Annotated in this window: 101 protein-coding genes, 1 pseudogene and 1 riboswitch (1 of these 103 running past the window's edge); of the genes and pseudogenes, 62 read left to right on the top strand and 40 right to left on the bottom strand. The window is 65.5% G+C overall.

Annotation, left to right across the window (positions count from 1 at the left end; translation table 11 throughout):
* A protein-coding gene (locus AC51GR_RS18875; RefSeq protein WP_496326172.1) for a 4Fe-4S binding protein crosses the window boundary here: on the top strand, window positions 1-903 show its 3' portion. It extends 633 nt beyond the left edge of the window; the window shows 903 of its 1,536 coding nt (coding positions 634-1,536); the start codon falls outside the window, past its left edge; its stop codon occupies window positions 901-903.
* Window positions 904-969: 66 nt separating this feature from the next.
* Here the strand turns inward: AC51GR_RS18875 and AC51GR_RS18870 are convergent, their stop codons facing one another.
* The 5 genes from AC51GR_RS18870 to AC51GR_RS18850 form a co-directional block, all read right to left on the bottom strand.
* Window positions 970-1,182, bottom strand: coding sequence for a hypothetical protein (locus AC51GR_RS18870; RefSeq protein WP_496326171.1), 213 nt, complete (start codon window positions 1,180-1,182; stop codon window positions 970-972).
* 99 nt (window positions 1,183-1,281) lie between these two features.
* Window positions 1,282-1,776 (bottom strand): transcription elongation factor GreA, encoded by a 495-nt coding sequence (gene greA / locus AC51GR_RS18865; RefSeq protein WP_020108804.1) that lies wholly within the window; start codon window positions 1,774-1,776, stop codon window positions 1,282-1,284.
* Window positions 1,777-1,881: 105 nt separating this feature from the next.
* Window positions 1,882-2,646, bottom strand: a complete 765-nt coding sequence (locus AC51GR_RS18860; protein ID WP_496326170.1) for a queuosine precursor transporter — start codon at window positions 2,644-2,646, stop codon at window positions 1,882-1,884.
* Window positions 2,647-2,665: 19 nt separating this feature from the next.
* The gene (locus tag AC51GR_RS18855) at window positions 2,666-3,370 is read right to left on the bottom strand and encodes an LppP/LprE family lipoprotein (RefSeq protein WP_496326169.1); all 705 of its coding nucleotides are present in this window, start codon (window positions 3,368-3,370) and stop codon (window positions 2,666-2,668) included.
* A gap of 168 nt (window positions 3,371-3,538) precedes the next feature.
* Window positions 3,539-3,967 carry a DUF4307 domain-containing protein gene (locus tag AC51GR_RS18850; RefSeq protein ID WP_496326168.1) on the bottom strand — a complete coding sequence of 143 codons (429 nt, stop codon included), beginning with the start codon at window positions 3,965-3,967 and terminating at the stop codon, window positions 3,539-3,541.
* A 129-nt stretch (window positions 3,968-4,096) separates the two neighbouring features.
* Here AC51GR_RS18850 and mca point away from each other — a divergent pair, with 129 nt between their 5' ends.
* The 3 genes and pseudogenes from mca (at window position 4,097) to AC51GR_RS18835 (ending at window position 7,207) form a co-directional block, all read left to right on the top strand.
* The gene (mca, locus tag AC51GR_RS18845) at window positions 4,097-4,963 is read left to right on the top strand and encodes a mycothiol conjugate amidase Mca (RefSeq protein ID WP_496326248.1); all 867 of its coding nucleotides are present in this window, start codon (window positions 4,097-4,099) and stop codon (window positions 4,961-4,963) included.
* Window positions 4,960-5,181 (top strand): annotated as a pseudogene (locus AC51GR_RS18840) (hypothetical protein); the annotation flags it as partial. The gene mca and the pseudogene AC51GR_RS18840, both read left to right, overlap by 4 nt.
* Window positions 5,180-7,207: a thioredoxin domain-containing protein gene (locus AC51GR_RS18835; protein ID WP_496326167.1), complete on the top strand. Its 2,028-nt coding sequence runs from the start codon at window positions 5,180-5,182 to the stop codon at window positions 7,205-7,207. The pseudogene AC51GR_RS18840 and the gene AC51GR_RS18835, both read left to right, overlap by 2 nt.
* A 121-nt stretch (window positions 7,208-7,328) precedes the next feature.
* Here AC51GR_RS18835 and rocD read toward each other — a convergent pair whose 3' ends face one another.
* Window positions 7,329-8,504 (bottom strand): ornithine--oxo-acid transaminase, encoded by a 1,176-nt coding sequence (rocD, locus tag AC51GR_RS18830; protein ID WP_496326247.1) that lies wholly within the window; start codon window positions 8,502-8,504, stop codon window positions 7,329-7,331.
* 166 nt (window positions 8,505-8,670) lie between these two features.
* Here rocD and AC51GR_RS18825 point away from each other — a divergent pair, with 166 nt between their 5' ends.
* Both AC51GR_RS18825 and AC51GR_RS18820 read left to right on the top strand, forming a co-directional pair.
* Entirely contained in the window at window positions 8,671-9,117 is a 447-nt protein-coding gene (locus AC51GR_RS18825; RefSeq protein WP_496326166.1) for an Lrp/AsnC family transcriptional regulator, read from the top strand.
* A 256-nt stretch (window positions 9,118-9,373) separates the two neighbouring features.
* On the top strand, window positions 9,374-10,474 hold the full coding sequence (locus AC51GR_RS18820; protein ID WP_496326165.1) for a 3-deoxy-7-phosphoheptulonate synthase: 1,101 nt from the start codon (window positions 9,374-9,376) through the stop codon (window positions 10,472-10,474).
* On the opposite strand, the gene trhA is transcribed toward AC51GR_RS18820, so the two are convergent.
* Window positions 10,467-11,093 carry a PAQR family membrane homeostasis protein TrhA gene (trhA, locus tag AC51GR_RS18815; RefSeq protein ID WP_496326246.1) on the bottom strand — a complete coding sequence of 209 codons (627 nt, stop codon included), beginning with the start codon at window positions 11,091-11,093 and terminating at the stop codon, window positions 10,467-10,469. The genes AC51GR_RS18820 and trhA overlap by 8 nt on opposite strands.
* A 103-nt stretch (window positions 11,094-11,196) precedes the next feature.
* On the opposite strand from trhA, the gene AC51GR_RS18810 reads away from it, so the two are divergent.
* A complete protein-coding gene (locus tag AC51GR_RS18810) occupies window positions 11,197-11,979 on the top strand; it encodes an isoprenyl transferase (protein ID WP_496326164.1) in 783 nt (260 codons plus the stop codon).
* A gap of 39 nt (window positions 11,980-12,018) precedes the next feature.
* Here the strand turns inward: AC51GR_RS18810 and coaA are convergent, their stop codons facing one another.
* A complete protein-coding gene (gene coaA, locus AC51GR_RS18805) occupies window positions 12,019-12,951 on the bottom strand; it encodes a type I pantothenate kinase (RefSeq protein ID WP_496326163.1) in 933 nt (310 codons plus the stop codon).
* A 98-nt stretch (window positions 12,952-13,049) separates the two neighbouring features.
* Between coaA and AC51GR_RS18800 the strand changes: the two genes are divergently transcribed.
* The 4 genes from AC51GR_RS18800 to phoH2 all read left to right on the top strand — a co-directional run bounded on the left by AC51GR_RS18800 (window position 13,050) and on the right by phoH2 (window position 18,343).
* Window positions 13,050-14,276, top strand: coding sequence for a DUF885 domain-containing protein (locus tag AC51GR_RS18800; RefSeq protein WP_496326245.1), 1,227 nt, complete (start codon window positions 13,050-13,052; stop codon window positions 14,274-14,276).
* An 81-nt stretch (window positions 14,277-14,357) separates the two neighbouring features.
* Window positions 14,358-15,656 carry a serine hydroxymethyltransferase gene (gene glyA / locus AC51GR_RS18795; protein WP_496326162.1) on the top strand — a complete coding sequence of 433 codons (1,299 nt, stop codon included), beginning with the start codon at window positions 14,358-14,360 and terminating at the stop codon, window positions 15,654-15,656.
* A gap of 128 nt (window positions 15,657-15,784) precedes the next feature.
* Window positions 15,785-16,648 carry an acyl-ACP desaturase gene (locus tag AC51GR_RS18790; RefSeq protein WP_496326161.1) on the top strand — a complete coding sequence of 288 codons (864 nt, stop codon included), beginning with the start codon at window positions 15,785-15,787 and terminating at the stop codon, window positions 16,646-16,648.
* A 378-nt stretch (window positions 16,649-17,026) separates the two neighbouring features.
* Complete coding sequence (gene phoH2 / locus AC51GR_RS18785) at window positions 17,027-18,343, top strand: RNA 5'-3' helicase PhoH2 (protein WP_496326160.1); 1,317 nt, start codon at window positions 17,027-17,029, stop codon at window positions 18,341-18,343.
* 100 nt (window positions 18,344-18,443) lie between these two features.
* Here phoH2 and AC51GR_RS18780 read toward each other — a convergent pair whose 3' ends face one another.
* Window positions 18,444-20,033: a serine/threonine-protein kinase gene (locus AC51GR_RS18780; RefSeq protein WP_496326159.1), complete on the bottom strand. Its 1,590-nt coding sequence runs from the start codon at window positions 20,031-20,033 to the stop codon at window positions 18,444-18,446.
* 134 nt (window positions 20,034-20,167) lie between these two features.
* Between AC51GR_RS18780 and AC51GR_RS18775 the strand changes: the two genes are divergently transcribed.
* Entirely contained in the window at window positions 20,168-20,848 is a 681-nt protein-coding gene (locus tag AC51GR_RS18775) for a L,D-transpeptidase family protein (RefSeq protein ID WP_496326158.1), read from the top strand.
* A 64-nt stretch (window positions 20,849-20,912) separates the two neighbouring features.
* On the opposite strand, the gene AC51GR_RS18770 is transcribed toward AC51GR_RS18775, so the two are convergent.
* The 9 genes from AC51GR_RS18770 to AC51GR_RS18730 form a co-directional block, all read right to left on the bottom strand.
* Window positions 20,913-21,593 (bottom strand): PIG-L deacetylase family protein, encoded by a 681-nt coding sequence (locus AC51GR_RS18770; protein WP_496326157.1) that lies wholly within the window; start codon window positions 21,591-21,593, stop codon window positions 20,913-20,915.
* An 85-nt stretch (window positions 21,594-21,678) separates the two neighbouring features.
* A complete protein-coding gene (locus AC51GR_RS18765) occupies window positions 21,679-23,079 on the bottom strand; it encodes a class II fumarate hydratase (protein ID WP_496326156.1) in 1,401 nt (466 codons plus the stop codon).
* Window positions 23,080-23,081: 2 nt separating this feature from the next.
* Window positions 23,082-24,782: a fumarate hydratase gene (locus AC51GR_RS18760; RefSeq protein ID WP_496326155.1), complete on the bottom strand. Its 1,701-nt coding sequence runs from the start codon at window positions 24,780-24,782 to the stop codon at window positions 23,082-23,084.
* Between the two features lie 75 nt (window positions 24,783-24,857).
* On the bottom strand, window positions 24,858-25,868 hold the full coding sequence (gene glpX / locus AC51GR_RS18755; protein WP_496326154.1) for a class II fructose-bisphosphatase: 1,011 nt from the start codon (window positions 25,866-25,868) through the stop codon (window positions 24,858-24,860).
* Window positions 25,869-26,072: 204 nt separating this feature from the next.
* Window positions 26,073-28,325 carry an MMPL family transporter gene (locus AC51GR_RS18750; RefSeq protein ID WP_496326153.1) on the bottom strand — a complete coding sequence of 751 codons (2,253 nt, stop codon included), beginning with the start codon at window positions 28,323-28,325 and terminating at the stop codon, window positions 26,073-26,075.
* A 90-nt stretch (window positions 28,326-28,415) separates the two neighbouring features.
* Window positions 28,416-29,018, bottom strand: a complete 603-nt coding sequence (locus AC51GR_RS18745) for a DUF4245 domain-containing protein (protein ID WP_496326152.1) — start codon at window positions 29,016-29,018, stop codon at window positions 28,416-28,418.
* Between the two features lie 81 nt (window positions 29,019-29,099).
* Complete coding sequence (locus AC51GR_RS18740; RefSeq protein ID WP_496326151.1) at window positions 29,100-29,378, bottom strand: exodeoxyribonuclease VII small subunit; 279 nt, start codon at window positions 29,376-29,378, stop codon at window positions 29,100-29,102.
* 117 nt (window positions 29,379-29,495) lie between these two features.
* The gene (xseA, locus tag AC51GR_RS18735) at window positions 29,496-30,746 is read right to left on the bottom strand and encodes an exodeoxyribonuclease VII large subunit (RefSeq protein WP_496326150.1); all 1,251 of its coding nucleotides are present in this window, start codon (window positions 30,744-30,746) and stop codon (window positions 29,496-29,498) included.
* Between the two features lie 9 nt (window positions 30,747-30,755).
* Entirely contained in the window at window positions 30,756-31,391 is a 636-nt protein-coding gene (locus AC51GR_RS18730) for a lipid droplet-associated protein (RefSeq protein WP_496326149.1), read from the bottom strand.
* 69 nt (window positions 31,392-31,460) lie between these two features.
* Between AC51GR_RS18730 and AC51GR_RS18725 the strand changes: the two genes are divergently transcribed.
* Window positions 31,461-32,429 (top strand): 4-hydroxy-3-methylbut-2-enyl diphosphate reductase, encoded by a 969-nt coding sequence (locus tag AC51GR_RS18725; RefSeq protein WP_496326148.1) that lies wholly within the window; start codon window positions 31,461-31,463, stop codon window positions 32,427-32,429.
* Between the two features lie 79 nt (window positions 32,430-32,508).
* Complete coding sequence (locus AC51GR_RS18720) at window positions 32,509-32,922, top strand: TIGR03667 family PPOX class F420-dependent oxidoreductase (RefSeq protein ID WP_496326147.1); 414 nt, start codon at window positions 32,509-32,511, stop codon at window positions 32,920-32,922.
* Between the two features lie 24 nt (window positions 32,923-32,946).
* Here AC51GR_RS18720 and mycP read toward each other — a convergent pair whose 3' ends face one another.
* Window positions 32,947-34,320 (bottom strand): type VII secretion-associated serine protease mycosin, encoded by a 1,374-nt coding sequence (gene mycP / locus AC51GR_RS18715; RefSeq protein WP_496326146.1) that lies wholly within the window; start codon window positions 34,318-34,320, stop codon window positions 32,947-32,949.
* Between the two features lie 68 nt (window positions 34,321-34,388).
* Window positions 34,389-35,876, bottom strand: coding sequence for a type VII secretion integral membrane protein EccD (eccD, locus tag AC51GR_RS18710; protein WP_496326145.1), 1,488 nt, complete (start codon window positions 35,874-35,876; stop codon window positions 34,389-34,391).
* Between the two features lie 198 nt (window positions 35,877-36,074).
* On the opposite strand from eccD, the gene eccCa reads away from it, so the two are divergent.
* The 9 genes from eccCa to AC51GR_RS18665 all read left to right on the top strand — a co-directional run bounded on the left by eccCa (window position 36,075) and on the right by AC51GR_RS18665 (window position 47,088).
* The gene (gene eccCa, locus AC51GR_RS18705) at window positions 36,075-40,073 is read left to right on the top strand and encodes a type VII secretion protein EccCa (RefSeq protein ID WP_496326144.1); all 3,999 of its coding nucleotides are present in this window, start codon (window positions 36,075-36,077) and stop codon (window positions 40,071-40,073) included.
* Window positions 40,074-40,084: 11 nt separating this feature from the next.
* Complete coding sequence (locus AC51GR_RS18700) at window positions 40,085-41,344, top strand: type VII secretion-associated protein (protein ID WP_496326143.1); 1,260 nt, start codon at window positions 40,085-40,087, stop codon at window positions 41,342-41,344.
* Window positions 41,345-41,531: 187 nt separating this feature from the next.
* Window positions 41,532-41,975: a 50S ribosomal protein L13 gene (rplM, locus tag AC51GR_RS18695; RefSeq protein ID WP_482138295.1), complete on the top strand. Its 444-nt coding sequence runs from the start codon at window positions 41,532-41,534 to the stop codon at window positions 41,973-41,975.
* A complete protein-coding gene (gene rpsI, locus AC51GR_RS18690; protein WP_496326142.1) occupies window positions 41,972-42,508 on the top strand; it encodes a 30S ribosomal protein S9 in 537 nt (178 codons plus the stop codon). The genes rplM and rpsI overlap by 4 nt, the downstream gene beginning before the upstream one ends.
* Before the next feature lie 102 nt (window positions 42,509-42,610).
* The gene (glmM, locus tag AC51GR_RS18685; RefSeq protein ID WP_496326141.1) at window positions 42,611-43,945 is read left to right on the top strand and encodes a phosphoglucosamine mutase; all 1,335 of its coding nucleotides are present in this window, start codon (window positions 42,611-42,613) and stop codon (window positions 43,943-43,945) included.
* Window positions 43,946-44,373: 428 nt separating this feature from the next.
* Window positions 44,374-44,613, top strand: coding sequence for a hypothetical protein (locus tag AC51GR_RS18680; RefSeq protein WP_496326140.1), 240 nt, complete (start codon window positions 44,374-44,376; stop codon window positions 44,611-44,613).
* Window positions 44,614-44,772: 159 nt separating this feature from the next.
* Entirely contained in the window at window positions 44,773-45,087 is a 315-nt protein-coding gene (locus tag AC51GR_RS18675) for a hypothetical protein (RefSeq protein WP_496326139.1), read from the top strand.
* Window positions 45,080-46,729, top strand: coding sequence for a hypothetical protein (locus tag AC51GR_RS18670; RefSeq protein ID WP_496326138.1), 1,650 nt, complete (start codon window positions 45,080-45,082; stop codon window positions 46,727-46,729). Before AC51GR_RS18675 ends, AC51GR_RS18670 begins: the two co-directional genes overlap by 8 nt.
* Window positions 46,726-47,088, top strand: a complete 363-nt coding sequence (locus AC51GR_RS18665) for a hypothetical protein (RefSeq protein WP_496326137.1) — start codon at window positions 46,726-46,728, stop codon at window positions 47,086-47,088. The genes AC51GR_RS18670 and AC51GR_RS18665 overlap by 4 nt, the downstream gene beginning before the upstream one ends.
* 37 nt (window positions 47,089-47,125) lie before the next feature.
* On the opposite strand, the gene AC51GR_RS18660 is transcribed toward AC51GR_RS18665, so the two are convergent.
* Window positions 47,126-47,983, bottom strand: coding sequence for a dienelactone hydrolase family protein (locus tag AC51GR_RS18660; RefSeq protein ID WP_496326136.1), 858 nt, complete (start codon window positions 47,981-47,983; stop codon window positions 47,126-47,128).
* Between the two features lie 120 nt (window positions 47,984-48,103).
* Here AC51GR_RS18660 and AC51GR_RS18655 point away from each other — a divergent pair, with 120 nt between their 5' ends.
* Window positions 48,104-49,516 (top strand): alanine--tRNA ligase-related protein, encoded by a 1,413-nt coding sequence (locus AC51GR_RS18655; RefSeq protein ID WP_496326135.1) that lies wholly within the window; start codon window positions 48,104-48,106, stop codon window positions 49,514-49,516.
* Window positions 49,517-49,589: 73 nt separating this feature from the next.
* Here the strand turns inward: AC51GR_RS18655 and AC51GR_RS18650 are convergent, their stop codons facing one another.
* Window positions 49,590-51,812, bottom strand: coding sequence for a bifunctional lysylphosphatidylglycerol flippase/synthetase MprF (locus tag AC51GR_RS18650; RefSeq protein WP_496326134.1), 2,223 nt, complete (start codon window positions 51,810-51,812; stop codon window positions 49,590-49,592).
* A gap of 110 nt (window positions 51,813-51,922) precedes the next feature.
* Window positions 51,923-53,209 (bottom strand): alpha/beta hydrolase, encoded by a 1,287-nt coding sequence (locus AC51GR_RS18645; RefSeq protein WP_496326133.1) that lies wholly within the window; start codon window positions 53,207-53,209, stop codon window positions 51,923-51,925.
* Window positions 53,210-53,664: 455 nt separating this feature from the next.
* On the opposite strand from AC51GR_RS18645, the gene glmS reads away from it, so the two are divergent.
* The 9 genes from glmS to AC51GR_RS18600 all read left to right on the top strand — a co-directional run bounded on the left by glmS (window position 53,665) and on the right by AC51GR_RS18600 (window position 62,865).
* On the top strand, window positions 53,665-55,527 hold the full coding sequence (gene glmS, locus AC51GR_RS18640) for a glutamine--fructose-6-phosphate transaminase (isomerizing) (protein WP_496326132.1): 1,863 nt from the start codon (window positions 53,665-53,667) through the stop codon (window positions 55,525-55,527).
* An 18-nt stretch (window positions 55,528-55,545) separates the two neighbouring features.
* Window positions 55,546-56,964, top strand: coding sequence for an NAD(P)H-hydrate dehydratase (locus tag AC51GR_RS18635; protein WP_496326131.1), 1,419 nt, complete (start codon window positions 55,546-55,548; stop codon window positions 56,962-56,964).
* A 13-nt stretch (window positions 56,965-56,977) separates the two neighbouring features.
* Window positions 56,978-58,123: an alanine racemase gene (alr, locus tag AC51GR_RS18630; protein ID WP_496326244.1), complete on the top strand. Its 1,146-nt coding sequence runs from the start codon at window positions 56,978-56,980 to the stop codon at window positions 58,121-58,123.
* On the top strand, window positions 58,123-59,172 hold the full coding sequence (locus AC51GR_RS18625) for an alpha/beta fold hydrolase (protein WP_496326130.1): 1,050 nt from the start codon (window positions 58,123-58,125) through the stop codon (window positions 59,170-59,172). The genes alr and AC51GR_RS18625 overlap by 1 nt, the downstream gene beginning before the upstream one ends.
* Window positions 59,169-59,627 (top strand): tRNA (adenosine(37)-N6)-threonylcarbamoyltransferase complex ATPase subunit type 1 TsaE, encoded by a 459-nt coding sequence (gene tsaE, locus AC51GR_RS18620; RefSeq protein WP_496326129.1) that lies wholly within the window; start codon window positions 59,169-59,171, stop codon window positions 59,625-59,627. Before AC51GR_RS18625 ends, tsaE begins: the two co-directional genes overlap by 4 nt.
* Before the next feature lie 115 nt (window positions 59,628-59,742).
* Window positions 59,743-60,405, top strand: coding sequence for a tRNA (adenosine(37)-N6)-threonylcarbamoyltransferase complex dimerization subunit type 1 TsaB (tsaB, locus tag AC51GR_RS18615; RefSeq protein WP_496326128.1), 663 nt, complete (start codon window positions 59,743-59,745; stop codon window positions 60,403-60,405).
* A complete protein-coding gene (gene rimI / locus AC51GR_RS18610) occupies window positions 60,402-60,881 on the top strand; it encodes a ribosomal protein S18-alanine N-acetyltransferase (protein ID WP_496326127.1) in 480 nt (159 codons plus the stop codon). The genes tsaB and rimI overlap by 4 nt, the downstream gene beginning before the upstream one ends.
* The gene (gene tsaD / locus AC51GR_RS18605; RefSeq protein WP_496326126.1) at window positions 60,878-61,909 is read left to right on the top strand and encodes a tRNA (adenosine(37)-N6)-threonylcarbamoyltransferase complex transferase subunit TsaD; all 1,032 of its coding nucleotides are present in this window, start codon (window positions 60,878-60,880) and stop codon (window positions 61,907-61,909) included. Before rimI ends, tsaD begins: the two co-directional genes overlap by 4 nt.
* 98 nt (window positions 61,910-62,007) lie before the next feature.
* Entirely contained in the window at window positions 62,008-62,865 is an 858-nt protein-coding gene (locus AC51GR_RS18600) for a class I SAM-dependent methyltransferase (RefSeq protein WP_496326125.1), read from the top strand.
* Between the two features lie 13 nt (window positions 62,866-62,878).
* Here AC51GR_RS18600 and AC51GR_RS18595 read toward each other — a convergent pair whose 3' ends face one another.
* Window positions 62,879-63,322, bottom strand: coding sequence for a MarR family winged helix-turn-helix transcriptional regulator (locus tag AC51GR_RS18595; protein ID WP_496326124.1), 444 nt, complete (start codon window positions 63,320-63,322; stop codon window positions 62,879-62,881).
* Between the two features lie 86 nt (window positions 63,323-63,408).
* On the opposite strand from AC51GR_RS18595, the gene AC51GR_RS18590 reads away from it, so the two are divergent.
* The 3 genes from AC51GR_RS18590 (at window position 63,409) to groL (ending at window position 67,108) form a co-directional block, all read left to right on the top strand.
* On the top strand, window positions 63,409-64,908 hold the full coding sequence (locus AC51GR_RS18590; protein WP_496326123.1) for an MFS transporter: 1,500 nt from the start codon (window positions 63,409-63,411) through the stop codon (window positions 64,906-64,908).
* Window positions 64,909-65,061: 153 nt separating this feature from the next.
* A complete protein-coding gene (gene groES, locus AC51GR_RS18585) occupies window positions 65,062-65,361 on the top strand; it encodes a co-chaperone GroES (protein WP_482138334.1) in 300 nt (99 codons plus the stop codon).
* Between the two features lie 121 nt (window positions 65,362-65,482).
* Entirely contained in the window at window positions 65,483-67,108 is a 1,626-nt protein-coding gene (groL, locus tag AC51GR_RS18580) for a chaperonin GroEL (protein WP_496326122.1), read from the top strand.
* Window positions 67,109-67,318: 210 nt separating this feature from the next.
* On the opposite strand, the gene AC51GR_RS18575 is transcribed toward groL, so the two are convergent.
* Window positions 67,319-67,615, bottom strand: a complete 297-nt coding sequence (locus AC51GR_RS18575) for a WhiB family transcriptional regulator (RefSeq protein WP_331884365.1) — start codon at window positions 67,613-67,615, stop codon at window positions 67,319-67,321.
* A 438-nt stretch (window positions 67,616-68,053) separates the two neighbouring features.
* On the opposite strand from AC51GR_RS18575, the gene AC51GR_RS18570 reads away from it, so the two are divergent.
* The 3 genes from AC51GR_RS18570 (at window position 68,054) to AC51GR_RS18560 (ending at window position 70,605) form a co-directional block, all read left to right on the top strand.
* Entirely contained in the window at window positions 68,054-68,902 is an 849-nt protein-coding gene (locus tag AC51GR_RS18570; RefSeq protein ID WP_496326121.1) for a hypothetical protein, read from the top strand.
* Window positions 68,903-69,098: 196 nt separating this feature from the next.
* Complete coding sequence (locus tag AC51GR_RS18565) at window positions 69,099-69,686, top strand: sigma-70 family RNA polymerase sigma factor (protein ID WP_496326120.1); 588 nt, start codon at window positions 69,099-69,101, stop codon at window positions 69,684-69,686.
* Window positions 69,670-70,605, top strand: coding sequence for an anti-sigma-D factor RsdA (locus AC51GR_RS18560; protein ID WP_496326119.1), 936 nt, complete (start codon window positions 69,670-69,672; stop codon window positions 70,603-70,605). The genes AC51GR_RS18565 and AC51GR_RS18560 overlap by 17 nt, the downstream gene beginning before the upstream one ends.
* Before the next feature lie 81 nt (window positions 70,606-70,686).
* Here the strand turns inward: AC51GR_RS18560 and AC51GR_RS18555 are convergent, their stop codons facing one another.
* Entirely contained in the window at window positions 70,687-71,079 is a 393-nt protein-coding gene (locus AC51GR_RS18555) for a DUF5319 family protein (protein WP_482138344.1), read from the bottom strand.
* Between the two features lie 219 nt (window positions 71,080-71,298).
* Here AC51GR_RS18555 and guaB point away from each other — a divergent pair, with 219 nt between their 5' ends.
* From guaB to guaA, 4 genes are all read left to right on the top strand, one after another.
* Window positions 71,299-72,831, top strand: coding sequence for an IMP dehydrogenase (gene guaB / locus AC51GR_RS18550; protein ID WP_496326243.1), 1,533 nt, complete (start codon window positions 71,299-71,301; stop codon window positions 72,829-72,831).
* Between the two features lie 99 nt (window positions 72,832-72,930).
* Window positions 72,931-74,073, top strand: a complete 1,143-nt coding sequence (locus AC51GR_RS18545; RefSeq protein ID WP_496326118.1) for a GuaB3 family IMP dehydrogenase-related protein — start codon at window positions 72,931-72,933, stop codon at window positions 74,071-74,073.
* Between the two features lie 138 nt (window positions 74,074-74,211).
* Window positions 74,212-75,939 (top strand): GMC family oxidoreductase N-terminal domain-containing protein, encoded by a 1,728-nt coding sequence (locus AC51GR_RS18540; protein WP_496326242.1) that lies wholly within the window; start codon window positions 74,212-74,214, stop codon window positions 75,937-75,939.
* 78 nt (window positions 75,940-76,017) lie between these two features.
* Window positions 76,018-77,610 (top strand): glutamine-hydrolyzing GMP synthase, encoded by a 1,593-nt coding sequence (guaA, locus tag AC51GR_RS18535; RefSeq protein ID WP_496326117.1) that lies wholly within the window; start codon window positions 76,018-76,020, stop codon window positions 77,608-77,610.
* 33 nt (window positions 77,611-77,643) lie between these two features.
* Here guaA and AC51GR_RS18530 read toward each other — a convergent pair whose 3' ends face one another.
* Together AC51GR_RS18530 and AC51GR_RS18525 are read right to left on the bottom strand one after the other, a co-directional pair.
* Window positions 77,644-77,862, bottom strand: a complete 219-nt coding sequence (locus AC51GR_RS18530) for a hypothetical protein (RefSeq protein ID WP_496326116.1) — start codon at window positions 77,860-77,862, stop codon at window positions 77,644-77,646.
* On the bottom strand, window positions 77,855-79,201 hold the full coding sequence (locus AC51GR_RS18525; RefSeq protein ID WP_496326115.1) for a PspC domain-containing protein: 1,347 nt from the start codon (window positions 79,199-79,201) through the stop codon (window positions 77,855-77,857). The genes AC51GR_RS18530 and AC51GR_RS18525 overlap by 8 nt, the downstream gene beginning before the upstream one ends.
* Window positions 79,202-79,324: 123 nt before the next feature.
* On the opposite strand from AC51GR_RS18525, the gene AC51GR_RS18520 reads away from it, so the two are divergent.
* Both AC51GR_RS18520 and AC51GR_RS18515 read left to right on the top strand, forming a co-directional pair.
* Complete coding sequence (locus AC51GR_RS18520) at window positions 79,325-80,590, top strand: ATP-binding protein (protein WP_496326114.1); 1,266 nt, start codon at window positions 79,325-79,327, stop codon at window positions 80,588-80,590.
* Window positions 80,590-81,261, top strand: coding sequence for a response regulator (locus AC51GR_RS18515; RefSeq protein WP_496326113.1), 672 nt, complete (start codon window positions 80,590-80,592; stop codon window positions 81,259-81,261). Before AC51GR_RS18520 ends, AC51GR_RS18515 begins: the two co-directional genes overlap by 1 nt.
* Window positions 81,262-81,275: 14 nt before the next feature.
* Here AC51GR_RS18515 and AC51GR_RS18510 read toward each other — a convergent pair whose 3' ends face one another.
* Window positions 81,276-82,508: a serine/threonine-protein kinase gene (locus AC51GR_RS18510; RefSeq protein ID WP_496326112.1), complete on the bottom strand. Its 1,233-nt coding sequence runs from the start codon at window positions 82,506-82,508 to the stop codon at window positions 81,276-81,278.
* Between the two features lie 234 nt (window positions 82,509-82,742).
* Between AC51GR_RS18510 and imuA' the strand changes: the two genes are divergently transcribed.
* The 3 genes from imuA' to AC51GR_RS18495 all read left to right on the top strand — a co-directional run bounded on the left by imuA' (window position 82,743) and on the right by AC51GR_RS18495 (window position 86,671).
* Window positions 82,743-83,597 carry a DnaE2-dependent mutagenesis accessory factor ImuA' gene (gene imuA' / locus AC51GR_RS18505; protein ID WP_496326111.1) on the top strand — a complete coding sequence of 285 codons (855 nt, stop codon included), beginning with the start codon at window positions 82,743-82,745 and terminating at the stop codon, window positions 83,595-83,597.
* On the top strand, window positions 83,598-85,178 hold the full coding sequence (locus AC51GR_RS18500; protein WP_496326110.1) for a DNA polymerase Y family protein: 1,581 nt from the start codon (window positions 83,598-83,600) through the stop codon (window positions 85,176-85,178).
* 122 nt (window positions 85,179-85,300) lie between these two features.
* Window positions 85,301-86,671, top strand: coding sequence for an LLM class flavin-dependent oxidoreductase (locus AC51GR_RS18495; protein WP_496326109.1), 1,371 nt, complete (start codon window positions 85,301-85,303; stop codon window positions 86,669-86,671).
* Between the two features lie 29 nt (window positions 86,672-86,700).
* Here AC51GR_RS18495 and AC51GR_RS18490 read toward each other — a convergent pair whose 3' ends face one another.
* Together AC51GR_RS18490 and AC51GR_RS18485 are read right to left on the bottom strand one after the other, a co-directional pair.
* The gene (locus AC51GR_RS18490; protein ID WP_496326108.1) at window positions 86,701-87,984 is read right to left on the bottom strand and encodes a serpin family protein; all 1,284 of its coding nucleotides are present in this window, start codon (window positions 87,982-87,984) and stop codon (window positions 86,701-86,703) included.
* Window positions 87,981-89,102: an alanine racemase gene (locus AC51GR_RS18485; RefSeq protein WP_496326107.1), complete on the bottom strand. Its 1,122-nt coding sequence runs from the start codon at window positions 89,100-89,102 to the stop codon at window positions 87,981-87,983. Before AC51GR_RS18485 ends, AC51GR_RS18490 begins: the two co-directional genes overlap by 4 nt.
* A 117-nt stretch (window positions 89,103-89,219) precedes the next feature.
* Here AC51GR_RS18485 and AC51GR_RS18480 point away from each other — a divergent pair, with 117 nt between their 5' ends.
* The 4 genes from AC51GR_RS18480 (at window position 89,220) to AC51GR_RS18465 (ending at window position 94,850) form a co-directional block, all read left to right on the top strand.
* The gene (locus AC51GR_RS18480; protein ID WP_496326106.1) at window positions 89,220-92,507 is read left to right on the top strand and encodes an error-prone DNA polymerase; all 3,288 of its coding nucleotides are present in this window, start codon (window positions 89,220-89,222) and stop codon (window positions 92,505-92,507) included.
* A gap of 51 nt (window positions 92,508-92,558) precedes the next feature.
* Entirely contained in the window at window positions 92,559-92,789 is a 231-nt protein-coding gene (locus AC51GR_RS18475; protein ID WP_496326105.1) for a DUF167 domain-containing protein, read from the top strand.
* A 201-nt stretch (window positions 92,790-92,990) separates the two neighbouring features.
* Window positions 92,991-94,202: an HNH endonuclease gene (locus tag AC51GR_RS18470; RefSeq protein ID WP_496326104.1), complete on the top strand. Its 1,212-nt coding sequence runs from the start codon at window positions 92,991-92,993 to the stop codon at window positions 94,200-94,202.
* 228 nt (window positions 94,203-94,430) lie between these two features.
* Window positions 94,431-94,850 carry a hypothetical protein gene (locus AC51GR_RS18465; protein WP_496326103.1) on the top strand — a complete coding sequence of 140 codons (420 nt, stop codon included), beginning with the start codon at window positions 94,431-94,433 and terminating at the stop codon, window positions 94,848-94,850.
* Between the two features lie 28 nt (window positions 94,851-94,878).
* Here AC51GR_RS18465 and AC51GR_RS18460 read toward each other — a convergent pair whose 3' ends face one another.
* Window positions 94,879-95,343: a tRNA (cytidine(34)-2'-O)-methyltransferase gene (locus AC51GR_RS18460; RefSeq protein ID WP_496326102.1), complete on the bottom strand. Its 465-nt coding sequence runs from the start codon at window positions 95,341-95,343 to the stop codon at window positions 94,879-94,881.
* Between the two features lie 147 nt (window positions 95,344-95,490).
* Here AC51GR_RS18460 and AC51GR_RS18455 point away from each other — a divergent pair, with 147 nt between their 5' ends.
* The 5 genes from AC51GR_RS18455 to AC51GR_RS18435 all read left to right on the top strand — a co-directional run bounded on the left by AC51GR_RS18455 (window position 95,491) and on the right by AC51GR_RS18435 (window position 100,079).
* Window positions 95,491-96,087: a pentapeptide repeat-containing protein gene (locus AC51GR_RS18455; RefSeq protein ID WP_496326101.1), complete on the top strand. Its 597-nt coding sequence runs from the start codon at window positions 95,491-95,493 to the stop codon at window positions 96,085-96,087.
* 5 nt (window positions 96,088-96,092) lie between these two features.
* Complete coding sequence (locus AC51GR_RS18450) at window positions 96,093-97,106, top strand: SMP-30/gluconolactonase/LRE family protein (protein WP_496326100.1); 1,014 nt, start codon at window positions 96,093-96,095, stop codon at window positions 97,104-97,106.
* Between the two features lie 48 nt (window positions 97,107-97,154).
* Complete coding sequence (locus tag AC51GR_RS18445) at window positions 97,155-98,027, top strand: bifunctional methylenetetrahydrofolate dehydrogenase/methenyltetrahydrofolate cyclohydrolase (protein WP_496326099.1); 873 nt, start codon at window positions 97,155-97,157, stop codon at window positions 98,025-98,027.
* A 6-nt stretch (window positions 98,028-98,033) separates the two neighbouring features.
* Window positions 98,034-98,390, top strand: coding sequence for a DUF3017 domain-containing protein (locus AC51GR_RS18440; RefSeq protein WP_496326098.1), 357 nt, complete (start codon window positions 98,034-98,036; stop codon window positions 98,388-98,390).
* A gap of 177 nt (window positions 98,391-98,567) precedes the next feature.
* A complete protein-coding gene (locus AC51GR_RS18435; protein WP_496326097.1) occupies window positions 98,568-100,079 on the top strand; it encodes an Hsp70 family protein in 1,512 nt (503 codons plus the stop codon).
* Window positions 100,080-100,154: 75 nt separating this feature from the next.
* On the opposite strand, the gene metX is transcribed toward AC51GR_RS18435, so the two are convergent.
* Together metX and AC51GR_RS18425 are read right to left on the bottom strand one after the other, a co-directional pair.
* Complete coding sequence (metX, locus tag AC51GR_RS18430) at window positions 100,155-101,297, bottom strand: homoserine O-acetyltransferase MetX (RefSeq protein ID WP_496326096.1); 1,143 nt, start codon at window positions 101,295-101,297, stop codon at window positions 100,155-100,157.
* Between the two features lies 1 nt (window position 101,298).
* The gene (locus AC51GR_RS18425) at window positions 101,299-102,615 is read right to left on the bottom strand and encodes a bifunctional o-acetylhomoserine/o-acetylserine sulfhydrylase (protein WP_496326095.1); all 1,317 of its coding nucleotides are present in this window, start codon (window positions 102,613-102,615) and stop codon (window positions 101,299-101,301) included.
* A 56-nt stretch (window positions 102,616-102,671) separates the two neighbouring features.
* Window positions 102,672-102,781: riboswitch (SAM riboswitch) on the bottom strand.
* 247 nt (window positions 102,782-103,028) lie between these two features.
* On the opposite strand from AC51GR_RS18425, the gene AC51GR_RS18420 reads away from it, so the two are divergent.
* The 5 genes from AC51GR_RS18420 to yhjD all read left to right on the top strand — a co-directional run bounded on the left by AC51GR_RS18420 (window position 103,029) and on the right by yhjD (window position 109,010).
* Complete coding sequence (locus tag AC51GR_RS18420) at window positions 103,029-104,561, top strand: PE-PPE domain-containing protein (protein ID WP_496326094.1); 1,533 nt, start codon at window positions 103,029-103,031, stop codon at window positions 104,559-104,561.
* 163 nt (window positions 104,562-104,724) lie between these two features.
* Window positions 104,725-105,942: an MFS transporter gene (locus tag AC51GR_RS18415; RefSeq protein ID WP_496326093.1), complete on the top strand. Its 1,218-nt coding sequence runs from the start codon at window positions 104,725-104,727 to the stop codon at window positions 105,940-105,942.
* An 11-nt stretch (window positions 105,943-105,953) separates the two neighbouring features.
* Complete coding sequence (locus AC51GR_RS18410) at window positions 105,954-106,760, top strand: exodeoxyribonuclease III (RefSeq protein WP_496326092.1); 807 nt, start codon at window positions 105,954-105,956, stop codon at window positions 106,758-106,760.
* A 75-nt stretch (window positions 106,761-106,835) separates the two neighbouring features.
* Entirely contained in the window at window positions 106,836-107,879 is a 1,044-nt protein-coding gene (trpS, locus tag AC51GR_RS18405; RefSeq protein WP_496326241.1) for a tryptophan--tRNA ligase, read from the top strand.
* A gap of 18 nt (window positions 107,880-107,897) precedes the next feature.
* Window positions 107,898-109,010, top strand: coding sequence for an inner membrane protein YhjD (gene yhjD / locus AC51GR_RS18400; protein ID WP_496326091.1), 1,113 nt, complete (start codon window positions 107,898-107,900; stop codon window positions 109,008-109,010).
* A 28-nt stretch (window positions 109,011-109,038) separates the two neighbouring features.
* On the opposite strand, the gene AC51GR_RS18395 is transcribed toward yhjD, so the two are convergent.
* From AC51GR_RS18395 to AC51GR_RS18370, 6 genes are all read right to left on the bottom strand, one after another.
* Window positions 109,039-110,394, bottom strand: coding sequence for a D-alanyl-D-alanine carboxypeptidase family protein (locus AC51GR_RS18395; protein WP_496326090.1), 1,356 nt, complete (start codon window positions 110,392-110,394; stop codon window positions 109,039-109,041).
* Window positions 110,395-110,532: 138 nt separating this feature from the next.
* Window positions 110,533-111,531 (bottom strand): TauD/TfdA dioxygenase family protein, encoded by a 999-nt coding sequence (locus tag AC51GR_RS18390; protein WP_496326089.1) that lies wholly within the window; start codon window positions 111,529-111,531, stop codon window positions 110,533-110,535.
* Between the two features lie 78 nt (window positions 111,532-111,609).
* The gene (locus AC51GR_RS18385; RefSeq protein ID WP_496326088.1) at window positions 111,610-112,602 is read right to left on the bottom strand and encodes a glycine betaine ABC transporter substrate-binding protein; all 993 of its coding nucleotides are present in this window, start codon (window positions 112,600-112,602) and stop codon (window positions 111,610-111,612) included.
* A complete protein-coding gene (locus AC51GR_RS18380) occupies window positions 112,599-113,369 on the bottom strand; it encodes an ABC transporter permease (RefSeq protein WP_496326087.1) in 771 nt (256 codons plus the stop codon). The genes AC51GR_RS18385 and AC51GR_RS18380 overlap by 4 nt, the downstream gene beginning before the upstream one ends.
* The gene (locus tag AC51GR_RS18375; protein WP_496326086.1) at window positions 113,366-114,568 is read right to left on the bottom strand and encodes an ABC transporter ATP-binding protein; all 1,203 of its coding nucleotides are present in this window, start codon (window positions 114,566-114,568) and stop codon (window positions 113,366-113,368) included. Before AC51GR_RS18375 ends, AC51GR_RS18380 begins: the two co-directional genes overlap by 4 nt.
* Window positions 114,565-115,212, bottom strand: a complete 648-nt coding sequence (locus AC51GR_RS18370) for an ABC transporter permease (protein WP_496326085.1) — start codon at window positions 115,210-115,212, stop codon at window positions 114,565-114,567. Before AC51GR_RS18370 ends, AC51GR_RS18375 begins: the two co-directional genes overlap by 4 nt.
* Window positions 115,213-115,343: the final 131 nt, after the last annotated feature.

The following is a 115,343-nucleotide window of genomic DNA, read 5'->3' as shown; positions in this document are numbered from 1 at the left end:
GCCGGTGGTGCGAAAACGGACCGACGGCTTGAGATCCCCGGCATCGGTCTGGACAACGTCGCCAGCGCAACGGAATTCGTCGGCTGGTACAACGGCCATCCGGATTTTGCCGATCGTGACTTCGACCTCTCACATCGGCGGGTGGTCGTGATCGGTAACGGCAACGTCGCGCTCGATGTCGCCCGGATCCTCACCACTGATCCCGAAGCCCTTGCCTCGACCTCGATTTCGCAGGCGGCGTTGGACGCGCTGCGCAATTCGAAGGTCGAAGAGGTCTGTGTCGTCGGGCGCCGGGGCGCGGCCCATGCCGCATTCACGTTGCCCGAACTGGTCGGACTGGCCGACCGTGGGGCCAATGTCACCGTCGATCCGGAATTGCTGACCTCCTTCGGTCCACCGGACGACCACACCATCGCGGCCAAACTCGCACTACTGACCGAACTGTCCCAGCGCGCATCACGATCGGGGCCGGTGATCAGATTCGGCTTCCTGCGGTCGCCGCAGGAGATCGTCGCCGACGCGGACGGATCGGCCGCCGGCGTGAAGTTCGGGATCAATCAGCTCGATCCAGGCACGGGTGGGATCGAATCGACAGGGGAGACCGAGACGGTCGAGGCCGGGCTGGTGCTGACGTCGATCGGCTACAAGGGTGTCGCGGTGCCCGGACTGCCCTTCGACGGCGCACGCGGTGTCATCCCCAACGATCGAGGACGGGTCGTCCAGTACGGCACCCCGATGACCGGCGTCTATGTCACCGGATGGATCAAACGCGGACCCTCCGGTTTCATCGGCACCAACAAGTCCGATTCGGCTGAAACGGTCGGACAGCTACGCGCCGATCTCGAGGCCGGTCTGTTGTCGGCGCCGACCACCTCGAAGCGTCGGCGCCTGTTTCCGCGCTGATATCGCTGACAACCCAAAGGTGACGTCCCCCGATCGGGGGACGTCACCTTTTGTTGCGTATCCGGTCTAAGTGTCGAGGCGCGCCTGCACCGACTGTTCGTTGAGGTCGTCGCCTTCGACGACGTGGAGCCGCTCGCCCTCGTGCGACCCGTTGACCCAGTCGCCGGTGGTCTTCCAGTCGATGATCTTGCCGTCGTTGTCGAACGCGATGGCGGTGTACTCCGGGTGCGCTTCGGCGAGCTCGGCGATACGTCGGGCGGTGCTGGTCGAATCAGTCATGGATGCGGTGTACCCACAAGGCCACAAACCAAAAATGGTGACTTCCGGCGAACCCCGACCTGCGGGTTCGGCTGCCAGAAGCCACCATTTGCGGGGGGTCTAGTTGTGGTACGGCTCCGCGCTGACGAGTGTCACCGAGACGGTGGCGCCGCTGGGCACGGTGTACTTGCGGGTGTCGCCGACCTTGGCGTCGATGAGCGCGCCGCCCAGCGGTGACTTCGGCGAGTACACCTCGAGCTTGTCCTCGGACGATCCCTGTTCGCGGGTGGCGATCAGGAATGTCTCGGTGTCGGACTCGTCGCCGTCGTAGTACACCTTCACGACAGAACCGGGCAGAGCCACACCGGACTGGGTGGGTGTCTCGCCGACCTTCGCGGTGTTGAGGAGCTCCTGGAGCTGTCGGATGCGGGCCTCTTGCTGGCCCTGCTCGTCACGGGCAGCGTGGTAGCCACCGTTCTCTTTGAGGTCTCCCTCTTCGCGCCGCTCGTTGATCTCGGCGGCAATCACCGGACGGTTCGCGATGAGCGCGTCGAGCTCCTCTTTGAGCCGATCATGGGACTCCTGGGTAAGCCAGGTCACCTCGGTGTCGGTCATGCTCGATCACTCCCTCTCGTTAAATACAGCAACACGGCCCCTTCCGGAACCGTGTATCAGCCCAGACTACCAGGTGACGTGTACGGATCCCCAATTCCTACACAATTATGCCCCTTGGGACGGCTCGGCCCGGTAGGTCGGTTCGCGGTTCTTGAGCCACCTGATGGCCGCGTACGTCAACGGCATGATCGCTATCTCGACCAGCGTCTTCCAAATGAAGCCGATGAGTGCGTAATTCAGGAAATCAGACCACGTCGAGATGCCCAGGGCACTGGCCGCGATCGCACAAAAAACCAGCGTGTCGAAGAACTCGCCGACCACGGTGGAACCGAGGAGGCGGGCCCACAGGTGCTTCTCGCCGGACCGCGCCTTCATCTTCACCAGGACCCAGGAATTGAGGAACTCGCCGACGAGATATCCGGCCAGGCCGGCCGCCAGGAACTGGGGGAGCACACCGGCGACGGTCTCGAATGATTCCTGGCCGTCGTAGAAGTCCGCGGCAGGCAGCTTGATGGTCAGCCAGAAGCAGAAGGAGGCGATCAGCAGGACGAAGAAACCTGCCAGGATGGTGCGTCGCATCGCCCGGAAGCCATAGACCTCGCTGATCACGTCGCCGAGGACATAGGCGAGAGGAAAGAGGTAGAAGGCGCCGTCGGTCACCAGTCCGTCCATGGACAGCGGACCGAGGTCGAAGTGGAGGTCGGAGAACAGCACCACACCCTTGGTGCCGGTGATGTTGCTGATCATCATCACGCCGACGAAGAGGCCGACGAGCATCGGATAGTACGGACTTGCGACGGTGGCGAACGCCGGACTCGTTCCCTTGGCGGTGAGCGAGTCCGGCTGCCCAGACTGGTTCGTGGATGTCATGGGTGCCGATTATGGGCGATCAACACCCATTCGGTGTCAATGCCCCGGGCAGTGCGCCGATCCTCTCCACTCCGGAACCGGTCCAGCGGTAGCTGACATCGACCTGGCCCTGCGGGTCTGCATTGGGTTCATCGCCGACGATGTACCGGTAGGTGACGAACACCTCACTGTCGTCGGCGCCGGTGACGGTTTGGTACGAGAGGTTGCACCCCGTGCCCACAGGTGCACCGTCGTAGAAGAAGGCCAACTGGAAGGGGGACGACACCGTGCCGCCCTCGGTTGCCAGAGCGACATAGGTGAAGCCGGCGCAACTGAAGTTGTTCTCCGCCGGAACCCATCGGCCGTCGGGTACCGGCGGGTCGATCTGGCCGATCGCGGCGTCGATGATGGCGGCAGAGTTGTCGGGATCGCATGAGGAGTTGTCGTCCGGATCCGGGTTGCCGCCCGGATCGTTCGGATCGTTCGGATCGTTCGGATCGATCGTGACGGGCGGTGGCACGGTGACGGTTTCTGTCCGGCCGGCCGGTTGTGTCGTCCCCGGCATCTCCGTGACGCTCGAGGCCCAGGATGTGGACGACGTCGGACTGCTTGCTCCGGCCCCGTCGTCGTCGGAGTCCGAGCAAGCGGAGATGCCGGTGATCAGTACCGCGGCCGCACCCACGGCCACCCAGGTACGGGCCGACGACACGGTCGTCGAAAAGAGCCTGTCCACAGTCTTTTTCATCGATTAATCCTTTTCGTTGCCGACCCACTTGGTCCGTCGCGATCGGCGGCGGGAAAGTTAGTCACGGAAAGGCATCGAAACGTAGACATCGAGCATGTGTGCAGGTGAGCCGGTCGCGGGCAGATACCTCTGTCGGTCGACCGAACGACCAGGAGCGGTGGTTTCAGATCACGGCGCGACGAGATATTCCGGGACGTTCTTGCTGCACCCATAGACCTCGCCGACCACCGGGGCGGCCGAGGTGTTGACGACCTCCGACATCGATAAACGGGATTCGGTGGACGCCGGGATGTACACCTCGCGGCGACCGGTCTCGCTACCGTCCAGGGATCGGGCACGCAGGATGCAGGTGGCCGGGACCTCGGGATCCTTGCGGGTGACTGTGAAATTCACCTCAACACTCGTGTCATCGAGGATCTCGTAGCCGGTGGCCTCCCCGGAGATGTCGGGGTCGGAGAAGTTGTTGTAACCGACCCACGCGATGAGCACGCCCAGGGCGATGACCAGGGCAGTCAGGCCTATCGACCACACGCGGCGGGAGCGTGGTGAACGGTCGGTGGGGTAGCGCCCCGACGGTGGTGTGCGAGGGCTTGTCATGTGTTCATACCTACCATGGAGGCAGAACCGGGTACCGGTGCGCCATGGTCCGTCCGGACGGTGGGAGTATTGAACCCGAATACCGATCTGTTGTGAAGGTGAGGAAATCGCGTGGGCGGACTACGACTGATGGCGGTGCATGCGCACCCCGACGACGAGTCCAGCAAAGGCGCGGCCACGATGGCCAAGTACGCCGCCGAGGGCAATGACGTCCTGGTGGTCACTCTGACCGGTGGCGAGCGCGGCGACATCCTCAATCCCGCGATGGACCTGCCGGGCATCGTCGAGCGCCTACCCGAGGTGCGTCGCGAAGAGATGGCCAAGGCGGCGGCTGCGCTCGGTGTGCGCCAGCAGTGGCTGGGCTTTGTCGACTCGGGCCTGCCCGAAGGGGATCCGAAACCGCCGCTACCGGAGGGCTCGTTCGCGGCCATCCCGCTCGAGATCCCGACCGAGGCGCTGGTCAAGGTGATCCGGGAGTTCAAGCCCCACGTGATGATCACCTACGACGAACACGGCGGGTACCCGCACCCCGACCACATCCGTGACCATGAGGTGTCGATGGCCGCCTACGAGGCCGCTGCCGATCCCGAACAGTTCCCTGATGCCGGGGAGCCCTGGGCGGTGTCGAAGATCTACTACACCCACGGATTCATCCGCGACCGGATGATCCTGTTCTCTGACGAGTACGCAAAAATCGGCAAGGAGAGTCCCTTCGCCGAGTGGCTGGCGAACTGGGACCCCGAGCGCGGGAACACGATGGGCCGGGTCACCACGCAGGTGACCTGCGGCGACTACTTCCCCAAGCGCGACGAGGCGCTGTTGGCCCACGCCACGCAGATCGACCCCAACGGCATCTTTTTCGCGGTCCCGATGGAGTGGCAGCAGCGACTGTGGCCGACCGAAGAGTTCGAGCTGGCCAAGACCCGCGTGAAGACCGCGATCCCCGAGACCGATCTGTTCGCCGGAATCACCGCTGATGAGGAGGTTGTCGGATGAACATGACCTATGCCGCAGCACAGTTGACCGACATACTCGCCGCCCCCGAGGGCCCGGAGTTCGGCAAGGCGTCCCCGCTGGGGCTGCTGGTTGTCGTTCTGCTGCTGGTCGGAACGGTTTTCTTGATCTGGTCGATGAACCGGCACCTCAAGAAACTGCCGAAGAAGTTCGACTGGGACCATCCTGAGGACGATCAGGCCGCCGACGACGGGACCGATGGTGACCCGAGACAGCAACAGTCTCGCTGAGGCGACAAGTCCGTATCTGCGCCAGCACGCCGACAATCCGGTGCACTGGCAGCAGTGGGGTGCCGACGCGCTGGACTGGGCGCGCGAGCGTGACGTACCGATCCTGTTGTCGGTCGGCTATGCGGCCTGCCATTGGTGCCACGTCATGGCGCACGAGTCGTTCGAGGACCCCACCACCGCCACGGTGATGAACCGGCATTTCGTCTGCATCAAGGTCGACCGCGAAGAGCGGCCCGACATCGACGCGATTTATATGAACGCCACCGTCGCGATGACCGGCCAGGGTGGCTGGCCGATGACCTGTTTCCTGACGCCGGACGGCGAGCCTTTCTACTGCGGCACCTACTTCCCGTCGGTGCCGCGGCACGGTCTGCCGTCGTTCGTCCAGCTTCTCGATGCGATCACCGAGACGTGGAACACCAAACGTGATGAGGTTCACCGGGTTGGGTCGGCGGTCGCCGAGCAACTCGCCGCCAACGCTGCCGGCCTGCCCGATCCCGAGTTCGCCATCGACAGCCCGCTGCTCGAACACGCGGTGACCAAGGTCCTGGAGGACGAGGACCGCGAGTACGGCGGCTTCGGTGGCGCGCCGAAGTTCCCGCCGTCGGCACTGCTCGAAGGATTGATCCGTGAATCGGAGCGCACCGGTGACCCGCGCGGCCTTCAGGCGGCGCAACGCACCGCGGCGGTGATGGCCCGCGGTGGTATCTACGATCAGCTCGCCGGTGGTTTCGCCCGATACGCGGTCGACCAGGACTGGGTCGTCCCGCACTTCGAGAAGATGCTCTACGACAACGCGCAACTGCTCAGGGTGTACGCGCATCTGGCGCGCACCACATCAGATCCGTTGGCGCAGAAGGTCACCGAGGAAACCATCGGATTCTTGGACCGCGACCTCAGGGTCGTCGGCGGTTTCGCCTCGGCCCTGGATGCCGATACCGACGGCCGCGAGGGACTGACGTACGTGTGGACGCCGCAGGAGTTGATCGACGTACTCGGTGCCGAGGACGGACAGTGGGCGGCGCAACTGTTCACCGTGACCGCCGCCGGCACCTTCGAAGACGGCGCCTCGACCCTGCAACTGCGCGCGGATCCCGACGACATCGACCGGTTCGAATCGGTGCGCACCCGGTTGTCGGCCGCGCGGGCGTCCCGGCCGCAGCCCGGTATCGACGGCAAAGTCGTGACCGGCTGGAATGCCATGACCATCACCGCGCTCGCCGAAGCCGGCGCCGGACTCGGTCGTCCGGACTGGATCGACCTGGCCACCTGGTGCGCCGGAGAACTGCTCGCGCGGCATGAGGTCGACGGTCGGCTGCGACGGTCGTCGCTCGACGGTGTGGCCGGGGAGCCGCTGGCGATGCTCGACGATCACGCCGCACTGGTCACCGCACTGCTGGCGCTCTATCAGGTGACCGGACAACAGCATTGGCGAGACCGCGGTCTCGATCTCCTCGACCGCACCATCGATCTGTTTGCCGATCCGGAGGTGTCGGGCTCCTGGTACGACGCCGGATCGGACGCCGACGCCTTGCTGACCCGACCGCGGGACCCGATCGACGGTGCAACACCGGCGGGCACCTCGTTGGTGGCCGAGGCGCTGCTGACCGCCGCGCCGCTTGCCCCGGTCGACCGCATACCACGCGGTGCCGACGGTTACCTGGCGCTGGCCGACGACACCCTGACCCGTGGTGGCGTGCTGCTGGCAAAGCTGCCGAGATCGGCCGGGCATTGGCTGGCCGTCACGTCCGCGTGGCTGGCCGGACCGCTTCAGGTCGCCGTGTCCCAGCCCGACGTGGACTCCACCGGACTGCTCACCGAAGCGCGACGGCGAGCACCGGGCGGTGCGATCGTCGTCGGCGGAGTCGTCGATTCCCAGCCGCTGTTGACCGGACGGCCCCCGGTGAATGGTGAACCGGCTGCCTACGTCTGCCGCGGATCGGTGTGTGGACTCCCGGTGACGACCGCCGAAGGACTCGCCGCACAACTCGCCTGACCGCCGAGCGTGCCGAAATCACCGCCGAGCGTGCCGATCTGGCCGCCGAGCGTGCCAAACTTGCAGGCGTGCAGTCATTTTCGGCACGGTCGACGGTGATTTCGGCACGCTCGGCGGAGGGTCAGGTGCGGAGGGTGGCCTCGACTTGATCCATCGCCCAATCGATTTCGTCATCGGTGATGACGATCGGTGGGGCAAAGCGCAGGGTGCTGCCGTGAGTTTCCTTGACCAGGACACCGCGCTCGGCAAGCTTTTTGGAGAGGTCCTTGCCCGTACCGAGCGCCGGATCGACGTCGACGCCTGCCCATAGGCCGAGCCCTCGGACCTCGGTGACGCCGTGAGGGATCATCGCCCGGAGTCTTTCGTGGAGATGGGTTCCCAGGGTGGCAGCCCGGTCCTGCCAATATCCGGTACCCAGCATGTGCACCACCGTCGAACCGACCGCGGCGGCAAGCGGGTTACCACCGAAGGTGGAGCCGTGTTCGCCCGGATGGAGTACCCCGAGGATGTCGCTGTCGCCGACCACCGCCGACACCGGGAGCACACCTCCGCCCAGCGCCTTGCCCAGCGTGTACAGGTCCGGCACCACGCCCCAGTGGTCGCAGGCGAAGGTGGTTCCGGTTCTGGCCAGACCGGATTGGATTTCATCGCAGATCATCAGAACGTTTGTGGCCGTGCAGAGTTCACGAACGTCGGCGAGGTAGCCGTCCGGTGGGACGACGATACCGGCCTCACCCTGGATGGGTTCGATCAGCACCGCGACGGTGGTGTCATCGATGGCGGCGGCCATCGCCGCGGCGTCACCGAACGCAGCGATGCGGAATCCGGGGGTGAACGGCCCGAAGCCGCTGCGAGCGGTCGGGTCATCCGAGAAGCTCACGATGGTGGTGGTCCGGCCGTGGAAGTTACCGGCCGCCACCACAATTGATGCCTGACCGGCCGGTACGCCCTTGACGTCGGTGCCCCACTTGCGGGCCACCTTGATGGCCGACTCCACCGCCTCGGCGCCGGTGTTCATCGGCAGCACCATTTCCTTGTCGCAGAGTGCGGCCAGGTCTCGGCAGAACGGTCCCAGGCGATCGGAGTGAAAGGCCCTGCTGGTCAGAGTGAGTCGGCCGAGCTGGTCGGTGGCGGCGGCGATGATCTCCCGGTTGCGATGGCCGAAGTTGATCGCCGAGTAGCCCGCCAGGCAATCGAGGTGGCGGCGTCCTTCGACGTCGGTGATCCAGGCGCCGTCGGCGGTGGCCGCGACGACGGGAAGTGGTGAATAGTTGTGTGCCGCGAAGTCGTCGACCATGGCGATGTGCCGCGCCGACGCGACGATCTCGCTGATGGTCACTCACTGATCGTAGGAACTCGCTGTGACGCAATCAATCTGCGTCCGTTGCTTTGACGCCAGCCATCTGTTGCGCGATCTGGCACAATAGGGGGATCTGTTGCGTGAGGCGAAAAGAGGTCGACCGGTGGCTGAGCTGGACGAGATCGACGAGGCGATTCTGGGTTGCCTGACCCGGGATGCGCGGCAGACCTACGCGCAGATCGGGGAGGCCGTACGGCTCTCCGCGCCGGCCGTGAAACGGCGCGTCGACCGGCTTGTCTCGTCCGGTGTGATCCGCGGATTCACCGTCGTCACCGATCCGGCAGCGCTGCAATGGACCACGGAGGCGTACGTCCAGGTGTTCTGCCGGGGCACCATTGCGCCGGACATCCTCGCCAAATCGTGGGAACACATCTCCGAGGTGGTCAGTGCCGCCACCGTCACCGGTCCGGCCGATGCGATCCTGCGGGTGGTCGCGCGCGATGTCCAGCACCTCGAGGTGGCTCTCGAACGGATCCGCGCCGCCGAGACCGTCGACCACTCCGAGAGCATCATCGTGCTGTCCCGGGTGATCGATCGCGGTCATCCCTGACGGGCCGGACGGCTCGTGGTCAGGCGTTTTGGGTGGTAGGCGGCCACCGTGCTACATTCGCCGACGTGAACATTTGTGCTGGTGCCTATTGGCGCTTTATCGAGGCTCCGGGTGGAGCCGCCGATACTGCGTTGTACTGAACGCGCGCCAACACCCGGAGCCCCGAGCAGTGACCACCATGGTCGCTGCTTTTTTCTTTGTCAGGGCACCGGTTCCATGAGTGCAGGTGCTCGCCGAAATCAGGAAGGCACGCATCATGACCAGCGAATCCATCACCCCCCAGGCCGAGCAGGCGACGATGGTCGGACCCAAGACGTCCGACCGCCGCATCCGCGCATTCCGCGAGATCCCGTCACCGAACATCGTCCGGGCCGAACTGCCGTTGACCGACCGCCGCGCTGCCGTCGTACAGCGCGATCGGGACGAGATCGCCGACATCCTCGCCGGACGCGACGACCGACTGCTGGTCATCGTCGGACCGTGTTCGGTTCACGACACCGTGGCCGCCCTGGACTACGCACGACGCCTTGCCCCGTTGGCCGTCGAGCATGCCGATCGGCTCAAGATCGTGATGCGGGTGTACTTCGAAAAGCCCCGTACCACCGTTGGCTGGAAGGGCCTGATCAACGATCCGGGGATGGACGGTTCGTTCGACGTCGAGCGTGGACTTCGGACCGCCCGCGCGTTGCTCCTCGACATCATCGACCTCGGTCTGCCCGTCGGATGTGAGTTCCTCGAACCGACGAGCCCGCAGTACATCGCGGACGCCGTGGCGTGGGGTGCGATCGGCGCCCGGACCACCGAGTCCCAGGTGCATCGCCAGCTGGCATCGGGTCTGTCGATGCCGATCGGATTCAAGAACGGAACCGACGGGAACATCCAGGTTGCCGTCGATGGAGTCAAGGCCGCCGCCGCCGAGCATGTCTTCTTCGGTGTCGACGACTTCGGCCGCGGTGCGATCGTCGAGACCGAGGGCAACGAGGATTGCCACGTGATCCTGCGGGGCGGGACGTCGGGACCGAACTTCGCCGTCGACACGATCAACACCACCCTCACCGCACTGGCCAAGGCCGGTCTGCCCGAACTGGTGATGGTCGACTGCTCGCACGCCAATTCGGGCAAAGACCACCTCCAGCAGGCCGTGGTCGCCACCGACATCGCCGAGATGATCGTCGGTGGGCAGCACGGCATCAGCGGTGTGATGTTGGAGAGCTTCCTCGTCGCGGGTGCGCAGTCGCCGGACGCCGAGGTGCTGACCTACGGCCAGTCGGTTACCGACAAGTGCATGGACTGGGATGCCACGGTGGCTGTGGTGCAGACGCTTTCGGCAGCCAAGGCCCCGTCCGCCGCTAGCTGAACAGCACCAGCCAGACCGCGACGTAGTGGACCAGCGCCGCAATGACGGTGCAGGCGTGGAAGAACTCGTGGTGACCGAAGGTGTTCGGCCACGGGTTGGGCCACTGCGTCGCGTAGAGGACGCCGCCGACGGTGTAGAAGAATCCGCCGACGGCCAGGAGCATGACCACGGTCCCGCCCACGGAGTCGATGAGTGTCGGGGCGACGGCGACGATCGTCCAGCCCAGGATGACGTAGAGCGTCACACCGAGCCAGCGCGGCGAGGTCGGCCAGAGCATTTTCAGGGTGACCCCGGCCAGCGCCCCGGCCCACACGATGATCAGCACCACCATCTGTGTGGGTGGCTCGAGTCCGATCACGCAGAACGGAGTGTAGCTGCCGGCGATGAAGATGAAGATCATCGAATGGTCGGCCCGTTTCATCCACATCTTGGCGGTGTCGGTGGTCCAGTCGACCCGGTGGTAGGTGGCGCTGACCCCGAACACCCCGCAGACCGTCAGGGAATAGATACCGCAGGCCAGAGCCGCCATCGGGCCGACCATGGCCCACGCGACGGCGACGAGGACGACACCGGTGACGATGGCGGTGAAGCCGGCGTACAGGTGAATCCAGCCGCGCATCCGCGGCTTCAGTTCAGCGAGTCGTGCGAGTTCGGAGGAGACCACGATCTACGGTAACTTAGGTACGCATCGACCGATCTCCACGCCGCGTAAGGTGTACCCAGTGAAGCTGATTCCCGACGCCATGCGTGGACCCATGTACCGGGTCTACGAACGTCGGCTCACCCACTATCTCGATCCGGAACGTATTCCTCGTCACATCGCGATCATCTGTGACGGCAATCGTCGCTGGGCTCGCGAGGCCGGGTTCGAAAACGTCAATCATGGGCATCGGGTCGGAGCGCAGAAGATCGCCGAGGTCCTCACCTGGTGCAGTGAACTCGACATCTCCACGGTCACCATCTACCTCCTCTCGACCGAGAATCTGAGCCGCGGCACCGAAGAACTCGGCGCGCTGATGGAGATCGTCCCGGACATCGTGGAAGAGATCTCCGCGCCCGGGCAGCCGTGGCGGGTGAAAGTTGTTGGTGCCCTTGATCAACTGCCGGTCGAGGTGTCGAGTCGGCTGAAGGCCGCCGAACAGCAGACGGCTAGTCGGGTCGGCCCGACGGTGAATGTGGCCGTCGGTTACGGCGGGCGCCAGGAGATCGTGGACTCGGTGCGTTCGCTGCTGGCCGACCGGATCGCCGCCGGGGACTCACCCGAAGAACTTGTCGATGCGGTCACCGTCGAGGCCATCGACCAGAATCTCTACACCCGCGGTCAGCCCGACCCAGACCTGGTGATCAGAACCTCTGGCGAACAACGCCTTTCGGGCTTTTTGCTCTGGCAGAGTGCGTACTCGGAGATCTGGTTCACCGACGCCTACTGGCCGGCGTTTCGTCGCGTCGACTTCCTGCGCGCACTCCGAGACTATGGTGCCCGAAGCCGCCGCTTCGGCAAGTGAGCGCGCGGCTTTCCCTGCTCTGAGAACCCCCCGTGGTTCTCAGATCTTGCGCAGACGCACCCGGTTGATCGCGTGATTGGCGTCCTTGCGCAACACCAGCGTCGCCCGGGGGCGGGTCGGCAGGATGTTCTCCACCAGATTCGGCCGGTTGATGCCGTTCCAGATGTCGCGGGCGGCCAGGAATGCCTGGTCATCGTTCAGTGATGAGTAGTGGTGGAAGTGTGAGTTCGGATCGGCGAACGCGGTTGTCCGCATGGCCAGGAACCGGGTGATGTACCAGTCTTCGATGTCCTCGATGCGGGCGTCGACGTAGATCGAGAAGTCGAACAGGTCCGAGACCATCAGCCGGGCTCCGGTCTGGAGCACGTTCAGTCCCTCGACGATGAGGATGTCCGGTTGCCGCACATGATGTTTGGTCCCGCGGACGATGTCGTAGGACACGTGCGAATACACCGGCGCCGACACATCGCGAGCACCCGACTTCACCTCGGTCACGAATCGCAGCAGTGCGCGGCGATCGTAGGATTCGGGGAACCCCTTGCGGTGCATGATCCCGCGACGTTCGAGCTCGGCGGTGGGGTAGAGGAATCCGTCCGTCGTGATCAGGTCCACGGTGGGGTGCGATTCCCAGCGGGCGAGTAGCGCCTGCAACACGCGTGCGGTGGTCGACTTGCCGACGGCCACACTGCCGGCGACGCCGATGATGAACGGCACCTGTCGCTCGGGTTTGCGTTCGCCCAGGAAGGTGGCCGTCGCGGCGAACAACCGTTGCCGGGCGGCGACCTGAAGGTGGATCAGACGGGACAGCGGCAGGTAGACATCCGCGACCTCCGTCAGATCGATCTGCTCGCCGAGGCCACGCAATTCGCGCAGCTCACTCTCGGTCAGCACCATCGGCATCGATTGGCGCAGATCTCGCCACTGACGGCGATCGAGTTCGATATACGGACTCGGCTCGGTTATCCGTGACATGTCAACTTTCGATCCGTGGGACCTGCAGCATGGAGATCATCCTTGCGAATGCCTCCGAGGACAACAACTCCGGGGTCACTTCGGTAGCGTTTGACCCCATGCACAACGAAGCGATCACGTCGCGGTATCTGCGGTTGGGCCTGGCATTTGATCGTCTGGAAGAGGGTTTCGTCGACGCGTTCACCGGTGATCCGGCGCTGCGTCGCGAGGTCGAGAACGCCTCGGCGCCCGATCCGAGAGATCTTGCCCATCAGGCGGCTTCGCTGCGCAAGGAACTCCCCGGCGCCGGTTTGGGGGAGATACGCACCGAGTTCATCGATTCGGCACTGCGCGCCCTCGAATGTTCGGCCCGAAAGTTTGCGGGCGATGACATCGGGTTCGTCGACGAGGTCCGCAACTACTTCGACGTCGACATCACCATGGGCGATCCGGACACCTATCGCCGCGTCCACGCCGAGCTGGATGAGCTGCTTCCGGGATCGGGGGACCTCGCAGAGCGTTATGCCGCGCACAAACGGGGCGAAGAGATCCCGCCGGACCGGGTGGCCGAGGTGGTCTCGGCGTTCAGCAGTGCACTGAGGGAACGGGTGCGGGGAACCTACTCGCTGCCCGAGTCCGAGATCGTCGACTTCGAGGTGGTCGGTGACAAGCCGTGGTCGGGGTTCAACTATTACCTCGGCGACTACCGGTCGAAGGTGGCCATCAACGGCGATCTGACCCAGCACATGTCGTCGCTGCCACACCTCATCGCCCACGAGGCCTATCCGGGCCATCACACCGAACACTGTCGTAAAGAGCAGTTGCTGGTCGGTTCCGGCCAGGTCGAGCAGTCGATCTTCCTGGTGAACACCCCGCAGTGCCTGATGGCCGAAGGGCTCGCCGACCACGCGCTCGGCGCCGCGATCGGGCCAGGCCGGGGGCGCTGGGCGCAGGAGATCTACGCCGACCTCGGATTGCGATTCGACGGGGAGCGGGCCGATGCCATCGGCAAGGCCACCGCCGGATTGCTCGGCGTGCGCCAGGACGCGGCGCTGCTTCTGCACGACCGCGGCGCCGACCAGGACACGGTCGCGTCGTATCTGCAGACCTGGCTGCTGGCCACCGATGAACGGGCCCGGCAGATGCTGCGGTTCCTGTCGTCGCCGTTGTGGCGGGCCTACATCAGTACCTACGTCGAGGGCTATCGGCTCCTGGCAACCTGGCTGGACGCTGCTGCACCGGATGAGCGGCTCTCGCGCTTCGGCCGGTTGCTCGACGAGCCGCTGACACCGGGGCGTCTGCGGGCCGAGTTGGCCGCCGGACACCCGGACCGGGGTGGCGAATAATAGGGCATGTGAGGGTTGTCCGCCGGGTCTCTTACACTGAACGTGCCGATTCGCCCGCGCAGCAGCGTCTGAAGGAGACAAATGACCGACGTCAACACCGCATCCCTGGCTGAGCTAGACCCGGATGTGGCGGCCGCGATGAATGGCGAGCTGACCCGTCAGCGCGACACCCTGGAGATGATCGCGTCGGAGAACTTCGTTCCGCGCGCGGTCCTGCAGGCCCAGGGCAGTGTGCTGACCAACAAATACGCCGAGGGTTACCCCGGCCGCCGGTACTACGGTGGCTGCGAATATGTCGACGTTGTCGAGGACATCGCCCGCAACCGGGCGAAAGAGCTGTTCGGTGCCGAGTTCGCCAACGTGCAGCCCCACTCCGGTGCGCAGGCCAACGCTGCTGTCCTGGCCGCGCTGATGGAGCCCGGCGAGACCATGTTGGGCCTCGACCTGGCTCACGGCGGCCACCTCACGCACGGCATGCGACTGAACTTTTCCGGAAAGCTCTACGAGAACGCCTTCTACGGCGTGAGCAAAGAAGACTTCCGCATCGACATGGACGAGGTCCGCAAGGTCGCCCTCGACACCAAGCCGAAGGTCATCGTCGCCGGCTGGTCGGCGTACCCGCGGACGCTGGACTTCGCGGCGTTCCGCTCCATCGCCGATGAGGTCGGTGCGCACCTGTGGGTCGACATGGCCCACTTCGCCGGGCTCGTCGCCGCCGGACTGCATCCGTCGCCGGTCCCGTACGCCGATGTGGTGTCCTCGACCGTCCACAAGACCCTCGGTGGCCCGCGCTCGGGCATCATCCTGGCCAAGAAGGAGTGGGCCAAGAAGCTCAACTCCGCAGTGTTCCCGGGCCAGCAGGGCGGTCCGCTGATGCACGTCATCGCCGCCAAGGCCGTGGCGCTCAAGATCGCCGGCACCGAGGAGTTCAAGGAGCGCCAGCAGCGCACCCTCGACGGTGCCCGTGTCCTGGCCGAGCGTCTGAACGGTGACGACGTGTCCAAGGCCGGTGTGTCGGTCCTGACCGGTGGCACCGACGTGCACCTGGTCCTGGTCGACCTGCGGCACAGCAACCTCGACGGCCAGCAGGCCGAAGACCTGCTCCATCAGGTCGGCATCACCGTCAACCGCAACGCCGTGCCGTTCGACCCGCGTCCGCCGATGGTGACCTCCGGACTGCGGATCGGTACACCTGCGCTGGCCACCCGCGGATTCGGTGAAGAGCAGTTCCGTGAGGTCGCCGACATCATCGGTACCGCACTGGCTGCCGGGCAGGGCGCGGACGTCTCGGCGCTGCGGGCCCGTGTCTCACAGCTGGCCCTCGACTTCCCGCTTTACGAGGGACTCGAGGACTGGGGCCTGCTCAGCACCCAGCACTGAGCCTGCACACCACCACACGAACCCACCTCTTCGCGCCGGAACCACCCGTTGGTTCCGGCCGGTAGAGGTGGGTTTCTTGTTCTGGCCAGCGGTTTCGCATATCGCGAATCGACCTCTAGGCTGTCGGGGTGAATGATTTGACCCAGGACGAACTGCTCTACGCCTTGGAAAAGGCGATCCCGGAAATCATGGAAGAGCACAACGCCGCGGCGGTGGCGTGGAACCCGCATGACTGGGTGCCGTGGGCCGAGGGCAAGAACTTCGCTTTCCTCGGTGGCGAGGACTTCGACCCCAATCGGCCGTCCCCGCTGCCCGACGACGTCGTCAAAGCGGTGCTGGCCCTGCTGCTCACCAAGGACAACATGCCGTCCTACCACCGTTTGATGGCGCAGAAGGCGTCCATCTTCGGAGCCTGGCAGCAGGTCATCGGCACGTGGACCGCCGAGGACAACCGCCACGCCATCGCCCTGCGGGACTACCTCGTGGTGTCGCGTCTGATGGATCCGGAAGCCGCCGAGACCCTGCGCCTGCACCACATGACCAAGGGCAAGTTGCAGACATCCGCGTCGGTGACCGACTACGAGATCCTCGACGTGCTCGCGCTGCTCGCGGTGCATGAGCTGCAGTGTGTGTCGTTCGGCGAGAAGCTTCTCGAGGCGTCCGACAGTGACGTCCTGAAGGGGATCCTGGAGAAGATCGTGCACGACGACCGCGTTCAGGCGAAGACGTTCACCAACTTCCTCAACGCCGGTGTCGATGCCAACGTGACCGAGCTGGTCAAGGCCGTCGACCGGGCGCTGTCCGAACTCGAACTCATCGGCGCCGACATCGACGACTTCGGTGACCTCGAGATCATCGCGCCGTTCAACGCCGATGCCGTGACGTTCGTCGCCACCGCACTGGTCGACGACATCAAGCTGCAATCCCTTGACGGTCTCGACGAGGCCAGCGAGGCGGCACGCCGTCGGGTGCTGACCGCGGCCGGCCGGTAGGCAATTCGTTCAACTGATCCACCAGCCCCGCTCCAACCCGCAGTATCGCTGCGGTGGAGCGGGGTTTTTGGTTCTGAGGCGGCGATCCTGGGGTGGTCGGGACGTCGACACCCGACCGATCCGCCAGCGGAGCAGTTAACCGATTATTCACGGACACGGGCTGTCTCCACCTCGCCGACACGCCGGGTTGGGCGTACTTTGACGTTTGACGGGCCGCGGGGAAGCGGTTCGTCCGGGAGGTTCGATCGTTGACTTGCTCACGTGAGTACGAGGGGACCGGCCCCGGTCCTCGTGACAGCAGCACCTGGCCGCTGACATCAGAACCGGACCGGCCGCAACACATGTCTGAGTGGTGCCACCCAGACCGAGGAGCCCTTCGTGACCGCACGCGACGCCCGTACGTATGTCATCGATACTTCCGTGCTGTTGTCCGACCCTTGGGCGGCAACACGTTTCGCTGAGAACCACGTAATTCTTCCGCTGGTTGTCATCAGTGAATTGGAAGGCAAACGCCACCACCACGAACTGGGCTGGTTCGCTCGCGAAGCCTTGCGCATGCTCGACGATCTGCGACTGGAGTTCGGGCGACTCGATCAACCGATTCCCATCGGCACTGTTGGTGGCACCCTTCAGGTCGAGCTCAATCACACCGACCCGGCGGTCCTGCCGGCCGGTTTCCGTACCGACAATAACGATTCCCGAATCCTGGCGTGCGCCTTGAATCTCCGTGCCGAGGGCAAAGACGTCCTGTTGGTGTCCAAGGACACCCCGCTGCGCGTCAAGGCCGGTGCGGTGGGTCTGGCCGCCGATGAGTACCACGCCCAGGACGTGGTGGCCTCGGGGTGGAACGGGATGACGGAGGTCGACGTCGACTCCGCGGTGATCGACACGTTGTTCGCCGAGGGTGTTGTCGACCTCGACTCCGCGCGGGACCTGCCCTGCCATACCGGGATCCGGTTGCTGGGCAACAGTTCCAGTGCCCTGGGCCGGGTGAACCCGCAGAAACAGGTGCAATTGGTGCGCGGCGATAGGGAGGTATTCGGGTTACGTGGGCGCAGCGCCGAGCAGCGGGTGGCGCTCGATCTGCTGCTCGACGACAGTGTCGGGATCGTCTCCATGGGTGGCAAGGCGGGTACCGGCAAATCGGCGCTGGCCCTGTGCGCCGGTCTCGAGGCCGTGCTCGAACGGCGTACCCAGCGCAAGGTTGTCGTCTTCCGGCCGCTCTACGCCGTCGGCGGCCAGAATCTCGGCTACCTGCCCGGCAGCGAGTCGGAGAAGATGGGACCCTGGGCGCAGGCCGTGTTCGACACCCTTGAAGGGTTGGCATCGACCGAGGTGATCGAAGAGGTGCTGAGCCGGGGCATGCTCGAAGTCCTTCCGCTGACCCATATTCGGGGTCGCTCACTGCACGATTCTTTTGTGATCGTTGACGAGGCGCAGTCATTGGAGCGCAATGTGCTGCTGACGGTGCTCTCGCGTCTCGGTTCGGGGTCGCGGGTGGTGCTCACCCACGACGTCGCCCAGCGCGACAATCTCCGCGTCGGCAGGCATGACGGAGTGGCCGCAGTGATCGAAAAGCTCAAGGGTCACCCACTTTTCGCCCATATGACGTTGACCCGCAGCGAGCGGTCGCCGATTGCCGCCCTGGTCACCGAGATGCTGGAGGAATTCGCGCCGGGGGCGGGAGCGTACTGAGTCTGGCTGCCGCCCACCTGTTTTCGCACCGGCCTCGGGTTATTGCCGGTGGCCGGTGCGAAAATGGGTGGGGCGTAGGGCCTTTGGTGCTCGGTGTGGCTCAGCAGTCGTTTCGTTTGATGTTGGTATCCGGGTTGCTCGCGGTGTCGAGGAGTTTGCCGTACCGGTTGGCGGGGTAGTCGGCCAATGCTTCACATAGGTCTGATTTACCTTGACCGACAACAACATAGGCGGCGTAGATGAGCCTTCCGTTGTCGTCTTGGGGACGCAGGGACGGGCACGATTGGTCGGTGCGCAGGTACTGCGCGCCAGGATGCTTGTCGAGTGCTCGCGTGATCTCGTCGTGGTAGGTCCTGGGGTTGGTGGCGTTGGCGACCACAACGATCGCGGTGCCGTCGCACGCGGGTGTGCTGATCGGCACCGAGAGACCGAGATCGGCCGGGTTGGTGGTCGGGGTCACTGACTCGGCGGTCGCCGAGAGATCGGACGGCGGGGTCGGTTGTTTCGGCGGCACCTGCGTGGTCGCCGTGACGGTCTCGGTTGTGGTGTTCGCGGTGGCTGCCGCTTTGGTGTTGTCGTCGGGCCAGAACACGACTGTGGCGATCACTGCCAGGGCGAGCGCGACGACTGCGGCGATGCCGGCGATGATCCAGGGTGTCCGAGAACGGGGACCGCTCGGCGGTGCCTGTGGTGGCGGGGGTGGGTCGTGCGGTGGTTGCGGGGCAGGCGGCGCGGACGTGTACTGCCGCGTGGGTGGCGGAGCGGGAGCGGCGAAGGCCTGCCGTTCGGGTTCCTGTGGTGGTCCGTTCCGGGTGCGCGGTGCGACCGAGGGCAACCCGAGGTGCGTTGGCGCAGGGTGTGCGGCATGTGCGTCGGGTGCGGACGTCTCCGCGGGCGGCGCGTCCGGCAGGTTCAGTGCGGCCGCGAGTTCGTGGGCGAACTGTCCGCAGGTGGGATAGCGGTCTGCGGGCGCAGGGGCCAGTGCCCGGTCGATGACTGGAGCGACACCGTCGGGGAGCTCACGGCCGGATCCGGGGGGAGCGCCGGTGAGCAACGCGACGGCGGTACATCCGAGGGCGTAGACATCGGCCCGTGCATCCACCGGCAGACCGCGGAGTTGCTCGGGCGCGGAGTAGGCGACCGTGCCGACGGAAACCCCGGCGGTGGTCAGGTCGCCGACATCTGCGATCGGGCGGGCGATGCCGAAGTCCGTGAGCATGACGCGGTGTGGTGTGGCATCGGTGAGCATGATGTTGCCGGGTTTGACGTCGCGGTGCAGCAGTCCCTGGTGGTGGGCGTAGTCGAGAGCCGCGGAGACCTCGGTGATGATTTGCAGGCAGAGGGCCGGTCGGACGCCGGTGGGGTAGATGGCGAGCAGTTCGGCGCCGTCGGTGCCGGGAACGTAATCCTGACTGATCCAGAGTTGACCCAGGTACTCGCCGCGGTCGTGTACTGCCACGATGTTCGGATGCCAGAGTTTTGCCGACAGATCGGCCTCGCGCACGAACCGGCGTCGGTAGTTCTCGTCGGACGCGGCACTGGATCCGGGCAGTGAGGCGGGCAGGATCTTGAGGGCATCCGACCGTGGCAACCGGGGATGCTTGGCCAGATACACCTCACCCATGCCACCGGCGCCCAGTAGGCGCTCGATTGTGTAGCCGGCAAAAATGGTGCCCACGGCAAGCGGCATGAAAACCCTCGAACTCTCTTCATCGGTGCCGGCCCCGGGAGCGGAGTGCGCGTCGGGTCGGCAGTGACCAGATTAGTGCAGTCCCGTAATCGCACCGATACGTGCTTTGGCTTACGAATTGGCATAATCAGCAGGTGCTGAAGTTGTCAAAGAGGTTGATGGGGCCAGTGGTGTCACTGGCTGCCGCGTGTGTTGTTGTCGCTGCGATGGTCGTCCCGGTCTCGGCGCAGGCCGACGAGATGCTCACGCCGGAGTCGTTCCCGACGTCGACCCAGATGATCACGGTTACCTCCCAGTCGATCTACGACACCGTGGCAACGCTGAGCGCCTGGGAACGTGACGAAGCCGGGACGTGGATTCAGGTCATCGCACCCACCGAGGCCCATCTCGGCGCCGAGGGCATCGGCATACCCCGGGACAGTGTGTGGCGGACACCGATGGGTACTTTCGCCCTGGACCAGGCCTTTGGCAACCAGCCCGATCCCGGCACCAAGATGCCGTATTTCCAGGCCGATGAGCAGGATTGGTGGGACGCACTGCCCGGGTCACCGACCTACAACACCCACGTCCGGCAGGTTGAGAATCCCGGCGGCGACAGCGAGAACATCCTCGCCACCGGAGAGGTCTACGACTACGTCGTCAACATCGCCCACAATCCACAGCGCGTCGACGGATACGCGTCGGGCATCTTTCTGCATGTCACCAACGGTGAGCCCACGTGGGGTTGTGTCGCGATCGACCGCGATGTCATGCGCCAGATCGTCCAGTGGCTCGACCCGGCCCGGCAGCCGATCATCGATATCGGCCTGGCCTGACCCACCCCGATGATGTGCCCTTTTGGCGAACGTTTCCCCAGGTGGGCACCGCCAAAAGGGCACATCATCGGGTACGGCGTTTGAGTTCGAAGGTGACCGCGTGACGCTCGTCGAAGTCTTCGCGAGCAGCGGTGACCATCTCGGTCTGCGTCCGGGCCTGGTTGATCACCGGTGTGACCGGATCGAGGGTCTTCAGGTAGACGTCATGCGCGGCCAGTGACCTCACCGCGGCCTCGATCGCCGTACTGTCGACTTCCTCGGCATGGGTGGCGTCCGGGCCGGCCTCGAACAACCAGCGCGGCTTGGTGTCGAGGAAGTCATAGGTTTGCAGCACCGCCGCCGCGAACTCGGTGTGGTCGCGTTGATTGGGCATGCCCGGAGCCCACTGCGGCCCGCCGTACACCGAGACGACGACCTCGGGAGCCAGCCTGCCGATGACCTCGGCGATCCGTAGACGCAGATCCGGATCATTGACGATCGCCGAGTCGGGGAAATCCCAGAACTCGACGGACTCGACGCCGACGATCCGCGCCGCCGCCCGCTGTTCGGCTTCGCGGATCGGGCCCGCCTTCTCCGGCGGCATGCCCTCGATACCGGCCTCACCGCGTGAGGCCAGTGCGTAGACAACCCGTTTGCCCGCACCGGACCATTTGGCGACGGCTGCCGCGAGCCCGTACTCGGGATCATCGGGATGCGGCACCAACACCAAGGCGGTGCGCCAATCGGTGGGAAACGGAATCAACACCGCCCCAAGATACCGAAAGTGTGCCCTTTTGGCGGGCAAAAGCCCAGGTCAGGCTCGCCAAAAGGGCACATCATCGGGGGTGGGGTCAGCGTTCGCGATCCAGGTTGGCCATCTTGAGGACATCGAGGCGTTGGTCGAGCTCGGCCTCGGAGAGTTTGTCACCGATCAGTCCTCGGTCGATCACGGTTTGCCGGATCGTCTTCTTCTCCTTGAGTGCAGCCTTGGCCACGGCGGCGGCCTCTTCGTACCCGATCGCACTGTTGAGCGGGGTCACGATGGAGGGCGACGACTCGGCGAGTTCCTTGAGTCGGTCCTCGTTGGCGACCAGACCCTCGATGCAGCGGTCGGCGAACAACCGCGACACATTGGCCAGCAGCTTGAGAGACTCCAGGACGTTGCGGGCCATCATCGGGATGTAGACGTTGAGTTCGAAGGCGCCGTTGCCGCCACCCCAGGTGACGGCGGCGTCATTGCCGATGACCTGCGCGGCGACCTGGGTGACCGCCTCGGGCAGCACCGGGTTGACCTTGCCGGGCATGATCGAGCTGCCGGGCTGCAGATCGGGGAGTGCGATCTCGCCGAGGCCGGTGAGCGGGCCCGACCCCATCCAGCGGACGTCGTTGGCGATCTTGGTCAGGGAGACCGCAACCGTCTTCAACGCACCCGACAGTTCGACGAGACCGTCGCGTGCGGCCTGCGCCTCGAAGTTGTCCTTGGCCAACGCCAGCTCGTCCACACCGGTGAGTTTGATCAGCTCGGCGACGACCTTGGTGCCGAACCCGGCAGGCGCGTTGAGGCCGGTGCCCACCGCGGTACCGCCGATGGGCAGCTCACCGACCCGAGGCAGGGTCGCGGTGACCCGTTCGACGCCGGCCTCGATCTGGCGGGCATAACCACCGAATTCCTGGCCGAGGGTGACCGGCACCGCGTCCATCAGATGGGTGCGGCCGGACTTGACCACGGTGCGCCACTGGCTCGCCTTGTCCGCCAAGACCTTCTGCAGGTGCTGCAGGGCCGGGATGAGGTCGGTGACCGCAGCCTCGGTGGCGGCGACGTGGGTCGCGGTGGGGAAGGTGTCGTTCGACGACTGCGACATGTTGACGTGGTCGTTCGGGTGGACCTCGACTCCGGCCGCCTTGGCGATCGACGCGATGACCTCGTTGGCGTTCATGTTCGAGCTGGTCCCCGAACCGGTCTGGAAGACGTCGATCGGGAACTGGTCGTCATGCTTGCCGTCGGCGATCTCCTTGGCCGCGGCCACGATCGCGTCGGCCTTCTGCTCGTCGAGGAGACCGAGGTCTTTGTTGACCTGCGCGCAGGCGGCCTTGAGCAGGCCCATCGCCCGGATCTGGGTCCGTTCCAGCGGCCGGTGGCTGATCGGGAAGTTCTCCACCGCGCGCTGGGTCTGCGCACGCCAGAGGGCGTCGACCGGAACCCGGACCTCGCCCATGGTGTCGTGCTCGATGCGATAGGCCTGCTCACTCACAGTTAGCTCTCCTTAGATCGAATCCTGATGCCACTGAGCGGGATGCTCACTTCACCCGAGGGATCGGTGAAGAAGTCATTCCCCTTGTCATCAACAACGATGAACGCCGGGAAATCTTCCACCTCGATCTTCCACACGGCTTCCATGCCGAGCTCGGGGTATTCGATGACCTCCTGGCTCTTGATGCAATCAAGCGCAAGCCGGGCCGCCGGACCACCGATCGAACCGAGATAGAAGCCACCATGGGTGTTGCAGGCGTCGGTGACCTGCTTGGAACGATTTCCCTTGGCCAACATCACCATTGACCCACCGGCGGCCTGGAACTGTTCGACGTAGCTGTCCATGCGGCCGGCCGTGGTCGGACCGAAGGAACCCGAGGCCATGCCCTCGGGGGTCTTGGCGGGTCCGGCGTAGTAGACGGGATGGTTGCGCAGGTACTCGGGCATCGGGTCGCCGGCGTCGAGGCGCTCCTTGATCTTGGCGTGCGCGATGTCGCGGGCCACCACCAGCGGACCGGTCAGCGACAGCCGGGTCTTGACCGGGTACTGCGAGAGCTGCTCGAGGATCTCGGACATCGGCCGGTTGAGGTCGACTTCGACCACCTCGCCGCTGGAGATGTCTTCTGCCACACCGGCGGCCGGCATGTACTTCGCCGGATCGGTCTCGAGCTGCTCGAGGAACACCCCCTCGGCGGTGATCTTGCCCAGCGCCTGCCGGTCCGCCGAGCACGAGACCGCGATCGCCACCGGACACGACGCACCGTGCCGGGGGAGGCGGACCACGCGGACGTCATGGCAGAAGTACTTGCCACCGAACTGGGCACCGATCCCGAAGGACTGGGTCAGTTTGAAGACCTCTTCCTCGAGTTCGAGGTCCCGGAACCCGTGCGCCGACATCGAACCCGAGGTCGGCAGGTTGTCCAGGTAGTGGGCCGAGGCATATTTCGCGGTCTTGAGTGCGAACTCGGCCGAGGTGCCGCCGATGACGACGGCGAGGTGATAGGGCGGGCAGGCCGCGGTGCCCAGCGAGCGGATCTTCTCGTCGAGGAACTTGAGCATTCCCTTGGGGTTCAGGATGGCCTTGGTCTCCTGGAACAGGAACGACTTGTTCGCGCTGCCGCCACCCTTGGCCATGAACAGGAACTTGTATTCGGGGCCCTTGGGGCCCTGCTCGGTCGCGTAGATCTCGACCTGCGCCGGCAGGTTGGAGCCGGTGTTCTTCTCGTCGTAGGTCGTCAGCGGTGCCAGCTGCGAGTACCGCAGATTGAGCTGGGTGTAGGCGTCGTACACACCGCGGGAGATGGACGCGGCGTCGTCGGCGCCGGTCAGCACACCCTCGCTCTTCTTGCCCATCACGATCGCGGTGCCCGTGTCCTGACACATCGGCAGCACGCCGCCGGCGGAGATGTTGACGTTCTTCAGCAGGTCCAGCGCGACGAAGCGATCGTTACCCGAGGACTCCGGGTCGTCGATGATCTTGCGCAGCTGCGCAAGATGAGCCGGACGCAGGTAGTGGCTGATGTCGTGCATCGCCTCGGCGGTCAGTTTCCGGATGGCTTCGGGATCGACCTTGAGGAAGGTCTGGCCGTCGACCTCGAGCGTCGACACCCCCTCCGTGGTGATGAGTCGGTAGGGGGTGTCGTCGCCGTCGATCGGAAGCAGATCGGAGTAGAGAAACTCTGGGGCTGAGGCTGGTTTACTCACGCAACGCATCGTATCGGTGCGGTTCGCAGTGCCTCGTCAGAGGTGGTACCGGGTGCTCTCGCACCCCGGTTTCGATCAGCTGCCGGCAGCGGTGTTCGTCGAGATCTCGCCGACCTTCTGGCGGGTGTGGCGACCCTCGATGGTGCGGATGGTGCCCGACTTCGAACGCATGACCAGTGAGCGGGTGGTGGCACCGTTGGCGCGGTAGCTCACCCCGCGCAGCATGTCGCCGTTGGTGACACCGGTGGCGCAGAAGAACATGTTCTCTCCGCTGACGAGGTCTTCGGTCTTGAGCACACGATCGAGGTCGTGGCCGGCGTCGATCGCCTTCTGCCGCTCGGCGGCGTTACGCGGCCAGAGCTTGCCCTGGATCTCGCCGCCCATGCACTTCATGGCGACGGCGGTGATGATGCCCTCGGGGGTGCCACCGATGCCCAGCAGCATGTCGACGGAGCTCTCGTCCTGTGCGGCGGCGATGGCGCCGGCGACGTCACCGTCAGAGATCAGCCGCACCTTGGCGCCTGCCGCACGGATCTCGGCGATGAGTCCTTCGTGGCGCTCGCGGTCGAGGACGACCACGGTGAGGTCGGCGACCTCGATGCCCTTCGCCTTGGCGACGGCCTGGACGTTGTAATCGACGGACTCGTTGATGTCGATGACGCCGGCGGCCTCGGGGCCGACGGCGATCTTCTCCATGTAGAAGACTGCGGAGGGGTCGTACATGGTGCCCCGCTCGGACACCGCGATCACGGCGATCGAGTTGGGGCGGCCCTCGGCCATCAGCGTGGTGCCGTCGATGGGATCGACGGCGACGTCGACCTCGGGGCCTTCGCCGTTACCGACCTCTTCACCGTTGTAGAGCATCGGCGCTTCGTCTTTTTCGCCCTCGCCGATCACGACGACGCCACGCATGGACACGGTGGACAGGAGCTGACGCATCGCGTCGACCGCGGCCTTGTCGCCACCGTTCTTGTCGCCCTTACCAACCCACCGTCCGGCCGCGAGTGCGGCTGCCTCGGTCACGCGCACGAGCTCCATCGCCAGGTTTCGGTCCGGAGCCTCGAAGTTGGTGTTAGCGGCTGACATTGTGGTGGCCTCCTGAATCGCGGCGATTGTGTTGAAGGCCATCCTTTCATGCCCGTTATTGCAGGTGGTGCACCGGTGCCTGCGCTCACACGCAGAAGTTCGTTGGAGTTCGCGCCGTCCGGGTCCCCACAACGCACTCACCCCCGTCGACCGGGGGACGACGGGGGTGAGTGGGAGGCAACTGAAATCAGTCGGCCGGCGGCGTCACTCGGTGGCGCCGACTTTGGGCGCGAGTGGCTTTCCGTCCGGCGAGATCGACGAGTCGATCGGGATCTCGCGGATGGCGGTGCCCTCGATGTCGACGTTGGGCAGGATCTTGTCGAGCCACGCCGGCATCCACCAGGCCTTGTCGCCCATGATAGTGATGAGCGCCGGGACGATCAACATGCGCACGATGAACGCATCGAAGAACACGGCCGCGGCGAGGGAGAAGCCCATCATCTTCGCGGTGGTGTCGGGCGCGAGCATGAACGCCGCGAACACCGAGATCATGATCACCGCAGCCGACGACACCACGCGCGCGCCGTGCTTGTAACCGATGATCACCGCCTCCTTGGCCGGCAACCCGTGCACATACTCCTCGCGCATTCGCGTCACGAGGAAGACCTGATAATCCATGGCCAGACCGAAGACCACACCGATCATGAAGATCGGCAGGAACGAGATGATCGGTTGGGTATGGGTGATCAGGCCGAAGTGGCCGAGCTGGAAGATCGCCACCGTGGCGCCGAACGTGGCACACACGGAGAACAGGAATCCGATGGTGGCCGTCAGCGGGACCAGGATCGACCGGAACACGATCATCAGGATGATGAACGCCAACCCGACGACCAGCAGCAGATACGGGATCAACGCCGAGTTCAACTTGGCCGAGATGTCGGACATGATGGCGGTCTGACCGCCGACGTTGAGCGTTACCCCTTCGGCGTCAGTGGTTTTCGAGTAGTCGCGGATCTGTTCCATCAAATCGTGCGTCTGCGGACCACTCGGTGACTGTTGTGGCGTCACGAAGATCAGCGCCGATGTCGCGCCGGTCTGGGAGTTGGCCGCGTCCGGACCGTTACCGCGCCAGGTGAGCTGTTCGGGCGTCGCGACGTTGGACAGCGTCTTGATGAACGAGACGGTCTGATCCGCGGCGGGACCGACGTCGCCGCCCTTGGTGTCGTTCAGCACCACCAGCAGGGGACCGTTGATGCCCTCACCGAAACCGCGTTGCAGCAGCTCGGTCGCAGCGACCTCGGAGTCGGTGGTGGTCGACAGGCCCAGCTCCAGCTTGGTCATCGGCAATGCCACCACAACCAGCGCCAGCAGCGAGATGACCGCGATCGGCCACGGGTATCTGGTCACGAACTTGGCAAAACGAAGACCGTTGGTCTCCTGCGATTCGGGCTCGTCCCCGTGGCGCAGTTTCGGGATGGGCGGCGAGAACGCAAAGCGGCCGAAGGCTCCCAGCAATGCCGGGATCAGGGTGATGGCACCGAGCACCGCGACGATCACGGCCAGCGCGGCGGCCAGGCCCATCTGCGAGATGAACGGGATCCCGACCACCGACAGCGCCGCCACCGCGATCACCACCGTCAGGCCCGCGAACACGACCGCAGATCCGGCGGTGCCCACCGCGCGACCCACCGCCGCCTCGCGCGAGCCACCGAGATTGAGCTCACTGCGATATCTGGAGACGATGAACAGGGCGTAGTCGATGGACACCGCGATCCCGAGCATCGTGATGATGGCGGTGGCGCTCTGGTTGATGCTGAGGAACTCGGCGCCCAACGTGACCAGCATGATGGTGATGATCACACTGACGATGCCGGTGATGAGCGGGATGAACGCGGCAACGATCGCGCCGAAAGCCACGATCATCACGAAGAAGGCGATGACGAAACCGAGCATCTCGGCGGCGCCGCCCGCCTCCTGGACCTGCATCAGCGAGCCGGTGCCCTGGACGTCGAGGCCACCGACCCGGAATTCGGCGAGGATGTCCTCGAACTGCTTCATGTCGTCGATGGTCAGGTCTTGCGGGTTGATGGTCTGCGCAACCTGGATCAGACCGATGGTGTTCTTGTCTCCCAGCACGGACGCTGCCAGCGCCGGCTCCAGCTCCGCGACGGTCAGCGGGTTGGCCACCTCGTCGGGAGTGGTGATCTCGGGCAAGGTCTTGAGCTTGGCGACCAGCTGATCGATGGTGGCGTTGTGGGCCGCCAGTCCGTCGTTCGCGGCGACGAGCACGCTGGTAGATGCCTCGGATTGCTGAGCGTTGATCGCCGGGAAGTTCTTCTCCATCAACGACATCGCTTTGTCCGAGTCTGTGCCCGGTAACTCGAAATCTTTGGAGAACTTCGGATTCAGTGCGCTGACCAGCGTGACCACCAACGCCGCGAGCACGATCCAGCTGACGATCGCCCACCATTTGTGCCGAAAAGAGAACCGGCCGAGTCGATACAAGAACATTGCCATGAGCAGACCTTATAGTCTGCCGGTGACATCGCTCTCAACAGTGGCGCGAATGTAAGATCCGTAACATTCGTTATCGGACAATGGTTTCCGCTACTTCGTGGGTAGAACCTGTGCGCCGGGGGTCGCTGCCGGCAGTGGTGAAACCGCAAGAACCGCTTCGGCGAGCGCGGTGAGATCGGGCTCCTCGGCCTTGTTCGTCATCAGGCCGATCCGCACGTCACCGAGGTCGGTCACCCACACCGAACGTCCGCCCTCGGGCTCGGTGTAGACCACCCACTGCGATCCACCGATGTCGCGGGTGCCCGCGCCGAGCAGGGTCTCATCGCCGGATAGTTGCCCGACCAGGGCGTCTTTGGCAGCGCCGGTCTGGCTCAGCTGGACGTAGACACCGTTGGAGGTGATGTAACCGGCGTTGGAGACGGTGGTGTCCTCCAGTGCGACCGTGCTGCCGCTGTTGGGCTTCCAGTCCGGAGGCGTCTGGGGCAGCCGGATGGGGAACGACGAACTACGCGCGTCGGCCTTCAACCCGCTCTCGACGTCATATGCGGGAACCTTGTCGTCGCCCGCGCCGCCGGTCAGGCCGACGGAACAATTTCCGGAGACCCCCGCGACGAACAGGCAGAGCAACAACAAAGGGATCAAAGACCAGATCATGTCTTTGTTGTTGGTCAGAATCCGGGGTTTTGCAGCCACCACCCGAGTATTGCAGGGCGCCGGTAATGGTCATAAACGGCCCGAGAGTGACCGACGGGTGTGGTCGCGCCGAATCAGATCTCAGGCCTCGTCGTCCGGGTCGTCGTCGACGTCGTCCTCGAATTCGTCGGCGTCGTCGGTCCCGAGGACTGCTTCGATACGTTTGCGAGCGCCTTCGAGATGTTCCTCACACCGCCGCGACAAAGCCTCTCCGCGCTCCCAGAGTTCCAGCGATGCGTCGAGATCGAGACCGCCCTGTTCCAGGGTGCGGACCACCACGATCAGCTCGTCCCGGGCCTGTTCGTAGCCCAGTTCACTGATCGGCCGCTCGTTGCTGTCGGCGTCTTTCTTCGCTGCCACTGTCTTCCTTCTTGTCCGTGCCCGGACGCCGGTGTCTTGTTCCGGCGAGTGCTGGTGCGTCCGGTGTTGGGTTGGTCTGGTGAACTCGCGTCCGGTGGGACCGGCGTTGCCGGGTTGTCAGCCGCGTCGGGGTTTTTCGACGACCATCACCGCGGCGCGGGTGGCGCCGTCGGCGACCCGGACCCGGAGCTGGGTTCCGATGGGCATGTCGTCGACCGAGGTCACGACGTGGGGATCTTCGTCCGAACTGCTCGCGGCCCCGGGTACGCGCTGCACGACGGCGTATCCACGGGCCAACGTCTGTGCGGGCCCGAGGGTGGACAGGCGGGCCGTGAGATGTTCGATTCGCTGTTCCTCGCCGGACACGTGCCGGGCGACGTCGCGGCGGATGTCGCGGGCGGCGCGTTCGATCTCGTCGATCCGGTCGTCGACGATGCGATAGGGCTGGGCCAGTACGGGCCGGCCGCGCAGGGAGTCGAGTCCGCGTACCTGGGTGGTCACCCAATTGCGCAACGCCCCGGCGCTTCGTGCCCGCAGGTCGCGGACGGTCGCGAGTTCGACGGCGACGTCGGGCACCACTCGTTTGGCGGCATCGGTGGGAGTCGCCGCGCGCAGGTCGGCAACGAGGTCGAGAACGGGGGAGTCGGGTTCGTGGCCGATCGCGCTGACCACCGCCGTGGTGATCTGGGCGACGGCCCGGCACAGTGCCTCGTCGGAGAACGGCAGCAGATCCTCGACGCTGCCGCCCCCGCGGGCCAGGATGATGACGTCGACGTCGGGATGCGCGTCGAGTTCGGCGAGGTGCCTCAGGATGGCCGGGACCGCCGTCGGACCCTGGACGGGCGCGTTGCGGATCTCGAAACGAACAGCAGGCCAACGCTTTTGGGCGACCGAGACGATGTCGCGCTCGGCGGCGCTGGCCCGTCCGGTGATGAGTCCGATGGAGCCGGGCAAGAACGGTAGCGGCCGTTTGCGGGCGACGTCGAACAGTCCCTCGGCGGCCAGTAGGCGGCGAAGCCGTTCGATGCGGGCCAGGAGTTCGCCGATGCCGATCGGCCGGATCTCCGTGACCCGCAACGACACCGTGCCGCGCCCGGTGTAGAACACCGGTTTGCCCAGGACCACCACCCGGGCCCCCTCGGTCAAGGGGACCGGCGCGCGGGTCAGCAGATCGGGGCTGCAGGTGACCTGGATGGAGATGTCGGCGGCGGGATCGCGCAGCGTCAGGAACGCGGTGCGGGTACCTGGGCGACGGTTGATCTGGGTCAACTGACCTTCGACCCAGACCTGTCCCAGTTTGTGTAGCCAGTCGGCGATCTTGGTGTTGATCGTCCGCACCGGCCACGCCGATTCGGGCGTATTGCTCACGTGGGAAGGTTACTTGGTCGCCGCGGTCACACGGTTGTCGAGCATCGTGACAAACGGTGCGCGGGCCCGCGTGGACTTTTCGTACGCGGCCAGTTCCTTGAGTTCGTCGAGTCCGACGGTGCGGAGTTTGGCCCGCAGTTGGGCCAGCGTCAGCGAGTCGTAGTCGAGTGCCTCGACGATTTCTGGAGCGTCGCCGTTGGAGCTCGCGGTCGGTGTCGGATCCCCGGCGTCGACGTCGATCTCGGGAGTCGAACTGTAGAGCGCGAACCGCCCGGATCCGGCCGGCCCGGTCGCGGACCCGGAGTCGTCTTTGTCGGCTTCGCCCGCATCCGCAGCGCCGGAATCGGTGGCTGTGGCCGGAGTCACCGGACGAGTTACGGTGGGCAGGACGAAGTCGTCCTCGTCCTCATCGAAGGTGGCCCACTCCGGCTCGTCTTCGGCATGGCCGAGGAGGGACTCGAAGACCTCGTCGCCCTTGATGGCCATTTCGGCGATGCCCTGCTGAAGACGCATCACGGCCTGCAATGTCTCGCTGAGCGCGGTCATCGGAAGGGTGATCGCTGTGGTCGGCAATTTGCGTGTCTCTTCGAGCACTGTGACAACAACCCCGGCAGCGACCCTTGCGGCATAAGGTGGTCGGATCATGTCCATACTCTGCCTCATGCTGCAGGCGGTGACCACTGGTAGGGGCCGATTGCCCGTACGCTGAACCACATGAGTTCGGCCGAAATCACCCCGTCAGGCAAGAAAATCCTGCTCGCTGAGCCTCGCGGCTACTGCGCGGGCGTCGATCGCGCTGTCGAGACAGTGGAAAAAGCGCTCGAGAAGCACGGTGCACCCGTGTATGTGCGCAAGGAGATCGTCCACAACCGGCACGTGGTGGAGACACTGACAGACCGCGGCGCGGTCTTCGTCGACGAAACCGATGAGGTGCCCGAGGGCGCGCTCGTCGTGTTCTCGGCGCATGGCGTCTCGCCCGCGGTCCACGAATCCGCCGCCGGCCGCAACCTGCGCACCATCGACGCGACCTGCCCGCTGGTCACCAAGGTGCACCAGGAGGCCAAGCGCTTCGCCCGCGACGACTACGACATCCTGCTGATCGGTCACGAGGGTCACGAAGAGGTCGAGGGCACCGCCGGTGAGGCTCCCGACCACGTGCAGCTCGTCGACGGGCCGGACAGCGTCGACCGCGTCACGGTCCGCGACGAGTCCAAGGTGATCTGGCTGTCGCAGACCACGTTGTCTGTCGATGAGACCATGCAGACGGTCTCGCGCCTGCGGGAGAAGTTCCCGCTGCTCAACGATCCGCCGAGTGACGACATCTGTTACGCCACCCAGAATCGGCAGGTTGCCGTCAAGGCCATGGCCCCGCAGTGCGAGCTGGTGATCGTGGTCGGCTCGCAGAACTCGTCGAACTCGGTGCGCCTCGTCGAAGTGGCCCTGCAGGCCGGTGCGAACGCGTCGTACCTGGTCGATTACGCCCGGGACATCGATCCGGCGTGGCTTGAGGGCGTACAGACCGTCGGCATCACCTCTGGCGCGTCGGTGCCCGAGATCCTTGTCGCCGGCGTCATGGACCTGCTCGGTGAGTACGGCTTCGACAGCGTCGAGACGGTGACCACTGCACAGGAGACCCTGACCTTCGCCCTGCCGCGCGAATTGCGTCCCGCCCGCGCGAAGTAAGACCCCACGACGCCCGGCGCGCCCGGTCCGGGAAGATCGGCGCCCCGGGCATCGTTGTGATGTAGATGACATCCACGACTTGCAACTGACCGAGCGGCAACGCGAACGTTTGCGCGCCGAGTACGTCATCTGGTTGACCACCGTCAAACCGAACGGGACACCGGTGCCCACACCCGTGTGGTTTCTGTGGTCATCTGACGAGTTCCTGATCCTCAGTGAGCCGGGCACGGCCAAGCTGACCAACATCTCCCAGAACGCCTCGGTGGCACTGAATTTCAACAGCACCGCCGACGGTGGAGACGTCGCGGTGTTCACCGCGCAGGCGTCGACGGACCCCGGCGGACCCACCGGCCCGGAATGGGATGCCTACGCCGCCAAATACGAGACCGCGATCCATCAGCTGGAGATGACCCCGGAAATGACCCCGGAGATGTTCCGGGCGGCGTATTCGACGTTGATCCGCGTCAAGCCCCGCCGGGTACGCGGCTGGTGAGCCCCGGGCCGGACCACATGCGGGTCAGTACTCGTCGGGGTCCAACTTGCGCAAGCGCCGCGCCGGCATCGAGACCGCCCAGCCGGCCACCAGGATCACCGCACACACACCGATTCCGATGAGGGCTGCCGTGCGTGGCCCGGTGTCGGCGGGCTGATCCGGGATCGGCGTCGAGATCGCCTGCGGAACAGCCCAATCCGTCGCCACGTCCGGGATTTCGAAGGTGAGTGCGGCAACCGGGTCGATCACTCCGTGGCCGATCGTGTTGTCGCGGCCGGTTCCCGGTGCGTGCGCCGTCCGGGTGATCCGTTCCATCACCTCGGCCGCATCGAGTTCTGGAAATCGCGCCCGGACGAGCGCCGCGACGCCGGCGACGTACGGCGCGGCAAAACTGGTGCCGTCGATGCCGGAGAGCCCTTTGTCACCGTCGTGGGCGTTGACCAACCTGCTCGATCCACCGGCGTTGTCCAGGCTCAGGATGCCGGTACCCGGCGCCGCGACGCCCACCCAGGGCCCCGACAGGCTGAAACCGGCCGGTGATCCGGTCTCCGAATCGACGGCGGCCACACTCAGGACATACGGCGAGTACCAGGCCGGACTGGCGACGGTGGTCACCGTGTCCCAGCCGTCGAGCTCGGGTTCGGCGGGGTTCGGTGGGGGATTCTGGGTGGAGCAGGCCGAGCCCTGGGTGAGGTTGCCGGCCGCGGCCACCACGACCACATTGCGGTCGAATGCGTACTTCACCGCTGCGCCCAACTGTTTGTCGTGCAGGTCGGTGCCTGCCGAGCCGCACGCGACCTCGGAGATGTTGATGACCGTGGCACCGAGGTCGACGGCCCGGACGACCGCGTTGGCCAACGTCTGCACCGTGCCGAATCCGGAACCCACGGTCGGATCGGGGGGCGTGTTCTGCCGCCGGTCCTTCGCCTCGAACGCGCCGCTGGACTGCCGGATCGCGATGATGGAGGACTCGGGGGCCACCCCGGCGAACGCGTCGGTCGAGGACGGCTGTGCGGCAATGATCCCGGCCACGAGTGTGCCGTGTCCGTCACAGTCGTCGGTGCCGTCGGTGCGCGAGACGTAGTCGCCGCCGGCCTGGACGCGGGGGAGCCGGGGGTGCCGGGTGACGCCGGTGTCGATGACGGCCACCCGTTGGCCCGCACCCCGGCTGAACCGCCAGGCCTCGGGCAGTCGCATCATCGTCTGCGCTGCCGAGGGCACGGTGACCTCGGTGCCCGGTGACAGAACGGGCTTGGCGCACAACATCTTCTGCTCGGTGGCCTCCGGTGGCGCCACCGGCGCCCCTCGCACCAGCGCGCCGGGCTCGATGACCGGTTGGACGATTGCGCCCGCGGTGGGTGCCGGGAACGCGGTCAGCACCGCCAGGACGCCGACCACTGCGGCAAGTCGAACGGTTCGGTTGCCAGGCTTCGGGGGGTGCGCGGTGCGGGTTCCGAGACCCTCGATCACAGGTCGCGCACCGCGGCGAAGAGATCCATGATCCAGAACATCAAGGGCACGATCATGGCGATCAACAGGTATTCGGCGATCTCGACCAGGCGACGCATCACCGGCGAGAAGGACGACTGAGGCGCCACGACCCCACAGAGCAGGGCCAGGACCGCGACCACCGCGACGGCGGTCATCGCGAACGCGGCGCGATCGTCGGGGCCGAGCACCACCAGTGTGGCGGTCACACCGAACCCGATCGCCCCGGCGGCGATGAGGATCGACGCCTGTGCGAGGTCGGCGTAGGAACGTCCACGCAGGCACAGGAGAGTGGCGATGACCAACGCGTACACCGTGCAAAGCCAACTGAAGTCATCGACGGGGTAGGCCACCATCGCGATACCGGCCACCGCGGCCACCGACGTGCCGGCGATGATCCCGGTGAGATAACGCGCCGCAGTCCTGGCCCGGAGTTCGAGTGCCGCGGCTGAGGGGAGCGCCATGGCACCGATTGCCCCGATACCCTCGATGGCGGGACGAGGTGCGGAGTCGACGGGGTCGATGGGCGCACCGGCGGTCGGGACCGGGGGCAGCGGCAGCCTGGCGAGCAGGATCGTGATGCGCGGGGCCATCGAGATCGCCAGGATCGCGACGGCGCACAGCCCTGCCCCGAGTTTGACGGTGCCCGGTGAGAAGACAAGCTGCACAAGGGATGCGAAGGTCCCGAAGATCGCGGCGGCACCGACGGCCGAATGGATCAGCGGGCCTGCGGTCGATATTCGATAGGACAGGGCCGCCGATACCGTGACCACCGCGCAGCCGAGTGCGAGGTGAGCTGCTCCGAATGCGCCGGGCGGCAACATCATTCCGGCCGCACCTGCCGGCGCCATCGAGCACAACGATGCGATGGCCGCGGTGGCCGGATCGTCGTAATAGCGACCGACCACCGCGCCGGCCACCATGAAGGCGAGCGCAACCATCGCGGCGATGAGTATCGGCCACAACAGCTCACGGTCACCGCGTTCTGAGAGCAGCGATAATGAGAGCAGCGTCGAGGCCCCCACCGCGACGGCATACCCCATCGCCCGGGCCGCGGCGGCATTCCAGCTCGAGAACTGCGCGTCACCGAGACGGGCGACCGCATCGATGACGTCGTCGAAGAGCACCGGACTCTCCCGGGCCGGAACCGCCCGGAGAATCAGCAGGTCACCGTCACGGACCCCGGCCTCGCTGAGGCTGCGATTGGGCGCGATGGGGTCGTGACCGACCCGGGACAGTGTCCAGTGGTCGCGGATGGGACCGGGCCTCGAGTCGCTGTCCTCGTCGTCGACCGGTGCTCGGGTGCTGATCAAGGCGACGAGGTCGGGGATCAGCGCGGCCACCGCAACCGCGGCGGGCAGGCCGACGTCGAATTGCGTCGTCCCACCGATCACCGACACCCGCGCGAGCGCCGGTTCGGTACCGGCCGCAGCATCGAGCTCCGCCAAAAGGTCAGCAGCGGTCATGATTCCCCCCAAGAGATCCCCACCAAGTACCGATGACCATAGCGAACCGCAGCGACATTGCGCCTGCCACCGGCGGGTTCGCTGTGGATTGATTGCACCCTTCGGGGTGCCCGGCGGACCGCCATGAGGAATGATGTGCGGCCAGGGGAGCAAGTTTGAGTTTCAGGGGTGGGGGGTTTTGAAATCCATGATGTCGCGATGACGACGGGTACAACCGAGGGTTTTGTCCGTCGGGCCAGGGTGCCGGCACCGCGGACGCCGGGCGGAGAGGTCAATCTTCAGGTGCCACCGGACGTTCCACGGGTGGTGCCGGGCAATCTGCTGATGAAGATGATGCCCGTGGTGATGGTGTTCGCCGTGGTGGGCATGATCGCGATGATGTTCGTGACCGGCGGACGCAACATGTTGTCGAATCCGCTGTTCATGATGTTCCCGATGATGATGCTGATGTCGATGTTCGGCATGTATGCAGGTGGGGGCAATCGAGGCGGCAAACGCGCCGCCGAACTCAACGAAGAGCGCAAGGACTACTTCCGGTACCTGTGCCAGGTCCGCGACGAGGTCCACGAGACGGGTGCCGCGCAACGGCAGGCCCTCGAATGGAGCCATCCCGAACCCGCTGCGCTGCTCGGTGTGGTCGGTGGCCGGCGGATGTGGGAACGGCGTCGCGGCGACAACGATTTCGGCCATGTCCGGGTCGGTGTCGGATCGCAGCGCCTGGCAACCCGCCTGATGCCGCCGGAGACAGGGCCGCTCGAAGACGTCGAACCGGTGTCCGCGGTGGCACTGCGTCGCTTCGTTCGCACGCATTCCGTGGTGCACGGTCTGCCCACCGCCGTCTCGTTGCGCGGATTCCCGGCGATCAACATCGAGGGGGCCAGGCAGGAGACCAGGCAGCTCGCCCGGTCGATGATGCTGGAACTGTGCGCCTTCCACGGACCCGATCAGCTCATGGTCGCGGTGGTCACCGCCGATCCGGCCGCGGAATCGTGGGATTGGTGCAAGTGGCTGCCGCACGTGCAGCATCCGCACGAACGGGACGGCGTCGGGTCGGTTCGGATGATCTACCGGTCGCTGGCAGATCTCGAGGACGACCTGGCCACCGATCTCCTCGAACGTGGCCGGTTCTCGCGGTCGGCACCACCGGCGGCGGGCCGGGCCCAGTTGGTGGTGATCATCGACGACGGTCACGTCACCGGTGACGAACGGATCGTCGGGGACGCCGGGATGGAGGCGGTGTCGGTGCTCGACCTGTCCGCCCCGCCGGACGGCCTCGCGGTCCGACGCGGTCTGCAGCTGGTCGTACGGGACGGAAAAGTTGGCGCGCGCAGCGCATTCGGTGTCGAAGAGTTCGCCGACATGGACGCGCTGAGTGTTCCGGAGGCGGAGGCCTTCGCCCGCACCATGGCCCGCTACCGCCTGGCCACCGCCGCGCAGATGGTCAGCCTGGAGCAGGAGGTCTCACCGACCGATCCCGGTCTGATGAATCTCCTCGGTATCGGTGATGCGACCCGCCTGGATCTGCGCAGTGTGTGGGCGCCGCGGCCTGCCCGCAATCGCCTGCGGGTCCCGATCGGCTACTCGGTCAACGGGACACCGGTCGAGATCGACATCAAAGAGGCGGCCGAAGGCGGCATGGGTCCGCACGGGCTGTGTATCGGTGCCACCGGCTCGGGTAAATCGGAGTTCCTGCGCACGCTGGTGCTCTCGATGCTGGCCTCGCATTCGCCTGAGGCGCTCAACCTCGTGCTGGTCGATTTCAAGGGCGGCGCAACATTTTTGGGACTCGACGCCGCCCCACACGTGGCGGCGGTGATCACCAACCTCGAAGAAGAACTGTCGATGGTCGACCGGATGCGCGATGCGCTGTCCGGTGAGATGAACCGGCGTCAGGAGCTCTTGCGTTCGGCGGGGAACTTCGCGAATGTCGGTGACTACGAACGGGCCCGGGCCGCAGGTGCCGCACTGGAGCCGATGCCTGCACTGTTCATCGTGGTGGACGAGTTCTCCGAGCTGCTGGCCCAGAAGCCGGACTTCGCCGACCTGTTCGTCGCGATCGGGCGGTTGGGCCGATCGCTGCACATCCATCTCCTGCTGGCCTCGCAGCGACTCGAAGAGGGCAAGATGCGCGGACTCGACAGTCATCTGTCGTACCGGATCGGGCTGAAGACCTTCTCTGCCAACGAATCCCGGTCGGTTCTCGGCGTACCCGACGCCTACCATCTGCCGAATGTTCCGGGCTCTGGTTATCTGAAATGCGATTCCGCCGAACCGATCCGGTTCAACACCTGTTACGTCTCGGGTCCGTACACACCACCGGTGTCGGCGATCGATGCGGTGTATTCGCCGACACCGGGCGGTGGTGGTCGGCTCAAGATGTTCACCGCGGGGCGGGTTCCCCTCGACCCGGTGGTGATGTCCGAACCGATTCTTCCGGACCAGGTTCCCGAACCGGTGAACGCCCCACCGGCACGCACGTTGCTCGAGACCGTGATCGGACAGATCGAGGGCCACGGCCCGGCCGCGCACGAGGTGTGGCTGCCGCCGCTGGATGAGTCGCCGACGATCGATGTGCTGGCCCCGCACTGGCAGACGCCGCAGACCGGTCGGCTGGAGTTCCCGCTGGGCATCGTCGACCGTCCCTATGATCAGCGGTGCGATGTCCTGACGATCGACGTCTCGGGTTCACGCGGCAACGTGGCGATTGTCGGCGGTCCGCAGTCGGGCAAGTCGAATGCGGTGCGCGCCTTGATCCTTGCCGCTGCGGTCACGCACGGTCCCGAACAGGTGCAGTTCTACTGTCTGGACTTCGGTGGTGGATCGCTGTCGGGTATCGCCGGGTTGCCGCATGTGGGTTCGGTGGCCGGCCGCGCAGACATGGACGCGGTCCGGCGGACGGTCGCCGAGGTGGCGGCCCTGGTCCGACAACGCGAACTGCGGTTCGCGGCCCTCGGGATCGAATCGATGCGGGACTTCCGGAACCGGCGCAGCGCGGGGGACCCGTCCTTGTCCGAGGACATCTTCGGCGACGTGTTCCTGGTGGTCGACGGGTACGCCGTGATCCGCGGGGAGTTCGATTTCCTGGAGGAGCAGATCAACGGCATCGTCGCGCAGGGCCTGTCCTACGGCGTCCACGTGATCGTGACCGCCGCGAGGTGGGCCGAGGTCCGGCCGGCAATCAAGGACCTGATCGGCAGTCGGCTCGAACTACGTCTGGGCGACCCGCTCGATTCGGAGATGGGGCGCAAGGTCGCCGGACTCGTCCCCGAGGGCCGGCCCGGACGTGGTCTGACACCGGAACAACTGCACATGTTGATCGCATTGCCTCGCACCGACTCCCGGACCGACGTCGAGTCACTGCGCGGCGCGCTGACGGACACGGTCCAGAAAGTCTGTGCGATGTATCCCGACCGCAAGGCCATGGCGGTCCGCAAGCTCGCGTCCCATCTGGATCGGGCGGAGATGCTCGATCGCGTGCGTGAACGTGGGATCACGCTGAACCCGAAACAGGTGGCGATCGGTGTCGGCGAAGCCGAACTCGCCCCGGTCATCCTCGATTTCGGGGCACAGCCACACTTCATGGCCTTTGCGGACGTGGAACACGGGAAGACCACGTTGCTCCGCAACATCGTCGCCGGTCTCGTCGAGAACGGCACCGCTGAGCAGACCAAGATCGTGCTGGTCGACTACCGGCGGACCATGCTCGGTGTGATCGAGTCGGATCACCTGGCGGGGTATGCGAGTTCGGCCCAGACCCTGGCGCCGATGGTGAACGAGTTGGTGGCCTTCTTCACCGCCCGGATACCGGGCGAGAACGTGACGCAACAGCAGTTGCGAGAGGGCAACTGGTGGTCCGGGCCGGATGTCTACATCGTGGTCGACGACTACGACATGGTGGCCACCGGTAACGGGAACCCGCTGGTGCCGTTGGTGGACCTGCTCTCGCAGGCCCGCGACATCGGGCTGCATCTGATCGTCACCCGGCGGTCGGGCGGCGCGGGCCGGGCTCTGTTCGACACGATCATCGGGCGTCTGAAAGACCTGTCGACCGATGGCCTGTTGATGAGCGGTGACCGGGATGAGGGTTACCTGCTGGGCCGGGTCCGGTTGCAGAAGTTGGTACCCGGCCGCGGTGAACTCGTCTCCCGGTCGCGTCCGCAGGAAATGATCCAAGTCGCCCATCTGCCGCCCTTGTGAATGAGGGCGTGGTGAACCAGAACCCTGTGAACCCGACCGTGGTGACAATGCCCCGCGGCATCCGGGCGACCGTGGCCGACATCGCCTACGACGAATTCGTCGTCGGGTCGGGCGGCGCCACTCCCATCGGAGCGCTGGTCTCGGGTATCAACGCTGCGGGTGTCACGGTCGATGGCCGGCGGATGCACATCGCCGAGGCGTGGTCGCGGTTGTTCGCCCGGCTGGGCGGGATCGGGCCGGTGACGCTGACGTATCCGAGTACGTGGGGCCGTCGGCGAACCGAGATCTTGCGCAACGCGGCGCTGGCCCACTGCGGCGAGCTGGAACTGGTACCCCGTGCCGTCGCGATCGCCCGTTCACACCTCGACGCGGCGGCCCAGTGTGTGGTGGTGATCGAGGTCCATGGGCGAACCAGGGCCGACGCGCGGATCGACATCCACGAGCTGCGGTCGTCGACGGCCGGACTGCAGATCTGCTCGACACGGGTCCTCACCGATCCGGCCGGACTACCCGACCTCCTGGCCGATATGGACAACCGTGTCGAGGCGATCCTGGTCGACGGTTGCGACCGGGCCGCGGTGACCGAGGTCCGTCGGAGCGCTGAGGAGTCGACCATCGTGGGGCGGGTCCTGGCGGTCGACCGGTCCCTGTTGCGGCGATTCGGCGGTGCCGAACTGCCTCCACCGCGCATCGACGACGACCCGCCGGCGAACGGGGCGCGGAGCCGCGGTCGGCTCGTCGCCGCGATCGCGGCCCTGCTCGTGGTGGTGGCAGCGGCGACCGGTGTCGCCGTCGTGGTGATCAGGGACGGTGCGTCGGCTACGTCGGCGGCGCAGCCGGATCAGTTCGTCCAGCTCGGTCGGGTGGGGCTCACGGTTCCCGGCGGCTGGCGGAGCAGCAGTGAACCGCCGGCCGAGGGTGTGGTGTCCCGGACGACGTTCGCCGCCCCGGAGAACGACACCCGCCTGATCGTGCTGCAGAACACGGTCCGCGACACCTCTACATTGGCATCGGTCGCGGTGAGTCTGCGCAACCGCATCGATCAGCGCGGCGATGCCGTGGTGCAGGAGTTCTCCGCGAGCACGCGGTACGCGGGCCGCGAAGTGATCGGTTACCGGGAGGTCCCGGTATCGGGCGGGACCATCCGCTGGTATCTGTTGGTAGAACGAGGTCTGCAGGTCAGCATCGGTTGTCAGAGCGGTTCGGCGGGCGAATCCATCGACGAGCAATGCCGCGGTGCGGTCGGATCGGTGCGGATCGCCGGGCCGTGACACCACCGGCACCCGCCGAGCTGGTGGCAGGCGTTTTGACCATGCAGTCGCCAAAACGGTACTGTTGTTCGTTGGTGCGCGGCCGTCTGGTTTACCGGGCGAGTCGAGGCCTGGGTCCCCACTGGTCGCCAGGGCAACCTCTGCCACGCACCTGACCAGCTCCATCACCGAAACGACAGGACTTTCTGTGCCTACGTACACCCCGAAGGCGAGTGACATCACGCATGCGTGGCTTGTCATCGACGCCACCGACGTGGTGCTCGGTCGCCTTGCCGTGCAGAGCGCCAATCTGCTCCGCGGCAAGCACAAGCCGACCTACGCCCCCCACATGGATGGTGGCGACTTCGTCATCATCATCAACGCCGAGAAGGTTGCCATCAGCGGCAACAAGCTCGACGACAAACTGCTCTACCGCCACTCGGGTCATCCGGGCGGCCTGAAGTCCCGCACTGTCGGTGAGACCCTGGCCACCCGTCCAGAGCGCCTCGTCGAGAAGGCGATCATCGGGATGCTCCCGAAGACCAAGCTCGGTAACGCCATGGCCTCCAAGCTCAAGGTGTACGCCGGACCCAATCACCCCCACGCGGCTCAGCAGCCCGTGCCCTTCGAGATCACCCAGGTTGCCCAGTGACGGCGCCGGAGGAGCAGAACGTGTCCGATCAGACCGAAGCCGAAGTTGTGGCTGCTGAAGTCGTCGAGGCCGAGGTCGGCGCCGATGACTACATCGTGGACGAGGTTGTCGCCGAAGAGGCCGTCACCCGTGCGCCGATCGAGTTCGATCGCCCGGTCCAGACCGTTGGTCGCCGTAAGGAAGCTGTCGTTCGCGTCCGCTTGATGCCCGGCACCGGCGAGTTCAAGCTCAACGGTCGCAGCCTGGAGGAGTACTTCCCCAACAAGGTGCACCAGCAGCTGATCAAGGCTCCGTTTGTCACCGTGGATCGCAACGATGCATTCGACATCTTCGCGAACCTGCATGGTGGCGGCCCGTCGGGACAGGCCGGCGCTCTGCGTCTGGCCATCGCCCGCGCGCTGATCGAGGTCACCCCGGACGATCGCCCGGCCCTGAAGAAGGCCGGCTTCCTCACCCGTGACCCGCGTGCAGTGGAGCGCAAGAAGTACGGCCTGAAGAAGGCCCGTAAGGCTTCGCAGTACAGCAAGCGCTGATCTCTTCTCAGTCGCGAGAAATATCAAGCTCGACTTGACCACAGGCAGGCGTTCAGAAATCTCTGGACGCCTGCCTGTGTGCATGGGAAACAAAGGAACGTAATGGGGCACCTGTTCGGCACAGACGGTGTTCGGGGATTGGCCAACGCCGACCTGACTCCGGAACTGACACTCTCACTTGCGCAGGCCGGAGCGCGAGTGCTCGCGACCGACCGCACCTCGGCCGGACGACCGGTTGCGATCGTCGGCCGCGATACCCGGGCATCGGGGGAGATGCTCGAGGCGGCGGTGTGTGCCGGGTTGACCGCAGCAGGTGTTGACGCCCTGCGCGTCGGTGTGGTGCCCACGCCGGCTGTCGCCCACCTCACCGACCATTACGGCGCCGCATTCGGCGTGATGATCTCGGCTTCTCATAATCCGATGCCCGACAACGGGATCAAGTTCTTCGGCCCCGGCGGCCACAAGCTTGCCGATGCGGCCGAGGACGCCATCGAAGCAGCCTTGGACGCTGCCGTGCCGCGTCCGACCGGATCCGATGTGGGACGGGTCCGCGACGCCGACGACGCGCTCGATGTCTACCTCCGTCATCTGTCGGGGATGGTCGAGTCGAATCTGAAACCGGTGACGGTGGTGGTCGATTGCGCGCACGGTGCTGCGTACCTCGCCGCCCCGCGCGCCTACCGCGCCGCAGGTGCCACGGTGATCGCGATCAGCGCCGATCCCGATGGCAACAACATCAATGAGGGTTGCGGTTCAACACATTTGGAGCAGGTCCAGGCTGCAGTCCGGGAATACGGTGCCGATCTCGGACTGGCCCACGACGGTGATGCCGATCGGTGCCTGGCAGTGGATGCCTCGGGCGAGGTGGTCGACGGCGACGCCATCATGGCGGTGCTCGCCACCTCCATGAAGGACGCCGGCACCCTCAAGGACAACACCCTCGTCGCCACCGTGATGAGCAATCTCGGTCTGCATCACGCCATGACACAGGCCGGGATTGCGGTGCGCACCACCGGTGTTGGTGACCGGTATGTACTCGAAGAACTCCGGGCCGGTGGGTACTCCCTCGGTGGTGAGCAGTCCGGCCATGTGGTCATCCCGTCGCACGGCACCACCGGAGACGGCATCCTGACCGGTCTGGCACTGATGGACCGGATGGCGTCCACCGGCAAGCCCCTGGCCGAGCTGGCCTCGATCATGCAGGCACTGCCGCAGGTGCTGATCAACGTTCGCGTGGCCGACAAGAACGTCGTGGCACAGGCGCAGTCGGTGAAGCAGGCCGTTGCGTCGGCAGAGGGCGAACTGGGGGACACCGGGCGGGTGCTCCTGCGGCCGTCGGGGACCGAGCAGCTGGTCCGGGTGATGGTCGAGGCCGCCACGGCGGAGCAGGCCCAGTCTGTTGCCGGACGGATCGCCGCGGCGGTCGAGGCGGCCTGACCGCCGGAGCTTTGTGCCCTCGCGGTTCGGTGCGCAGGTGCACGCCCCGGCGCGCCCGCACACTTGGCGGGGACTTGTGACTAGAATCACTCTTTTGCGGATCTTTCCGTCCTCCCTTTCTTTATGTGAATTCTTCGAGAAGTATTCTTGCATTTGCAACTATTGGGCGAATGAACATCGAGGTCGGACTCGGTTGATGCTGGTAGGTGGCGCGGAAAGGAATTGCTGTCCCCGATACCGGGGACACCGCGACGCGGCTCTCGAGGGCGGGTCGACAGGTGTGTGTGAACACGAGTGTTTACCGACGTGAAATCGTCTTAATGCGCGATTGGGATCCTTCGGTGCTCTGACCTGCGTAGATATGATGTATAGCACTTTCGCAAGGAATTTTTGTGTGAACAGAACTTCCACAGGGGGACTGGTCGTCTGTGGCCGCCGTCGCGGGATTTCGTTATGACAGACATGCCCGACTGTGGAATGCTGTGTATCGGGAAAGGGCGCAGATGAATTGCCTTTTCCCGAATCGTCAGGTCGCGCAGGGTAACTGCGCTATCTCTATGAAGGGGTTCAATATGGGATCGACTACGTCTTTTGACTTCGATGTGCTGGAAATCTTCCAGTTCCTGATCGACAACGCACCGTTTCTTGGTGTCTTCTTCGGCTCCTGAGTCGGCATAGGCCAAAGCCTGCTGCGATGTCCGCGTTCCGAGTATTCGGGACGCGGACATCGCTGTTTCTACCCGGTGATATCGACCGCCGCACAATTTTCGGGCCGACGAGGGGAACCTGACCCGACGGTGGCGCGTCTTACCTGGCGGGAGGTGAACATGGGCGATTCGACCCGTATCGACCCGCCGGAGGTCAGGCGGATCGGGGGCATTTTCGGGGAGGCCGCGCGAACCGTTGATGTCGCGTGTACGGGTTTGGGGGATTGCGACTTCGGTGCCCAGCTCGGCCGCCGTTACGCGCATCACGAGTTGGCCTACAGCGCAGGGTTGTTGGCGATGGCGCAGAGCGTGCGAGTCCTGGCGCGAGCGACGCGGCAGTTCGGCGAGGGTTTGGCGAGTGCGGCCGACACCCTGGGCGGACAGGACACGACCAATGCCGACTCGTTCGGCACTGGGGAAGTGGGTCGTGGGTAGGGGGCCGGGCACCGGCGCGAGCCTGCAGTCAGACCTGGCCGCCGCGCGTGAGGCGGCCGAATCCGCCTTGCAGTTCTTTGTACATGTCGCCCCACTGGCGCATCGTCTGGGCATGACCGACTTCCCGGAGTTCTCGGCTTTCCGCAGCCGCTTCTGTCAATCCGACGACCTCAGTACGGCTCGACTGCGAGCTGACGGCGTTGTGGTGCAACAACTCCACGCAACCGTGACATCGGCGGTCGACGTCCAGAAGCAGCACGAGGGTGCGCTGGCGGATGCCTGGCCGGATGGTTCCGGGATCGACGCGCGGCAGCAACTCCGGACGATACTGCCCCGCGCTGAGACGGATCTCGCGGAGATATCTGCGATCGGTGCCGGCATGCTGATCGCCGCCGACTGCATAGATGTCGCACGTTTCACCCAGTACGGCTGCATCGGGACGATCGACGCGGACAGTCTTCTCGGTGTTCCGATTGCGCTGTGGCTGAAGATGAATACGGCCTGTTTCACACACCACGCCGAACTCCGGGCCGCGATCTCCGCCGCCGTCGATCTGTTCGGCGTAGCGGTGACGACCTGCGATGAGGCCATCGAAGCAATTCTGTCGGGTCTGTGCGCTGCCATGGCCGCGGTCGGCAGCGCCGACTGTCCGGCCGCAACCGGGGGACAACCCGAAGCGGCCGATGAGCTGGCAGGTCAGGGAGGTGACGGCGGCTTGGCTGTTGGGGCGGGTGTACAGACGGCGGGCGTCGCGCAGTCATCCGACCGCGGGGCTCAGCCGGAGGGCCGCAGCGGGGGAACCGTGGGCTCGTTGTCCCCGGCGTCCGGTGGCCCGGACGGCCCGGCGGTTGCTGCCGGGCTTTCGCCGCCCGTGGTCACGTCGCCGGCCATGGTCACAACGCCCGCGGTGAGTGCATCGGCGTTCTCGGGAGAGGCTGCGTCGGAACTGCTGGGGCCGCTCCTCGGCGCTGTCGGCACGCTCGCTGCCGCTGCGATGACCGGCTTGGCCGAAGCGATCACCACCGTTGTCGCCCAGGGTGGGCTGTCGGCCGACGGGTCGTTCGATGCGGGTCCGGAGGAAGATTCGGCGGGGACCGGTGGCCGCAGCGGTCCGGACCCCGGCTCGGCCGCTTCGATCATGCTGGGCGACAGGGTGATCGAGATCAAGGCGGGTCCCGACGGTGCGTCGGTGACGCTGGCGGTGACCGGGGCCGGCGGCGATACTGATACCCACGTCCTGGAAGTCCGGCCGGATGGTTCGATCGGTAGGCCGGAGGCGGCTACCGAGCCGGGGCACACCGAAGACCAGGAAACGCCTGCCGCCGAGGACGTGCACGGCGAACAGGATGCGGTCCCCGAACAGAAGGTCCCGGTACCGTCGTCGGCTCCAGATGCCGTCGCCGTGCCCCCGGAAGCGGGGCAAACGCCGTGCCCGCCCGCCGATTCGGGCGGGTCGCCCCCGCTTCCGCAGGCGTCACCACAGACCGCCGCGCGGCCGGTGCCGGGCCCAGAACACACCACGCCCGGAGTCGGTGACACCTCGCCTGAGGAGGCAACGCCGGTGTCGCCGCAATCGTCGCCACAGAGCGACGAAGGCACACCTGCGGACGACGGGCAGCTGGCCTTGGCCGGTGACCAATGAGTATTGCGGATCAATTCGACGAGATCGTGGCCGCAGCACAGCGCAAGACTGTCGCCGCGACAAAGGGCTATGAGCGGCAGGTGGCCGCACTCGGTGAACGTGTCCGGGTCCAGGCCGCCGATGATCGGCATCGTCGCGGTGTCACGCGCGAATCGATCGCCCGGGGTGGTGCGATCCTCCTGCCCGCTGACGACATCGACCTGAGCCCACACACGCCCGTCGCCGGATCGGTCCCGATCGAAACCGGAGCCGAGAACACCGTCGAGGCCGGGACCGAAGAGCCGACCGCGTCCGTGCACCACCGGGTCGCCACCGGCGTGGATTCATCGTTCGAGAACGGCTGGCTGACCGACCGCTGAGAGATCTCCGCCGGACGGGGCCTGCGGCAAGCGCAAGTTACTTGCGGAGCAATCGGGTCAGTGGATCGATCACATCTTCGGTGCCCGGCGGCAGTGATTCCGGATCGACGGTGAGCATCTTGCCCAGTGCGGCCTCGGGGTCGCTGAATGCGGAGTAGGTGTTGTCCGAGGTCAGCTGATGGAGCAAGAAACCGGTGAGGACGCCGCGGGTCGCGCGCTGGGTGGCTCTGCTGTTACCGCCGGCGCCGAGTGCGCCACGCACGCTGAATCCCTCGGCCAGGCCGCGGTTGTCGGCCCTGGGCACCAATCGCAGAACGGGCTGGGCTTCGGCCGGCAGCGCGCGCCGCAGCGCCAACGCGTTCGAGGTCATCGATTCGAACTCACCCGGCGCGGTCAGGATCATCGTCGGGATCCGGATGTTTGCGGCCGCCGGCAGCACAGCCTTGCTCGTCGGCGCCGGATACAGCGCGGCCAGTGCCTTCGCGCGGTCACTGCGGGAGGCCGCGAGGGTGGCTGCGCCCGCCCCGAAACCGTGGCCGACCAGCCCGAGGCGATGCTTGTTCACGGTGATGTTGCCGGTCCCGAGACGCACCTCGCTGATCACGCCCAGCGCTGTCTCGAGGTCGGCGGCAAGGCCCTCGTCCGAGCCGAGCATGCCTTTCTCGGTGGACGGCGCCGCTGCGACGATGCCCCAGGAAGCCAGATGCGCAAGCGTCTTGTAGTACTGCCTGGCGCCGGTCAGCCAGCCGTGCCCGAAGGCGATGCCGGCGAGGTCTTTGCCCTCGGCCGGCGTGTAGACGGTTCCGGGGAGCCCGATGATCGCCATGTCGCCGCGCAGGACCTTGTGCGGTCCGGTTCTGGACAGCTGCGAGAGAAGCTTCTTGGGGTTGGCCACGATCTGACTCTAGGTGATCGCGCCGACCAACGGCAGTAGGCCATCGCCTAAAGAAAGCAAGTTCGGCCCAGAGTGCCGTTTCAGCGCGCAATTGGTTCCGGACATTGGGAGAGTAATCCAATGGATGCCAACAAAATCCGCAGTGCCTATCTGTCTTTGATGCAGGAAAAGGGCCATGCCCTGATCCCGCGATCTCTTCTGGTGCCGCAGGACGACCCCACCACTTTGTTCACCGGCAGCGGTATGCAGCCACTACTGAAGTACCTGCTCGGTCAAGAGCATCCCGAAGGCAATCGGCTTGCCGATTCGCAGACCTGTTTACGCTCGCAGGACATCGAGGAGGTCGGCGACAACCGGCACACCACTTTTTTCGAGATGTTGGGTAACTGGAGTCTGGGTGATTACTTCAAATCCGAACAGATTTCACAGTTCTGGCATTTCCTGACCGACATCGTCGGTCTGGACCCGAACCGTATCTACGTCACCGTGTTCGCCGGCGATCCGGAGAACGGCATTCCGCGGGACGACGAGAGTGCCGACATCTGGTCCGAGTTGTTCACCAAGGCAGGGGTTTCTGCGGACCGGGTTGTCCTGCTCACCGAAGAGCAGGGCAACGAACAGGGCAATCAGGGCGCGCGGATCGCCTATTACAGCGACAAGAACTGGTGGTCGCGCTCGGGAGGTCCGGAGACCATGCCGGTGGGCGATCCCGGTGGCCCCGACAGCGAGGTCTTCTACTATTTCCCGCAGGTCGAGCACGACACCGCTTTCGGCAAGTACCCGCATCAGAACTCCGACGGCGGACAATACATGGAAATCGGCAACTCGGTCTTCATGCAATATGCGAAGACCGACGACGGGTTCGCCCAATTGCCGAAGCGAAACGTCGATTACGGCGGTGGCCTCGAACGGATCGCGGCCGCAGCGATCGACAGTCCCGACGTGTACCGGATCAGTCTGCTCTGGCCCATCGTCGAAAAGATCGAAGAGCTCACCGCGAAATCGTATGAGGACAATACTGTCGCGATGCGGGTGATCGCCGACCATATCCGCGGGGCGGTCTTCCTGGCCGTCGACGGTGTGGTCCCGTCGAACAAGGAACAGGGCTACGTGATGCGGCGTCTGCTGCGTCGTGCGATCCGATTCGCCCATCAGCTCGGGGTGGAACAGAATCTGCTGACGCAGCTCGTCCCGGTGGTGGCCGACCTCTACACCGAGGCCTACCCCGAGGTCGCGCAGCGACGTGACGTCGTGATCGCGGTGCTCGAGAAAGAGGAGCGGTCGTTCCGCCGGACGCTGGGCAAGGGATTGCGAGAGCTCAAACGCCTCGGCAAGACCGGTGACGCCGTCACCGGTGATGACCTCTTCAAGCTCTCGGACACGTTCGGATTCCCGGTGGAGTTGTCGGCCGAGGAGGCGGTCACCCGTGGGTTGCCGCTGACCGAGAACTGGCGCAGGGAGTTCGATGACGCCATCGAGGCGCAGCGCGCCCGGTCACACGCCTCGACCAAGCTCGGGGCCGGGACCGTCTAGGCGTTCGCTGGTCCGGCCGCCGCACCCCGTCATGGGTGCGGCGGCCGGATCCGCGGCATGCGCGTCGGCGCGATCACTCCCTGTTCGTCGCCAATCTGAGCATCTGACCCGGGGTGGCATTCGGTAGGTACGCGCGGGTCAGCGCGATTCCGATACGGGGCAGGTCGCCCTCGTCGCGGAAGCACATGTAGACCGGCTCGTACCGGGGTTGGAACTTCATCTTGAACGCGTGCAGGGAACGGAATCCGTAGAACGGTTCCATCGCCGCACCCAGGGTGTCGAGAAGACGATCCATCGCCTCGGCATCGCCCGACTCGTTCTCGGCCCGCGCCAGTGGGGCGCCCGACAGCGAGAGGATCTGTGCACCTTCGGCTTTGAACGCCAGCGCGGAGCTGGCGATGAGGAACTCGATGCAGGGGCGGAAGCCGTCGTCGCGGCGACGCATCACGTCGAGCGTCCATCCGCGCATGGTGCCGTCGGGTCCGAAGACCGGCAGCCAGGAGAGCACACCGTGGATCGATCCGCTCTCATCGGTGGCCAGCGCGATCCGGACCTCGGGGTCGAGGGCTTCTTCCACGCTCCCCAGGGTGAACCCCATCTCGGGGAGATCCTTGTCGCCCACCCATTCCTCGGAGATCGCCCGGACCTGGGCGAGTACCGCGAACGGCTCGTCCTTCAAGGTGGTGAGCTTGAAGGTGATGCCCTCCTTCTTCGCCCGGTTGATGGCAGACCGGATGTCCTGCCACGGTTTGCCTTTGAACGCCAGCGTCGGTAGGTCGATGATGGTGTCCTCGGCGATCTGCAGTGTGCGCCAACCCATGTCACGGGCGACGGTCGCGGTTTTCTCGCTGACGGAGAACCAGAACGGTATCCGGCCGCTGTTCTCGGCGAGGTCGGTGAACTCGCGGACCGTCTCGGTGAGTTTGTTCGGAGCGCAGACCGGGTCGGCGAGTGCGACTAGGGTGCCGGCGGGACGCTGGTACCCGATGACACCCGTGCCGTCTTTCGTGAAGGCGTAGCGGTTGTTCTCCCAGGTGATCATCCAGCTCATCGTGCTGCCGCCGTGCTGTTTCAACAGCGTGCGCACCTGTTCGGCCGGATCCGGTCCACCGTTTCCTGCCATTACTTTTCGGCTGTTGAACGGGACGGTGAAGGCGTAACGACCGTTGAACAGCAGGACCAATTCGACGATCCAGAGCAGGCCGGTCCCCACGGTGACCGCACCCTGGCCCTCATACGACGAGGTGATCAGCGCGATGATGACCACGATGAGCGCGACGATGTACAACACGCCGTAGACCACGGTGATCCACCAGGCCCACCGGCGGCCGCGACGTAGCTGGTCGGCGATGAGCAGCACGAAGATCATCGTGACGATCGATCCCCAGCTCAGGTCGTCGGTCGAGTCGGTGGGACCGAAGGGTCCGTCGCCCGGGAACAGCGCAACGGCGATGTTCACGACCCCGATCAGGACCAGTCCGAGGAAGCTGATCATCCGGATCTCTTGCCGGGTACGGGGCATCACGCCCGATTCGTCGCGGCTGAAGAACTTCTCGCCGATGACCAGCATGACGGCCACTGCGATCAGGTGTGAGACATCGGCGAGGGTTCCCTCGAACAGGAACGAAATCGCCACGTAGGCAAGGAGGATCGAGCGGGCGCGAAGCCGCCACGGGGATCGCAGGCAGGCGGTCGCCGCGGCCACCGATGCCACGACCGCGGTGCTCACGCCGACGTCGTGGACCTCGGAGAGGTTATCGACCCAGCGCCACGACGTCGGCAAGAAGATCGCGATGAAGGCGATCGCGCCGAGGATTCCGACGATCTGGCCGACGATCGCGACACACGCCACCCGCAGTGTGCCCAGCAGCCATTCGGACCAGCCGACAAAGATCGCAAGCAGCAGGACGATGCTGAGGTATCGCAGTGGGTGGAGGCCGAAGAGGGTGCCGGACAGGGGCGTCCACAACTTGCCCTCGGTCAGCGGCGCGTAGCCGTACGCGACGTCGTCGAACCAGCTCTTGTGCTCGACCGCCCCCCATAGTGACTCGGTGGCGATGCCCACCATCAGGATGAGCGCGATGAGGGAGATGGTGAACGGGACCCTCCGAATCGTCTGGCCGATGACCCTGACGACCTTGGCGACCGCCGACGGTGCCGCAGGCTCTACGGGTGTCTGCGCGGGGGCCGGTGGTGGTGCGACTGTCGCTTGCGCCGTTGTCGTCTCGGCGGCTGCCGGGGTGGCTGCCACCGGGTCGGCCGGGGTTGCCTCGCTGGGGGTCTCGGGCGTGCTCATCGGCACCTCTCGTTGTTTTTCGCCGGACGTGTCCGGTGATTGACGGGCCGGAACGGAGGATCAGGCCACATTGTGATTCACGTCGATTGCCGTCGGGACCGTCATCTGGCTCATGGCAGACCGAGTCGGGTACCGAGCCAAGGCATTTCCTGTCTCAGGCCCGCTGACCAGACGGCAAACGAGTGGCCACCCGGCACGGTGCTGAAATGCACGTCCATCCCTGCGGCCTTCGCGGTTTCGTAGACCTGCTGAAGTCCTGACCGATATTCGGCATCCTGTTTGCCGACCACGAATGCGCCTGCCACGCCCGGGTACTGCCTGGTTTTCATCAGGTCCATCGGGTTCACGGCGACGAACTTGGCGTCATCGCCGGCGAATGCCGCGTCGACGGTCTGTTTGCGGTTGCCGAGTGTGGGCTCCAACTGCCCGGACAGGTCGATGAATGTCGGGTAGATCTCCGGATGATTGGTGGTCATCTGCAATGCGCAGGTGCCGCCGTAGGAGAGCCCGCCGATGGCCCACGCCTTCGCATCCTCGTCGACCTGGAAGCTCTGTTTGATCCAGTTCGGGACGTCTTGTGAGAGATAGGTCGCTGCGTTGCCCAGTTTTGAGTCCGTGCACAGGGGATTGGCCAGCGCGCTGCCGGTGGCGTCGGCCACAACCACGATCGGCGCCAACCCGTCGTTCTGGTTCGCGTAGTGGTCCATCGTCTCGGACAGTCGGCCGCCGACGAGCCAGTCCTGAGGGGATCCGGGTTGTCCGGCCATCAGGACCAGAACCGGAAGCAATGGGCGGGGGTGGGAGAAATAGGCGGGGGGAAGATAGATCTTCGCCGGGCGCGCGGTGAACTCCGATGCCGTGGGCGGAATCGACGCAGTGCTGATGCTGCCCTGGGCGGGCAGATCATGAGGGTTCTTCCATTCATTTGGCGACACGGTTTTGAGATCGGTTTTGCTCGCCTCTTCAATGGAGATCGTCTTGAAGTGATTGATGCCGAACACCGAGCCGAGCGTGGGGTATTCGCTGAAATGTTGATTGATCGCGGATAGGGGCATGACAATCGCGAATACGGCCGCGAAAACGGTGATGACCCTACCGATGCGACCGCTCCCCATCACCAGTCTCGGAACGAAGAGCAGTGCCGCGAACACCGCCACCCCGGCCCAGATATAGCACTTGGTGGGCACCGCGTCGGAAAAGAGCGTCCAGACGTCCTCGATGAGCCACTTGGCCAACAGCACCAATACCACCGCGGCCGCGGCCGCGGCCGGGACCACCACCAGCAGGTACTTCTTGCGGAAGAACAGAACGAGCCAGCCGAGGCCGGCGAACCCGGCGATGTCGACGATCCATGGCAGCGCGCCATCGAGTACCGATAAGTCCCAGAGCCAATTCATGCTTGTCCTTCAAATGCTGGTGATCACCGACGCGGGGGGATCACCGCTTATGGAAAGGTACCTGCAAAAATGCCCGTATATGTAGTTTGGGAAGGGAATTGGCGCGAGTGTGTCGGATGATTCGTGGAAACAATCCGGACGTCAAGAATCATTGATTCCATCGCCGGGGAAAAGAGTTGTCGAAGGTATCTGAATTGATATTCAACAATGTCTGGGTGCCAATCGAATTGGCCACCGGTGGTGGAGGACATACGGATCGAACGTATCGAGGGCGTCCCAACTGACGCATCCCCCTTGACTCTCGCGGCGCTTTCGCTCCGTGAACTCCAAGAGTGCGCTTACCTTAACCAGAAATGTGGTTCCCTGTCACGCCGAAGCGGCATTTTGGTTTCGTAAATCAGGTTCTGCTTGCGGCAATTCACTCCTGCCGCAGGCGGCAAGTACCCTGTAGCACTATGTGTGGAATCGTCGGATACGTGGGCAGACGCGATGCTCTCGAGGTTGTGGTCGAGGCGCTGCGGCGGATGGAGTACCGCGGTTACGACTCGGCCGGAGTCGCGATTCTGGACGGCGCGGGTAACGCTGCAGTCGAGAAGAAGGCCGGACGCCTGGAGAACCTCGACAAGGAACTCGCCTCCATCGGGCGCGAGTCGTTCAGCGGTACCACCGGTATCGGGCACACCCGATGGGCAACCCACGGTCGGCCCACCGACCGCAATGCGCATCCGCACACCAGCATCGACGGCAAGATCGCGGTGGTCCACAACGGGATCATCGAGAACTTCGCCACGTTGCGGGGTGAGGTGGAGCAGGCCGGCATCGAGTTCTCGTCGGACACCGACACCGAGACCGCAGTGCACATGATGTACCTGCAGTACGCGTCCGGACCCACTGCCGGCGACTTCGTGGCCAGTGCGTATGCCGTCCTCGAGCGTCTCGAGGGCGCCTTCACGCTCGTGTTCACGCATGCCGATCACCCCGACACGATCGTCGCCGCCCGCCGGTCGACACCGCTCGTCGTGGGTGTCGGGCAGGGCGAGATGTTCGTCGGTTCCGATGTGGCGGCATTCATCGAGCACACCCGCGACGCCGTCGAACTCGGCCAGGACCAGGTGGTGGTCATCACCGCCGACAGTTACCTGATCACCGACTTCGAGAAGAACGTGCAACCGGGTAAGCCGTTCCACATCGACTGGGACCTCGCCGCCGCGGAAAAGGGTGGCTACGACTACTTCATGCTCAAGGAGATCGCCGAGCAGCCGCAGGCGCTCGCCGACACCCTGCTCGGTCACTTCGAGAACGGGCGCATCGTCCTCGACGAACAGCGGCTGACCGACGACGACCTGCGTGACATCGACAAGGTCTTCGTCGTGGCCTGCGGTACCGCCTACCACGCCGGATTGCTCTCGAAGTATGCGATCGAGCACTGGACCCGGCTGCCGGTCGAGGTCGAACTGGCCAGCGAGTTCCGCTACCGCGACCCGGTGCTGGACCGGTCGACGCTGGTGGTGGCGATCTCGCAGTCGGGGGAGACCGCCGACACCCTCGAGGCGGTTCGACACGCCAAGGATCAGAAGGCCAAGGTGCTGGCGATCTGCAACACCAACGGTGCGCAGATCCCACGCGAATCCGATGCCGTCCTCTATACCCACGCCGGACCCGAGATCGGCGTGGCGTCGACCAAGTGTTTCCTCGCGCAGATCACCGCGACCTACCTGGTCGGATTGGCGCTGGCGCAGGCGCGCGGCACCAAGTACCCCGACGAGGTGGCCCGAGAGTTTGCCGCACTCGAGGCGATGCCCGCCGCGGTCAGCAAGGTGCTCGACACGATGGAACCGGTTCGATCACTCGCCCGCGACCTCGCCCACTGCGGGACAGTCCTGTTCCTGGGTCGGCACGTGGGTTATCCGGTGGCACTCGAGGGCGCACTCAAGCTCAAGGAGCTCGCCTACATCCACGCCGAGGGCTTTGCCGCCGGAGAACTCAAGCACGGCCCGATCGCGCTGATCGAGGACGAACTCCCGGTCATCATCGTGATGCCGTCCCCGACCGGACGTGCGGTGCTGCACTCCAAGATGATCAGCAACATCCGGGAGATCCAGGCCCGCGGCGCGACCACGATCGTCATCGCCGAAGAGGGCGACGAATCAGTGGTCGACGTCGCCGACCATCTGATCCGGATCCCGCAGACCCCGACACTGCTCCAGCCGCTGGTCTCGACGGTGCCGCTGCAGGTGTTCGCCGCCGCGGTCGCGCAGGCCAGAGGTTATGACGTGGACAAGCCACGGAACCTGGCCAAGTCCGTCACCGTCGAGTAGTCCGGGGGGATCGCGGCCATGATCAGCTACTTCAGTGCCGACCGGATCCGGGCGGCCGAGGCGGCCACCGGTGATCTGCTGTCCGGTGGTGTGTTGATGCGTAGGGCTGCGCATGGGGTCGCCGAAGTGGTTGCCGCCGAACTGAAGTCCCGGGCCGGTGGTTGTTATGGCCGTCTGGTTGGGGTGGTCGCCGGATCCGGTGACAACGGCGGGGATGCGCTCTACGCGGCGGCTGAGCTCCGTCGTCGTGGGGTGCAGGTGCAGGCGGTGCTACTCGGCGATCGTACGCACGCAGCCGGACTGGCGGCGTTTGAAAAGGCCGGTGGTGTGGTCGTCGAAAGATTCCCCACCGCAGTCGATCTGATCATCGACGGAATCGTCGGTCTCAGTGGGACCGGCCCGTTGCGCCCAGCGGCTGTGGAAGTCCTGGCCACGACGGAGGCGCCGATCGTTGCGGTGGACATCCCGTCGGGTGTCGAGGCCGACACCGGGTTCGTCAACACACCCGCCGTCAAGGCCGCGGTCACGGTGACCTTCGGGGCGGCGCGGATCGCCCATGTGATGGCGGCGACGCAGTGCGGTCGAATCGTGGTGGCGGACATCGGTATCGATGCCACCGAACCGACGGCCGGTCAACTCACCGACGATGACGTGGCGGCACTCTGGCCGATCCCCGGGCCTGCGGACGACAAGTACAGCCAGGGGGTGGTCGGGATCGTGGCCGGTTCGGCCCGCTATCCGGGAGCCGGGGTGCTGTGTACCGGGGCCGCGGTGTCGGCGACGTCGGGCATGGTCCGATACGCCGGAGGCGCCGGTCCGCACGTGCTGGCACAGTATCCGGAGACCGTGGTGGCCGATGAACCGGAAAACGCCGGCACCGTGCAGGCCTGGGTGGTGGGCCCGGGCGCCGGCACCGATGCCGACGGGCTCCGCCGGCTGGAGTACGTCCTGTCCACCGATCTGCCGGTACTGATCGACGCCGATGGCCTCACGCTGGTCGCCGCTCACCGGGATCTGGTCGTCGGCCGCGATGCACCGACCCTGCTGACCCCGCACGCCGGTGAGTTCGCCCGCCTGACCGGCTCGGCGCCGGGCCCGGACCGCATCGCCGCGGTGCGTGAACTGGCCGGCGAACTGCAGGCGACGGTACTGCTCAAGGGGCGCGCCACGGTGATCGCCGGGGCCGACGACCTGACCCTGGTCAACGACGCGCGGTCGTCCTGGGCGGCGACGGCCGGTGCCGGTGACGTTCTCTCCGGTATCGCGGGCAGTCTGCTCGCGGCCGGCATCGATGCCTCGCTCGCCGGCGCGGCCGCGGCTCGGGTCCACGCGCTGGCCGCGATCACCGCATCGGGCGACACGGCTCCGATCGGAGCATCGGCCCTGGTCAGGGCACTCTCGCCGACCTTGCGTGAATTGCTCGGTGGTCGTAGGTGAGAGAATGGACGTGATGAACACTCCGGCACTAGAAGCGCGGATCGACCTTTCGGCGGTCTCGCACAACATCGGCGTCCTCCGCTCGCACACCACCGCCCAGATCATCGCGGTGGTGAAAGCAGATGCCTACGGCCACGGTGCAGTCGAGATCGGCCGGGCAGCGCTGGCGGCAGGCGCCGCCGAGTTGGGTGTGACGACGATCGACGAGGCGCTCGAACTGCGCCGCGCCGGGATCACCGCCCCGGTGCTGGCCTGGCTGCACGGCAGCAACTCCGACTTCGTCTCGGCCGTCGAGGCGGACGTCCAGTTGGGGATCTCCTCCTCTCGGGAGCTCGAGGCGGTGGTGGCCGCGGCACGCACCGCCGGACGCACCGCGTCGGTGACGGTGAAGGTCGACACGGGTCTGGCCCGCAACGGCGTGCACATCACCGAGTGGGACGACACCAGGGACGCGTTGGCAAAGGCCGTCGCCGAACAGGTGATCACCCTGCACGGCGCGATGAGTCACCTCGTGCGGGGGGACGAACCCGAACATCCGCTCAACGATCTGCAGGCGCAGCGGCTGGACGAGGCCGCTGCCGATCTGGCGCGGGTGGGGGCGCCGGTTGCAGTGCGGCACATCGCCAATTCGGCGGCCACCCTGATGCGGCCCGATCTCGCGCGCGACCTGGTGCGTCCGGGTATTGCGATCTATGGGCGCTCACCGATCCCCGATCTCGGTGACTTCGGTCTGATCCCGGTGATGACCTTGTCGGCCGAGGTGCTCTCGGTGAAGAAAGTTCCGGCGGGACAGGGTGTTTCGTACAGTCACAGCTGGGTGGCACAGCAAGACACCACCGTTGCGCTGCTGCCGGCCGGGTATGCCGACGGTGTGCCCCGGTTGCTGTCGAACACACTCGACGTGCAGATCAACGGACGCCGATACCCCAATGTGGGGCGCGTCTGCATGGACCAGATGGTGATCGATGTCGGCCCCGACGGTGGCGGCGTGGCCGTCGGAGATCGGGCCATCCTGTTCGGCACCGGCGCCGGCGGGGGTCCGACCGCGCTCGAATGGGCAGAGGCGATCGGCACCATCGACTACGAGATCATCTCGGGTATCCGCGGGCGTGCGGTTCGTACCTACGTCACCACGCCCGGTCGCGGTGAGGTGGCCTGATGGAGCGATCCGGACGACTCGAGATCCTCGCGGGCACTGCGGGTGTCGCGACGCTGGGCGCGTTGGCGCTCGGTGCGGCAGCCCGGTCGCTGACCCGCAGGCAACCGGCCACCGCGGATCCGAATTCGATCGAGGATTTCGGTTTGATCTACACCGACCACGCGAGCATCGTTGTCGCGGACGACGGTGTGCCACTTGCTGTTCGGGAGGTCGGCCCCGCTGACGCACCGCTGACGGTTGTGTTCGTCCACGGATTCTGCCTGCGCATGTCGACGTGGCACTTCCAGCGCCGCGATCTCGAAAAGCGGTGGGGCCCAGACGTCCGGATGCTCTTCTTCGACCAACGCGGCCACGGCGAGTCGGGACAGGCCTCGCCCGGATCGTGCACCATCACCCAGATGGCCGCCGACCTCGAGGCCGTCCTGCGAACCGTGGTCCCGACCGGACCGGTCGTCGTGGTCGGTCATTCGATGGGCGGGATGGCGATCATGGCACTGGCCAGCCGACGACCCGAACTGTTCGGGACAAGGGTCCTCGGGGTGGGGCTGGTGGCCTCGGCCGCGCACGGCATCGCCGAGGCGGGACTGGGACGGGGACTGCAAAATCCCCTGGTGGATGCCTTCCGGTTGTCGGTGCGGCAGGCACCGCGCGCGGTGGAGGCCGGGCGCGGGTTGACCCGGATGCTGATGGCCCCGGTCCTCGCGGCCGGCAGTTTCGGATCCACCTTCCATTCACCGGCGGTCAGCGAATACGTGGAATCGGTCATCCAGCGGACCCGGATCGACACCGTGGTCAACTTCCTGCGATCGCTCGAAGAACATGATGAGACCGCGGGGCTGGCAGTCCTGTCGGCGGTCCCGACCCTGGTTGCGTGCGGGTACGAGGACAAGGTCACCCCGCTGCCGAACTCGGTGGAACTCCACAACCGACTGGGGTCAGGGTGCGAGCTGGTGGGTGTCCCGGAGTGCGGTCACATGGTGATGCTGGAGAACCCGGACGTCATCACCGACGCCATCGAGACCCTCGTCGAGCGGGCCTGGCAATCATGAACCCGGTCCTGCCACACCAGTGCACTCTGCCGGACGTCGCCGACACCGAGGCCTTCGGCCGCCAACTCGCCGCCGAACTGGCCGCCGGTGACGTGGTGATCCTCGACGGACCGCTCGGAGCCGGCAAAACGGCGCTGGCCCGCGGGATCGGGGCCGGACTCGGCGTGATCGGCCGGGTGTCGTCGCCCACCTTCATCATCGCCCGCCAGCACCGCCCGGGTGCGCAGGGCCGTCCCGGCATGATCCACGTCGATGCGTATCGGCTCGGTGGCCTCGACGAACTCGATGCGCTCGATCTCGACACCGACCTCGAGGATTCGGTGGTGGTGGTCGAGTGGGGCGAGGGGGTCGCCGAGCGGCTGAGCCGGCGGCATCTGCTGGTCCGGCTCTCCCGCGACGTCGACACCGACGAACGCACCGCCGCCTACGGCTGGATCACTGACCCACCCCGATGATGGGTCGAGCTCCGCTTCGCTTCGTCTCCCGGTGATGTGCCCTTCTGGCGAACAAAAGCCCAGGTGAGCTGCGCCAAAAGGGCACATCATCGGGAGGCGGGTACGCTGGCTCATCGTGCTTGTGCTCGCCATCGATACCGCCACTCCCGAAGTTGTCACCGGGATCGTCGAACTGACCGCAGAAACGGGTCAGACGGTCATCCGCGCGCAGCGCAGCGAGGTGACCACCCGCGGTCACGCAGAGATCCTGACCACCCGAATCCTGGAATGCCTCGACGAGGCCGGCCTGGCCCGATCCGATCTCGACGCGGTCGTGGTCGGACAGGGCCCCGGGCCCTTCACCGGACTGCGGGTGGGGCTGGCCACCGGCGCTGCGTTCGGGGACGCGCTGGGGCTGCCGGTGTACGGGGTGTGTTCGCTCGACGCCATCGCCGCGCAGGCAACCGATGTCGCCTCGCTGTTGGTGGTCACCGACGCCCGCCGGCGTGAGGTCTACTGGGCGCGCTACTCCGCCGGGGTTCGGACCCACGGACCCGATGTGATGGCGCCTGCCGAACTCGGTGCCAAGCTGGCCGGTGAACAGATCGATGCGGTCGCCGGATCGCCGAGTCACACAGGTCTTTACGACTACCCGATCCTGACGGCGACCGCGCCGACGGCTGTCGGACTGGTGGTCGTGGCACTGCCAGAGTTGGTGTCCGGTGTGGAACCCGGACCACTGATCCCGCTGTATCTTCGTCGGCCCGATGCGGTGGAACTCAAGGACCGAAAGAAATGATCGGACCGCTCCTGACGCGGGATGCGGCCCGATGTGCCCGGATCGAAGCGTTGCTGTTCGAGGGTGACTCGCCGTGGCCCGCCGAGGCCTTTCGGTCGGAAATCCTTGTGCCGCACAATCATTACTTTGCCGTACGCGATGGCGAGACGCTGATCGGCTATGCCGGGATCTCGGTGCTCGGACCCGCCGACGACCCCGAGTGCGAGATCCACACCATTGCCGTCGACCCGCAGTTCCAAGGACAGGGGCACGGTCGAACCTTGCTCGCGGCGCTCCTCGACATCGCCGACAGTCGGCACGCACCGGTATTTCTCGAGGTGCGGACCGACAACGAGACCGCCATCAATCTCTACCGCCGCAACGGATTCGAAGAAGTGGGTGTGCGCCGCGGCTACTATCAGCCCAGCGGAGCCGACGCCTACACGATGCGACGCCGGGCCGTCGGTGAGCAGTCACAATCGGGAGATTCGCAATGATCGTCATGGGTATCGAGAGTTCCTGCGATGAAACCGGGGTGGGCATCGTTCGGTGGAACGCGGATCACACCACCACTCTGCTGGCCGATGAGGTCGCCTCCAGCGTCGAGGAGCATGCCCGCTACGGCGGTGTGGTTCCGGAAGTGGCATCCCGTGCGCACCTCGAGGCGATCGTGCCCACCATGCGACGGGCGCTGAGCGCTGCCGACATCAAGGTGCCGGACGCCATTGCGGTCACGATCGGCCCCGGTCTGGCCGGCGCGCTGCTGGTCGGGGTGGCGGCCGCGAAAGCCTATGCCGCAGCTTGGGATGTGCCGCTCTATGCGGTCAACCATCTCGGCGGGCACGTTGCCGTCGACACGCTCGAACACGGACCGATGCCGCCCTGTGTCGCATTGCTGGTGTCGGGTGGACACACGCATCTGCTGCACGTCACGGACCTGGGTGCCCCGATCACCGAACTCGGCACCACGGTCGACGATGCGGCGGGGGAGGCCTTCGACAAGGTCGCGCGGTTGCTCGGCCTGGGATTTCCAGGTGGACCCGCGCTGGATGCGGCTGCCGCGCAAGGGGATCCGAACGCCATCAAGTTCCCGCGCGGGATGACCGGTCCCCGCGACGCCCGGCACGACTTCTCGTTCAGCGGTCTGAAGACCGCAGTCGCGCGGTACGTGGAGAAGTGCCGCCGTGACGGTGTGGAACCGCCGGTGGCCGACATCGCCGCGTCGTTCCAAGAGGCCGTCGCCGATGTGTTGACGATGAAGGCCATCCGAGCGTGCGGCGACGTCGGTGTCGACACGCTGGTTCTCGGCGGTGGCGCGACCGCGAACTCGCGCATCCGGTCGATGGCACAGGAACGGTGCGATGCCGCGGGCATCACACTTCGGATCCCGAAACCGCGTCTGTGCACCGACAACGGTGTCATGATCGCCACATTGGGGGCGCATGTCATCGCCGGTGGGGCTTCTCCGTCCGCGTTGACGGTTGCGACGGACCCGGGACTGTCGGTTCAGGTCAGCACCTATTGATTCCGATGGTGTCACGAGCGGACATCATCGAGCCCGAACCCGTGACAAGCAGCACCCGTTGGCGCATCCTCGGTGGTAACCCCTGATGGGAGGCCGCGATGGGCGATCCGGACAGCAACGATCCGTTACGCAACCAGCTGCATGCGATGTGGAATTCGGTGGCCGGTGGTTGGGCCGCGCATGTCGACTACATCGAAGAGCGCGGGGCCGAGGTCACCGAGGCGATGCTCGACGGGCTCGCCCTGATCCCCGGAGATCGTGTCCTGGAACTGGCCTGCGGTACCGGTGCCGGTGGAATCGGCGCGGCTCGGCGCGTCGGTGCGGCCGGAATGGTGACGATGTCGGATGTGGCACCGGACATGGTCGAGGTGGCCACCGACCGGGTGAAGCAACTCGGGTTCTCCAACATCGCCACGGCGGTACTGGACATCGAGCAGATCGAGATGCCGGCAGATGCCTTTGATGCGGTCCTCTGCCGCGAGGGTCTGATGTTCGCGGTGGATCCCGGGCGGGGTCTCACCGAGATTCACCGGGTGCTCAAACCCGGTGGCCGGGTGGCGATTGCCGTGTGGGCCGAGCGGGAACGTAATCCGTGGCTCGGCGTGATGTTCGACGGGGTGACCGCGGAGCTGGGTTTCGAGGTCCCGCCACCGGGTGTGCCCGGACCGTTCTCCCTCTCGGACAGCTCCACCCTCACCGGCCTGATCGATGCCGCCGGGTTTGTCGATGTGGCGGTCCGGGACATCGACAATCCCTGTGTTGCAGAAGATTTCGATCAATGGTGGGATCGGGTATCGGTGATGGCGGGCCCGCTTGCCGCGATCATCAAGAACCTCGCACCCGAGGTCCGGGACTCGCTCCGCGGTCGGTTGCAGAAATCTGTTGCCGAGTATCGAACCGCTACCGGTGTCGAACTGCCCGGCGCGGCACTGGTCGCCACCGGCCGACGGCCCTGACGGGGCCCGTCGGTCAGCGTTTGACCTGTTCTTGATGTAGTTCCGTTGAGCCGCAGACGGATCCGTCTTTGTTGTCGTCAGCCTCGGCTCGCAGGATTGCGCGTTGTACCGGCTTGGCCGCCTCGTAGCGGGTGCGGCCGGCGTCGGTCAGTTCGGTGAACACCGAACGGCGGTCGTTGGCGCACATCGATCGCTCGACCAGGCCGTCCTTTTCGAGACCGGACACCAGTCGCGACAAAGCGCTCTGACTCAGATGTACCTGCCCGGACAGCTCGCTCATGCGCATCTTGTGGTCGGTGGCATCGGCGAGCAGTTCGAGCACCTCGAACTCGCTGCTGGAGATCTGTTGGCAAGCTTGCAGTTCCCGGTCGAGGTCGCACTGGAGTTTGTGGTAGCGCACGGACAGTATGTGCCAGGCCCGGGCCAGCTCGTCGTCGCTTCGATGCGGGTGTGACATGGGACGCATCATAGCACATGCAGACACATTAAATGCACACAGATTTAATGTAGACGAATAAAATGCAACTGCATATAGTTCCACGCATGACTGTGGAACTGAAACGGAAGACCGCGCCCGGGCGGCCGATCGATTCCGGGCGGCCGCCCGATCATGTGACCTCCGCCGGTGGGTGGAGTAAGAAGACCTGGATACTGCTGGTGGTCCTCGCCGGGGCGCTGTTCCTGGACGGGCTCGACATCTCGATGGTGGGCGTTGCGCTGCCGTCCATGGGTGCTGACCTGGACATGGATCAGTCGCAACTGCAATGGATCGTCAGTGGCTATGTGCTGGGATACGGCGGCCTGCTCCTGCTGGGTGGTCGTGCCAGTGACCTGCTCGGCAGGCGCAGGGTGTTCCTGACGGCCCTGGCGGTGTTCGGGGTCGCGTCGGTGATCAGCGCCGCGACCGAGATCGACAACCTGATCATCGCCCTGAGGTTCGTCAAGGGTGTGGCGGCAGCGTTCACGGTTCCGGCCGGACTGTCGATCATCACGACCACCTTTGCCGAGGGCCCGGCCCGGAACAAGGCGCTGTCGATCTACACCGTGTGCGGTGCGAGCGGCTTCTCGCTCGGTCTGGTCTTCGGCGGACTGCTCACCGAACTGTCGTGGCGGGCAACGCTGATCTTCCCGGGGCCGGTGGCGCTGCTGCTCCTGGTCGTCGGCGCGCGGGTGGTCCCGAGGTCGGCCCGGGCACCCTTTCGCTGGGCCCACTTCGACGTGGTCGGCGCGATCACGTCCACCGCCGCATTGCTCAGCCTGGTCTACGCGGTGGTCCGGGCTCCCGAAGTCGGCTGGTCGGCTCCGTCGACCATCGCGCTGTTCGCGGTTGCCGCGCTGCTCGCTCTCGCGTTCGTCGGAGTCGAGATACGCCATCGCCACCCGTTGTTGCGGTTGGGGATCCTGCGGTCGATGTCGCTTGTCCACGCCAACTTCTCGGCGGCCGCCATGTTCGGCGGGTACGTCGCTTTCCAATTCGTGGTCACCCTCTATCTGCAGGATTCGCTGGGCTGGTCACCGATGGAGATGGCCCTGGGGTTCTTGCCCGCCGGTGTGCTGGTCGTGGCAAGTGCGGTGTTCATGGACCGGGTGCTGGACCGGGTCGACACCAAACTCTTGATCTCGGGTGGGTTTGTCGCCTTCATGACCGGATACCTCTGGTTCCTGCAAGTGGAGCCGGGCATGAGTTACGTGATCTTCCTGCTGCCGACGGTGTTGTTCCTCGGCGTGGGTTTTGCGGTCACCTTCCCGTCGGTGAACTCCCAGGCCACCGCCGGTGTCGCCGATGAGGAGCAGGGACTCGCGTCGGGTCTGGTCAACACCAGCATCCAGATCGGCGGCGCCCTGATGATGGCCGTGGTGACCGCGATCCTGGGTAGTTCCGAGCCCGCAGAGGCGGGCGAACTCATCGGTGGGATGGTCCCGGCCATCACGGTGATCGCCGCACTGACGACGGTCGCGTTGGTGACAACCGTCGTTGTGATCGTCGCCCAGCGACGACGGATGCCGGCCGCAGCTCGAGACACTTGCACCCTCGGACCTTGAGTGCTGGCACTCGCATGTATAGAGTGCTAGTCGGCACCCAGTGAGGTCCCGGCACCCGCGACGACGGGACCGATCCAGGCGCCGAATACGTGTAACACACAGCTACGGGTCCACCTCGGGCCCGAACTACCCCGAAAGTGGAGGGCTCACATCGTGGCGAGCGTGAACATCAAGCCGCTTGAGGACAAGATCCTCGTCCAGGCCAATGAGGCCGAAACGACGACTGCGTCCGGCCTGGTCATTCCGGAAACGGCGAAAGAAAAGCCGCAGGAAGGCACCGTTGTCGCCGTTGGCGAAGGACGCGTGAACGAGCAGGGCAACCGGATCCCGGTCGACGTCAAAGAAGGCGACACCGTCATCTACAGCAAGTACGGCGGCACCGAGATCAAGTACTCCGGCGAGGAATACCTGATCCTGTCCGCGCGTGACGTGCTGGCAGTCATCTCCAAGTAATTCCAAGGTCTCGAGCGATCGAACCTGAATTGGATCACCGCCCCGGCGTCCCCCTGCGGGGTTGCCGGGGCGGTTCTGTTCTTGCGATCACCCCACTCACTTTCTAGGAGCCACAACACCCATGCCCAAGCAGATCGAATACAACGACGAGGCCCGGCGCTCGCTCGAACGCGGCGTCAATCAGCTCGCCGACGCGGTCAAGGTGACACTGGGACCCCGCGGTCGGCATGTGGTGCTGGCCAAGGCATTCGGCGGACCCAGCGTCACCAACGACGGCGTCACCATCGCCCGTGAGATCGACCTCGAAGACCCGTTCGAGAACCTCGGGGCACAGCTGGTCAAGTCGGTTGCGACGAAGACCAACGATGTCGCCGGTGACGGCACCACCACCGCAACCGTTCTCGCACAGGCCATCGTCAAGGCCGGCCTGCGCAACGTTGCCGCCGGCGCCAACCCGATCGAACTCGGAACCGGTATCAGCAAGGCGGCCGATGCGTTGTCCGAGGCCTTGATCGCCGCCGCGACCCCGGTCGAGGGTGCCGCAGCCATCGCCCAGGTCGCCACGGTCTCTTCGCGTGACGAAGAGGTCGGCGAGATGGTCGGCCGCGCGATGGAGCGCGTCGGTGTCGATGGTGTGGTCACCGTCGAGGAGAGCTCGGGCCTGATCACCGATCTGGAGGTCACCGAAGGCGTCCAGTTCGACAAGGGCTACCTGTCGCCGTACTTCGTCACCGACATCGACAGCCAGGAAGCCGTCCTCGAGGACGCACTGGTTCTGATCTACCGCGACAAGATCAGCTCCCTGCCGGACTTCCTGCCGTTGCTGGAGAAGATCGCCGAGTCCGGCAAGCCGGTCCTGATCCTCGCCGAGGACGTCGAGGGCGAACCGCTGTCGACCCTGGTCGTGAACTCGATCCGCAAGACCCTCCGCGCGGTTGCGGTCAAGGCACCGTTCTTCGGTGACCGCCGCAAGGCCTTCCTCGAGGACCTGGCGGTTGTCACCGACGGCACCGTGATCACCTCGGACATCGGCATCACCCTCGCCGACGCCGGCCTCGACCTGCTCGGCAGTGCCCGCCGGATTGTCGTCACCAAGGACTCGACGACCATCGTCGACGGTGCCGGCACCACCGAGGCCATCGCCAACCGGGCTGATCAGCTTCGTCGTGAGATCGAGGCCAGTGATTCGGACTGGGATCGGGAGAAGCTCGCCGAGCGGCTGGCCAAGCTGGCCGGCGGCATCGCCGTCATCCGGGTCGGCGCAGCCACCGAGACCGCACTCAAGGAGCGCAAGCACCGGGTCGAGGATGCGGTCGCCGCGGCCAAGGCCGCCGTCGAAGAGGGCATCGTCCCCGGCGGCGGGTCTGCCATCGTGCAGGCCTCCGCAGCTGTTCTCGACGATCTCGCCGCGAGCCTGACCGGCGATGAGGCACTTGGTGTCCGGGTGGTCCAGCAGGCTGCTTCGGCTCCGTTGTTCTGGATTGCCACCAATGCCGGCGCCGACGGCGCCGTGGTGGCCGCCAAGGTTGCCGAGCTGCCTCGCGGACACGGCTTCAACGCCGGCACCCTGACCTACGGCGACCTGCTCGCCGACGGTGTCGTGGATCCGGTGAAGGTGACCCGTTCGGCCATCGTCAACGCCGCATCCGTGGCGCGGATGGTGCTGACCACCGAGGGCACGGTCACCGAGAAGCCTGCCGATGAGCCCGCCGGCGACGGACACGGGCATCACGGACACGCTCACTGATTCGTGACTCGGGGGACGTTTCGGAGTCCCTGACAAAACAAACGGTGCCCCGGCGAGATTTCGCCGGGGCACCGTTTGTTTGTCATCGGTTCAGTCGATTCTTGTTGTGGCTGAAAAATCAGATCGGTGCCAATTGTCTTCACACTGATTTGAAGTATCCGACATCAAGAATTCGAGTGGGGAGTCGCTCGGGGGTAGATGGTGCGTGGTTCAGCTCGCGATGCGCCGGCCGACGCCGCGCTTCATCAAGATCCCACGCTCGGACTCCGACAAACCGCCCCAGATGCCGTACGGCTCCGCCACGGCCAGTGCATGTTCACGGCAGTGTGCAACCACCGGGCACTGGTGGCAGAGTTCTTTCGCCCGACGCTCACGTTGGGCCCGGGCTCGACCACGCTCGCCGTCGGGATGGAAGAACATGGATGAGTCGATTCCGCGGCACAAGCCCTTCATCTGCCAATCCCAGATGTCGGCGTTGGGTCCTGGGAGGTGGTTTGGTTGAGGCATCTGCGTGCTCCTCTTTGACGTGCCTTAGCGGCTTAATTGTGAGCTATTTGAAACCGATTCGACGTTTTTCCTCGTCGTCTTGCACACCGTATGCAAATGGGTGAAATGGAGTCAATAGCCCGATAAATGGGGCTATGGCGGAGAAAAGTTAGACCGGTGTTAACCATTCGTTTATTGACTGAGAGTCAGTCACCATGTCGATGAGGTGTGGCCGGGGAAGTGGTTTGGCGGCCATCGCCGCAGTTCACGGCCCTGGATCGGATGCCGGTGAGGATGTGGCGGTTTGAAAGCCGTTCGTTACGACGGCGCGCCGGTACTGTGCCGATTAACATATCGGAAACAATCTCGCCATCTCCCGTTGACGAACCCTCGGCGTTTCGGCTGATGCAGGTACGTTAAATCTGCGCTAATTCGAAGTTCGCCGAGTCCTGGAGAGCGATGCAGATCACATTACCCGCTATTGCGTTCGGCGGCAGCGCGAGCGTGCAAGAGATTCCACCGGCGGATGGGGCATGGTCACGATGGTTGCGGGCAGTCGCTCTCGGCGGTCAAGGGTTCTATGCCGCTGCGGCAGTGGAGTTGCGGCGCATCGAGGTCGGCGGCGGTTCTGCGGTGCTCCGGTCGCTGGCCGCGAGTACGAGGGCCGCTCATCTGCGGCAGGGTGGGCGGCACCATCGCGCCGCAGATCACGACGGCCTCGCTCTCCATATTGTCGGCCCGGCAGATCTGGGTGATGCCCGATCGTCGACAGCGGTCTGTGATGCGCTGACCGGGCTGGCGGCCGATGACCTCGGACGAGGCATGTTCTCGGCCGCGGACCGTCTTCTCGGACGCGTGGAACAGATACTCGGCGATCGCGACATGATGCCCGGTGGTGACGATGAAGATTGGATCTGGGGCCCGCGGCCGGAATTGCGGTGGCGCTGGGTACGGGCTGAGCTGGCGATGTACACCGCGGACCCGGCCTCGGCGTCCGAACACGCTGCGGCAGCTGAGGAGATCGCACTCGCGGGTCCGTCGTTACGTCATAAGATCAAGACCGATTTGATCTGCGCGGCCGCTGCGGCATCGGGCGGGGATATGGGGGTCGCCGGCGATCGCGCCTTGCGGGTGGCCGACGCGGCAGCGATGGCCCGGCAACCACCGCTGGAATGGGCCGCGGCAAAATTGCTGGAGGGTATCGGGGCGGGGGAGCACTGGGCGGGACGATCCGAGCGACTGGGCTCTCTGCTCGCCGAACGGGGTGGGGAGATGGGTCGACGTCACCGGCGCGATGCCGACGGCTGACTAAGCTGGCAATTCATATGGATCAAGCAGACGGGGGCGACCTCCGGGGTATATGAACGGGGGGCGACCCCCGGGCGACTGTCGGGGGGTGATTTCCTCGGATCAGCGGGGGAATCGTTCCCGGTGGTCCGCGGGGGGTTCGTCCTCGCGTGGACACGGACATTCGGCGAAAGTAACGCGGAGACTTCAACGAGCGATGATTTTTACAGGTGACGAGTTGGACCGGGCGGTCACTGCGGCGACGCAGGGCGATCGGTCAGCTCTCTCCGACGTTTTAGAGAGTGTCCGTCCCATGGTTGTGCGTTATTGCAGGGCCCGGGTCGGAGGCGGTGAGCGGCATTCGCTCTCTGCCGACGACGTTGCGCAGGAGGTCTGTATGGCCGTCATGACCGCGTTGCCCAGGTATCAGGACCAGGGCAGGCCGTTCATGGCGTTTGTGTACGGCATCGCCGCGCACAAAGTCGCGGACGCGCACCGGGCAGCCGGCCGGAACAAGTCCGAACCGGTCGACGAGTTGCCCGAACAGATGGCCACCGACGGTGGCCCGGAACAACAGGCCCTCGATTCCGATGCCGGTCGGCGGATGAACGCGCTGCTGACCACACTCCCGGAGAAGCAGCGGGAGGTCCTGGTACTGCGAGTGGTGGTCGGGCTGTCTGCGGAAGAGACGGCCGCCGCCATCGGCAGTACCGCGGGCGCGGTGCGGGTGGCCCAGCACCGGGCGCTCGCAAAATTGAAGAAAGAGATCTTGAAAGGTGGTGAGGGTAGTGTCCAAAAAGCGTGATCGTCGGGTCGGTGGTGTCAACAAGGGACCCGCAGACATGCCCTCGCGGGATGATGCAGTGCTGGACGAAGACTCGATCCCGGTCGATCTCGGTGCTGTCCGCGCCGACGACGAGTTCATCGAGGCGCTGCAGTCGAAGCCGATCGTCCCGACCCGAACCCAGGTCGACTACGAGCTGGCCGGACTCCTCTCCACCTGGCGCGACGACGTGCTGGCCCAGCCGATCGGGCACAGACCCACGCTCGAAGACGTCGAGGCCGGTATCGCCGCGGCCGCACGACGCCATGACTCCCACCGACGTTCCTTCCGTATCGTCCGTTACGCCGGCGGTGCGGCGGCGGCCTTCGCCCTGATCTTCGGTGGCATGAGCGCAGTTGCGCACAACGCCGCACCCGGTGACCCGTTGTGGGGCGTCAAAGAGGTCATGTTCGGCGCCGACGCGTCATCCACACTGGCCATGGCGGATGTCGAGGCAAAGATCGAGCACGCCGCCGAAGCATTCGTGGCCGGCGACAAGGTGGCCGCGAAGAAGTACCTCGACTCCGCGGAGTCTCTGCTCCATGACGTGCGTGATGCCGGTGACCGAGCGTCCCTGGAACGCAAGATCGACAAGATGCGCGGCCTGTTGGGTGAGCCCGCCTCGAACTCGTCGACCTCGCGGGCAGAATCGGGATCAACCGACTCCAGTTCGTTGGAGGTGCCGTTGACGGTCCTGCCCATCACGCCGACGGAAACGGTGACGGTGCCGCAGGAGACGGTGACGGTCACACCGTCGGAGACCGTTCCGACCGAGCCGCCGCCGTCGTCGTCGGAGACGGAACCACCGCCCACGATTGTCAGTGAACCGCAGAGTTCAGAGCCCCCGCCGCCGGTGAGTACTCCCAGCAGCGAGGTGCCGGTGGTTCCTCCGGGCTCATGACGACCGAAAACTGCTGGTGATCAGTTGATCACCAGCAGTTGGGTTCGGTCCGTTCCGCGCGTTTAAGTCGGCGCGGGGGAGTCAGTCGTCTTCGCGGACGTGCATCATCGCGTCGGCGTATCCACGGCAGTAGTCCCAGGTCACATACGCCTCCGGTGACGGATCGACGGCCGGTTCGTGCGGTCGCACGGTTCCCTCGACGAGGAGCTGCAGCAGATTCGCTCGAAGCATGTCCCAGTCGTGGTAGTGGTCGAGCTGGCAGTCGTCGCAGATCACCACAAGGCCGCGGACACCGCGACGGTTGAGTAGTGCCTCATAGACGGCGAGGTCGGCAAGGTCTTCCTCGATCGCCATCCGCTCACCTGCGTCCAGGGGTTCTCCGGGAGGGGCCGCATCAAGGGCTGCCGATGGGTCCCCTCGGGGATCGTCGGCAAAAGGATCCGGTGGCAGGCCCGGTGGCAAATGGTCTCGCACCTTGACCACGGTAGTCAGCCGCACCCCACCAGCGCCACTCTGCGGCCGGGGTGGCGGAAAGTTTCCGTTGCGCGGATGACATCGCGACGGCGATATCGCGGTGTGATGGGCCGCTCTGCTGCCGTGGCAGGGGTTGCACTTTCGAGCAGATAGGATAGGGGCATTCAAATGACTGTGCTGTCCCACGACGATGGCCCGACCGGAATGAGCGTGCCCGGAATGAACAATCAGATAGCCGGCCCAGCCCACGTGTGGACCGGTGGTGACGATCCGAACAAGGTGGCCATGCTCGGCCTCACCTTCGACGACGTTCTGCTGCTTCCAGCTGCCTCTGATGTCATTCCGAGTGACGTCGACACGTCGACGCAACTGACCAGGGAGATCACCCTGCGGGTTCCGCTGGTGAGCTCGGCGATGGACACCGTGACCGAGTCGCGCATGGCGATCGCGATGGCCCGTGCCGGTGGCATGGGCGTCCTGCACCGCAACTTGTCGATCGACGCGCAGGCAGGTCAGGTCGAGACCGTCAAACGGTCCGAGGCCGGCATGGTGACCAATCCGGTCACCTGCAGTCCCACCGCCACGCTGGCGGAGGTCGACGCGATGTGTGCCCGGTACCGGATCTCCGGTCTGCCGGTCACCGACGAGGCCGGCGAACTGGTCGGCATCATCACCAACCGGGACATGCGGTTCGAGGTCGACCAGAATCGCCCGGTCGCCGAGGTCATGACCAAGGCGCCGTTGATCACCGCGCAGGAAGGCGTCTCTGCAGAGGCCGCGCTCGGACTCCTGCGGCGGCACAAGATCGAGAAGCTGCCCATCGTCGACGGCCATGGACGGCTCACCGGTCTGATCACCGTCAAAGACTTCGTCAAGACCGATCAGCACCCCCTCGCCACCAAGGACGCCGACGGCCGCCTGCTCGTCGGAGCCGCAGTCGGTACCGGTGGCGATCAGTGGACCCGCGCGATGGCCTTGGCCGACGCCGGTGTCGATGTGATCATCGTGGACACCGCCCATGCCCACAATCGCCTGGTGCTGGAGATGGTCAGCAAGCTCAAGGCCGAGATCGGTTCCCGCGTCCAGATCGTCGGCGGCAACGTCGCCACCCGCGCCGCGGCCCAGGCGCTCGTGGATGCCGGCGCCGACGCCGTCAAGGTCGGTGTCGGACCCGGATCGATCTGCACCACCCGTGTCGTCGCCGGAGTCGGTGCCCCGCAGATCACCGCCGTCATGGAGGCCGTCGCGGTGTGCAAGCCGGCCGGGGTCCCGGTGATCGCCGACGGCGGTCTGCAGTTCTCGGGTGACATCGCCAAGGCGCTGGCCGCCGGCGCCTCCACCGCGATGCTGGGATCGCTGCTCGCGGGGACCGCAGAGTCCCCCGGCGAGCTGATCCTGGTCGGTGGCAAGCAGTTCAAGAGCTACCGGGGCATGGGTTCGCTGGGTGCGATGCAGGGCCGCGGTCAGGCCAAGTCGTACTCGAAGGACCGCTACTTCCAGGACGACGTGTTGTCGGAGGAGAAGCTGGTGCCCGAGGGCATCGAAGGGCGGGTTCCGTTCCGCGGACCGTTGTCCCAGGTGATCCATCAACTCGGTGGCGGCCTGCGGGCGGCCATGGGTTACACCGGGTCCAGCTCGATCGCCGAGCTGCAGAATGCCCAGTTCGTGCAGATCACCGCGGCCGGCCTGAAAGAAAGCCATCCGCACGACATCACCATGACCGTCGAGGCACCCAACTACACTTCCCGATGAAAACCCGGTCGGCGATGAGCCGGCCATCCGGGGAGCGGTCAAATCAGCTGGTCGGCATCACGACTGTGTGATGCGCAGCGGCAACGAAAGGCACAACACGTGCGCGATCATGTGGACATCGGCATGGGCAGAACTGCCCGTCGGACATTCGAACTCGGTGACATCAACATAGTTCCGTCCCGCCGAACCCGTTCGTCCAAGGAAGTGTCGACCGCCTGGCAGCTCGATGCATACCGTTTCGACACGCCGATCCTGAGTCATCCGACGGACGCGCTGGTGTCGCCGCAGGCGGCCATCGAGCTCGGCCGTCTCGGCGGGCTCGGTGTGCTCAACGGTGAAGGCCTGTGGGCGCGGCATCGCGACGTCGAAGACAAGATCGCGCAGGTCGTGGAGATCGCGGAGAACGAGATCGATCCGTCGGCCGCGGTGCGCAAGCTGCAGGAACTGCATGCCGCCCCGATCGATCGTGACCTGCTGGGCGCGGCGGTCAAGACGATCCGCGACGCCGGTGTGACCACCGCGGTTCGGGTCAGTCCACAGAATGCTGCCGAGTTGACCCCGGTGCTGGTGGCGGCCGGTGTCGAGTTGCTGGTCATCCACGGCACGATCATCTCTGCAGAGCATGTCTCACAAGAGGATTCGGCGCCCCTGAACCTCAAGACGTTCATCGCCGAGCTCGATGTCCCGGTGATCGCCGGCGGTGTGCACGACCACCGCACCGCGCTGCACCTGATGCGGACCGGTGCGGCCGCGGTCATCGTCGGGTACGGATCGACGATGGGCTCGACCACCACCAGTGAAGTGCTGGGCATGGGTGTGCCGATGGCGACGGCGATCGCCGACGCCGCGGCCGCACGACGCGAGTACCTCGACGAAACGGGCGGACGCTACGTCCACGTCATCGCCGACGGCGACATCAACACCTCCGGTGAGCTCGCGAAGGCGATTGCCTGTGGCGCCGACGCCGCGGTTCTGGGCAGTCCGCTGGCCGCGGCCGCCGAGGCGCCCGGTCGTGGGTACTACTGGCCGGCGGCGGCGGCGCATCCGTCGATGCCGCGTGGTGCGCTCCTGCCGGTTGCTTCGGACGAAGATCGTCCATCCCTGGAGACCGTCCTTCACGGTCCCACGGACGATCCGTTCGGTCATCTGAACATCGTTGGCGCACTTCGTCGTTCCATGGCAAAGTCCGGTTACTCGACTCTCAAGGAGTTCCAGAAGGTCGGGCTCTCGGTCTGCGACTGAGGGCCGGGTCCGGCCGCGGGGCGAGTCACCGACCGGCGCTATGTGACAAGGTACGATGTCACGGTGTCTGTATCACGCGGTAACGGTTACTCGCAGCCCGAGAAGTCCGACGCCCGCGGCGACCTCGATTTCGATGTACTGATCATCGGCTCGGGGTTCGGCGGGAGCGTCAGTGCATTGCGGCTGGTCGAGAAAGGCTACAAGGTCGGCGTCGTCGAGGCCGGACGTCGTTTTTCCGACGAGCAGTTCGCCAAGACGAGCTGGCGACTCCACAAATGGCTGTGGGCCCCCAAGTTCGGCATGTTCGGTATCCAGCGGATCCACCTGCTCAAAGACGTGATGATCCTGGCCGGCGCCGGGGTCGGTGGCGGATCACTGAACTACGCGAACACGCTCTACAAGCCGCCATCGCCGTTCTTCGCCGATCCGCAGTGGGCGCACATCACCGATTGGGAGAGTGAACTCTCGCCCTATTACGAGCAGGCCCGTCGCATGCTCGGTGTGGTGACCACCCCGATCGAGACCCATGCCGACCGGGTGATGCGCAAGGTCGCCGAGGACATGGGGGTCGCCGACACGTTCGGTCCCACGCCCGTCGGTGTGTTCTTCGGTGAAAAGTCCGGTGGTACCGGGCTTCCCGGTGAAGACGTGGCAGATCCCTACTTCGGTGGAGTCGGTCCGGACCGGACCGTGTGCACCGAATGCGGTGCTTGTATGACCGGTTGCCGGGTGGGCGCGAAGAATACTTTGCTCAAGAACTATCTGGGTCTGGCCGAATCCCACGGCGCGACGATCATCGACCGCACCACGGTGACCGGCCTGCGGGAACGGGCCGAGGGCGGGTGGACGGTCCAGACCAGTCGCTCGGCCGCGTGGGGCCGGCTGGGTGCGCGCCGCCGGACCCTGACCGCGGGTCAGGTCATCGTCGCCGCCGGTACGTTCAACACGCAGAAGATCATGCATCTGAACAAGAACAGCGGTGCGCTGCCGAACGTGTCGGACGCGCTCGGCCTGCTGACCCGGACCAACTCCGAGTCGATCCTGGGTGCGATGCGTCGCAAGTACGATCCGGCACAGGACTTCTCGGAGGGCATCGCGATCACCTCGTCCTTCCATCCGGCGCCGGACACACATGTCGAGCCGGTGCGGTATGGCAAGGGCTCCAACGCGATTGCGCTGCTGCAGACCATGTTGACCGACGGGGAGCCGGGACGTTCGCGGCGTCTGAAGCTCATCGACAAGGTGCGTGAGGAAGGGCTGGGCAGCCTGATCCAGTTGTTCAAGTTGCGGCACTGGAGTCAGCGGACGGTCATCCTGCTGGTGATGCAGAACCGGAACAATTCGCTCACCACGTTCGTGCAGAAGTTCGGCCCGTGGCGTTTCGTGAACAGCAGGCAGGGCCACGGTGAACCCAATCCGACGTGGATCCCGGCCGGTAACGAGGCCACCGAACGTGCCGCGTCGCAGTTCGAGGACGGTCTGGCGGGCGGAACCTGGGGCGACGTGTTCAACATGCCGCTGACCGCACACTATCTGGGTGGGTGTGTCATATCTGACAGTCCCGACAGTGGTGTGGTCGATCCGTATCACCGGGTGTGGAACTACCCGACACTGCACATCACCGACGGGGCGGCCATCTCGGCGAATCTTGGGGTGAACCCGTCGTTGTCGATCTGCGCACAGGCCGAGCGGGCGGTTGCGTTGTGGCCCAACAAGGGTGAGCCGGATATGCGGCCGGAGCAGGGGCAGCCCTATGCCCGGATCGCGCCCACCCGGCCCAACTCTCCGGTGGTTCCCGAGGGTGCTCCCGGAGCGTTGAGACTGCCACTGACGGTGGTGCCCAGGCCGGCGGCGGCCGGTGCATGAGTGTGTTCTCGCGCTCTTTGTGCTGCCGATCGTCTCCCCAGGGGCAGGTCACCCCATCGACGCGTTTAGACTGAACCGGTGGTAGACAGCGTAGATACAGGTGTGCAAGCAGCGGCTCCGCGACCGGTGCTGGTGGTCGATTTCGGCGCCCAGTACGCGCAGCTGATCGCTCGGCGGGTCCGTGAGGCCCGGATCTATTCAGAGGTGATCCCGCATACTGCGAGCCTCGATGAGATCAGGGCGAAAGAACCTGTGGCACTCATACTTTCCGGCGGTCCCGCGTCGGTGTACGCCGAAGACGCGCCGGGGATCGACACCGGCCTGTTCGAACTCGGGATTCCCGTGCTCGGTATCTGCTACGGATACCAGGCGATGGCCAACGCGCTGGGCGGTGTGGTCGCCAACACCGGTGGGCGTGAGTTCGGCCGCACCACGATGAGCACCTCCGGAGGTGTCCTCCACGGGGGAACCCCGGATCAGCAGCCGGTCTGGATGAGTCACAACGACGCCGTTCAGGAGCCGCCGCCCGGATTCGTCGTCACCGCGTCGACACCCGGTGCGCCGGTTGCCGCCTTTGAATGTGTCGAGCGCCAGATGGCCGGTGTCCAGTACCACCCCGAGGTCATGCACACGCCCCACGGGCAGCACGTGCTCACCCGATTCCTGTACGAGGTCGCCGACCTGGAACCGACCTGGACCGCATCGAACATCGCCGACGCCCTGGTGGAGCAGGTCCGCAAGCAGATCGGCGACGGTCTGGCGATCTGCGGGCTGTCCGGTGGCGTCGACTCGGCCGTGGCCGCAGCACTGGTTCAGCGGGCTGTCGGTGACCGACTGACCTGTGTTTTCGTCGACCATGGGCTGTTGCGTGCCGGTGAGCGCGAGCAGGTCCAGCACGACTTCGTCGCCGCCACGGGCGCCCGGCTCGTCACGGTGGATGCCGAAGAGACCTTCCTCCGGGAACTCGCCGACGTCAGCGATCCCGAGACCAAGCGCAAGATCATCGGCCGGGAGTTCATCCGGTCGTTCGAGGGTGCGGTCAGTGATGTCCTCGGTGACCGTGCCGCGCAGGGTGACAAGGTCGAGTTCCTCGTGCAGGGGACGCTGTACCCGGACGTCGTCGAATCCGGCGGTGGCAGCGGTACCGCGAACATCAAGAGCCATCACAACGTCGGTGGACTGCCGGAAGACCTCGAGTTCAGTCTTGTCGAGCCGCTTCGCCTGCTGTTCAAGGACGAGGTCCGTGCGGTCGGCCGTGAGTTGGGTCTTCCCGAAGACATCGTTGCGCGCCAGCCCTTCCCGGGACCGGGACTGGCCATCCGCATCGTCGGTGCGGTCAACTCCGAGCGACTCGAGTTGCTCCGCAAGGCCGATCTGATCGCTCGTGAGGAACTGACCACAGCCGGTCTCGACAATCAGATCTGGCAGTGCCCGGTCGTGTTGCTCGCCGATGTCCGCAGCGTGGGCGTCCAGGGTGACGGCCGCACATACGGCCATCCGATCGTGTTGCGCCCGGTGTCGAGCGAAGACGCGATGACCGCCGACTGGACCCGTATCCCGTATGAGGTCCTCGAAATCATCTCGACTCGCATCACCAACGAGGTGCCCGAGGTGAATCGCGTGGTTCTCGACGTGACGAGCAAGCCGCCGGGCACCATCGAGTGGGAGTGATCGCCGAGTCCGGCCGCTGAACGGTTCGACCGTTCAGTCCACCGGTTCGGTGTCCTCGGTGTCGTGATGACGATTCTTGTCCGGGCATGCGCCGCTGAAGACCAGGGCGAGTCCGACGAAGACCGCGACGACCAGAGTGCTCCACAACGCGGTGCCCGAGTTGGTGATGTCCGGGCCGCCGAGGAGTCCCCAGGTCGCCAGCAGGAGGGCGCCGATACCGCTCAGGGCGAGTGTGGGAGAGAACTTATCCACGGGTGACCTCCACATGTCCCAGTGCTGCGCTCAGGTCGAGGGTCAGGACGGGCCCTTCGGTTCCGTCCTTGCCGCCGTCCAATCCGTCGGGGCACTTGACCTCACCGACGGCGACATCGCAGTTGGCCCGGACGTTCATGTCGTCCGGCGCGATGACCGTGAACTCCCCGGCCCCGACCTCGGCGGTCACGGTCTTGTCCTCGGTCAGTTCGATGTTCCGCAGATCAAGGGTGCCGTTGCCCATGGACAGGGAGTAGTTGTCGCGCAGGTCCGCGGTGGTCAGCGGCTTCCAGTCACGGTCACCGACCCCTCCGGACGGGAATTCGATGTCATTGATCAACGACGCGACCACGATGAAACCGGCGACCGGGATGGCGACGGTGATCAGCCCGAAGCCGCGTCGGCGGAATGCGCCGACCAACATCCCGACGGCGAGCACCAGCAATCCCACCGACGCAACCTTGGCCGGGCTGAGCCAGTCCACGGTGCTGGAGATGCCGGCGGTCACGGCGGTCGCGATGATCGCGAGGCCGAGCACGATCGGGGTGTAACGCGACGAGGGCTTCTGTTGGGGTTCCGGCGGGGCGGGTTCGGGCAGATCCCAGGCAAATGGCGCAACTCCCAACGGATCCCAGGACGGTGGTGACGACGGTGGAACATCGATGGCCGCGTTGTCGCCCACCGCGGCGGTGGTGTCATCGGGGGTGGTCGGTGGTTCGTCCTTGAGCCAGGCTCGCGGGGTCCAGCGCTGGAACTGGTCTGCCGGATCCGTGGCGCTGTCGGTGCCGGCACCGCTGTGCCACCACGAGCCGGGGGCAGTGACTGGTTGACCGTCGGGCCGTGCACCACCGGATCCTTGTCCGAGGGTGTCGGCGCTGGTCCCCGGCTGCGGGACCGGTGTCCGCTGATAGAGGAGCCACCAGCCCAGCAGCATGAGTGCCGTACCGGCCAGACCGCCGCCGCTCCACGCCAGATTGGGTTGCAGGACAAGGACAACGATCACCAGGACCACGATCGCGGCGACGGTGGGTGGATGTGATGAGGTGTGGCCCAGACCGTGCCACCGTCGCCCATGCTGCTGGGCGTTCGGTGGTGTGGTCGCCGAACCCTCGGGCAGGAGGATCCACGCGGCGATGTAGAGGACCAGTCCCGAACCGCCGAACAGGGCTGCGACGATGAACGCGACCTTGACCAGGGTCGGATCGACCTTGTAGCGGGCACCGATGCCGGCGCACACGCCGCCGATCGTGGAACCGGTGGTTGCCCGGGCCGGCCGGGTCTGCCACATCTTCAGAACCTGCTGTTGCAGGTCGTCGGTGCTCGGAGTGCTGGTACTCATGCTCCTATTCTGCGGAGACCGAGCTCGGCGCACCATCGGGATTCACCCTGATTTGCACCCTGTCCCGACATCTGGGGAATGTCCCCGATGTGGCCGGCGGCCCGGACATGTCAGTATCGACTGATGTCCACTGTTGTCCCACGCGTCCGCCGCCGTGACGGAGGCCGTGTCATCGGTGGAGTCGCCGGGGGCGTGGCCGATCATCTCGGCGTCGACGCATTTCGGGTGCGCGTGGTGTTCGTGGTGCTCAGTGCGCTGGCCGGCGCCGGGATCTGCGCCTACGGGCTGCTCTGGTTCATGTGTCCGCCGGGTACCGACACCGTGCCACCCACCAAGGCCGAACGCAGACAAGGGATCGGGCTGGCGATCGTCGGCGTCGTCGCGGTGGTGCTGGTCGGGTTCGTCGCCTCCGGTACCCCGGCACAGTTCCTGATCCCGCTGGTGGTCGTTGCCATCGGCGCATCACTGGTCTGGCGGGAACTCGACTCGAGCTGGCGGCCACGGTCGGCCTCGGCGCGGGCGCTCACCTGGACCCGGATCGCCGGTGGCGCAACGCTGGTGGTGATCGGACTGGTGGTGGTCGTGCTGGCCAGCAACAACATGATCGGCGGCTGGAGCACCATCGTGCTGGCGGTCGCGGCCACGGTGATGGGCGTGATGCTGCTGACCATCCCGCTGTGGTTACGGATGGCGCGCATGCTCGGAATGGAACGGGCCGCCCGGATTCGCAACATCGAACGTGAGGAAATCGCAGCGCACCTACATGATTCGGTTCTGCAGACGCTGGCGCTGATCCAGAAGCGTTCGGCCCATGCCGACGAGGTGCAGCGACTGGCCCGCAGCCAGGAGCGAGAACTGCGCAGCTATCTGTTCGGAGAGGTTGACAGACACGGTGATTCGCTGACCGCGGCCATCAAGTCCGTTGTCGCCGAGGTGGAGGACCACTACGGGGTGGAGGTCGAGGTGGTGACCGTCGGCGACGTCACTGCCGAAGATCCGGAATGGAGTACCGACACCCGTCGCTGGGCCGCGTTGATCGCCGCCACCCGGGAGGCCGTGGTGAACGCGGCCAAGCATTCCGGCCAACGATCGGTGGATGTCTACGCGGAGGTCGACGCCGGGCAGATCGTCGTCTACGTCCGTGACCGTGGGGTGGGTTTTGATCCCGGACAGGTGCCCGAAGATCGTCGCGGAGTGTCGGGTTCGATCAAGGGCCGGGTGATCCGGCACGGCGGTAGCGTTGACATCAAGTCGGCGCCGGGCAAAGGCGTCGACGTCCGGATGGCGATGCCGCGTGCCGAGCGCGGCGGTGAGCCGCCGGTGGACAACAGCGGCGAGACGCCGGGGGACAACAGCGGCGAGACGCCGGGGGATGGAGATCAGCAGTGATGACCGGGCAACGCGGACCGTACCGCGTGTTCTTGGTGGACGATCACGGCGTCTTCCGTTCGGGGGTCCGGGCCGAACTCGCCTCGGAGGTCGATGTCCAGGTGGTCGGTGAGGCGGGGTCGGTGCCGGATGCCATTGCCGGGATCCTGCAATCGACACCGGACGTGGTGTTGCTCGACGTCCACATGCCGGCCGGTGGGGGGATCGCGGTCCTGCGGGGTGTTGCCGACGCCGCCCCGAACAATCCGCCGGTGTTCTTGGCGCTCAGCGTTTCTGACGCCGCAGAAGATGTGATCGCCACCATCCGTGCCGGTGCCCGCGGCTATGTCACCAAGACCATCGACGGTGCGGAGTTGGCCGAGTCGGTGCGGCGGGTGGCAGACGGTGATGCGGTGTTCAGCCCACGTCTGGCCGGGTTTGTGCTCGATTCGTTCACCGGTCGTTCGCCGGTACCGGAACCACAACTCGATCCCGAACTCGATTCGCTGACGCCCCGGGAGATGGAGGTGCTGCGGCTACTGGCCCGCGGCTTCACCTATCGCGAGATCGCCGAGGACCTGGTGATCTCGATCAAGACCGTGGAGACGCATGCCTCGAATGTGCTGCGCAAGACCCAGCAGTCCAACCGCAACGCCCTCACCCGCTGGGCCGTGAACCGGCACATCCACTGACGGCAGGGCTCTGGTCAGCGCACCAGGGCGATGATGGTGAGCGCGATGGCGGCGAGCAGTACGAACACCAGGAACACCGCAGCGGCGAGTCCGAGATGGCGCTGGGGTGGTTGTGGATTGGGTGGTTGCGCAGCGGCCCAGGACACCGGATAGGCCGACCCGGAGATCTGCGGGGCCTGCCCCGCATCGGGGCCGGCGGGCGGCGGTGTTCGTTCCGGTGCGGGCCGGGGGTGCGGCCGTGGCGGGGGAAAGGTCTGCGGAGCGGGCCCCGGCACACCGGTGACCGCGGGGAGCCCGGATTCGGTGGTGGTGGGTATCCGGCGGGTCGCGGGGCGATGGGCGGTGGCGGATCTGCGCTCGAGCGGTGTGGTCAGGATCGAGGTGGTGTTGCTGTTCTCGCCGGCGGCGATCTGGGCGAGTCGGTCGCGGACCTGGACCATGGTCGGGCGCCGCGCCGGGCTGGGTTCGAGCATTGCCAGCAGGGCACCTTCGAGGGCGCCGGATCGTTTCGGCGGGATGATCTCTCCGCGGGCGACCCGGTGTAGCAACACGAGCGAGTTCTCGTCGACGCCGAAGGGAGGTTGCCCCTCGACGGACGTGTAGAGAGTGGATCCCAGGGAATAGACGTCGGAGGCCTCGCTGGGATTCTCGCCCCGGGCCACCTCAGGGGCGAAGTACGCCGGGGTTCCGGTGACCACCCCGGTCTGGGTGAGAGCGGCATCGTCTTTGGATCGGGAGATCCCGAAGTCGGTGAGTTTGACCAGGCCGGCGTTGCGCCCTTCGGCGATCAGGATGTTGCCGGGCTTGATGTCGCGGTGCAGGATGCCCGCGGCGTGCGCCTCGACCATGGCGTCGGCGATCTGGGCGCCGATCTGGGCCACCTGGTCGACGGGCAGGGTGCCGGACTGGTGCAGGATCTCGGCCACGCTGCGCGAGGGGAGATATTCCATGACCAGCCACGGCTCGCCGGAGTCGACGGCGACGTCGTGCATGGCGATGGCGTTGCGGTGGCTCAGGCGGGCGGCGATCCGGCCCTCTCGCATCGCCCGTTGCCGCATCTCGGCTGCCGAGTCCTCGGTCATCCCGGCGACGGAGAGCACCTGTTTGACGGCGACCTGGCGGTCGAGGAGGGTGTCGTGCGCCAGCCAGACCGCGCCCATGCCGCCGCCGCCGATCCTCGAACGCAGGCGGTAGCGCCCGGCGACGAGGTAGTCGGGGCCGGGAACGCGATAAGAGGGAGCGCTCACGGGATCACCTTAGTGGACGCGCGGCGGGTGCGGTGCGGTGTCACTCTGCCCACGACTCACCGCGGCATTTCGGGGCCGACTCGCCGTACATGTTGACGCTTGTCGGAGGGCTGACCTACGCTCGTGGATATCGAAAACATGTTCGATTTGTCATATTGGTTCTGACGGTGGCTCACCTTCCCTGTGCCGCTTCCTCACCGAGGTGAGGAGTGATGTGGAGGTGTGATGCGGGCGATGGAAACGGGACCAGAGATGGCACCGGGCATGGCAACGGACGCGGTACCGAGTAGGGCGCAGAAGCTGGAGATGCTGCGGCAGACCCTGGCTGCTGCCACTACTCGTTCGCGGCCGGAATCCGTTGTGCCGCAGAGACAGATGGCCGCCGTGCGGACGGTGGACGAAAAGTACTCTGAGCGGGATCGGTTGCCGGTGCCGCCGGCGTTCGAACGGGTGTTGCCGCCGTCTGGGCTGGCTCGGGGCACGGTGTTGGCGCTGGAAGGAGCGCGATCGCCGTTGCTGTCGTTGATAGCCCAGGTGAGTGCTGATGGGGGCCATGTCGCCGTGATCGGGCAGCCGCAGTTGGGGTTGTTGGCGGCGGTGGAGATGGGTGCGGATCTGTCTCGGATCGCGGTCATCCCGGATCCGGGTCCGGATCCGGTGGAGATCGCCGCGGTGCTGCTCGACGGGCTCGACCTGGTGGTGGTCGGACTCGGCGGGCTCAGTGTGCCGCCGTCCCGGAGTCGGGTGGTGATGGCGCGGGCTCGCAGCAAGGGCGCGGTCTTGGTCGTCACCGACGGCGAGTGGGCGGGGGCGCATGTGAAAGTGCAGTCCCGGGTGTGTGATTACCGGCATCAGCCGTCCGGGTTCGCCCAACCCGGGCTTCGGCGCGGGCACGGCCGGCTCGGTGGGGTCTCACTGATGGTGCGTTCGCGGGGCCGGGGGTTCGCCGGGGCCACCACCCGGCTGGATGTGATGCACCGCGACAACCGTGTTCAGCTGGTGGATTCTCTCACCGATGTCGGTGTTGTGTCGGATGATGCTGTGGCACAGGGCGGTTTCGAACCCGGACAACTCAAGGTGGCGCTGTAGATGAGTGGACGGAGCTTTGGGGTCTGGTGCCCGGATTGGCCGGCGGTGGCTGCGGCGGCCGACGTCGACATCTCGCCGGAGCGACCGGTGGCGGTGTTGCAGGCGGGGCGGGTTGTCGCCTGTTCGGCGTCGGCGCGTGGCGCCGGGGTGCGCCGGGAGATGCGCAAGCGCGATGCGCAGGCCCGGTGTCCGCAGTTGGTGATCGCCGATGCGGATGAGGGGCGAGATGCCCGCTTGTTCGAGCCGGTGGTGGCGGCGGTGGCCGAGTTGATCCCGGTGGTCGAGGTGTTACGGCCGGGTCTGCTGGTGTTGCCCGCCCGCGGTGTGGCCCGCTATTTCGGGAGTGAGGAGATCGCCGCCGAGAAGCTGACGGATGTGGTGTCTGCCTGCGGTGTCGAGTCGCAGGTCGGGGTGGCCGATGAGCTGTTCACCGCGATCATCGCCGCCCGTCGTGGGTTGGTGATCCCACCCGGGCAGGGTGCCGAGTTCCTGGCGCCGCTGCGTATCTCGGAGCTGGCCGTGGAGCCGAGTATGTGCGCCGATGATCGGGTCGCGCTTGTTGATCTGTTGTGGCGGATGGGTTTACGCACCATCGGCGACTTTGCGGCGTTGTCGGCGACCGATGTGGCAACCCGGTTCGCGGCCGATGCGATCTACGCCCACCGCACCGCGCGGGCCCTACCCCAACGTCCCGCCTCGGGTCAGGCGCCGCCACCGGACCTGGTGGTCGAGCACCAGTGCGATCCGCCGATCGACCGGGTGGATGCGGCCGCCTTCGTCGGGCGCCGGCTCTCTGCCCAGCTCCATGATCTGTTGGCGGCGGCGTCGGTGGCGTGTACCCGGCTGACCGTCCAGGCGGTCACCGACAGTGGCCGCGAGTATTCGCGTACCTGGCGATGTGCGCAGCCGTTGACACCGGATGCCACGGCCGACCGGATCCGCTGGCAGGTGGAGGGATGGCTCTCCGGGCGCAGTGCCGCCGACCGCCCGGATGGACCGGTGGTGTTGATCCGGCTGGATCCGGTGGAGGTGATCGGCGCGGGAGCAATGCAATTGGGATTCACCGGTGGTGGACTGACCGGGGGCGACGGCGAGGTGGCAGAGCGGGTGCGCCGGGCCCTGGTCCGGGTGCAGGGTCTGCTCGGTGGTGAACGGGTCAAGGTTCCGGTGCGCAGTGGTGGTCGGGGCCCGGGACAACAGATCACCCTGGTGCCACTGGGTGATGAATTGGTGGCGGCATCGGATCCGTCGGCGCCGTGGCCGGGTCGGCTGCCGGGGCCCTCTCCGGCGATCCTGCCGATGGCACCGGTGCGAGTGCTGGATGCAGAAGACCAATCCGTCGAGGTCACCGCCCGCGGCAGTTTCAGTGCCGAGCCCGCCAGTCTGTGCTGGGGCCGCCGGACCTGGTCGCTGAGCTGGTGGGCCGGGCCGTGGGCTGTCGACGAACGCTGGTGGTCCGCCGCCGAGGACGGATCGCATGTCGGTTCGTATGCGAGAGCGCAAGTGCTGCTGGAAGATTCACGGGCATTGCTGCTGCTTTATCAACAGGGTAAGTGGGTGGTCGAAGGGGTTTATGAATAGGTCACGATACGGGCAGCTCTGGTGCAACGCGTATTTTCACTCACGTTGAGGGCAACGCTTGGAGGATCAACCGGAGGGCACTTGCATGGGATGACCACACCCGAGATTGAGGACCCCACACCATGAGCCGTGAGTTGCACCTTGGCGGATTTCTGATCGCTTCACCCGTCACCCACTCGCATGCCGCGTGGCGGCATCCCGGATCTACCACCGAGTTCTTCTCGCCGGAGCACTACCACCGGGTCGGACGGATCCTCGAGCGCGGCAAGTTCGACTTCGCATTCTTCGCGGACCTGCTGGCGGCGCCACTGCGTTTCGGTGACGACCAGTCTGAGCCGTTGCGGCGAGGCACCCAGGCCGCCGCCGCCCTCGATCCGTCGGTGGTGGCGGCCAGCATTGCGGCGGTGACCACGCATCTGGGTATTGCGATCACCAAGTCCACCACGTATTTCCATCCCTATGAACTGGCTCGGGTCTTCGGCTCGCTCGACCACATCTCCCGCGGCCGGGTGGCCTGGAACATTGTCACCTCGCTGACCCAGGCCGAGGCGTTCAACTTCGGGCTCGACGAGCATCTCGGCCACGACGAACGTTATCTCCGGGCCGAAGAATTCGTCCAGACGGTCATCAAGCTGTGGTCGGCATGGGACGAGGACGCGGTGATCGCCGACAAGGTCGGCGGTGTGTGGGCCGATCCCGACAAGGTCCGCACGGTAGATCACAACGGTGAGTACTACCGGACCCGTGGCCCGCTGAACCAACCGCGATCACCGCAGCATCGGCCGGTGCTGATCCAGGCCGGATCGTCGTCCACCGGTAAGGACTTCGCGGCGCGCTGGGCGGAGGCGATCTTCGAGATCGACCCGACACCCGAAGGGCGTCGCGCCTATTACGACGACGTCAAGTCGCGGGTGGTGAACGTGGGCCGCAATCCCGAGCACGTCAAGATCTTGCCCTCGTTCATCCCGTTCATCGGCGAAACCGAGTCGATCGCACGTGAAAAGCAGGCGTTCCACAACGAATTGGCTGATCCCATCTCCGGATTGATCACGTTGTCGGTCCACACCGACCACGACTTCTCGCAGTACGACCTCGATGCACCGCTGGAGGACATCACTGTCAGCGGAACCCAGGGGTTGTTCGATGTGGCCCGCCGCCTCAGTGCGCGGGACAAGTTGACACTGCGCGACATCGGAAAGCTGTACGCCCAGGGTGTGCTGCTGCCGCAATTCGTCGGTACCGCCTCCGACGTTGCCGATCAGATCGAAGCGGGTTTCACCGACGGGGAAGCCGACGGCTACATCGTGTCGACCGCCCAGACCCCGGGTACCTTCAACGACTTCGTCGACTACGTGGTCCCGGAACTGCAGCGGCGCGGCCTGTTCCGCACTCAATACACCGGCGACACCCTGCGCGACCACCTGGGCCTTGGCCACCCGAACGACAATCTGCCCCTCGACATTCGCGAGCAGGGGCTTGCCTCGATCGGCTGACCGCAGATGCTCCGCTGTTCCTCGGTGTCCTACCCCTGACCGGGGCGATTGACCACGCCGAGGAACAGGGGCAAGCCGGTGGAGGTGTCGACGATCTGAAAGACGAAGGGCCGGTCGGCGACAAATGTCTCCGCCGGGTCGGTGGGCATCGCGGTGACACCGACATCGACCTGCGTGGCAGATGCGGCAACCGTGCCTTTCTCACCGACGGTGATCGAGGTGTTCTGTGCCGCAGAGGTGACCACCAATTGTTGGCTGATCGCGGTGAGATCGGCGGCGTCGGTGAACAGATCTCGGACACCGAGCCGTTCTAGTGTGGCCTTGAGATCCACCTTGTCGTCGATGTCCCACCGGGGCAGACTCACCGCCACCGACGACTCGGGGCCGGCTCGCAGCGCGGTGTCCGCATCGGTCAGAGCGGTGCCGTTCAGGAGGTCATCCGGCGTGGATCCGATGTCCGGCAACAAGACCTGCATGGCCAGGTTCTGTGAGTACGGCAGCTCGATCGCGGACCATCCGGGCCCGCGACGCAGTGGCACGGTCAAGGTCTTGTTCATCGTGGCGACCTTGGACACCGAACCGCCGGTGGTGGTGAACTCCGCGGAAACGGTGGACTCCGGGGAAAACGGTTGCTGCCAGGCGCCGGCGAGGAACACCGTCGACAGCAGACTGATCACGGTCTCGGTGCTGTACTCGGTGGGGGTCTCGGCTATCTCGCCACCGGTGTTGACCGAGATCCACTGGTTGAGTGCCGATTCGGTCTGCCGCACCGAGAAGTCGACCGGGTAGACGCCGGTACCGAAGCTGCGTCCGAGCACTTCGAGATAGTCGGCACCGACCTCGAGGGAGTCGTCGATGAAGATCCCCGAGGCCTGATGGAACACCGGGGGCGACGGTGGGTTCTTCCGATCGACGTTGCCGGGATCACCCGAGACCTGATCGAGCTGACCGATCAACGCTGCGACGGCGTCGGGATCGGAGACACCCAGGACGGTATCGAGTTCGGCGGCGGTGTTGCCGCCGGCGCCGGCCCGCACCATCTGCAGCGTGACCATGGCACCCCACGGGGAGACCACCTGATTGGCCGGCTGATCGGCGGCAGACTGGGCGTCGTGGATCATGTCGATCCCCAGATCGCTGGTCGATCTGACCAGCTCGGTTGCCGCATCGCGGACCTCGTCGATGCCGATCTGCTCGAACTCGATGTCGGGGGCGGTGGTCAATTCCAGTGTTGTCTCGGGCTGTTCGTCAGAAGCACACCCGGCGACGGCCAACATCATGGCGGCCACGGCCGCGGTTCCCAGACGTCTCACGTGTTGGCCCCCCGAGCGGCGACGGGCCAGGAGGTCACCGCGTCGTCCGCGCCGACCAGGATCAGCGCATCGGCGAGATTGACGGCGGTACACACATGATTGGGGGCGATCCGGACCCGCGACCCCGGTGCCGGGGTTCGCGATGCATGGGAGAAATCGATCGTCGCGTGATGCTCGGAGAGTGCGGTGATGCGCGCCTCGGGTTCGTCGGGAAGCCGGCCACCGCCGCTGATCCAAGTCGGCTGGTCTGCTCCGAGGACTTTGCTCCCGACATCGACGACGGCTTTTGTCCCGCTACTGTGCACCACGGTGCCGATTGCCGTCAATGCCACGTCGGCCATGGTAGCGATCCCGAGTTCGACCTGTTGCGCGTCGTTGAACACGTAGACACCCGGACGGATCTCGGTCAGGACGGTGGGATCGGCATCGGAGACCGACGGCGTCGAACCGCCGCTGCGGATCACCGGGGTGATCGCGCGGCTGCGCAGTGATTCGGCCGCGGTGGCCAGGTCGCGGGATTCTTCCCCGGCGGCGTCGGATGGGCCTCCGGGGCGGTAACTGTGTCCGGGGAAGGTGAAGATGCCGACCACCTGCAGTCCCGCTTCGACCGCGCCTGCCCCTACCTCACCGGCGAGCTCCGGGGCGACACCGGTGCGGTGATGTCCCGAATCGACCTCGATCAGTACAGAAGTCCCGGGCAGGTGCGCTGCGAGTTGCTGCGCGCCGGCAACCGAATCGACCGCGAGCAGGACCCGCGCCCGCTCCATCACCGCACGCAGTCGCGCGGCCTTGTTCTCGGTGAGCCACAGCGGATAGGCGATGAACAGATCTGAGAATCCTTCGGAGGCAAAGGATTCTGCTTCGGCAATGGTGGCAACCGTCAAGCCTGTTGCGCCGCCATCCAATTGGCGTCGCCCCAGGATCGGGGACTTGTGCGTTTTGGCGTGGGGCCGCAACCGGAGTCCGGCGGTGGCCGCGAAGGCGGCCATGCGGGCGATGTTCGCGTCGAGCACCTGCTCGTCGACCGCCAGGAACGGCGTGTCGATGACCGATGTCGCGGCCAGTATCCGACCACCCCGGTCGGGTTCGGCCGGGCGAGCTGCGATGCGTTCCGTCATGGGAGGCAACAATGCCAGAGACGACGTCACGGCACGGAGGTAGTTCAGCGCTCTCGACTGTGGGGCGGGCGGTTCAGCACAACTTGTCATTCGAAAATATGTTCGATACGATGGGTTATGGGCTGGCACAATGGCCCTCCGACCTGGTCGGAGATGGAGCGCGTACTGTCCGGTCGACCGTCTGACGGCGGCCGGTCCGGTGAGACCTTTGCCGGTGACGGCAGTGATAGTCCGGCGTGGTCGCGCAAGCGCGAACCCTATGCGGCCGGAGCGCTGAGCAGGGGGGTCTCTGCCACTGCCTACGCTGAATTGCATGCCCATACCTCCTATAGCTTTCTCGACGGTGCGAGTAGCCCGGAGGAGATGGCGGAAGAGGCCTACCGGCTGGGGCTCGAGGCGCTGGCGATCACCGATCACAACGGCTTCTACGGGGTGGTGCGGTTTGCCGAGGCTGCCCGGGAGTGGGATCTGCCCACCATCTTCGGGTCCGAGTTGTCCTTGGAGCACGACTCATCGCGGACCGGGATCGCCGACCCGAGTGGTTCTCACCTGCTCGTCCTGGCCCGGGGGCAGGAGGGGTACCGCCGCCTCTCCCGTCAATTGGCCGACGGCCACATGGCGGCCGGGGAGAAGGGGTTGCTGCGCTTCGACATCGATACGCTGGCGCAGGCCGCGCAAGGGCATTGGCTGATCCTGAGTGGATGCCGCAAAGGGGACGTGCGCCGTGCGCTGGAATCCGGGGGTCCGTCGGCTGCCGAGAAGGCGCTGCGTGATCTGGTGGAGAAGTTCGGCCGCGACAACGTGGTGATGGAACTGACCGCCCACGGCATTCCCGAAGACGACGAGCGCAATGCCGCCCTCGCGCGGATCGCCCACCGGAATCGGGTGCAGACGGTGGCGACCACGGGCGCGCACTTCGCCGCACCACACCGTCGGCGGCTGGCGATGGCGATGGCCGCGGTGCGGGCACGGCGCAGTCTTGACGAGATGGACGGGTGGCTCGGTCCGCTCGGTGGCGCGCATCTGCGCAGCGGGGACGAGATGGCCCGGTTGCTTGCGGCGCATCCGGAATCCCTCGACAACGCTGTCATGTTGGCCAAAGACCTGGCGTTCGGGCTGCACCTGATCGCACCGCAGCTGCCGCCTTTTGATGTGCCGCAAGGGCATACGGAGAGTTCGTGGCTGCGGGAGCTCACCGCACGGGGGGCCCTGGAGCGATACGGCACCCCGCAACAGCATCCAAAGGCATACCAGCAGATCGAACACGAGCTGAATGTGATTGATTCACTGGGCTTCCCGGGTTACTTCCTGGTGGTGCACGACATCGTCTCGTTCTGTCGCACCAACGACATCCTGTGCCAGGGTCGGGGCAGCGCGGCGAACTCCGCGGTCTGTTATGCCCTGGGGATCACCGCGGTGGATGCGGTGAGCAACGGGTTGCTGTTCGAGCGGTTCCTGTCGCCGGCCCGGGACGGCCCGCCGGACATCGATGTCGACATCGAATCGGATCGGCGCGAAGAGGCCATCCAGTACGTCTACCGGCGCTACGGCCGGCAGAACGCGGCCCAGGTCGCGAATGTGATCACCTACCGCGGTAAGTCGTCGGTGCGCGACATGGCCCGGGCCCTCGGATACTCGGTGGGTCAGCAGGATGCCTGGAGCAAGCAGGTGCACCGATACGGGTCCGCGTCGCCCGACGAGACCGACATCCCCGACGACGTCCTCGATCTGGCCGGGCAGATCAACGGCATGCCACGGCATCTGGGCATCCACTCCGGTGGCATGGTCATCTGCGACCGGCCGATCGCCGATGTGTGTCCCACGGAATGGGCGCGGATGCCCGGACGCAGTGTGCTGCAGTGGGACAAAGACGACTGTGCCGCAATCGGTCTGGTGAAGTTCGACATGCTGGGCCTCGGCATGCTCTCGGCCATCCACTACTCCATCGATTTCCTGGCCGAGCACCGCGACATCGGTGTCGACCTGGCGAAGATCGATCTCACCGAAAAGGCGGTGTACGACATGCTCTGTCGCGCCGACACCGTCGGTGTGTTCCAAGTGGAGTCGCGGGCACAGATGGCCACCCTGCCGCGGCTCAAACCCCGCAAGTTCTACGACCTCGTGGTCGAGGTGGCACTGATCCGGCCGGGTCCGATCCAGGGTGGATCGGTGCATCCCTACATCCGTCGCCGCAATGGCCTGGAAGAGCCGACCTGTGAGCATCCCTCGATGGAGCAGGCACTCAAAAGGACACTGGGGGTGCCGCTGTTCCAGGAACAACTCATGCAACTGGCGGTCGATGTCGCCGGTTTCAGTGCCGCCGAGGCAGATCAGCTGCGGCGGGCGATGGGCTCGAAACGATCACCGGAGAAGATGGACCGACTGCGCAGCCGGTTCTATCAGGGCATGGAAGACCTGCACGGGATCACCGGGGAGGTGGCCGACCGGATCTTCGAGAAGATGGCTGCCTTTGCCAATTTCGGTTTCCCCGAGAGCCATTCGCAGAGTTTCGCCTCCCTGGTCTTCTATTCGTCCTGGCTCAAACTGCATCACCCGGCAGCGTTCTGCGCGGCACTGCTCAAGGCGCAGCCGATGGGTTTCTACTCGCCACAGTCACTGGTTGCCGATGCCCGCAGGCACGGGGTCAAGGTGCACGGACCGGACATCAACGTCTCGAAGCCCCATGCGGATCTGGAGAACGGTGGTCTCGATGTCCGGCTCGGACTGGGAGCGGTGCGCAACATCGGCATCGAATTGGCCGAGAAGATCGTGGCGCAGCGGGACGCCGGGGGACCGTTCACCGGAGCCGCGGACCTGTCGCGGCGCTGTGAGGTGAGCACCCGACAGCTGGAGTCGCTGGCCACCGCGGGCGCGCTGGAGTGTTTCGGGACCAGTCGTCGTCAGGCATTGTGGGATGCCGGGGCGGCCGCTGCGGAGAAGTCCGACCGGCTGGCGTTGCACGAGGTCAACGGATCACCCGCGTTGCCGGGGATGAGTGACGTGGAGATGGCCGCCTCGGATGTGTGGGCCACCGGGGTCAGCCCGGGCAGTTATCCCACCGAGTTCATCCGGCCCCAGCTCACCGAGCTCGGCGTGGTCGCGGCGGCGGACCTGTTGTCGGTGCCCGATGGTTCCCGGGTGCTGGTCGGGGGAGCGGTGACACACCGCCAACGGCCGGCGACCGCCTCCGGGGTGACCTTTGTGAACCTCGAGGACGAAACCGGCATGGTCAACGTGGTCTGCTCGGTGGGTCTTTGGGCCAAATATCGTAAGTTGGCACAGTCGTCGCCTGCCCTGTTGATCCGGGGCCGGGTCCAGAACGCCGAAGGTGCGGTGACCGTGGTGGCCGAACGTATGCAGCGTATGGACCTTCGGGTAGCCTCCCGATCCCGGGATTGGGCGTGATCCGTCGAGTGCCGAAAACCGTCGTTGATCATGGCGTAATAATCTGAAGCGGTGGAGAAACTGGTGGTGGTCACGGTGAAGCCGAACAGCCGCAAGGGGCCGCTGATCGAAGCGGACGAGGCCGGCGCGCTCACCGTGTTCGTCCGGGAACCGGCCACCGAAGGCAAAGCGAACGCGGCTGTCGTGGCATTGCTGGCCAAGCACTTCGGCGTCGCGAAAAGCTGTGTGTCGCTGGTCGGTGGTGCCACTTCACGCGTCAAACGGTTCAAAGTCGTCCTTTAGGCGTCGCGTCGAGTTTCTTTGTCTTGCTATCGAAAAGTATTGCAGGAAAACAGAATTAGTGAGATTAAGTCTTGCGAATGTGTGTTCGATTGGCTAGGCTGGAGTCAGTTGATCACAGAGACTACGACAACGTCGAGCAAATCGCCTTCCACGAGAATTGGTCAACTTCCCTGTTGCTTTCGCGCCCGGAGGTGTTTTGTGATGCGGCTTCTCGAGATGGTCGATTCCCTGGTCGACCTGGTACCCCCCGACGATCCCCACGCAGTGCTGGGACTGACAAAAGATCTGATCACCTTACGTAACGCGGCCGAGCACCAACTCACGGTCTGTGCCGCGGTGATCGACGAGTCCGGTATCGCTCGCACAGTCGGGTCGACAACGTCGAAGTTGTTGCAGGCCAACGGTGCAGCCCCCGCCTCCGCGTACCGCTGGTTACGCATCGGCGCCGGAATCACGGGCTTGGATCGGACTGCCGGTTATTCACGGGATGGGTTTCTGTCTTCCGAGCATGTTGACGCGGTGGTCAAAGGTGTCGAGCATATCGTCGGCCGGTCCGAAGAAGCTGTCACCGTCGAACAACGGATCGACTTCGAGCGGAAACTGTTGAGCCACGCCATCTCCGGAGCACCGCCGGCGGAAATAAGTGTGGCCGCCCGTGCACTGGGCAACGATGTGGCCAAAGACACCGGCGGGCCACCACCGGCGCAGGACCGATCACTGAACAGTCTGGACTACACCATTGTCGAGGGTAGGTTGGTCGGGAAGTTCGACCTGGACGCGGTGATCGGGGAAAAGATGTTCTCCGCCTTGGACTTCTGGAGCCGGAAACGTCCTGAACCCGATGGTGCCGACGACAGTCGCACCCTGGCCCAGCGTCGCGCCGACGCCCTACACCAGTTATTGGATTGCGGCGGGGGTGGCCAAACGCTGGTGTCGGCACCCCGGACCGAGGTCATGCTGTCCGTGCCCGCCGACCATCCGCACGCGGCGTCCCTGCCGTGGATGGGGCCGGTCACCGAGGCGACCGCCGCCGCGTTGGCCTGCGATTCGACGATCACGTCGGTCACCTTGGACGGACAGGACGTGCCCATCGATATCAGCCCACCTAAACGTCTGTTCACCGGACTCGTGCGTAAGGCGATCATCATTCGCGATAAGTGTTGTGTGAAGTGTGGGGCGTCGGTGACCTGGACCGACTGCCACCACATCGTGCACTTCGTCGACGGCGGCGCCACCACCCTGGATAACGGGTGCTTGTTGTGCCGCACCTGCCATATGGCGGTCCACAACACTGACTGGGACGTGATCATGGGCTCCGACGGACACCCCTGGCTGATCCCACCGGCCGACATCGACCCACAACGAAGACCGCTGCCCGCTTACAACCGACGAACACTCACTCTCGTAGCCTGACACGCCAATTATCCGGTGTCCCTTGGTCTAACCGAACCTCTGTACCCTCGCACCCGGCTCCGGCCGGGACCGCGCACGAACATCGACAACTCCATAGTGTGAAAGCGGTGGTGCTGCCGCTCGGACCTGGTCCGATCCGGTCAGATCAACAGGGCTATGGCGGCAGCACTCACCGCGGTCGCGGCCACGGAAACCACCCGGCGGCCGGAAAGAGCCTAACCTCGGTATATGACCACGAGAAGCACGTATTCGAGCAATCTCGACAAGCAAGCGTCGGGAGACGACCAGGCAAACGCCAAAAAGGTCATCGACTCCCACATCAAAGACCTATGGGAGTTGGAGGACGGTTGGAAAGGACCCGGTTCACTGGCTCCTACGGCCGCGGCCAAGGCGTTCTTCGAGTCCTACTGGGACGGACTGAGCAGCTCGTACTGGACCGAGTCCACGCCATCCGCCACGGCGGAGGGTGGTCTGAGCATGCAATGGGCGCGCGACAAACGCGGCTACACCGCGGACATCCTGCCCAGTGGTGAACTGCAACTGACGGTCACCGAGGTCTCCCCGGAGGACAACGCCGAACTCCTGATCGCCGAGCCGACAGCCGCCATGCTGCGCAGATTTGTCATGCGCGGTCTGCCCCTCGACTGATTGCTGCGGACCGGGCTCTACCTCAACCTCAGACCGCGCCGGGAAACCCGTGCTGTCGCCAGGCCTCGTAGATCACGATGCTCGCGGCGTTGGCCAGGTTGAGGGAACGCCGGCCGGGCAGCATGGGGATGCGGACCGTCTCGGTGATGTGCGGGTCGGCCAAGACCTCGTCCGACAGTCCGGTGGGTTCCGGTCCGAACAGCAGGACGTCGCCGGGCTGATATTTGATGTCGGTGTAGAACGTGTCCGCATGGGCGGTGAAGGCGTACACCCGCTTCGGCGACAGGGCGCTCCAGGCCTCCAGTAGATCGGCATGAACGCTGACCGACGCCATGTCGTGGTAATCGAGCCCGGCCCGTTTGACTTTGGGCTCCGAGAGGTCGAATCCGAGTGGTTCGACCAGATGGAGTTCGCAACCGGTATTGGCGGCCAGCCTGATCGCATTTCCGGTGTTGGGTGGGATACATGGTTCGTGAAATAGCATTCTGAACACTGGTCAAGCTTGCCGTATCGCCGTGTTGCCCCCACCGATGGGTGTCGCAAACGAGCCGCTTGTACGAAGACGCGCCACAAATATGTGGCGCGTCTTCGTATATGTGGCTCGTTTGGGCGGGGGGATGGGCCGGTGTAGACATGGGGCATGACTGATGTGGCCGAAGATGAACAGTTCGACTATGCCGACTTCTCCGGGGAGACCTGGGCGGATCGAGAGTTCGTCAACTGCAGTTTCGTCGAGGCTGACCTCAGCCAGTTGTCCACTCGGGCAGTGACATTCATGAACTGTGACTTCACCGGCGCCAACCTCGCGTTCTCGAAGCATTCTTCGAGTGCGTTCCGCAACTGCCACTTCGAACGCACACACCTGAACAAGGTGGAGATGACGGACTGCAGTCTGCTGGGATCGGTGATCACCAGTTCGCGCGTCCGGCCGATGAAGATCATCGACAGTGATCTCTCACTCACCTCGATCGGTGGTCTGGACCTCTCGGGTGTGGTGCTGCGGGGATGCCGGCTGCGGGAGGCGAACCTGTCCGACTCGAATCTCACCGGCGCGGATCTGGCCGGGGCGGACCTGTCCGGTGTCCGCGCGATCGGGACAAAGCTCGGTCAGGCGAATCTGCGTGGTGCGAGAATAGACCCGATGCTCTGGCTGCAGGCCAAGGTCACCGGTTCCCTCGTCGACCATGGCCAGGCGATGGAATTCGCCGCAGCACACGGACTCGACATCGGAGGCTGACCGCGGTGAGCAAGCCATCGATCTCCCCGGTCCGCTGGACGTCGACCCCGGCGACGACTGATGGCTGGCCGCCGCCACAAGAACCCGAGATCACCGTCATCGATGTCGAATCCGACTCACCCGAGGACGTGGTCGTCGATGGCCGGGGACGGATCTGGACCGGGGCGATCGGCGGCAACATCATTTGCATCGATCCAGGCACCGGGCGCCGGCAGGTGGTCGCCACCACGGGCGGGCGACCGCTCGGCCTGGAAGTGCTGGGCAGGCGACTGTTCATCTGTGACAGCGAACGCGGACTGCTGCAGATGGACCTCGAGACCCACGTGATCGAAACGATCCTCGACGAGGTGGACGGTCACCGCCTGACCTTCTGTTCCAACGTGATCGTGACCGAACACACCGGCGGCGACGATCCGCGGCCGAAGGTGCTCTACGTCAGCCAATCCACCACGCGATTCGGTTACGGCCACTACAAAGCCGCCATCATCGAGCACTCGGCGACCGGGCGGCTGATCCGGGTGGACCTCGACGACGATCTGCGTCCGAGCGCCACCGTTGTCCTGGACGACCTGCAGTTCGCCAACGGAATAGTGGCCAGTGGCGGACGTCTGTTCATCGCCGAGACCGGTGGACACCGGGTGCGGTCCTACGATCCGGCGACGGGCGAGCAATCGATGCTCATCGACCGGTTGCCCGGATACCCGGACAACGCGTCGTTGAGTCACGACGGACAGCGCATGTGGCTGGCGATGGCGGGTATGCGGAGCCGTCCGCTGGAACTGCTCGCCGGATATCCGCGGCTGCGGAAGTTGCTCTGGCAGGTGCCGGACCGTTTTCTGCCGGAGCCGGTGGCCCCGCTGTGGATACTCGAGATCGAGTTGCCCAGCGGCCGTGTTGTCGCAGATCACCGGGCACATATCCCGGGCTTCGGTCAGAGCACCGGGGTTGTCGAGGTCGGTGAAAAAGTATGGATCTCCGGCATCGGATCGTCGAAGATCGCGTGCTTCCCGATCCGCTAGATACATGGCTTGCACATCCCGCGGGCGCGACCTGAAATGATGGGTGACGTGAGCGCAGCTGTGTTGGACGGAAAAGCCACCCGTGACGAAGTCTTTGTCGACCTGAAAGAGAGGGTGGACAAGCTCCGCGCCGCCGGGATCGTTCCCGGTCTGGGCACCGTGCTGGTCGGGGAAGACCCCGGCTCGCACGCCTATGTGCGGGGCAAGCACAACGACTGCGCCAAACTCGGCATCGCATCGATCCGCAAAGATCTGCCCGCCGACATCACCACAGAACAACTCAACGCGGTCATCGACGAGCTGAACGCCGATCCGGAGTGCACCGGATACATCGTCCAGCTCCCGCTGCCCAAGCACCTCGACGAGAACGCGGCCCTGGAGCGGATCGACCCCGCCAAGGATGCCGACGGACTGCATCCGATCAATCTGGGTCGGCTCGTCCTGGACGGCTCGGGGACCTCGTCCGATGCACCGCTGCCGTGTACCCCACGCGGCATCCTGCACCTGCTCCGCCGGTACGACGTACCGATCGCCGGATCCCACGTGGTCGTCGTCGGGCGCGGTGTGACCGTCGGACGCCCGATCGGGCTCCTGTTCACCCGCCGGACCGAGAACGCCACCGTCACCCTCTGCCACACCGGCACCGCCGACCTTGCCGCCGAGGTCTCGCGCGCCGACATCGTGATCGCGGCAGCCGGCGTGGCAGGCCTCATCACCGCCGACATGATCAAGCCCGGCGCCGCGGTAGTCGACGTCGGTGTCAGTCGAACAGATGCAGGTTTGGTCGGCGATGTCGATCCTGCGGTCTGGGATGTGGCCGGATACGTCTCACCGAATCCCGGTGGTGTCGGACCGCTCACTCGAGCATTCCTGATGGCCAACGTCGTCGAGCGCGCCGAAGCCACGTTGTCGCAGGGCTGACCCGGGATGAACAGCAGGTCGACCGCGGGTGAGGGGGCGGCAACGAGCGCACGGCGTGCGCGGGCCCGTCGTCTGCATCGTGTCCGGCAGCTGCGGTCTGTGCTGGTCCAGATACCTTTCATCGCCGTGATGGCACTGATCGTGGTGGCCGCCGTCTTCCTGATCTTCGACCGCTGGCGTCGCGGCACTTTTGTTCTCGGTTCTGCGGCGTTGCTCGCGGCACTTCTGCGGGCTGTGCTGCCGACCTCACGCGCCGGTCTTCTCGAGGTCCGGGGGCGTGTTTCGGACGTTTCCTCGATGGTGTTCGTCGGCGTCGCCATCCTCTGGTTGGCGACCTCGATCGACCCTTTGGGCACAGATTGATTACAATGGTTCCCGTTGCTGTAATCGTCTGTTGACTTTGCCGGTGCCAAAAAGTACTGGCATCGCCGCAGACAATGGCTGCAGGGGACTGTCCACCGAGCGACAGTGAATGGATCAGGGGTGTGAAGTCGGCATCATCTGGGCCCCAACCGAGCGATAGCGATCGGAATGAGGACCATGAGTACGTCACTGGGTTTGTCCGCAGGCAGTGGAATGATCCACTGTGTCCTGCTGTCGACCGATGACAATGGTCGCCAGAGCTCGATCAATCGCGTCATCGACGTCGACCTCACCGATGGTCTGACGCGGGCCGGCCGGGTGAACTCCGGTATCGATCTGATGCTGGCCAACGCTCAGGACCGCGGGAGCACGGTCGGACCGATCGGCGTTGCGTATCGCACCGACGAACACGCTCGTGAAATCGCTTCGCGTGGCACCGGCGTCAAGCGGCAGATCCAGTTGATCGCCGAAACAGAGGCAGTTGCGCACCAATTGGTTTCGACCGGCGAGATCAGCCGGTTCGTCTCGGTGCTCATCGTCGACCTCGGCGACACCGGGATGAGCATGTACACCCTGGATCCGGCGACCGGGCGGATCAGTGACCTGAAGCGCAGTGAGGCGATCTCGGGCGGGGCGCTCGACGCTCAGCTGATGCGGGCGCAGACCGCCAAAGGTCGTCTGCGCGGCCGCCGCAGGTCCACTGTGCTCAGTGCCTGCCGGACCGCGAAAGAAGAACTCTCGGTCAGCGCGTCGACCACGCTGACGATCGGTGGTTCGTCGGATACCGGCACCCTGACCCGATCGATGTTCGAAGACCTCATCCGGCCGATGGCGCAGGCCGCTGCCGCTGTCGTCGCCGACTACGCGACGGCCTCCCGCCCGGAGGCCATCGTGCTCATCGGTGGCCTGGCCAACATCCCTCTGGTTCGGGACCTCATCGTGAACAAGGTCGACGTCGAGGCGGTGCTACCGCAGGGGCCGGAATCGGTTGCGGCCACCGGCGCTGCCCGTCTGGCGGCGGTGAGTACTCGTCCCGCCGGACTGGCCTTCATCGGCGGACGCCGCAGCCGGGACTGGCTGTCGGCGGCGCCGCTGGCCATGTTCGGTGCGTTGCTCGCCGGTGCGTTGATGACCGTGTACGCGGTCGGATCGTCGCTTGCCGGCAACCCGTCGACACCGTCCGAGGCCCCGGAGCCCCCGGTATCGCCGTCCGCGATCGCCGAGGCGCCGTCGCCGACGACAACGACCGCCACCAATGCGCAGGTGACCTCCACACTGATGCCGACCCGGACACAGCCGACGGTGGAGGTGGCGTCGCCGGTTGCCGGTGGAAATCCGGGACCCGGTTGGGCGACAACCGAACTCGCACCGCCGGTGTCTTCTACGGATCCGCCGACGAGGACCCTGAGCCCATCGTTGATCCCGTTCCCGTTGCCGAGCATCACGTGGCCCCCGAATCTCGCACCGTCGACGCCGTCGACTCCATCGTCCCCGTCGTCTCCATCGACGCCCCCGCCGCCGCCGGAATCGACGACGCCAGATCCGCCCGTGGAGATCGCTCCTCCGTCTGAAGGGGAAGTGACTGCGTCGCCTGCGCCCGCGGCGCCGCCTCTTGTCGCCCCGCCGGAGTCACCGCAGTCCGGTGATCCGGCGGCGGATACGGTGCCGACCTCGCAGCCCGCGACCTGACAGTTCTTTTAGACCCGATTCGGCGTCGCCCGCACCCGACCGACCGCTGTATGAGCGGTCGGTCAGGGCCGGGTATCAGCCGCGGGCGAGGACGAGAGTCTTCTTGAGAAGGTCTGAGACCGCGTCGTATTCGGTGAGGAATCCGTCGTGGCCGTTGGCGGAATGCACCACATGCAATCCATCGACACAGCCGGGCATGAGCTCGGCCAACTCGATCTGCTGGCGCAGCGGGTAGAGCCGGTCGGAATCGATGCCACCGATCACAACGGGTACATGGCAGCTCCGCAGGGCGGCTTCCACGCCACCGCGGCCCCGCCCGACGTCGTGGTTGTTGAGCACCTCGGACAGCACCACATAGCTACCCGGATCAAACCGGCGGACCAGTTTGTCGGCCTGGTGCTCGAGGTAACTCTGCACCGCGTAGCGGCCACCGTGCAACGGATCTTCTTGTCCCTGAGGGAAGTTGGCGAACCGCTGGTCGAGTTCGGGTTCGCTGCGGTAGTACATGTGGGCGATGCGGCGGGCGATGCCGAGGCCGGACGTGGGGGTCCGGCCGGTGCCGTGATAGTCGCCGTTCTGCCAGTTCGCGTCGGCCTTGATCGCCGCGATCTGTGTTGTCTGCGTGCCGATCTGGTCGGCCGAGGCGCGAGCGCCGACGGCCAGGATCAAGCCGCTGCGCACTCGCTCTGGATAGCCGATGACCCACTCCAAGGCGCGTGCGCCACCCATCGAACCGCCGAGGACGGCTGCGACGGAATCGATCTGCAACGCATCGAGCAGGGCGACCTCGGCACGGACCTGATCGAGCACGGTGATGTGCGGGAACCGTGAACCCCACACCTGCCCTTCGGAATCCAGTGAGGCCGGGCCGGTGGAGCCGCCGCATCCACCGAGGACGTTCGCCGAGACGACACACCACTCGTCGGTGTCCACGGCGCCGCCCGGGCCGATCAGCCCGTCCCACCATCCGGGGGTGGGCTGATCGGGACCGGCGGGACCTGTTGCATGAGAGTCGCCGGTCAGGGCATGTAGTGCCAGAACAACGTTGTCGCGGGTGGGCGAGAGTGTGCCCCAGCGCTGAAACGCCAGGGTCACATTCTCGATCTGTCCACCGTTGTCCAACGAAATCGGGCCGACCGGCACACTGGTCAGCTGCCCATCGGGCAGGGATTCCCAGTCCGGATGAGTTCGTGGTGGCGTGTGCGGGTCGATACTCACCTCACTTGGCCGCAGCGAAGCCTGCGTCGAGGTCGGCGATGATGTCGACGACGTTCTCGATGCCGACGGCCAACCGGACCAGTCCGGGGGTGACGCCGGCGGCCAGCTGCTCCTCGGCGATCAGCTGCGAGTGGGTGGTCGATGCCGGATGGATGACCAGCGAGCGCACGTCACCGATGTTGGCGACATGGCTGTGCAGCACCAGTGCGTCGACGAACTTCTTGCCTGCGTCGACGCCGCCGACGATCTCGAAGCCGATGATCGCGCCCTGGCCGCGCGGAGCCAATTCCTGGCCCCGCTTGTACCAACGGGAGGATTCGAGGCCGGCGTAGGCCACCGACTCCACCTGGGGGTGCTCCTCGAGGTACTTGGCCACGGCCTGGGCGTTCGACACGTGGCGCTCGATCCGCAGGCTCAGGGTCTCCAGGCCCTGGGCGATGAGGAAGGCGTTGAACGGGGAGATCGCAGCACCGGTGTCGCGCAGCCACTGCACGCGCGCCTTGAGTGCGTAGGCCGGAGCGCCGAGGTCCGCGAAGATCGCGCCGTGGTAGCTCGGGTCCGGGGTGGTGAAGCCGGGGAACAGGTCGACGCCGTCACGCTGGCCGCGCCAGTCGAAGGTGCCACCGTCTACGATCACGCCGCCGATCGCGGTGCCGTGTCCGCCAAGGTATTTCGTGGCCGAATGCACCACGATGTCGGCGCCGTGTTCGAGCGGGTTGATCAGGTACGGAGTGGCGACGGTGTTGTCGACGATCAGTGGCAGACCCGCCTCGTGGGCGACGGCGGAGATGCCCGGGAGGTCGAGGATCTCGTTGTTCGGGTTCGAGATGGTTTCACCGAACAGGGCGCGGGTGTTGGGCTGGATGGCCGCGCGCCAGCTGTCGAGGTCTTCCGGGTCGTCGACGAAGCTGACCTGGATCCCGAGCTTGGGAAGTGTGTAGTGGAACAGGTTGTACGTGCCGCCGTAGAGACGGGGACTCGACACGACATGACCGCCGTTTTCGACGATGTTCAGGATCGCGTAGGTCTCGGCTGCCTGACCCGAGGCGACGAGAAGAGCCGCCACGCCACCTTCGAGGGCGGCGATGCGCTGTTCGACCGCGTCCTGCGTGGGGTTCATGATGCGGGTGTAGATGTTGCCCGGCTCGGCGAGTCCGAACAGGTTCGCGGCGTGCTCGGTATCGCGGAACGTATACGACGTTGTCTGGTAAATCGGCAGCGCACGGGCAGAAGTCGCCGAGTCCGGGCTCTGGCCGACATGGACCTGCTTGGTTTCAAAACTCCAGTTGTCAGCCGGATTGACGTCGGTGTCAGACATGTAGGACTTCTCTTTCATGGTCGGTGGACATCCAATTAGAGGGTCCGACCTTCCGGACCCCGCGCTTGCCGCGGCGAACCGCAACCTGGTCGTCACCCGGAGCACCCCACCGCGGTTGGAGGGTTGCCGGTCAGCTAGCCGGGGCTCATTGCTGACACTCAGGACCTGGCCAAAAGGATATAACACGCGGATCCTGCGCAAAAAAGCGTTCAGCGCACGGCGATTCTGCGGCTCGCCGTCGGCTGCGCCGTGCTGTACTACGTTCATGCGATTGGCCTTCGGCAAAGGTTGTCGTAACTTCAGTGAAGTTGCCTCAAATCACCCGAGGCCGTGTGCGATTCGAGACACCTGGGGCTGCTGTGAATGATGGTTCAAGACGTCGTCGGGCAGTCCCGACCCGTTCCGGTCGCCGGGTGACGGCGCTTGCGTCGGGGGCCGCGGCAGCCGCGCTGCCGGTACTGACCTTCCTCGGTAGTGCCCCGGCGCTCGCCACCGAAGCCCCGGCGGAGTGTGGCAACGGCGCCGTGTTCGTGGTGGCCGGAACCGGCGATCCGGAGTTCCTGCACACACGGGGAGTGGAGACCCGGTACATCGCCCAGGGTTATGTCGTCAAACGGGTCGACTATCCGGCGACATTCTGGCCGCTCGGTGCCCAGAGCTACGACGCCAACATCGAGGTCGGACAAGCCGTGCTCACCGATGATGTGGCGACCTATCAGGCCAGTTGCCCGGGCAAGCCTGCCGTCATCACCGGCTATTCGCAGGGCGCTCGAGTGGCCGGCGACGTACTGGCCGACATCGCGGCGGGTAAGGCGGATGGTGTCAGTGCCGACGGGGTGTCGGGCGAGCTCTATGCCGACCCGCGGCGACGCGGAACGAGCGCCGGCGCCGGGGCCGAGGTCAATCTCATCAATGCGTATCCGGGCGCGATGCTCGACGGTTCGCGCGACGGCGATTTCGGCGATGTGACGGTCTACTCGGTCTGTATCGACGGTGATGCGGTCTGCGACGTGCCCGACCCTCGGCGAGATCCGATCGGGGCGCTGGACGCGTTGCTGGGTTTCTGGGTCAAGCACTTCAGCTATGGCGACATCATGTCGGCGGGCCCGGGGGCGTCCGCCGGCGCCGATGGGGTGACCGTCGTCGAGGGCTCCGACGGGGCCACGGTGATCCTCGTCGGTGCCGATCCGTCACTGACCACCGTGCTGGCGCAGGTCGGACTACCCAACCTGCTGCGCCCGGTGATCCTCGATTTCCCGCGTCTCGAACCAGCTGTCATCCAGCCGATCTCGCGCGCGATCATGGGCTTGCTGCCGGCTCTGCCGCAGCTCGGGCACGGTGCGTATCTCACCGACCTGTACGCGATCCGGGACGCGCTGTCGGGGGACCCGGCGGCCTGGTCCGCGATCTTCGGGAGCGCGGTCAGCGTCGTCGAGTATCCGGTGAACTTCGTCCGGGACTGGGTGGCGGTGATCGATGCGGTCCTCGACCGGCGTGACCCGGATCTGGGGTTCATCGCGGCGCCGACGGTGCGCACCGTGGCCACTGCGGTGTTCGGTGCGGTGGTTCAGGCCAGGACCGAGCCGGCGGACCCGGCCGCTCACCCCGCCGTCGTCGACGATTCTCAGAAGGTCCTCGCCGTGGCGCCCGTTGGTCACTCGCCATCGGCCGATCACCCGCCCGAGTCGGCCGCAGTCGTTGCCGAGCCCGGTCGACATCGGGCGCCGGAGGGGCCGGCGGCGCCGGTGGTCGACGGGTTCACCACTACGCCGGGGTGGAATCAGCTCCCCGACACTGCCGATTCCGACCTGCCCGCCGATCCCGGCCGTACCGGTTCGGCGGACGATCAGGAACCGGAGACTCCGGCTCCGGCTGCAGTCGAAACGCCTGCCGCGACCGAGACAACGTCCATCGACGTGCCGGCCGACCTCGCCGTCACCCCGTAATCCGGGTCTCCCGCCACCGCGCGGACACGTCGATCTGTGGGTCAGTTCACGTCCGATCCCGGAATGAGCCGTGACCCCGACGGGGTTGACACCGTAGTTGCCCCGGCAATGAATTGCCCCGGCAGTGTCGCCGTCGCCCCGATCGACTTCGAGAGGTTCACCCATGTCTGCTGTCAGCACCGTCGCCCCCGAATCCTCGGGGGCGGTGCGGAGCGGTAGACGCAGCGCCATCCTGGCCCTGTCACTCGGCGCATTCGGTATCGGGACCACCGAATTCGTCGCGATGGGGCTGCTGCCCCACATCGCCGACTCGCTGGGCACCACCGAACCGACAGCCGCACATGTGATCTCCGCCTACGCGCTCGGCGTCGTGGTGGGTGCCCCGACGATCGCTGCACTGACCGCGCGAATGCCGCGACGCACCCTGCTGATCGCGCTGATGGTCGCGTTCACCGTCGGCAATGTCGCCACCGTCCTCGCCCAGAACTACGGCATGCTGATCGTCGCCCGCTTTGTCGCCGGACTGCCACACGGCGCCTACTTCGGGGTCGCGGCGCTGGTCGCCGCACATCTGGCGGGCCCCGAGTCCAGGGCGAAAGCGGTGGGTCAGGTGATGATCGGTCTGAGCGTCGCCAACGTCGTCGGGGTGCCCGCGGCGACCTGGCTCGGTGGTGCCGTCGGTTGGCGGGCCGCCTTTGTGGTGGTGGCCGTCATCGGGTTGTTGACGATTGTGGCCCTGTTCATGTTCCTGCCCGCACTCTCGGACATGAAGATCACCAATCCGATGACCGAACTCGGTGCGTTGAGACGCCCGCAGGTGTGGTTTGCGCTCCTCATCGGCATCGTCGGATTCGGTGGGATGTTCGCCTTCTACACCTTCATCAGCACCACGCTGACCACCGTCTCGGGCGTCTCCGAGTCGCTGGTCCCGTTTGCCCTGATGTTGTTCGGTCTGGGCATGGTCGCCGGCAACATCCTCGGCGGTGTCCTGGCCGATCGCGGTGTGGTGAGGGCGATCCTCATCAGTCTGGTCTCCATCGTGATCGCGCTCACCGCTTTCGCCGTGCTGGCGAGCAGTGCCTGGGCCGCGCTGATCCTGACCTTCTTCATCGGATTGACCGGGATCGCGCTGACCCCGGCGCTGCAGATCCGGTTGATGGATGTCGCCGAGGACGCTCAGACACTGGCCGCGGCCCTGAACCACTCGGCGCTGAACATCGCGAACGCGGGTGGGGCGTGGATGGGTGGACTGGTGATCGCGGCCGGATACGGATACCGCGCACCGTCGCTGCTCGGCGCCGGGCTGGCGGTCGCCGGACTCGTTGTCCTCGGGCTTGCGATGTTGTACGCCCGCAGACCCGCTGTCACAGGCCGCACGTAGGCTCGCCCGACGTGACCACAATCGTGACGACGATCAACGTAAACGGCATCCGCGCCGCGGTGAAGCACCGTTCGGAGCGCAATCTGGGGCTGATCCCTTGGCTGCGTGAGACCACGTCGGACCACGTCTTGCTCCAGGAGACCCGGGCCACCGAGGAGCAGGTCGCCGAAGCACTCGCCCCGGCCCTCGACGACGGTTGGTTCCTGAGTCTCAGCGAGTCGTCGGTCAAGGGCCATTCGGGTGTGGCGATCCTGTCCCGCACCGCACCGGACAAGGTGCGCAAAGGTTTCGGCAGCGATGAGTTCGACGCCACCGGGCGCTACATCGAAGCCGATTTCGGAACCCTGACGGTGGCCAGTCTGTATCTGCCCAAGGGTGCGAGCGACGGCCCGAAGCGCGAGGCGAAGTTCCGCTTTCTCGACGAGTTCGGAGCGCACCTGGGCGCACTCGGCCGCAAGCGCCGGGGTGTCGTGGTCGGTGGCGACTGGAACATCGCGCCCACCGCCCTGGATCTGAAAAACGCCAAGGGCAACGTGAAGAACCCCGGCTTCCTGCCGGAGGAACGCGCCTGGGTGGCCGGGATCCTGGACTCCGGGTGGACTGACGTGGCCCGCGATCTCGCCGGCGAGGTCGCCGGGCCGTACTCCTGGTGGAGCTGGCGCGGCAAGGCATTCGACAACGATTCGGGCTGGCGCATCGACTATCAGCTCGCCAACAAGACGATGGCCGCTGCGGCGACCAAGTCCTGGGTCGACCGCGCCGGTGCCTACGATCTGCGGTGGTCAGACCATGCTCCGGTCACCGTGGAGTACGCCTGAGGGGCGAGCGGGCCAAACGTCCAAGCGCGGTGTGTGTGAAATGCGGTGGCGGCCGGATGAGAGAATTCGGTGGTGATGCAATCGGCAAGCGAAACCAAGCCCGCCCGGCGCAAGCGAGTGCTGTCGGGTATCCAGCCCACCAGTGATTCCTTTCATCTCGGGAACTATCTGGGCGCGGTCCAGCAGTGGGTGAGGTTGCAGGACGAGTTCGAGCAGGCGTTCTACTTCATCCCCGACATGCACGCGATCACCACCGCCCACGACCCCAAGGCGTTGCGGGATCGCTCGCGACGCAGCGTCGCCCAACTGCTGGCGCTCGGCGTCGATCCGGCCCGCTCGACCATCTACCTACAGTCACATGTGCCGCAGATCGCCCAATTGACCTGGGTGCTCTCGTGTCTCACCGGTTTCGGCGAGGCCGGCCGGATGACGCAGTTCAAGGACAAGTCGGCGAAACAGGGCACCGATCACGCCAGTGTCGGGCTGTTCACCTACCCGATCCTGATGGCCGCCGACATCCTCACGTTCCAGGTTGATCAGGTACCGGTGGGCGAGGATCAGCGCCAGCACCTGGAGCTGACCCGGAATCTGGCCCAGCGCTTCAACTCTCGGTTCGGCAAGACGTTCATCGTTCCCGAGGCCTACATCGTCGCGGAGACCGCGAAGATCTATGACCTGCAGAACCCGTCGGCGAAGATGAGCAAGTCCGCCGAGTCCGACTCCGGGTTGATCAATCTGCTCGACGATCCCAAGCGGTCGGCGAAGAAGCTCCGGTCGGCGGTCACCGACAACGGCCGGGAGATCGTCTTCGACCGGGAGAACAAGCCGGGCGTGAGCAACCTGTTGACGATTCAGTCGGCACTGACCGGCAAGTCGGTCGACGATCTGGTCGCCGGATACGACGGCCAGGGTTACGGCCAGCTCAAGGTGGACACCGCCGAGGCACTGACCGAGTTCGTGACCCCGTTGCGGGCCCGTTTCGACGAACTGCTGTCCGATCCGGCGCAACTCGATCAGATCCTGGCCGCGGGCGCGCAGACGGCCCGCGAAGTGGCCTCACGAACGTTGGCAACGGTCTATGACAAGGTGGGATTTGTAGCTCCAGTGCCGCTCGACTGAGACCGAACGGGGAACGACATGCCACAGGCTCGCGCCGGTGCAAAGCTCAAGCCACGGGCATCCGATCAAGGCCAGGACGAACGCACCCCGGGTGTGATCACCACGCCGGGCGCGGCCGACAAGCCGTCGTTCCTCGACAAACAGCGCGCACGGTATCCGTGGTTCGACCACCTGATGGAGGCGGCGAACCGGTACCAGAGTTCCAAGGGCGACTATTTTGCCGCCGGGGCAACGTACTTCAGCGTCTTCGCGCTGTTCCCGTTGCTGATGATCGGGTTCGCCGTCGCCGGTTTCGTCTTCGCCAACAACGAGGAGTTGCTCGACAAGGCGAAGGACAAGATCGCCGACTCGGCGGACGGCAGCATGGGCGAGCAGCTCACCGACCTGATGGACCAGGCCATCGAGTCGCGGGCCACGATCGGTGTCCTCGGCCTGCTGATCGCCCTCTACGCCGGACTCGGGTGGATGGCGAATCTGCGGAACGCGCTGACCGTGCAGTGGGGTTCAGAACCCGAGACGCCCGGCATGGTGAAGACCAAGTTGTCCGACCTCGGTGCCCTGCTCGGCCTCTTCCTGGCCATGATCGTCACCTTTTCGCTGTCGGCGCTCTCCAGCAGCGGTCTGGTCCACCAGATCTTGGAATGGGTGAGCGCTGACGACCTCCCCGGTGTGTCGTGGGCGGTCCGGGCCATCTCGCTCGTGCTCTCGATCCTGGCGTCGTGGTTGCTGTTCACCTGGGTCATCGCCAAACTGCCCCGGGTGGCACTGCCACTGCGCAACGCGTGGAAGGCCGGCCTGCTCACCGCCGTGGTGTTCGAGATCTTCAAGCAGGTGGGGAGCTTCTACCTCAAGTCCGTGGTGAGCGGCCCGGCCGGTGCCACGTTCGGCCCGATTCTGGGCATCATGGTTTTTGCTTTCATCACCACCCGGATCATCCTGTTCGCCACCGCGTGGGCGGCAACCGATCCGCGCAACCGGAAGTACGAACCGACCCTGGTACCGGATCCGGTGGTCATCAGCCCGCGGGTCGTGGTCCGGGAAGGACTGTCCGGTCGTGGGGCGGTGGCCGCAGTCGGTGCCGGTGTGATTGCGGCGTTGGGTATTTCGGCGGCATCGCGGCGTAGACGTTGACCACCGCCTGATTCGGTGTGCGAGGTGTTCAGGAACGCCTGTTCAGGCGTAGCCCGGCGTAGACCAGCGCCACCACGATCAGTGCACCCGTCAGCCCGATGACCAGCTTGGCAGTGCCCGAGGCTCCATCGGACCTGAGCCCGTCGGCCGATGCCATGTCGCCTCCGGTACCGCCGGTGCCCGGGGCGTCGGTTTCGGAGAGTTCTTCGTCGAGGTCGTCGGGCCCGTCGACCAGGACGCCGATGTTCTGATCGGCCGGCTGGGCGAAGCCGTAGTCCAGCATCGCCCCGGCCTGTCGCCAGAAGGATCCATAGCTGTCGTTCAGTCCGTACATCTGGACGACGAGAATCTGGCGACCATCACGTTCTGCCGCTCCGACAAAGGTTTTGCGGGCATCGTCGGTGTATCCGGTTTTGCCTGCGATGGTTCCCTCGTAGTCGTACAACAGTTGGTTCATGTTGTAGAGGTCGATTCCCTGGGCTGCGGCCGGGTCTGCCGCCGGCGTGGTTTCGGTGGAGTATCCGTCGATTGCGGGTGCCTCGGGCGGTGTCTGGGTGGGCATGCCCGGATAGCCGGGGAAGTGGGCCTGATCCTCCTGTGAGATCTCGACGAAGTCGGGATTGTTCAGGGCCGCTCTGAAGATCAGGGCTTCGTCGTACGGCGATGTGGTCATTCCCGGGGCGTCGAGTCCTGAGGGGGAGGCCGCGCGGGTGTCCTTCGCGCCGAGTTGCTGCGCCATCGTGTTCATCTTCGCGACGGTGGCATCGGTCCCGCCCAACGCGCGGGCCAGGGCGTTCGCGCAGTCGTTGCCGGACACCAGGATCAGTCCGGTCATCAGGTCACGGACCGTATAGGTGCCACCGGGACCGACCCCGGCGGCGTCACCTTCGATCTCGTCGTCTTCCCGGGTGCCGGTGACGGTGGAGTCGAGGTCCAGTTCGTCGAGCACCACAAGCGCCAGGAGCACCTTGATGGTGCTGGCCGGCCGGTAACGCCCGTGCGGGTCTTTGGCGGCCAGCACGGTTCCGGCGGTCAGATCGGCGATCAGCCAACCCGTCGCGGTCAGACCCGGTGGCGGTGGTGCGGCACCGTCGGCGAGCACGACACCACAGCCGCCGAGCTCGTCGCCACCGACCGGCGGGTCGGGGACCGGGAGCGGCGTAGGTGTGGCGGACCCGGCCGGGACCACCTCCGATTCGTCGATCGGAGGCACCGGTGTGGTCTTGTACGGGCACGCATCGGTCACCGTTTCGGGCGCGGGCGCCGCGCCGATCGGGGGTGCCGTTGTCACGGGTTCGGCCCCGGCCGGTCCCGGACCACCGATACCGGTGAACAGCAGTGCCGCAGCCAGGAAGGCGGCGGCGTGCGTCATGGGTCGCTTCATCGCACCGGACGATACAGCTGTTCGCGCCTGTGGGCGCTCCACTGCGTCGGTGATTTGGCTGAATGACCACCTCCGGTTTGCTTTTGCCGGGCTGATGGCTACGGCGATGGGTGGATTGTGAACCCTTTGCCGTGGACTTCAATGCCGTTCGTCGGCGAACCCTCGAATACTCGCCGGGCTTGCCGGTTCCCATGCGACCAGGGGCCGCGGCGTTTCGACAACCGAATATCCCTTTGCATCGCCGGTGATGATCGTGGACCGGTCCCGATCGACGCCGATGGGGACGTCGCCGGCAAGTGTCACGCGATTGACTCGCCGGAACTGGTCGCCGAAGTCGGCCACACCGTAGTGCTGGGTGGAACGGTTGTCCCAGATCGCGACGTCCCCTGCGTTCCAGTTCCAGCGAAAGGTGTTGTCGGGACGCTCGATCCGTGCCTGGAGCAGCCGCAACAGGTCGGCGGTCTCGGAGGTCTTGAAACCCGAGAACGACTTGACGAAGTGCCCGAGGGTCAGCGCCCGCTCACCGGTCTCGGGGTGCACCCGGACCGCCGGGTGCTCGGTCTCGAAGACGGTCTTGACGAACTCTTCTCGGTACGCCGGGTCGGAGCTGTCGCCGACGGTGAGGTGTTCGGCGTAGTCGTAATCGTTGGTGTGAACGGCCCGCAACCGGTCGACGAGTGCTCGCATCGGTCGGGGGAGGTTGGCGTATGCGGCCACCGTGGATGCCCACATCGTCGCGCCGCCGTACGTGGGGCGGACGGTCGCGCGCAGCACGGAGATCTTGGGGATGCGATCGACGAACGAGACGTCCGTATGCCAGGAATTCGCGGCACCTTCGAGGGGGAGCAGGTCCTCGCCGCGCGAGAGGACCGTCGGATGCGCCTTGGTGGGCGTGCCCAGGAGGGAGGCGAACTCGTACTGGACCCTGTCGTCGAAATGGTGTTGACCGGTGAAGACGACGGCCTTGTGAGTGGCGATCACGGTCCGAATGGCCTGCACCGTCGCGTCGTCGAGGTCGCCGGACAACCGGATGCCATCGACCCGGGCGCCGAGGTGTTCACCGAGTTTGGTCACCGTCAGGGTGGGAAGTGCCGACCGGGTGGAAGCGGCGGCTGGGGTTTCGACGAGGGCGGTCATGAACCCAGTTTTGCTCCAACCGGCGGGCGTCGACACCTTAAGGCGCACCCTGATCGAAAGTCGGTGGCGGCCGGTCCCTCACCCCTTGGTGATGAAACCTTCGGAGATCATCCAGTCCCGGGCCACGATCGCCGGATCCTTGCCGTCGACGTCGACCTGCTTGTTGAGCTCGGTGATCACCTCGTTGGTGAGAGCGGCCGTGACCGGCGCCGTGACCTCGGCGATCTCGGGGTGCTTCTCGAAGAAACTCGCCTTCATCGTGACGGACGGGTTGTAGTGCGGGAAGAACTGCTTGTCGTCGGTCAGCACCACGAGGTCGAGGCCGGCGATCCGGCCGTCGGTGGTGAACACCTCGCCGAACTTGCACTGCGTTCCCGTCGAGGTCGCCTGATAGATGATCCCGACCTGAAGAATCGGGGTGTCGGCCTTCGCCGGATCGAATCCGTAGGCGGCGGCCATACCCGGGTATCCGTCCTGGCGGGCGCGGAACTCGGTGTCCACACAGGTGGCGGCCGCGGCCGGGTCGCGGTTGACCAGTTCCGCATACTCGGTGAGGTTGGTGACGCCGGTGTCGTCGATCACCTTCTTGCTCGCGGCCAAGGCATATGTGTCGTCCATCGGGCCCGGCTCGAGCCACACCATGTCATTTCTTTCGAGGTCCTCGTCGCGCACGGCCTCGAACTGTTCGCGGGTGTCGGCGATCGGTTTCTCGTGGCCGAGATAGTTGATCCAGGCGTTACCCGTGAACTCGTAGGCGACGTCGACCTGATCGGCGATCTGGGCATCGCGGGTACTGCGCGAACCCACGATCCCGGTCATGTCCCGGACATCGGCCCCGGCCGCCACGAGGGTGAACTCGAGAATGTATCCCAGGATCACCTGCTCGGTGTATTCCTTGGAGCCCACGGTGATCTCGACACCCTTGAGCCCCTCGTTCTCGGTGATCGAACCCGGGCCGACCTCGAGGGGGACGGCACCGCCCGAGGACAGTCCACAGCCGAGCGCGACCACGCAGACGATCGCACAGAGGACCGGCTTGAGCAGCCGGCCGGTTCGGGACACCGTTGTCATGCTCGTATCCCCTTCGGTCCGAGGTAGTACTCGGCCAGCGCGCCGACCCAGTCCACGAGTAGCGCCAGGCATACCGCCAGGACGCTGCCCAGGACCAGGGTCACGTTGTCCCGCAATTTGTATCCGGTGTCGATCAGCACCCCGAGTCCGCCGGCATTGACGAGGAAGCACAGGGTCGCGGTACCGACGGCCAGGACCAGCGAGGTCCGGAGGCCCGCGAGGATGTACGGCACCGCCAACGGCAATTCGACGCGGAAGAGAATCGATGACCCGGACATGCCCTGCCCCTGGCCGGCGTCGATGAGTGACTTGTCGACCTGATCGATGCCGAGGATGGTGCTGCTGAACACCGGGAGCAGCGAATACACCGCGATGGGCAGGACACCGATCCAGAAACCCGTCTCGCCGGTCCACAGGAAGAGCAGGACCAACAGGCCGACCGCCGGTGCGGCCTGCCCGATGTTCGCCACACCGATGAACGGTGGTCGCAGGAAGCGGACCGGGCCGCGGGTCACCAGGATTCCGAGGGGGACTCCGACGAGGACGACGATGGCCGCGACCGTGATCGTGATCAGCAGATGCTGCCAGAGGAGGGTACTGACGTTGCCGGCGTTGATGTTCACCTTTTGCGTGGCGGTCAGGTCCCGGTTGAACGCCCAGAAGATGACCGCAACCGCGACGATCACCACGAGGATCGGCTGGATGATCAGGCGCAGCCGGTCCGCCACGCTGATCGAGGTCGGCGGCGTCTCGACGGCCGCGGTCATGACGTGACGTCCCCGGCGGCCGTCGCGGTGGACGGCGCATCCCGCAGTGTGGTGATGGTCGAGATCAGGGTCTCCAATGTCACCACTCCCTGATACCGGTTGCCCGCGCCGGCAACCACGGCCGACGCGTGGTCCTCGGCGAGCATCGCCTCGAGCGCGTCCTGCAGGGTGGCCTGGATGCTGATCACCTCATCGAGGGGCTCGGCGAACTCGTCGACGGTGCGGGCCTGTCGCAGCCGACTCTCGCGCACCCAGCTGACCGGGCGCTGCCGATCGTCGAGGATCACGGCCCAATCATGCTCACCGCCGGCGAGTTCGGCGCGCAGCGCGTCGACATCGTCGCCGACGTGCGCGGTGGGTCTGGCCTCGAGGTCGATGTCCTTGACCCGGACCAGACCGAGTTGACGCAGTGAGGCACCGGTTCCCACGAACCCGGCCACGGTGTCATCGGCGGGATTGGCGAGAATCGCCTGCGGCGTGTCGTATTGCAGGATCTTCGACTGCTGACCGAGCACCGCGATGCGGTCCCCGAGTTTGACCGCCTCACCGAAGTCATGGGTGACGAACACGATGGTCTTGCCCAATTCGCTTTGCAGACGCAGGAGTTCGTCCTGCAGAGAGCTGCGGGTGATCGGGTCGACTGCGCCGAAGGGTTCGTCCATCAGGAGGACGGGCGGATCGGCCGCCAGAGCCCGTGCGACACCGACCCGTTGTTGCTGACCGCCGGACAACTGTCGTGGGTAACGCCCGGCGTACTGTGCCGGGTCGAGTCCGACCAGATCGAGCAGTTCCTCGACGCGCGCGGCAATGCGTTTCTTGTCCCACTTGAGCAATCCCGGGACCAGCCCGATGTTCTGACGGATCGTCATGTGCGGGAAGAGCCCGGCCTGCTGGATCGAGTAACCGATCGAGCGTCGCAATTCGGTGGGTTTGATCGACAGGGCGTCCTTGTCGCCGATGGTGATCTTGCCGGACGTGGGCTCGCTGAGCCGGTTGATCATCCGCATGGTGGTGGTTTTGCCACACCCGGAGGGACCGACGAGGACGACGACGTCGCCGGCCGGGATGTGCAATGAAACATCGTCCACCGCGGGCGTTTTCGACCCCGGGTAGATCTTCGACACGTGTTCGAGGGTGATCTGCACCCCGGTCGGGTTTGCTGAGCGCAGGCCGCTCGACGCTGAGGACTGTTCTGTCATCGGATGCCTTTCGACGTGGTGAGCCGTCCGAGGAGTACGTAGAGGGCGTCGAGAGCGAGGGCGAGTACAACGATCAGCAAGGTGCCGGACAGGGCCATGGGCACCGCGGTCGGACTGCCGACCCGGGCCAGGCCGGCGAAGATGAGATTGCCCAGCCCCGGACCCTTGACGTACGCGGCGATGGCGAGGACGCCCATGGCCATCTGGGTGCTCAGTCGCATCGCGGCCAGGATCGCCGGCCACACCAACGGCAATTGGACCCGGACAAGGGTGATGACGCCGCCCATCCCGATACCCCGGGCGGCGTCGATGAGTGCCGGCTCGATGTTGTTGAGTCCGACGATGGTGTTACGGATGATCGGGAGCAACGAGTACAGCACCAACGCGATCACCGAGGGCAGGACACCGAGACCGACGAGCGGGATGAGCAAACCCAGCAGGGCGAAGGACGGGACGGTCAGGATGGCGCTGGACAACGATGTGGCCAGGTTGGCCGCGATGTCGCTGCGATAGGTGAGCAGACCGACCACCACACCGATCACGGTCGCGATGAGGACGCTTTGGAGCACTGCGCTGACGTGCTGATAGGAATCGAACACCAGCTGAGATCGGTGTGAGGTCATGTAATCCCACAAAGCGTTCAACCGTGCCCCCCGCTCTCTACTCGTCGTCCCCGCCGTCCATACCCGAACACCGGCACCGACAAACCCTCGGCGCGCTCAACACAATGTTGGCCTATTTTCGCGTCCGCGAACGCACGACTTCCAGTCTTCGG

The organism is Williamsia sp. z71 (assembly GCF_059553375.1).
The sequence above is the reverse complement of the archived record's forward strand: the minus strand, read 5'-3'. Positions and strand labels throughout refer to the sequence as shown.

What these genes read in the sequence shown, in the direction of transcription:
- AC51GR_RS18870 (WP_496326171.1), bottom strand. Translation starts at nt 1,182, where the DNA reads ATGACTGATTCGACCAGCACCGCCCGACGTATCGCCGAGCTCGCCGAA.
- greA (WP_020108804.1), bottom strand. Translation starts at nt 1,776, where the DNA reads ATGACCGACACCGAGGTGACCTGGCTTACCCAGGAGTCCCATGATCGG.
- AC51GR_RS18860 (WP_496326170.1), bottom strand. Translation starts at nt 2,646, where the DNA reads ATGACATCCACGAACCAGTCTGGGCAGCCGGACTCGCTCACCGCCAAG.
- AC51GR_RS18855 (WP_496326169.1), bottom strand. Translation starts at nt 3,370, where the DNA reads ATGAAAAAGACTGTGGACAGGCTCTTTTCGACGACCGTGTCGTCGGCC.
- AC51GR_RS18850 (WP_496326168.1), bottom strand. Translation starts at nt 3,967, where the DNA reads ATGACAAGCCCTCGCACACCACCGTCGGGGCGCTACCCCACCGACCGT.
- mca (WP_496326248.1), top strand. Translation starts at nt 4,097, where the DNA reads ATGGCGGTGCATGCGCACCCCGACGACGAGTCCAGCAAAGGCGCGGCC.
- AC51GR_RS18835 (WP_496326167.1), top strand. Translation starts at nt 5,180, where the DNA reads ATGGTGACCCGAGACAGCAACAGTCTCGCTGAGGCGACAAGTCCGTAT.
- rocD (WP_496326247.1), bottom strand. Translation starts at nt 8,504, where the DNA reads ATGGTCGACGACTTCGCGGCACACAACTATTCACCACTTCCCGTCGTC.
- AC51GR_RS18820 (WP_496326165.1), top strand. Translation starts at nt 9,374, where the DNA reads ATGACCAGCGAATCCATCACCCCCCAGGCCGAGCAGGCGACGATGGTC.
- trhA (WP_496326246.1), bottom strand. Translation starts at nt 11,093, where the DNA reads ATGCGCGGCTGGATTCACCTGTACGCCGGCTTCACCGCCATCGTCACC.
- coaA (WP_496326163.1), bottom strand. Translation starts at nt 12,951, where the DNA reads ATGTCACGGATAACCGAGCCGAGTCCGTATATCGAACTCGATCGCCGT.
- AC51GR_RS18800 (WP_496326245.1), top strand. Translation starts at nt 13,050, where the DNA reads ATGCACAACGAAGCGATCACGTCGCGGTATCTGCGGTTGGGCCTGGCA.
- glyA (WP_496326162.1), top strand. Translation starts at nt 14,358, where the DNA reads ATGACCGACGTCAACACCGCATCCCTGGCTGAGCTAGACCCGGATGTG.
- AC51GR_RS18780 (WP_496326159.1), bottom strand. Translation starts at nt 20,033, where the DNA reads ATGCCGCTTGCCGTGGGCACCATTTTTGCCGGCTACACAATCGAGCGC.
- glpX (WP_496326154.1), bottom strand. Translation starts at nt 25,868, where the DNA reads ATGTCAGCCGCTAACACCAACTTCGAGGCTCCGGACCGAAACCTGGCG.
- AC51GR_RS18750 (WP_496326153.1), bottom strand. Translation starts at nt 28,325, where the DNA reads ATGGCAATGTTCTTGTATCGACTCGGCCGGTTCTCTTTTCGGCACAAA.
- AC51GR_RS18730 (WP_496326149.1), bottom strand. Translation starts at nt 31,391, where the DNA reads ATGATCCGACCACCTTATGCCGCAAGGGTCGCTGCCGGGGTTGTTGTC.
- AC51GR_RS18725 (WP_496326148.1), top strand. Translation starts at nt 31,461, where the DNA reads ATGAGTTCGGCCGAAATCACCCCGTCAGGCAAGAAAATCCTGCTCGCT.
- eccD (WP_496326145.1), bottom strand. Translation starts at nt 35,876, where the DNA reads ATGACCGCTGCTGACCTTTTGGCGGAGCTCGATGCTGCGGCCGGTACC.
- eccCa (WP_496326144.1), top strand. Translation starts at nt 36,075, where the DNA reads ATGACGACGGGTACAACCGAGGGTTTTGTCCGTCGGGCCAGGGTGCCG.
- glmM (WP_496326141.1), top strand. Translation starts at nt 42,611, where the DNA reads ATGGGGCACCTGTTCGGCACAGACGGTGTTCGGGGATTGGCCAACGCC.
- AC51GR_RS18675 (WP_496326139.1), top strand. Translation starts at nt 44,773, where the DNA reads ATGGGCGATTCGACCCGTATCGACCCGCCGGAGGTCAGGCGGATCGGG.
- AC51GR_RS18665 (WP_496326137.1), top strand. Translation starts at nt 46,726, where the DNA reads ATGAGTATTGCGGATCAATTCGACGAGATCGTGGCCGCAGCACAGCGC.
- AC51GR_RS18655 (WP_496326135.1), top strand. Translation starts at nt 48,104, where the DNA reads ATGGATGCCAACAAAATCCGCAGTGCCTATCTGTCTTTGATGCAGGAA.
- AC51GR_RS18650 (WP_496326134.1), bottom strand. Translation starts at nt 51,812, where the DNA reads ATGAGCACGCCCGAGACCCCCAGCGAGGCAACCCCGGCCGACCCGGTG.
- AC51GR_RS18645 (WP_496326133.1), bottom strand. Translation starts at nt 53,209, where the DNA reads ATGAATTGGCTCTGGGACTTATCGGTACTCGATGGCGCGCTGCCATGG.
- glmS (WP_496326132.1), top strand. Translation starts at nt 53,665, where the DNA reads ATGTGTGGAATCGTCGGATACGTGGGCAGACGCGATGCTCTCGAGGTT.
- AC51GR_RS18635 (WP_496326131.1), top strand. Translation starts at nt 55,546, where the DNA reads ATGATCAGCTACTTCAGTGCCGACCGGATCCGGGCGGCCGAGGCGGCC.
- alr (WP_496326244.1), top strand. Translation starts at nt 56,978, where the DNA reads ATGAACACTCCGGCACTAGAAGCGCGGATCGACCTTTCGGCGGTCTCG.
- AC51GR_RS18625 (WP_496326130.1), top strand. Translation starts at nt 58,123, where the DNA reads ATGGAGCGATCCGGACGACTCGAGATCCTCGCGGGCACTGCGGGTGTC.
- tsaE (WP_496326129.1), top strand. Translation starts at nt 59,169, where the DNA reads ATGAACCCGGTCCTGCCACACCAGTGCACTCTGCCGGACGTCGCCGAC.
- rimI (WP_496326127.1), top strand. Translation starts at nt 60,402, where the DNA reads ATGATCGGACCGCTCCTGACGCGGGATGCGGCCCGATGTGCCCGGATC.
- tsaD (WP_496326126.1), top strand. Translation starts at nt 60,878, where the DNA reads ATGATCGTCATGGGTATCGAGAGTTCCTGCGATGAAACCGGGGTGGGC.
- AC51GR_RS18600 (WP_496326125.1), top strand. Translation starts at nt 62,008, where the DNA reads ATGGGCGATCCGGACAGCAACGATCCGTTACGCAACCAGCTGCATGCG.
- AC51GR_RS18595 (WP_496326124.1), bottom strand. Translation starts at nt 63,322, where the DNA reads ATGTCACACCCGCATCGAAGCGACGACGAGCTGGCCCGGGCCTGGCAC.
- AC51GR_RS18590 (WP_496326123.1), top strand. Translation starts at nt 63,409, where the DNA reads ATGACTGTGGAACTGAAACGGAAGACCGCGCCCGGGCGGCCGATCGAT.
- groL (WP_496326122.1), top strand. Translation starts at nt 65,483, where the DNA reads ATGCCCAAGCAGATCGAATACAACGACGAGGCCCGGCGCTCGCTCGAA.
- AC51GR_RS18575 (WP_331884365.1), bottom strand. Translation starts at nt 67,615, where the DNA reads ATGCCTCAACCAAACCACCTCCCAGGACCCAACGCCGACATCTGGGAT.
- AC51GR_RS18570 (WP_496326121.1), top strand. Translation starts at nt 68,054, where the DNA reads ATGCAGATCACATTACCCGCTATTGCGTTCGGCGGCAGCGCGAGCGTG.
- AC51GR_RS18565 (WP_496326120.1), top strand. Translation starts at nt 69,099, where the DNA reads ATGATTTTTACAGGTGACGAGTTGGACCGGGCGGTCACTGCGGCGACG.
- guaB (WP_496326243.1), top strand. Translation starts at nt 71,299, where the DNA reads ATGAACAATCAGATAGCCGGCCCAGCCCACGTGTGGACCGGTGGTGAC.
- AC51GR_RS18525 (WP_496326115.1), bottom strand. Translation starts at nt 79,201, where the DNA reads ATGAGTACCAGCACTCCGAGCACCGACGACCTGCAACAGCAGGTTCTG.
- AC51GR_RS18520 (WP_496326114.1), top strand. Translation starts at nt 79,325, where the DNA reads ATGTCCACTGTTGTCCCACGCGTCCGCCGCCGTGACGGAGGCCGTGTC.
- AC51GR_RS18515 (WP_496326113.1), top strand. Translation starts at nt 80,590, where the DNA reads ATGACCGGGCAACGCGGACCGTACCGCGTGTTCTTGGTGGACGATCAC.
- imuA' (WP_496326111.1), top strand. Translation starts at nt 82,743, where the DNA reads ATGGAAACGGGACCAGAGATGGCACCGGGCATGGCAACGGACGCGGTA.
- AC51GR_RS18500 (WP_496326110.1), top strand. Translation starts at nt 83,598, where the DNA reads ATGAGTGGACGGAGCTTTGGGGTCTGGTGCCCGGATTGGCCGGCGGTG.
- AC51GR_RS18495 (WP_496326109.1), top strand. Translation starts at nt 85,301, where the DNA reads ATGAGCCGTGAGTTGCACCTTGGCGGATTTCTGATCGCTTCACCCGTC.
- AC51GR_RS18485 (WP_496326107.1), bottom strand. Translation starts at nt 89,102, where the DNA reads ATGACGGAACGCATCGCAGCTCGCCCGGCCGAACCCGACCGGGGTGGT.
- AC51GR_RS18480 (WP_496326106.1), top strand. Translation starts at nt 89,220, where the DNA reads ATGGGCTGGCACAATGGCCCTCCGACCTGGTCGGAGATGGAGCGCGTA.
- AC51GR_RS18470 (WP_496326104.1), top strand. Translation starts at nt 92,991, where the DNA reads ATGCGGCTTCTCGAGATGGTCGATTCCCTGGTCGACCTGGTACCCCCC.
- AC51GR_RS18465 (WP_496326103.1), top strand. Translation starts at nt 94,431, where the DNA reads ATGACCACGAGAAGCACGTATTCGAGCAATCTCGACAAGCAAGCGTCG.
- AC51GR_RS18455 (WP_496326101.1), top strand. Translation starts at nt 95,491, where the DNA reads ATGACTGATGTGGCCGAAGATGAACAGTTCGACTATGCCGACTTCTCC.
- AC51GR_RS18440 (WP_496326098.1), top strand. Translation starts at nt 98,034, where the DNA reads ATGAACAGCAGGTCGACCGCGGGTGAGGGGGCGGCAACGAGCGCACGG.
- AC51GR_RS18435 (WP_496326097.1), top strand. Translation starts at nt 98,568, where the DNA reads ATGAGTACGTCACTGGGTTTGTCCGCAGGCAGTGGAATGATCCACTGT.
- AC51GR_RS18425 (WP_496326095.1), bottom strand. Translation starts at nt 102,615, where the DNA reads ATGTCTGACACCGACGTCAATCCGGCTGACAACTGGAGTTTTGAAACC.
- AC51GR_RS18415 (WP_496326093.1), top strand. Translation starts at nt 104,725, where the DNA reads ATGTCTGCTGTCAGCACCGTCGCCCCCGAATCCTCGGGGGCGGTGCGG.
- trpS (WP_496326241.1), top strand. Translation starts at nt 106,836, where the DNA reads ATGCAATCGGCAAGCGAAACCAAGCCCGCCCGGCGCAAGCGAGTGCTG.
- yhjD (WP_496326091.1), top strand. Translation starts at nt 107,898, where the DNA reads ATGCCACAGGCTCGCGCCGGTGCAAAGCTCAAGCCACGGGCATCCGAT.
- AC51GR_RS18395 (WP_496326090.1), bottom strand. Translation starts at nt 110,394, where the DNA reads ATGAAGCGACCCATGACGCACGCCGCCGCCTTCCTGGCTGCGGCACTG.
- AC51GR_RS18390 (WP_496326089.1), bottom strand. Translation starts at nt 111,531, where the DNA reads ATGACCGCCCTCGTCGAAACCCCAGCCGCCGCTTCCACCCGGTCGGCA.
- AC51GR_RS18385 (WP_496326088.1), bottom strand. Translation starts at nt 112,602, where the DNA reads ATGACAACGGTGTCCCGAACCGGCCGGCTGCTCAAGCCGGTCCTCTGT.
- AC51GR_RS18380 (WP_496326087.1), bottom strand. Translation starts at nt 113,369, where the DNA reads ATGACCGCGGCCGTCGAGACGCCGCCGACCTCGATCAGCGTGGCGGAC.
- AC51GR_RS18375 (WP_496326086.1), bottom strand. Translation starts at nt 114,568, where the DNA reads ATGACAGAACAGTCCTCAGCGTCGAGCGGCCTGCGCTCAGCAAACCCG.